The organism is Marivita sp., from assembly GCF_048006345.1.
GTDB lineage: Bacteria > Pseudomonadota > Alphaproteobacteria > Rhodobacterales > Rhodobacteraceae > Marivita.
In genome coordinates this window covers 3725936-3841278 of the sequence record NZ_CP180351.1, presented here as the reverse complement: position 1 = coordinate 3841278, position 115343 = coordinate 3725936, and the positions used below count along the sequence as shown (strand labels likewise).

At 60.2% G+C, this 115343-nt stretch carries 102 protein-coding genes and 3 pseudogenes (2 of these 105 running past the window's edge); 58 read left to right on the top strand and 47 right to left on the bottom strand.

Features of this window, described 5'->3' with window-relative positions:
• Positions 1-893, top strand: partial view of a DUF4214 domain-containing protein gene (locus ACMVPR_RS18635; protein ID WP_416884090.1) — the 3' portion only. Its footprint begins 646 nt before the window's first position; 893 of the gene's 1539 nt are visible here — the last part of the coding sequence; its start codon lies off the left edge, out of view; it ends in the stop codon at positions 891-893.
• Positions 894-897: 4 nt separating this feature from the next.
• Here ACMVPR_RS18635 and ACMVPR_RS18630 read toward each other — a convergent pair whose 3' ends face one another.
• A complete protein-coding gene (locus ACMVPR_RS18630; RefSeq protein ID WP_416884089.1) occupies positions 898-1797 on the bottom strand; it encodes a LysR family transcriptional regulator in 900 nt (299 codons plus the stop codon).
• A gap of 173 nt (positions 1798-1970) precedes the next feature.
• Between ACMVPR_RS18630 and ACMVPR_RS18625 the strand changes: the two genes are divergently transcribed.
• Entirely contained in the window at positions 1971-2702 is a 732-nt protein-coding gene (locus tag ACMVPR_RS18625; RefSeq protein ID WP_416884088.1) for a DUF4386 domain-containing protein, read from the top strand.
• Positions 2703-2764: 62 nt separating this feature from the next.
• On the opposite strand, the gene ACMVPR_RS18620 is transcribed toward ACMVPR_RS18625, so the two are convergent.
• Positions 2765-3952 (bottom strand): OmpA family protein, encoded by a 1188-nt coding sequence (locus ACMVPR_RS18620; protein ID WP_416884087.1) that lies wholly within the window; start codon positions 3950-3952, stop codon positions 2765-2767.
• 251 nt (positions 3953-4203) lie between these two features.
• Between ACMVPR_RS18620 and pheS the strand changes: the two genes are divergently transcribed.
• From pheS to mscL, 5 genes and pseudogenes are all read left to right on the top strand, one after another.
• Complete coding sequence (pheS, locus tag ACMVPR_RS18615; RefSeq protein WP_416884086.1) at positions 4204-5274, top strand: phenylalanine--tRNA ligase subunit alpha; 1071 nt, start codon at positions 4204-4206, stop codon at positions 5272-5274.
• Between the two features lie 74 nt (positions 5275-5348).
• Positions 5349-7745: a phenylalanine--tRNA ligase subunit beta gene (gene pheT / locus ACMVPR_RS18610; RefSeq protein WP_416884085.1), complete on the top strand. Its 2397-nt coding sequence runs from the start codon at positions 5349-5351 to the stop codon at positions 7743-7745.
• A gap of 29 nt (positions 7746-7774) precedes the next feature.
• Positions 7775-8407 carry a class I SAM-dependent methyltransferase gene (locus ACMVPR_RS18605; protein WP_416884084.1) on the top strand — a complete coding sequence of 211 codons (633 nt, stop codon included), beginning with the start codon at positions 7775-7777 and terminating at the stop codon, positions 8405-8407.
• A 54-nt stretch (positions 8408-8461) separates the two neighbouring features.
• Positions 8462-8911, top strand: coding sequence for a YtoQ family protein (locus ACMVPR_RS18600; protein ID WP_416884083.1), 450 nt, complete (start codon positions 8462-8464; stop codon positions 8909-8911).
• A 171-nt stretch (positions 8912-9082) separates the two neighbouring features.
• Positions 9083-9499, top strand: a pseudogene (gene mscL, locus ACMVPR_RS18595) (large conductance mechanosensitive channel protein MscL); the annotation flags it as partial.
• Positions 9500-9586: 87 nt separating this feature from the next.
• On the opposite strand, the gene ACMVPR_RS18590 reads toward mscL, so the two are convergent.
• From ACMVPR_RS18590 to pncA, 5 genes are all read right to left on the bottom strand, one after another.
• A complete protein-coding gene (locus tag ACMVPR_RS18590; protein WP_416884082.1) occupies positions 9587-10873 on the bottom strand; it encodes a PQQ-dependent sugar dehydrogenase in 1287 nt (428 codons plus the stop codon).
• A 177-nt stretch (positions 10874-11050) separates the two neighbouring features.
• Positions 11051-12343 carry a nicotinate phosphoribosyltransferase gene (gene pncB, locus ACMVPR_RS18585; protein ID WP_416884081.1) on the bottom strand — a complete coding sequence of 431 codons (1293 nt, stop codon included), beginning with the start codon at positions 12341-12343 and terminating at the stop codon, positions 11051-11053.
• Between the two features lie 60 nt (positions 12344-12403).
• On the bottom strand, positions 12404-12859 hold the full coding sequence (locus tag ACMVPR_RS18580; protein WP_292264512.1) for a TerB family tellurite resistance protein: 456 nt from the start codon (positions 12857-12859) through the stop codon (positions 12404-12406).
• 121 nt (positions 12860-12980) lie between these two features.
• Positions 12981-13682, bottom strand: a complete 702-nt coding sequence (locus ACMVPR_RS18575; protein WP_416884080.1) for a YkgJ family cysteine cluster protein — start codon at positions 13680-13682, stop codon at positions 12981-12983.
• Complete coding sequence (pncA, locus tag ACMVPR_RS18570) at positions 13679-14272, bottom strand: bifunctional nicotinamidase/pyrazinamidase (protein ID WP_416884079.1); 594 nt, start codon at positions 14270-14272, stop codon at positions 13679-13681. The genes ACMVPR_RS18575 and pncA overlap by 4 nt, the downstream gene beginning before the upstream one ends.
• A 113-nt stretch (positions 14273-14385) precedes the next feature.
• Here pncA and ACMVPR_RS18565 point away from each other — a divergent pair, with 113 nt between their 5' ends.
• Positions 14386-15306 (top strand): rhodanese-related sulfurtransferase, encoded by a 921-nt coding sequence (locus ACMVPR_RS18565; RefSeq protein ID WP_416884078.1) that lies wholly within the window; start codon positions 14386-14388, stop codon positions 15304-15306.
• Positions 15307-15501: 195 nt separating this feature from the next.
• Here the strand turns inward: ACMVPR_RS18565 and ACMVPR_RS18560 are convergent, their stop codons facing one another.
• The 3 genes from ACMVPR_RS18560 to ACMVPR_RS18550 are packed head-to-tail and all read right to left on the bottom strand — an operon-like array spanning position 15502 to position 16994.
• A complete protein-coding gene (locus ACMVPR_RS18560) occupies positions 15502-15840 on the bottom strand; it encodes a hypothetical protein (protein ID WP_416884077.1) in 339 nt (112 codons plus the stop codon).
• Positions 15841-15869: 29 nt separating this feature from the next.
• On the bottom strand, positions 15870-16580 hold the full coding sequence (locus ACMVPR_RS18555; protein WP_416884076.1) for a DUF599 domain-containing protein: 711 nt from the start codon (positions 16578-16580) through the stop codon (positions 15870-15872).
• 3 nt (positions 16581-16583) lie between these two features.
• Positions 16584-16994, bottom strand: a complete 411-nt coding sequence (locus tag ACMVPR_RS18550) for a CopD family protein (RefSeq protein WP_292264506.1) — start codon at positions 16992-16994, stop codon at positions 16584-16586.
• Between the two features lie 122 nt (positions 16995-17116).
• On the opposite strand from ACMVPR_RS18550, the gene ACMVPR_RS18545 reads away from it, so the two are divergent.
• The 5 genes from ACMVPR_RS18545 to ACMVPR_RS18525 all read left to right on the top strand — a co-directional run bounded on the left by ACMVPR_RS18545 (position 17117) and on the right by ACMVPR_RS18525 (position 22523).
• Positions 17117-18565 carry an FAD-linked oxidase C-terminal domain-containing protein gene (locus ACMVPR_RS18545; protein WP_416884075.1) on the top strand — a complete coding sequence of 483 codons (1449 nt, stop codon included), beginning with the start codon at positions 17117-17119 and terminating at the stop codon, positions 18563-18565.
• 56 nt (positions 18566-18621) lie between these two features.
• Positions 18622-19725 (top strand): FAD-binding protein, encoded by a 1104-nt coding sequence (locus tag ACMVPR_RS18540; RefSeq protein ID WP_416884074.1) that lies wholly within the window; start codon positions 18622-18624, stop codon positions 19723-19725.
• A 3-nt stretch (positions 19726-19728) separates the two neighbouring features.
• Positions 19729-21036, top strand: a complete 1308-nt coding sequence (gene glcF / locus ACMVPR_RS18535) for a glycolate oxidase subunit GlcF (protein WP_416884073.1) — start codon at positions 19729-19731, stop codon at positions 21034-21036.
• Between the two features lie 76 nt (positions 21037-21112).
• Complete coding sequence (locus ACMVPR_RS18530; RefSeq protein WP_416884683.1) at positions 21113-21940, top strand: trypsin-like serine peptidase; 828 nt, start codon at positions 21113-21115, stop codon at positions 21938-21940.
• Between the two features lie 115 nt (positions 21941-22055).
• On the top strand, positions 22056-22523 hold the full coding sequence (locus ACMVPR_RS18525; RefSeq protein WP_416884072.1) for an Hsp20 family protein: 468 nt from the start codon (positions 22056-22058) through the stop codon (positions 22521-22523).
• A gap of 66 nt (positions 22524-22589) precedes the next feature.
• Here the strand turns inward: ACMVPR_RS18525 and ACMVPR_RS18520 are convergent, their stop codons facing one another.
• Both ACMVPR_RS18520 and ACMVPR_RS18515 read right to left on the bottom strand, forming a co-directional pair.
• Positions 22590-24758, bottom strand: a complete 2169-nt coding sequence (locus ACMVPR_RS18520; RefSeq protein ID WP_416884071.1) for an esterase-like activity of phytase family protein — start codon at positions 24756-24758, stop codon at positions 22590-22592.
• Between the two features lie 174 nt (positions 24759-24932).
• Positions 24933-26408 carry an NAD-dependent succinate-semialdehyde dehydrogenase gene (locus ACMVPR_RS18515; RefSeq protein WP_416884070.1) on the bottom strand — a complete coding sequence of 492 codons (1476 nt, stop codon included), beginning with the start codon at positions 26406-26408 and terminating at the stop codon, positions 24933-24935.
• An 82-nt stretch (positions 26409-26490) separates the two neighbouring features.
• Here ACMVPR_RS18515 and ACMVPR_RS18510 point away from each other — a divergent pair, with 82 nt between their 5' ends.
• The 6 genes from ACMVPR_RS18510 to ACMVPR_RS18485 all read left to right on the top strand — a co-directional run bounded on the left by ACMVPR_RS18510 (position 26491) and on the right by ACMVPR_RS18485 (position 32697).
• Positions 26491-27288, top strand: a complete 798-nt coding sequence (locus ACMVPR_RS18510; protein WP_416884069.1) for an alpha/beta hydrolase — start codon at positions 26491-26493, stop codon at positions 27286-27288.
• 124 nt (positions 27289-27412) lie between these two features.
• A complete protein-coding gene (locus tag ACMVPR_RS18505; RefSeq protein ID WP_416884068.1) occupies positions 27413-28663 on the top strand; it encodes a sarcosine oxidase subunit beta family protein in 1251 nt (416 codons plus the stop codon).
• A complete protein-coding gene (locus tag ACMVPR_RS18500; protein ID WP_416884067.1) occupies positions 28663-28950 on the top strand; it encodes a sarcosine oxidase subunit delta in 288 nt (95 codons plus the stop codon). Before ACMVPR_RS18505 ends, ACMVPR_RS18500 begins: the two co-directional genes overlap by 1 nt.
• The gene (locus tag ACMVPR_RS18495) at positions 28947-31901 is read left to right on the top strand and encodes a sarcosine oxidase subunit alpha family protein (protein ID WP_416884066.1); all 2955 of its coding nucleotides are present in this window, start codon (positions 28947-28949) and stop codon (positions 31899-31901) included. Before ACMVPR_RS18500 ends, ACMVPR_RS18495 begins: the two co-directional genes overlap by 4 nt.
• On the top strand, positions 31894-32460 hold the full coding sequence (locus ACMVPR_RS18490) for a sarcosine oxidase subunit gamma (RefSeq protein WP_416884065.1): 567 nt from the start codon (positions 31894-31896) through the stop codon (positions 32458-32460). Before ACMVPR_RS18495 ends, ACMVPR_RS18490 begins: the two co-directional genes overlap by 8 nt.
• An 84-nt stretch (positions 32461-32544) precedes the next feature.
• A complete protein-coding gene (locus ACMVPR_RS18485) occupies positions 32545-32697 on the top strand; it encodes a hypothetical protein (RefSeq protein WP_300586051.1) in 153 nt (50 codons plus the stop codon).
• 67 nt (positions 32698-32764) lie between these two features.
• On the opposite strand, the gene ACMVPR_RS18480 is transcribed toward ACMVPR_RS18485, so the two are convergent.
• Positions 32765-34525, bottom strand: a complete 1761-nt coding sequence (locus ACMVPR_RS18480) for a sensor histidine kinase (RefSeq protein WP_416884064.1) — start codon at positions 34523-34525, stop codon at positions 32765-32767.
• 291 nt (positions 34526-34816) lie between these two features.
• Between ACMVPR_RS18480 and ACMVPR_RS18475 the strand changes: the two genes are divergently transcribed.
• Both ACMVPR_RS18475 and ACMVPR_RS18470 read left to right on the top strand, forming a co-directional pair.
• On the top strand, positions 34817-35437 hold the full coding sequence (locus tag ACMVPR_RS18475) for a helix-turn-helix domain-containing protein (RefSeq protein ID WP_292264493.1): 621 nt from the start codon (positions 34817-34819) through the stop codon (positions 35435-35437).
• Between the two features lie 140 nt (positions 35438-35577).
• Positions 35578-36570 (top strand): ester cyclase, encoded by a 993-nt coding sequence (locus tag ACMVPR_RS18470; RefSeq protein ID WP_416884063.1) that lies wholly within the window; start codon positions 35578-35580, stop codon positions 36568-36570.
• Between the two features lie 73 nt (positions 36571-36643).
• Here the strand turns inward: ACMVPR_RS18470 and ACMVPR_RS18465 are convergent, their stop codons facing one another.
• From ACMVPR_RS18465 to ACMVPR_RS18455, 3 genes are all read right to left on the bottom strand, one after another.
• On the bottom strand, positions 36644-37765 hold the full coding sequence (locus ACMVPR_RS18465) for a serine/threonine protein kinase (protein WP_300586061.1): 1122 nt from the start codon (positions 37763-37765) through the stop codon (positions 36644-36646).
• Between the two features lie 23 nt (positions 37766-37788).
• Complete coding sequence (locus ACMVPR_RS18460) at positions 37789-38130, bottom strand: cupin domain-containing protein (protein ID WP_292264490.1); 342 nt, start codon at positions 38128-38130, stop codon at positions 37789-37791.
• 125 nt (positions 38131-38255) lie between these two features.
• The gene (locus ACMVPR_RS18455) at positions 38256-38819 is read right to left on the bottom strand and encodes a hypothetical protein (RefSeq protein ID WP_416884062.1); all 564 of its coding nucleotides are present in this window, start codon (positions 38817-38819) and stop codon (positions 38256-38258) included.
• Positions 38820-38998: 179 nt separating this feature from the next.
• Here ACMVPR_RS18455 and ACMVPR_RS18450 point away from each other — a divergent pair, with 179 nt between their 5' ends.
• From ACMVPR_RS18450 to ACMVPR_RS18410, 9 genes are all read left to right on the top strand, one after another.
• Positions 38999-40075 carry a hypothetical protein gene (locus ACMVPR_RS18450; protein WP_416884061.1) on the top strand — a complete coding sequence of 359 codons (1077 nt, stop codon included), beginning with the start codon at positions 38999-39001 and terminating at the stop codon, positions 40073-40075.
• A complete protein-coding gene (locus ACMVPR_RS18445) occupies positions 40072-41190 on the top strand; it encodes a hypothetical protein (protein WP_416884060.1) in 1119 nt (372 codons plus the stop codon). Before ACMVPR_RS18450 ends, ACMVPR_RS18445 begins: the two co-directional genes overlap by 4 nt.
• Positions 41191-41266: 76 nt before the next feature.
• Complete coding sequence (locus ACMVPR_RS18440) at positions 41267-43201, top strand: ATP-binding protein (protein ID WP_416884059.1); 1935 nt, start codon at positions 41267-41269, stop codon at positions 43199-43201.
• Between the two features lie 4 nt (positions 43202-43205).
• Positions 43206-44228: an AbiJ-NTD4 domain-containing protein gene (locus ACMVPR_RS18435; RefSeq protein WP_416884058.1), complete on the top strand. Its 1023-nt coding sequence runs from the start codon at positions 43206-43208 to the stop codon at positions 44226-44228.
• A complete protein-coding gene (locus ACMVPR_RS18430) occupies positions 44225-45559 on the top strand; it encodes a DUF6638 family protein (RefSeq protein ID WP_416884057.1) in 1335 nt (444 codons plus the stop codon). The genes ACMVPR_RS18435 and ACMVPR_RS18430 overlap by 4 nt, the downstream gene beginning before the upstream one ends.
• 3 nt (positions 45560-45562) lie before the next feature.
• Positions 45563-45829, top strand: coding sequence for a hypothetical protein (locus ACMVPR_RS18425; protein ID WP_300586079.1), 267 nt, complete (start codon positions 45563-45565; stop codon positions 45827-45829).
• 12 nt (positions 45830-45841) lie between these two features.
• Complete coding sequence (locus tag ACMVPR_RS18420) at positions 45842-46486, top strand: DUF1523 family protein (protein ID WP_300586082.1); 645 nt, start codon at positions 45842-45844, stop codon at positions 46484-46486.
• A 61-nt stretch (positions 46487-46547) separates the two neighbouring features.
• Positions 46548-47072, top strand: a complete 525-nt coding sequence (locus tag ACMVPR_RS18415; RefSeq protein ID WP_416884056.1) for an ester cyclase — start codon at positions 46548-46550, stop codon at positions 47070-47072.
• Positions 47069-48067: a LacI family DNA-binding transcriptional regulator gene (locus ACMVPR_RS18410; protein WP_416884055.1), complete on the top strand. Its 999-nt coding sequence runs from the start codon at positions 47069-47071 to the stop codon at positions 48065-48067. Before ACMVPR_RS18415 ends, ACMVPR_RS18410 begins: the two co-directional genes overlap by 4 nt.
• A 3-nt stretch (positions 48068-48070) precedes the next feature.
• Here the strand turns inward: ACMVPR_RS18410 and ACMVPR_RS18405 are convergent, their stop codons facing one another.
• From ACMVPR_RS18405 to ACMVPR_RS18380, 6 genes are all read right to left on the bottom strand, one after another.
• A complete protein-coding gene (locus ACMVPR_RS18405; RefSeq protein ID WP_416884054.1) occupies positions 48071-49054 on the bottom strand; it encodes an ester cyclase in 984 nt (327 codons plus the stop codon).
• 3 nt (positions 49055-49057) lie between these two features.
• On the bottom strand, positions 49058-49930 hold the full coding sequence (locus ACMVPR_RS18400) for a dimethyl sulfoxide reductase anchor subunit family protein (RefSeq protein ID WP_416884053.1): 873 nt from the start codon (positions 49928-49930) through the stop codon (positions 49058-49060).
• Positions 49930-50679: a 4Fe-4S dicluster domain-containing protein gene (locus ACMVPR_RS18395; protein ID WP_416884052.1), complete on the bottom strand. Its 750-nt coding sequence runs from the start codon at positions 50677-50679 to the stop codon at positions 49930-49932. The genes ACMVPR_RS18400 and ACMVPR_RS18395 overlap by 1 nt, the downstream gene beginning before the upstream one ends.
• Entirely contained in the window at positions 50676-50840 is a 165-nt protein-coding gene (locus ACMVPR_RS18390; RefSeq protein WP_416884051.1) for a hypothetical protein, read from the bottom strand. Before ACMVPR_RS18390 ends, ACMVPR_RS18395 begins: the two co-directional genes overlap by 4 nt.
• The gene (locus ACMVPR_RS18385; protein WP_416884050.1) at positions 50837-53665 is read right to left on the bottom strand and encodes a molybdopterin oxidoreductase family protein; all 2829 of its coding nucleotides are present in this window, start codon (positions 53663-53665) and stop codon (positions 50837-50839) included. Before ACMVPR_RS18385 ends, ACMVPR_RS18390 begins: the two co-directional genes overlap by 4 nt.
• Before the next feature lie 109 nt (positions 53666-53774).
• The gene (locus ACMVPR_RS18380) at positions 53775-54908 is read right to left on the bottom strand and encodes a citrate/2-methylcitrate synthase (RefSeq protein WP_416884049.1); all 1134 of its coding nucleotides are present in this window, start codon (positions 54906-54908) and stop codon (positions 53775-53777) included.
• A gap of 36 nt (positions 54909-54944) precedes the next feature.
• Here ACMVPR_RS18380 and ACMVPR_RS18375 point away from each other — a divergent pair, with 36 nt between their 5' ends.
• On the top strand, positions 54945-55808 hold the full coding sequence (locus tag ACMVPR_RS18375; RefSeq protein ID WP_416884048.1) for a phosphate acyltransferase: 864 nt from the start codon (positions 54945-54947) through the stop codon (positions 55806-55808).
• A gap of 10 nt (positions 55809-55818) precedes the next feature.
• Here ACMVPR_RS18375 and ACMVPR_RS18370 read toward each other — a convergent pair whose 3' ends face one another.
• Both ACMVPR_RS18370 and xsc read right to left on the bottom strand, forming a co-directional pair.
• Complete coding sequence (locus ACMVPR_RS18370; RefSeq protein WP_300586106.1) at positions 55819-56979, bottom strand: acetate/propionate family kinase; 1161 nt, start codon at positions 56977-56979, stop codon at positions 55819-55821.
• A gap of 1 nt (position 56980) precedes the next feature.
• Positions 56981-58759, bottom strand: a complete 1779-nt coding sequence (gene xsc, locus ACMVPR_RS18365; RefSeq protein ID WP_416884047.1) for a sulfoacetaldehyde acetyltransferase — start codon at positions 58757-58759, stop codon at positions 56981-56983.
• A gap of 309 nt (positions 58760-59068) precedes the next feature.
• Here xsc and ACMVPR_RS18360 point away from each other — a divergent pair, with 309 nt between their 5' ends.
• Both ACMVPR_RS18360 and ACMVPR_RS18355 read left to right on the top strand, forming a co-directional pair.
• On the top strand, positions 59069-60463 hold the full coding sequence (locus tag ACMVPR_RS18360; RefSeq protein ID WP_416884046.1) for an O-antigen ligase family protein: 1395 nt from the start codon (positions 59069-59071) through the stop codon (positions 60461-60463).
• Positions 60464-60478: 15 nt separating this feature from the next.
• The gene (locus tag ACMVPR_RS18355; RefSeq protein ID WP_416884045.1) at positions 60479-61816 is read left to right on the top strand and encodes a glycosyltransferase family 4 protein; all 1338 of its coding nucleotides are present in this window, start codon (positions 60479-60481) and stop codon (positions 61814-61816) included.
• Between the two features lie 153 nt (positions 61817-61969).
• On the opposite strand, the gene ACMVPR_RS18350 is transcribed toward ACMVPR_RS18355, so the two are convergent.
• Positions 61970-62266 (bottom strand): hypothetical protein, encoded by a 297-nt coding sequence (locus ACMVPR_RS18350; protein WP_416884044.1) that lies wholly within the window; start codon positions 62264-62266, stop codon positions 61970-61972.
• A gap of 66 nt (positions 62267-62332) precedes the next feature.
• Between ACMVPR_RS18350 and ACMVPR_RS18345 the strand changes: the two genes are divergently transcribed.
• Positions 62333-63943 carry an SGNH hydrolase domain-containing protein gene (locus tag ACMVPR_RS18345; protein WP_416884043.1) on the top strand — a complete coding sequence of 537 codons (1611 nt, stop codon included), beginning with the start codon at positions 62333-62335 and terminating at the stop codon, positions 63941-63943.
• Here the strand turns inward: ACMVPR_RS18345 and ACMVPR_RS18340 are convergent, their stop codons facing one another.
• From ACMVPR_RS18340 to ACMVPR_RS18310, 7 genes are all read right to left on the bottom strand, one after another.
• Positions 63944-64945: an ABC transporter ATP-binding protein gene (locus ACMVPR_RS18340; protein ID WP_416884042.1), complete on the bottom strand. Its 1002-nt coding sequence runs from the start codon at positions 64943-64945 to the stop codon at positions 63944-63946. It abuts the gene before it with no gap.
• Positions 64942-65937: an ABC transporter ATP-binding protein gene (locus ACMVPR_RS18335; RefSeq protein WP_416884041.1), complete on the bottom strand. Its 996-nt coding sequence runs from the start codon at positions 65935-65937 to the stop codon at positions 64942-64944. The genes ACMVPR_RS18340 and ACMVPR_RS18335 overlap by 4 nt, the downstream gene beginning before the upstream one ends.
• A complete protein-coding gene (locus ACMVPR_RS18330; protein ID WP_416884040.1) occupies positions 65934-67133 on the bottom strand; it encodes an ABC transporter permease in 1200 nt (399 codons plus the stop codon). Before ACMVPR_RS18330 ends, ACMVPR_RS18335 begins: the two co-directional genes overlap by 4 nt.
• A gap of 4 nt (positions 67134-67137) precedes the next feature.
• Positions 67138-68142 (bottom strand): ABC transporter permease, encoded by a 1005-nt coding sequence (locus ACMVPR_RS18325; protein WP_292269316.1) that lies wholly within the window; start codon positions 68140-68142, stop codon positions 67138-67140.
• 119 nt (positions 68143-68261) lie between these two features.
• Entirely contained in the window at positions 68262-70301 is a 2040-nt protein-coding gene (locus ACMVPR_RS18320) for an ABC transporter substrate-binding protein (protein WP_416884039.1), read from the bottom strand.
• A gap of 236 nt (positions 70302-70537) precedes the next feature.
• Positions 70538-72037 carry a sulfatase-like hydrolase/transferase gene (locus tag ACMVPR_RS18315; RefSeq protein ID WP_416884038.1) on the bottom strand — a complete coding sequence of 500 codons (1500 nt, stop codon included), beginning with the start codon at positions 72035-72037 and terminating at the stop codon, positions 70538-70540.
• A gap of 98 nt (positions 72038-72135) precedes the next feature.
• Entirely contained in the window at positions 72136-73011 is an 876-nt protein-coding gene (locus tag ACMVPR_RS18310; protein ID WP_416884037.1) for a LysR substrate-binding domain-containing protein, read from the bottom strand.
• Between the two features lie 121 nt (positions 73012-73132).
• On the opposite strand from ACMVPR_RS18310, the gene ACMVPR_RS18305 reads away from it, so the two are divergent.
• The 7 genes and pseudogenes from ACMVPR_RS18305 to ACMVPR_RS18275 all read left to right on the top strand — a co-directional run bounded on the left by ACMVPR_RS18305 (position 73133) and on the right by ACMVPR_RS18275 (position 79978).
• On the top strand, positions 73133-73345 hold the full coding sequence (locus ACMVPR_RS18305) for a hypothetical protein (protein WP_416884036.1): 213 nt from the start codon (positions 73133-73135) through the stop codon (positions 73343-73345).
• Between the two features lie 12 nt (positions 73346-73357).
• Positions 73358-74314, top strand: a pseudogene (locus ACMVPR_RS18300) (2-aminoethylphosphonate--pyruvate transaminase); the annotation flags it as partial.
• Between the two features lie 10 nt (positions 74315-74324).
• Positions 74325-75584, top strand: a complete 1260-nt coding sequence (gene phnA, locus ACMVPR_RS18295; RefSeq protein ID WP_416884035.1) for a phosphonoacetate hydrolase — start codon at positions 74325-74327, stop codon at positions 75582-75584.
• On the top strand, positions 75581-77020 hold the full coding sequence (gene phnY / locus ACMVPR_RS18290) for a phosphonoacetaldehyde dehydrogenase (RefSeq protein WP_416884034.1): 1440 nt from the start codon (positions 75581-75583) through the stop codon (positions 77018-77020). The genes phnA and phnY overlap by 4 nt, the downstream gene beginning before the upstream one ends.
• A 5-nt stretch (positions 77021-77025) precedes the next feature.
• Complete coding sequence (locus ACMVPR_RS18285; RefSeq protein WP_416884033.1) at positions 77026-77811, top strand: metallophosphoesterase; 786 nt, start codon at positions 77026-77028, stop codon at positions 77809-77811.
• Positions 77811-79154, top strand: a complete 1344-nt coding sequence (locus ACMVPR_RS18280) for an aspartate aminotransferase family protein (RefSeq protein ID WP_416884032.1) — start codon at positions 77811-77813, stop codon at positions 79152-79154. Before ACMVPR_RS18285 ends, ACMVPR_RS18280 begins: the two co-directional genes overlap by 1 nt.
• Positions 79151-79978, top strand: coding sequence for an EamA family transporter (locus ACMVPR_RS18275; protein ID WP_416884031.1), 828 nt, complete (start codon positions 79151-79153; stop codon positions 79976-79978). Before ACMVPR_RS18280 ends, ACMVPR_RS18275 begins: the two co-directional genes overlap by 4 nt.
• Positions 79979-80078: 100 nt before the next feature.
• Here ACMVPR_RS18275 and ACMVPR_RS18270 read toward each other — a convergent pair whose 3' ends face one another.
• Positions 80079-80945, bottom strand: coding sequence for a MurR/RpiR family transcriptional regulator (locus ACMVPR_RS18270; protein ID WP_416884030.1), 867 nt, complete (start codon positions 80943-80945; stop codon positions 80079-80081).
• A gap of 104 nt (positions 80946-81049) precedes the next feature.
• Here ACMVPR_RS18270 and ACMVPR_RS18265 point away from each other — a divergent pair, with 104 nt between their 5' ends.
• The 7 genes from ACMVPR_RS18265 to ACMVPR_RS18235 all read left to right on the top strand — a co-directional run bounded on the left by ACMVPR_RS18265 (position 81050) and on the right by ACMVPR_RS18235 (position 88784).
• Positions 81050-81820, top strand: a complete 771-nt coding sequence (locus ACMVPR_RS18265; RefSeq protein WP_416884029.1) for an N-formylglutamate amidohydrolase — start codon at positions 81050-81052, stop codon at positions 81818-81820.
• On the top strand, positions 81817-82398 hold the full coding sequence (locus ACMVPR_RS18260; protein ID WP_416884028.1) for a TRAP transporter small permease subunit: 582 nt from the start codon (positions 81817-81819) through the stop codon (positions 82396-82398). The genes ACMVPR_RS18265 and ACMVPR_RS18260 overlap by 4 nt, the downstream gene beginning before the upstream one ends.
• A complete protein-coding gene (locus ACMVPR_RS18255; protein ID WP_416884027.1) occupies positions 82398-83723 on the top strand; it encodes a TRAP transporter large permease in 1326 nt (441 codons plus the stop codon). Before ACMVPR_RS18260 ends, ACMVPR_RS18255 begins: the two co-directional genes overlap by 1 nt.
• 59 nt (positions 83724-83782) lie before the next feature.
• Positions 83783-84820 (top strand): TRAP transporter substrate-binding protein, encoded by a 1038-nt coding sequence (locus ACMVPR_RS18250; RefSeq protein ID WP_416884026.1) that lies wholly within the window; start codon positions 83783-83785, stop codon positions 84818-84820.
• A gap of 72 nt (positions 84821-84892) precedes the next feature.
• Positions 84893-86254, top strand: a complete 1362-nt coding sequence (locus tag ACMVPR_RS18245; protein WP_416884025.1) for a glutamine synthetase family protein — start codon at positions 84893-84895, stop codon at positions 86252-86254.
• Positions 86255-86257: 3 nt separating this feature from the next.
• Positions 86258-87634: an aldehyde dehydrogenase family protein gene (locus tag ACMVPR_RS18240; RefSeq protein WP_416884024.1), complete on the top strand. Its 1377-nt coding sequence runs from the start codon at positions 86258-86260 to the stop codon at positions 87632-87634.
• A 4-nt stretch (positions 87635-87638) separates the two neighbouring features.
• Positions 87639-88784 (top strand): iron-containing alcohol dehydrogenase, encoded by a 1146-nt coding sequence (locus ACMVPR_RS18235; protein ID WP_416884023.1) that lies wholly within the window; start codon positions 87639-87641, stop codon positions 88782-88784.
• 153 nt (positions 88785-88937) lie between these two features.
• On the opposite strand, the gene ACMVPR_RS18230 is transcribed toward ACMVPR_RS18235, so the two are convergent.
• Positions 88938-89567 (bottom strand): hypothetical protein, encoded by a 630-nt coding sequence (locus ACMVPR_RS18230; protein ID WP_416884022.1) that lies wholly within the window; start codon positions 89565-89567, stop codon positions 88938-88940.
• 79 nt (positions 89568-89646) lie between these two features.
• Positions 89647-90873: a urate hydroxylase PuuD gene (locus tag ACMVPR_RS18225; protein WP_416884021.1), complete on the bottom strand. Its 1227-nt coding sequence runs from the start codon at positions 90871-90873 to the stop codon at positions 89647-89649.
• Positions 90874-90972: 99 nt separating this feature from the next.
• On the opposite strand from ACMVPR_RS18225, the gene ACMVPR_RS18220 reads away from it, so the two are divergent.
• Positions 90973-91881, top strand: coding sequence for a LysR family transcriptional regulator (locus tag ACMVPR_RS18220; protein ID WP_416884020.1), 909 nt, complete (start codon positions 90973-90975; stop codon positions 91879-91881).
• Between the two features lie 87 nt (positions 91882-91968).
• Here ACMVPR_RS18220 and ACMVPR_RS18215 read toward each other — a convergent pair whose 3' ends face one another.
• The 4 genes from ACMVPR_RS18215 to uraH all read right to left on the bottom strand — a co-directional run bounded on the left by ACMVPR_RS18215 (position 91969) and on the right by uraH (position 95406).
• Positions 91969-92448, bottom strand: coding sequence for a DUF1579 domain-containing protein (locus ACMVPR_RS18215; protein WP_416884019.1), 480 nt, complete (start codon positions 92446-92448; stop codon positions 91969-91971).
• Between the two features lie 267 nt (positions 92449-92715).
• The gene (locus ACMVPR_RS18210; RefSeq protein ID WP_416884018.1) at positions 92716-93744 is read right to left on the bottom strand and encodes a DMT family transporter; all 1029 of its coding nucleotides are present in this window, start codon (positions 93742-93744) and stop codon (positions 92716-92718) included.
• A gap of 154 nt (positions 93745-93898) precedes the next feature.
• Positions 93899-94789, bottom strand: coding sequence for a sulfotransferase domain-containing protein (locus tag ACMVPR_RS18205; protein ID WP_416884017.1), 891 nt, complete (start codon positions 94787-94789; stop codon positions 93899-93901).
• Between the two features lie 260 nt (positions 94790-95049).
• Positions 95050-95406, bottom strand: coding sequence for a hydroxyisourate hydrolase (uraH, locus tag ACMVPR_RS18200; protein WP_416884016.1), 357 nt, complete (start codon positions 95404-95406; stop codon positions 95050-95052).
• Between the two features lie 149 nt (positions 95407-95555).
• Between uraH and puuE the strand changes: the two genes are divergently transcribed.
• The 4 genes from puuE (at position 95556) to ACMVPR_RS18180 (ending at position 99883) form a co-directional block, all read left to right on the top strand.
• Complete coding sequence (puuE, locus tag ACMVPR_RS18195) at positions 95556-96968, top strand: allantoinase PuuE (RefSeq protein ID WP_416884015.1); 1413 nt, start codon at positions 95556-95558, stop codon at positions 96966-96968.
• Complete coding sequence (locus ACMVPR_RS18190; protein WP_416884014.1) at positions 96965-97456, top strand: ureidoglycolate lyase; 492 nt, start codon at positions 96965-96967, stop codon at positions 97454-97456. The genes puuE and ACMVPR_RS18190 overlap by 4 nt, the downstream gene beginning before the upstream one ends.
• Positions 97457-97522: 66 nt before the next feature.
• Positions 97523-98938, top strand: a complete 1416-nt coding sequence (locus tag ACMVPR_RS18185) for a uracil-xanthine permease family protein (protein ID WP_416884013.1) — start codon at positions 97523-97525, stop codon at positions 98936-98938.
• 432 nt (positions 98939-99370) lie between these two features.
• Positions 99371-99883 carry a hypothetical protein gene (locus tag ACMVPR_RS18180; RefSeq protein ID WP_416884012.1) on the top strand — a complete coding sequence of 171 codons (513 nt, stop codon included), beginning with the start codon at positions 99371-99373 and terminating at the stop codon, positions 99881-99883.
• A gap of 158 nt (positions 99884-100041) precedes the next feature.
• Here the strand turns inward: ACMVPR_RS18180 and bhcD are convergent, their stop codons facing one another.
• From bhcD to ACMVPR_RS18150, 6 genes and pseudogenes are all read right to left on the bottom strand, one after another.
• Positions 100042-101007 carry an iminosuccinate reductase BhcD gene (bhcD, locus tag ACMVPR_RS18175; protein WP_416884011.1) on the bottom strand — a complete coding sequence of 322 codons (966 nt, stop codon included), beginning with the start codon at positions 101005-101007 and terminating at the stop codon, positions 100042-100044.
• 131 nt (positions 101008-101138) lie between these two features.
• A pseudogene (bhcC, locus tag ACMVPR_RS18170) lies at positions 101139-102301 on the bottom strand (3-hydroxy-D-aspartate aldolase BhcC).
• Between the two features lie 107 nt (positions 102302-102408).
• Complete coding sequence (gene bhcB / locus ACMVPR_RS18165; RefSeq protein WP_416884010.1) at positions 102409-103377, bottom strand: beta-hydroxyaspartate dehydratase BhcB; 969 nt, start codon at positions 103375-103377, stop codon at positions 102409-102411.
• Entirely contained in the window at positions 103374-104567 is a 1194-nt protein-coding gene (bhcA, locus tag ACMVPR_RS18160) for an L-aspartate--glyoxylate aminotransferase BhcA (RefSeq protein WP_416884009.1), read from the bottom strand. Before bhcA ends, bhcB begins: the two co-directional genes overlap by 4 nt.
• 210 nt (positions 104568-104777) lie before the next feature.
• Positions 104778-105611: a bifunctional allantoicase/(S)-ureidoglycine aminohydrolase gene (locus tag ACMVPR_RS18155; protein ID WP_416884008.1), complete on the bottom strand. Its 834-nt coding sequence runs from the start codon at positions 105609-105611 to the stop codon at positions 104778-104780.
• 132 nt (positions 105612-105743) lie between these two features.
• A complete protein-coding gene (locus tag ACMVPR_RS18150) occupies positions 105744-106748 on the bottom strand; it encodes an NAD-dependent epimerase/dehydratase family protein (protein ID WP_416884007.1) in 1005 nt (334 codons plus the stop codon).
• A 176-nt stretch (positions 106749-106924) separates the two neighbouring features.
• Between ACMVPR_RS18150 and ACMVPR_RS18145 the strand changes: the two genes are divergently transcribed.
• The 4 genes from ACMVPR_RS18145 (at position 106925) to ACMVPR_RS18130 (ending at position 111277) form a co-directional block, all read left to right on the top strand.
• Positions 106925-107662: a metallophosphoesterase gene (locus tag ACMVPR_RS18145; RefSeq protein ID WP_416884006.1), complete on the top strand. Its 738-nt coding sequence runs from the start codon at positions 106925-106927 to the stop codon at positions 107660-107662.
• 92 nt (positions 107663-107754) lie between these two features.
• Positions 107755-109962: an NADP-dependent isocitrate dehydrogenase gene (locus ACMVPR_RS18140; RefSeq protein WP_416884005.1), complete on the top strand. Its 2208-nt coding sequence runs from the start codon at positions 107755-107757 to the stop codon at positions 109960-109962.
• Positions 109963-110811: 849 nt separating this feature from the next.
• A complete protein-coding gene (locus ACMVPR_RS18135; RefSeq protein ID WP_416884004.1) occupies positions 110812-111018 on the top strand; it encodes a hypothetical protein in 207 nt (68 codons plus the stop codon).
• Positions 111019-111070: 52 nt separating this feature from the next.
• Positions 111071-111277: a hypothetical protein gene (locus ACMVPR_RS18130; RefSeq protein WP_416884003.1), complete on the top strand. Its 207-nt coding sequence runs from the start codon at positions 111071-111073 to the stop codon at positions 111275-111277.
• Positions 111278-111394: 117 nt separating this feature from the next.
• Here the strand turns inward: ACMVPR_RS18130 and ACMVPR_RS18125 are convergent, their stop codons facing one another.
• Entirely contained in the window at positions 111395-113641 is a 2247-nt protein-coding gene (locus tag ACMVPR_RS18125) for a glycosyltransferase family 2 protein (protein WP_416884002.1), read from the bottom strand.
• Positions 113642-113685: 44 nt separating this feature from the next.
• Positions 113686-114654: a glycosyltransferase family 2 protein gene (locus tag ACMVPR_RS18120; protein ID WP_416884001.1), complete on the bottom strand. Its 969-nt coding sequence runs from the start codon at positions 114652-114654 to the stop codon at positions 113686-113688.
• 224 nt (positions 114655-114878) lie between these two features.
• Here ACMVPR_RS18120 and ACMVPR_RS18115 point away from each other — a divergent pair, with 224 nt between their 5' ends.
• Positions 114879-115343, top strand: the 5' portion of a protein-coding gene (locus ACMVPR_RS18115; RefSeq protein ID WP_416884000.1) for a hypothetical protein. 1746 nt of this gene lie beyond the right edge of the window; 465 of the gene's 2211 nt are visible here — the first part of the coding sequence; it begins with the start codon at positions 114879-114881; the stop codon falls past the right edge of the window.

Genomic DNA, 115343 nt, shown 5'->3' with positions numbered 1-115343 from the left:
AAGATGATCTTCTGTTCGGTACGGCAGGCGCAGACACGCTTCGTGCCGCATATGGTCTCAAGCGGATCGACGCGTTCGGGGACACCGATACGGTGACTTTCGCTGGCGACCAGTCCGACTACACCGTGGTCATCGGGCAAGATGGCGTGACCGTTTCGGACCACCGGGCGTTTGGCCTCGGTGCCATCACACTGGAAAACGTCGAATTCCTTGACTTCGCGACCGAGATCCCGGCCTTCGATGGCCCGCTTGACCTGCAAATGTTCAGCGGCTTGGCCGATCTGTCCCAGAACGATGCAGAAGCGATCATCGAACTCTACATCGCTTATTTCAACCGCGCGCCTGACTCCATCGGTCTCAACTTCTGGGGAACCGCATTCGCCAGTGGCGTGTCACTGAGCGAAATGGCCCTGCTCTTCGCCGACCAGGACGAAACCCGCGCCACTTACCCTGATGGCACGTCGAACGCGGATTTCACCGCAGAAGTCTATGGCAATGTCCTTGGACGCTCCGCAGATCAGGCGGGTCTGACATTCTGGACAAACGCGTTGGACTCGGGGGCCGTGTCGCGCGATGAACTGATCCTTCAAGTGCTCGACGGAGCACGGTCGCCATTGCAGATCGAACGTGGGCTCGATTTCGTTCAGCAGCAGATTGCGGATCGAAACTACCTCGAGAACAAGATCGACATCGGTGCGCTCTACGCTGTTCACAAAGGTATGTCCGATGTCGCCCAAGCCGAAGCTGTTATGGCGCTGTATGACGGTACTGCCTCGAGCATCATTGCCTCTGTCGATGCGATTGACACATTCTATCGCGACGCCATCGATCCGAACGATGGAACGTTTCTTTTGCAAGTCGTCGGTGTGCTCGACAATCCGTTCGACAGCTGATCGCTCAATCCCTGTCTTGCCACGACAGCGCGTCCGCAAGAAAATCGTAGACCAGTCGCAACCGTCTATTGGAAAGAATATCCCGATGCGCGGTCAGCCATATCGGGAAGGGCAAATCCTGTACCGTAGGAGCAACACGGCTCACTGACGGGTCCGCGTCGCCGATGCGCACATCGATCACGCCGACCCCAAGCCCCTGCCGGACCATTTCCCACATCGCCAGATAACTCGTGCATTCATAGGCGACCGATGCCTGGGTCAATGGAAGGCCCATCGACTGCATCACACTGACAAAGCCTTCTGCCGGACCGGGCACGATCAATTGCGCATTGGCCCAATCTGCGTCGCTATTGATGGCTCCGAAACGGTCGATATAGGCCTGAGCCGCAAAGAAGTTCGCGCCTGCATCCGCAAGTCGTCTTGCAACCAGATCAGGCTCTTTTGGCCGAAAGTTGCGCAAGGCGATATCGGCCTCGCGCCGCATCAGGTCAGTGGCCTGATTGTCGGCCACAATCCGTAAGGTGATGCTGGGTTCCTGCTCGCGCAGGCGCTTCAGGATCGGCGGCAGGACAAGCCCGGCATAGGCATCGGACGCTGAAATCGTCACGAGACCGGACACAACATCGGATTGACCATACGCCGCAATCGAAAGCGACATGGCCGCCTCGCCCATCTTTCGGGCATGCGCGATCAGGTCCGCCCCGGCTGGGGTCAGCTCAAGACCGCGCCCGAAGCGTTCGAACAGCACAACCCCAAGTTCCGTCTGAAGCGCATCGACCTGCCGGCTGAGCGTTGGCTGCGCCAGCCCCAGTGCCCGTGCCGCTGCCGACAACGATCCCTCTTCTGCCGTCACCAGAAAGGCGCGGACCCGGTTCCAGTCAAAGGTGACAGAGGACCAATCCATGCAAATCTGCATATCAGAAATAGAAATTAGGTCAATTTTGTTGGGGTGCGCGTTCGGGTATATTTTGGACAGTCACACCAAGACGCGACGATCAATTCATCATCCATACCGCTGTTCGACGGCCAGCCCCCGCTCGCCGAACGCTGTTGCTTTGCAAAATGAAAGGAACTCCCATGCGTGCCTTTTCAGACCCGACATCCCCGCAATACGCCCGTCTCACGGGTATGTTCTACCTTGGCATCGCCATCGCGGGTGGTTTTGCCATTGCCTATGTTCCATCGCAGATCGTGGTTCAGGGTGACCCGGCGCAAACCGTGGCAAACATCCTGACCCGCACCGCGCTCTACCAAGCTGGTATCGCTGCGGATCTGGCGGTCATGGTGTTCGAAATCATGGCGCTCACGATGCTCTATTTCATGTTCAAGCCGGTCTCAGCGACACTGTCTTTCGCCGCCGCAATGGCACGGCTGAGCATGGTCAGTGTGATGTCCGCCATGTTGTTCTTCCACGCAGGCGCGACCGTGCTGGCACAGTCACCGGAACTGGTCAGTAGCTTTGACGCCGCTCAACGTGCCGACCTTGCCGGCCTGTTTCTAGAAATGCACCGAGCCGGCGTCTGGATTTGGCAGGTGTTCTTTACGCTGCATCTTGTCCTGCTGGGTACCTTGGTGCTGGCATCTCGCCGCTTTCCCCGCATCATCGGCATCGGGCTCATCGTTGGCGCGTCAGGCTACGTCCTTGACAGCATCTACGCCTTTGCGTTTCCGGATGCGGCAGTCCTCGGCATCCTCCGCGCTGGCCTTCTTGCCATCGTGACCCTGTCGGAAATCAGCTTTGCGCTTTGGCTGCTGATCAAAGGTCAATCACAAGACGTGCCACGACACACCAAAATGGCAACGATCTGATCCCAAAACGAAACAGGGCGGCCCGGTGAACCGCCCTGCTTCCTACTCCCAGCGCGACGCGCTCAGTTTTCGAGGATCACGTCGAAGTCAATACGACGCTCGCTCAGACCCGGCTGACCGGCAAGGATTTGCGGGGTCGAATGCGCCGCGATGATGATCTGCTCGGGATCGAACCCGGCAGCCACAAGCGAACTCATCAAAGCCACCGCCCGAAGACGCGCCGTCGCAGGCGTTTCCCCAGACCCAAGATCATCCGAGAATTGACCGACGACGCGCAACCGTGCTTCGGGGCAGGCGCTTGCCTTTCTTGCCAGTTCCATGACCGCAGGCATCCCATCAGACGGTGCCGTGATCGATCGTGGCGAATAGAACAGCTTGGTCTGCGCGACAGCCGCCTGAAGCTGTTCGGCGCAAGCGGAGGGCGCGTTACCCAAAGGACGTGAGAAGCCGGTCACGCCCGCGCGCTGCGAGATTTCCCGAATTTGGAACTCCACGCGCCGGTCGTAATAAGCGGCAGATTGACTTCCCGTGACATGAGACGGTCGCTGGCTGCCCAGCCCGATGGATTGGAAGCGCGACACATCGATGCCAGCCGCAGCAATCCGCTTGAGAACCTCATCCGCACGCTGCTGGCTCAGACGCCGATTGACCGCCGGATCGCCGGACGGGTCGGAATGGCCCTCGACCACAATCTCGACGTGCGGACAATCCTGCGCCACCAGCCCAATCAGTCGCGCCTGCGCCATCCCAGCCTCTTCGGTTGTCAGACCGCCACTTGGGAAATAGACGCGCGCCTCGCTCGCAAGAACACGCAGGTCTTCCACGCAGGATTTCCCCTGCGCCAGATTGGCCTGCGCGGCGGCAAAAAACGCCTGCGGGTTGCTGGTCGGACTGACCTTGGGTTCCGGTTCGATCGACACGGTTTGCGGTGCAACCGGTGGCTGCACCGGTGTCACCACCGCAGGCTCAACCGGAGTCGGGGCCAGCGTCACTTCCGGCGGTTGCGGCGCTTGCAGAACCGCCGCCTGAACGGCCTCGATGCTGCCCGAGCTTTGCGGCACCAATCCGATACCTTGTTCACCCAACGCAACAGGGTTCTGCGTCACGGTCCGCGACACCTCGAAGTCAGAGGCTGCACCCACAGGCCCTACGTCTCGAGGTCCGAAACTGATGACCCCGGTGGCGGCAAGGACGATCGCCGTGGTCGGCGCGATCCACGGCAAATGCTCTTTCAAAATACGTAACGACATGCTCTTCCCCCAGAATTAAGCAGCATCGTGAGCGTTGTTTCGCTCAACATCTTGGCAGTGATATCTTTCGATACTGCTCAATTTGGTGTTCGGGTCAACATCTATGTGGCAACCCTGCGCTGTAGCATAGGATTTTTTTTCGCCTGTTACTTTCGCGACTTAGATCGAAAGAATCCCCCCGCACAATCCCGCTGCCTTGCGTCCATGCACGGTCGCGGCTAGGGAAAGCACGACACGAGCCGGAGGGTGAAATGGACGATCTGCGCGACAAGTATATTGGGCTGATTGCGGCGGCGAGCGATGAATCGACGCTTGAAGACCTGCGCGTGCAGGCGGTCGGCAAGAAGGGCGAGATCAGCCTTCTGATGCGCGAGCTGGGCAAGATGAGCCCCGAGGAACGCCAGAGCGCCGGCCCCGCCTTGAACGCCCTCAAGGACGAGATCAACTCGGCCCTCTCCGCGAAGAAAGCCGCGCTCGAAGATGCGGCGCTCGATGAGCGCCTGCGTGGCGAATGGCTGGATGTCACCCTGCCCGGTCGTGGCCGCCGTCAAGGCACGATCCACCCGATCAGCCAGGTCACCGAAGAGGTCACAGCGATCTTTGCCGATATGGGCTTTTCCGTCGCCGAAGGTCCGCAGATCGACACCGACTGGTATAATTTCGACGCCCTGAACATGCCCGGCCACCACTCCGCGCGGGCCGAGATGGACACGTTCTACATGCACCGAGCCGAGGGTGACAATCGCCCGCCGCACGTGCTGCGCACCCACACCTCGCCGGTACAGATCCGGTCAATGGAAAAAACCGGTGCGCCGATCCGCATCATCGCGCCCGGTCGCGTCTACCGCGCCGACTATGACCAGACTCACACGCCGATGTTCCACCAGGTCGAGGGCCTTGCCATCGACAAGGACATCTCCATGGCGAACCTGAAATGGGTGCTGGAAGAATTCGTGAAGGCCTATTTCGAAGTCGACAACGTCGAACTCCGCTTCCGCGCATCGCACTTCCCCTTCACCGAACCCTCGGCCGAGGTCGACATCCGCTGCTCCTGGGAAGGCGGCACGCTGAAAGTGGGCGAAGGCGACGACTGGCTCGAGATCCTCGGCTCCGGCATGGTGCACCCCAAGGTGTTGCAGAACGCAGGCGTCGACCCGAACGAATGGCAGGGTTTTGCCTTCGGCATGGGCATCGACCGCATCGCGATGCTGAAATACGGCATCCCTGACCTTCGCGCCTTCTTCGATTCAGACCTCCGCTGGCTGCGCCACTACGGCTTTGCCGCGCTGGATGTGCCGACGCTGCATGGCGGATTGAGTTAAAATCGTAGGCCGGGCTTCAGCCCGGCACAGAACTGGATTGCCGGGCTGAAGCCCGGCCTACAGGAAGACGAACCATGAAATTCACCCTCTCCTGGCTGAAAAAGCACCTCGACACCACCGCGACTGTGGACGAGATCACCTATGCCCTGACCGACCTGGGTCTTGAGGTCGAAGGCGTCGAGAACCCGGCGGACAAGCTCAAGACCTTTACGCTGGCCAAGGTGAAACACGCCGAACAGCACCCTGATGCAGACCGCCTCCGCGTCTGCACGGTTGAGACTGACGAAGGCGACAAGCAAATCGTCTGTGGCGCGCCGAACGCGCGTGCGGGCATCACCGTCGTTCTGGCGAAACCGGGCGACTATGTGCCGGGCATCGACGTCACGCTCAGCGTTGGCAACATCCGCGGTGTTGCAAGCCACGGCATGATGGCCTCGGAACGCGAGCTTGAACTCAGCGACGAACATGATGGCATCATCGAACTGCCCTCGGGCGAGGTGGGTCAGAAATTCATCGACTGGCTGGCCGAAAACGACCCTGCCAAGGTGGACCCGGTGATCGAAATCGCCATCACCCCCAACCGCCCCGATGCGCTGGGTGTTCAGGGCATCGCCCGCGATCTGGCCGCCCGTGGTCTTGGCACGCTGAAGACCCTCGCGGTCGATCCCGTCCCCGCCAGCTTCACCGCCGACACCAAGGTGGTGATCGACGCCGACACGCTGGACGGCTGCCCGCTTTTCTGTGGCCGCATCATTCGCGGCGTGAAAAACGGCCCGAGCCCGCAATGGCTGCAAGACGCCCTGCGCGCCATCGGACTGCGCCCGATCAACTTCCTTGTCGATGTGACCAACTTCTTCACCTACGACCGCAACCGCCCGCTTCACGTCTTCGACATGGCCAAGGTGACAGGCGACCTGCGCGTGCACCGCGCGGCAGGTGGTGAGGAACTACTGGCGCTCGACGGCAAGACCTATGCGCTCCAGCCCGGTCAAATGGTGATCTCCGACGCCAAGGGCCCCGAAAGCATCGCCGGCATTATGGGTGGCGAGGAAACGGGCTGCACCGACGAGACCACGGATGTCTTTGTTGAAAGCGCCTATTGGGACCCGATCCAGATCGCCTACACGGGCCGCGCGCTCAAGATCAACTCCGACGCCCGCTACCGCTTCGAACGCGGTGTCGATCCGGTCTTCACACCCGAAGGTCTGGAACTGGCGGTGCGGATGATCGTCGATCACGCAGGCGGTGAAGCCTCCGAGCTGATCCAGGCGGGTGCCGTCCCCGACACCTCCCGCGCCTACAAGCTTGATCCGGCGCGCGTGATCTCGCTCGTCGGCATGGAGATCCCCGAGGCCGAGCAGCGGCAGACGCTGACCGCCCTTGGCTTCCGTCTGGAAGGCAACATGGCCTATGTGCCCTCATGGCGTCCCGACGTCATGGGCGAGGCCGATCTGGTGGAAGAAGTCGCCCGCATCGCGTCCCTGACCAAGCTTGAAGGCAAGCCGATGCGCCGCATGGACCCCGGTGTGCCAAAGCCCATCCTGTCCCCGATGCAGCGCCGCGAACGCGCCGCACGTCGGACAGCGGCGGCGCTTGGTTACAACGAATGCGTGACCTACAGCTTCATCGACAAGGCTTCAGCCACCCTGTTCGCAGGCGGAGACGACGCCACCATGCTCGCCAACCCGATCAGCGCGGACATGAGCCACATGCGCCCCGCCCTGCTGCCGGGTCTGTTGCAAGCCGCCGCCCGCAATCAGGCGCGCGGGTTCATGGATCTGGCGCTCTTCGAACTGGGCCACGCATTCCACGGCGGCGAACCCGAAGAGCAGCATCTGATGCTGTCCGGTCTGCTGATCGGCAAGACCGGCCCCAAGGACGTACACGGCACCGCGCGCGCGGTTGATGTATTCGACGTCAAGGCCGATGCCGAAGCGATCCTTGCGGCGATGGGCGCACCCGCGAAAACCCAAATCCTGCGCGGTGCAAGCGACTGGTGGCATCCCGGTCGTCACGGCATGATCTGCCTTGGCCCGAAAAAGGTGCTGGGCGTCTTTGGCGAACTGCACCCCAAGGTGCTCAAGGCGATGGATGTCAAAGGCCCTGCGGTTGCGTTCACCCTCTGGCCGCAGGAAATCCCCCTGCCGCGCAAGACCGGGGCCACACGCCCGGCTCTGGTGCTCAATGACCTGCAAGCGGTCGAACGGGACTTCGCCTTTGTCGTCGATGCGCAGGTCGCAGCGCTCGACCTGATGAACGCAGCAGCCGGGGCCGACAAGGCACTGATCGCTGATGTGCGCCTGTTCGACGAATTCATCGGCGGGTCGCTGGGAGAGGGCAAGAAATCCCTCGCCATCACCGTGCGGCTTCAGCCGACCGACAGCACGCTCAAGGAAGCGGACATCGAAGCGGTCGGCAAGAAGATCATCGAGAAAGTCGAAAAAGCCACCGGCGGCACGTTGCGCGGCTAGGGCGACACAACAAGAAAGGCGAGACCACCATGTACAAGTCTGCGAAGTTCTGGGATCGGGTCGCGGACAAATACGCGGCCTCGCCAATCCGCAATCAGGCCGCCTATGAGGCCACACTCGACCGGATGCGCGGACTCCTCTCACCTACGGATTCCGTCCTCGAACTGGGCTGCGGCACAGGAACGACAGCAATCGCGCTGGCGCCCAGCCTTGGGCACATCATCGCCACCGATGTCTCTGACGCGATGCTCGACAAGGGCCGCGAAAAGGCACAGGCTGCCGGCACGGCCAATGTTGAATTCCTCCAGTCCGACGCGGCAGACGCGCCCGCAGGCCCGTTTGACGCGGTTCTTGCGCTCAACCTGTTGCACCTGCTCGAAGACCTTGATGGCGCGCTGTCCGAGATCGCCAAGCGCACCAAACCCGGCGGTCTGTTCATCTCCAAGACCTTCTGCATGCCAGGCCGGGGCAGCGTGATCTGGTGGTTCATCCAACTCGGCCTACCGATTGCACAAGCCATTGGCAAAGCACCTTATTTCGCCAAGCTGTCGACCGCTGACCTGGACGCGGCGATCACAAAGGCCGGGTTTACCATCATCGAGACCCAGATGGCTCCGGGCAAGGATCCCCGCCGCACGGTCATCGCGCGTCGCACCGATTGATTGGCCTTTCCGCCGATCTGCGCTACCCCTTTTACCAAACAAAAGGAGTATCCCATGGCCCTGCGTGTCTACCTGTCCGGCGAAATCCACACCGATTGGCGTGAACAGATCATCGACGCCTGCGACGGTCTCGACGTGAGTTTTGACAGCCCCGTGACCGATCACGCCGCCAGCGACGATTGCGGTGTGGCGATCCTTGGCGCGGAGGAAAACAAGTATTGGCACGACCACAAGGGCGCAATGGTCAACGCGATCCGCACCCGCAAGGGGATTGCGGACGCAGATGTCGTTGTGGTCCGGTTCGGCGAGAAGTACAAACAGTGGAACGCCGCCTTTGATGCTGGATACGCCGCTGCCTTGGGCAAGTCCCTGATTATCCTGCAACAGCCGGAACATGATCATGCCCTGAAAGAGGTGGATGCCGCAGCACTTGCGATGACCCGCACCCCGCAAGAGGTCGCGCAAATCCTGCGATATGTGCTGACCGGAACCCTGCCAAAGTGACAATACGGAAAAGATGACTCTGGTTTGCTGCATATTTGCGGCAAGACTTCGCAAATTCCCCGTGGATTGTTTCGGGATGCGTGACAATGACGGTGGCGATGGTATCAAAATCGCAGCCACGCGTTTTTTGTCGCGGCAAGCCAACACGAGGGAAGATTAGTAATGATTTAAGAATTCAAAGACTTCATTGCCAAGGGCAATGTCATGGACATGGCCGTCGGTATCATCGTCGGTGCAGCGTTTACCGCGATTGTCACGTCGCTCGTGGGCGACATCATCAACCCGATCATCGCGCTGTTCACCGGCGGAATCGACTTCTCGGGATGGTTCTACACACTGGATGGCAGCACACATGCGTCGCTTGCCGCTGCGCAGGAAGCCGGTGCCGCAGTATTTGCAATCGGCAACTTCATCATGGCCGTGATCAACTTCATGATCATCGCCTTCGTGGTGTTCCTGCTGGTCAAGATGGTGAACCGGGTCAAATCAGCCGCGGAAAAGCCGCAGGATGTGGCGCCCGAAGTGCCGACGGGTCCGAGCGAACTGGACGTTCTTCTGGAAATCCGCGACGCCCTCAAAAAAGGCTGACACGTCGCTTCAAAACGTCACGATCGGTTTTGACTGAACCCTGCGCCGGACATCCCGGCGCAGGGTTTTTTTCTAACACTTTCCCGGTTAGTTGCCCGGTGTCAGCTTGTGGATGAACCCTTCATCTGTCGCGGTGTAAAGGCTGCCATCCGGACCAAGCACAACCGACCGGAACCGTCCCGACTCCATTGGCAGCGTCAACTCGGTGACATCCTCGACCTTCAGGTCTTCGGTCAGTTCGATCACGTCGATGCGCTGACCGATGGGTGTCCCGCCAAAGCCGATGCCCATGATACCCACGACCATGGCACCGTTCCAGTCGCCCCACTGCTCGCCCTCGAGGAACGCAGCCGAGGATGTGCCCTGAGACCAACCGTTGTTGTCCCAGATCGGCGGCATCGCATCAGGATAGGTCGCCAGATCCGTCATCGGCATGAAAGCAGCTCGCGCATAGCGGTCCATGCCATCCATCTGGTTCGGGCTATAGCCACAGTAATTGTCAGGGCAATCGCCCCGACCCGCCATGTTCGGGCGCGGGTCCCAACCGGCATTGCCACCGTTTCGCAGCACGGTGATCTCGTCCGAATGCCACGGGCCATGCTCTGCCGTGATCGGCGTGCCGGTTGCCGGGTGGAACGCGATGCCCTGCACGTTGCGGTGACCATACGTGAAGGTCCGCTTGTCAAAGCCCTCGGGCGGCGTGTTTTCGGCAGCGGCATTGCCATCGCGGTCGATGCGCAGCACCTTGCTGCCCATGATCGTCGGGCTTTGCGGCACCTCGCCGTTATGGGTGTCCCCGGTCGTCAGGTAGATATACCCATCCGGCCCGAAACGAACTCGCCCGCCATTATGCGCCCCTGTTCCCCCGAACGGGTGATCCGTCGCTTCCATCTTGTAGGGCACATCGTCCACGATATCGGTGCGGTCCGACACGTTGGTAAAGTCTTCGTTCACCACCAGTCGCATCAGCCGGTTGGTGTGTGGCGTGACCATGTTGGATGTCGAATAGACAAAGATCTGACGGTTGTTGGCAAAGTCCGGATCGACCGCAACCCCCATCATCCCAGCCTGTCCATCACAGAACAGATCGTCCGCGCTGCTGGCATAGCCCTCGGCACCCGACATGCCCAAGAGGTTGTTGACCTGACCCGATGGCAGCAGGACGGACAGCCCGTCACACTTTTCGGTAAAGAACATCGTGCCGTCGTCAAGGAACGACATGTCCCACGGCTCGTCAACGTCGTCCAGCACGATCGTGTGCTGCAAGCTTGTGGTATTCATCATCTGGGCCGAAACCGATGACGCGGCAACAAAAGCGCCGGTCACGAACGGCGCCAAGGCCAGAACTGCGGTAGTACGAGACAGATAACCCATAATAACCTCCCTGATTTATGGACAGTCCAGCTTCCTCCATGACACAGGGTGACCCTGCGTCAGCTGAACACAGGAGAGCTAGTTTCAGGTCGGGATCTAATCAACACCTGAAATATATCTTTTCTCGATATGCGGGATTTTCCGCCGACCGGTGATGCCTCGCACAGGCCTTCCAGGTCAGACCACCACGTCAAGCCGCTCCTGCGTGCCAACGTCGAACACGCGCTTGTACCGGGCAATCTCGTCCTGCGGTCCCATCGCCTTGTTGGGGTTGTCCGACAGTTTCACCGTCGGTTTCCCGTTGGCTTCCACCGCCTTGCAGACAAGGCTGAACGGCGCCAGCCGATCATCCGGCGTCAGCCCACGGAAGTCGTTGGTCAGCAACGTCCCCCATCCGAAGGACACACGCACCCGCCCGGCGAACTGTCTCTGCAGTTCAAGGATCTTGTCCACGTCGAGCCCATCCGAGAAAATCACCAGCTTCTTCGTCGGATCCTCGCCGCGCTCTTTCCACCAGCGGATCGCGGTCTCGGCACCGGTTGCAGGATCACCTGAATCGATCCGGATACCCGTCCAACCCGCCAACCAGTCCGGCGCATTCTTCAGGAAACCCTCGGTCCCATAGGTGTCCGGCAGGATCATCCGCAGATTGCCTTCGTGTTCCTCGTGCCAATCCGCCAACACGTCATAAGGCGCCTTTGCCAAAGCCACGTCATCCTCGGCCAAGGCGGCATAGACCATGGGCAGTTCATGCGCGTTGGTACCAATCGCCTCAAGGTCGCGGTTCTTGGCGATCAGGCAGTTCGATGTGCCGACGAAACTGTCACCCAGCCCCTCGTACATCGCCTGCACACACCAATCCTGCCAGAGGAACGAATGCCGTCGCCGCGTGCCAAAATCGGCGATGCGCAAAGTCGGGTCCACCCGCAAAAGTTCGATCTTTTCCCAAAGCTTGGTCATCGCGCGCGCATAAAGCACCTGCAGTTCGAACCGCCCCATGTCGTTTAGAACCGCACGTCCGCGCAGCTCCATCAGTACGGCAAGCGCCGGGATCTCCCACAGCATCACCTCGGGCCACGCACCCTCAAAGGTCAGCTCGTACTGATCGCCCACCCGCTCTAGGTGATAGGGCGGCAGGCGCAACTGTTCGAACCACTCCATGAAATCCGGGCGGAACATCTGACGCTTGCCGTAAAACGTGTTCCCGCGTAGCCAAGTGCTCTCATTGCGCCGCAGAGACAGCGACCTGATGTGATCCAGTTGCTCGCGCAATTCGCCCTCGTCGATCAGCTTGGCCAAGGGCACATGCGACGACCGGTTGATGAGGCTGAACGTCACCTGCGTGTCGCGCTTGTTGCGGAACACCGACTGGCACATCAGCAGCTTGTAGAAATCCGTATCGATGAGCGAACGCACGATGGGGTCGATCTTCCATTTGTGGTTCCAGACACGGGTGGCGATATCAACCATGATGGTCTCCAAGGGCGCAGGCGCCTCGCTTAGACCAATCCAACCCCGACTTGTCCAGTGTCAGTGGTTCTTGTCCCAGTTCGCGACCTCTTCATCGCGGATGCGTTCGCAGGTCGCCTCGTCCACGCCCAACAACCCGGCAATCTCGCCGACAAGCAAGTCTTCCTTGGCATGCCGATTGCCATCCGCATAGACCACATCCCACAACGCCGCGACTGCAGCCTCGCGTTTCTCTGTGCTGATGTTCTCGGTCAGGATCGCCGCAAGATCGGCCGTCTTGGGCAGTTCATGCTCCAGCTTTTCGCACTGGGCGCGCATCTTGGCCGCCTCCAGCGGCTTGAGCCCGTACATCTTGGCCAGCACGCGGTCGATCTCTTCCACCTCCTGGAACAGATACGCCTTGTCCGCCATTGCGGTGCGGACCATGAGCGCGCCCAAAGCGTATTTCGCATCGGCGGGCGGCAACGGAGTGGTCGGCGTTGTTTTGTCAAACAGCGCAAGGATACGTTCGAACATGGCTCGGTGCCTCTGACGGTCTTGTTTCGAGCAGCTTACGAAACTTGCGACTCGGAACAAAGGGGGAAACCACCAACTTCTGCGTCGCAAAGCGTAAACTGCGCTGCTTGAACCACAGGGATCAGGCCCGCGACAAATCCCGCTTGCTGCGCTTCAGTTCTGCGTCCAGTTCAGTAGGCTTGTGACGCGCGGAAGCCAGAGCGTCCTCCAAGGACGCCCCGTCCACCGCCGCTGCAGCTACCTTGGCGAGCGCGTAGGTCGACACACGCTTCACCCCTTTCAGCGCGGCACGACTGAGGCCAATCGCAGCCAGATACGTGTGATACGGCCCGAGCGTGCCCGGCCCGCTGGTCGCCTGACCCTCGGAAACGGACTTGCACGCCTCCACATCGGTCGAGACATAGGCCCGGCAGATCATCGGCCGCGCATCATAGGCGCGGCAGCTGCGCGTCTCCGGGTCAAGCGAGGGACAGGCCTTGGGGTGCCACGCACGCCCATCGGGTTGCCCCGCCAAGGGCGAAAGCGCGCTGTGCAGCGCGATGGCTTCGGCCTCGGTGATCGTCCCGCCATCATCTCCCGACAGGATGCAGCAGAACGCACAGCCATCCGCACAGGCCAAGCCCTGCGGCGACATCGCGGATAGGGCCACCCGCCCGATTCCGGTCGCGGCGGTGCCGTCGGCCAGCTCTTTCGTGGCTCGCCCGATATCCCCTTGTGCGCCGATATGCGCCATCAACCCCCGCCGAGCGCGGTCGGTCACTTCGGGCGCGCTGCCCGAGCGGGCCTTGCTCAGTCGGTCGAGGAGCGCCGGCACTTTGCTCATGCCAGTGTCACACCGGCCTTGAGCATATCAGCCTTGGCCGTCTCAAGCGATCCGTTCAGATCAATTGCCCGGCAGAGATCCAGTTTCACGGTCACATCAAAGCCCAGCTTGGCCGCATCAATTGCGGAATAGGCGACGCAGAAATCGGTGGCGAGGCCCACCATCATCAACTGCGTGATGCCCCGCGTGCGCAGATAGCCTTCAAGCCCGGTCGGCGTTGTGTGGTCATTCTCGAAAAACGCCGAATAGCTGTCGATGGCGCGGCGAAAGCCTTTGCGGATCACCATCTCGGCACGGTCGGCAATCAGGCCCGCGTGAAATGCCGACCCCTCCGATCCGATCACGCAATGATCCGGCCAAAGCACCTGCGGACCATACGGCATCTCGATCAGACCGTACGGGTTGTGGCCCTCATGCTGCGAGGCAAAGCTCGAATGATCCGCCGGGTGCCAATCCTGCGTCAGCACCACAGCTTCGGCATCGGCCATCAGCGCGTTGATGCCGGGAACGATCTGGTCGCCCTCTGTCACCGCCAGCGCACCGCCGGGGCAGAAATCGTTTTGCACGTCGATGACGATCAGCGCGGACATGGGGCAAGCCTCCTCTTGGGTATGCCTTGGGTAAGAACCCCGCCTCCAAGGGTCAAGGGTTGCGGCATTCAGGAACCTTGCCTGACGGGGATTCGAGGCGTAATTGCGCGCCCATGTTTACCGTTTGCGCACTCTATCACTTCACCCGCTTCGACGACCCGGCCGCACTCCGCGAACCGTTGCTGGCGGTTTGCAGTGACAACGCGATCACCGGCACCCTTCTGCTCGCCAAGGAAGGCATCAACGGCACGGTCGCCGGACCCGAGGCGGGCATTAACGCTTTGTTGACCCACCTGCGCGCCCTTCCCGGCTGTGCCGATCTGGAATGGAAGATTTCGACTGCGCAGGACCGCCCCTTCGCCCGCATGAAAGTGCGGCTGAAGAAAGAGATCGTCACGATGGGCGTGCCGGATGTCGATCCGCGTGCGAAGGTGGGCCATTACGTTCAGCCGTCCGAGTGGAACGAGCTGATCCAAAGCCCGGACGTGGCTGTGATCGACACCCGCAACGATTACGAGGTCGCCATCGGGACATTTGAAGGTGCAGTCGATCCCAAGACCGACAGCTTCCGCGAATTTCCGGAGTGGTGGGAAAAGAACAAGGACCGCTTTCACAACAAGCGCATCGCGATGTTCTGCACCGGCGGCATTCGCTGCGAAAAATCCACCAATTACCTGCTCAGTCAGGGGGTGGAAGAGGTCTATCACCTCAAGGGTGGCATCCTGAAATACCTTGAAGAGGTGCCCGCCGAGCAAAGCACCTGGCTGGGAGAATGCTTTGTTTTTGATGGGCGCGTATCGGTCGGGCATGGGTTGAAGGAAGGGCCGCATTTGCTGTGCCATGCCTGCCGTCGCCCGATTTTACCGGATGATAAAAATCGCCCCGAGTATGAGCAGGGCGTGTCCTGTCACCTTTGCATCGAAGAGACCTCGGACGAGGACAAGGCTCGGTTCCGGGAGCGGCAGAAACAGATCCGGCTCGCCGAGGCGCGAGGCGAGCGGCATCTGCACGCAGATGTGATTGACGACATGTAAATAGGTCCGGACCGGCCCTTTTGTTTCGCGCGCGAAACATTGGGTCACGTCCAGTTTCCTTTTCCGTTCACAGTTTTTTATGGGGTCCGGACTAAGATTTTCGTACGAAGAATCTCGGACCCACCATAAAATTCTGGGGACGGGATGGAAAGGTCGCCGCGACAGGTCTTGGCCTCCTGCCTCGGGGGGTAACCTTCAGCGCGTCAGGGCAATACGCCTGTCCGACCAGCCATCGACCGAACACTTGGCCCGGATGAACAGCGGAGCATCGGGCAGTTTATTGACCGTCAGACTGCGGGTGAACGGCTGTTCTTCGACATGTGGATGCAGCAACTCCCGCGTGCCGATCACCGTCCCGTCTTCCGCCTCGATCCGCCAGCCATCTGCATAATGGTCCCAGCCCGTATCAGGATGCACAAGCGTGACAGAGACACGCGCCGCCGAAACCTCGATCCCGACAATGTCAGGTGGATCGGCAAGTGCAGGCGCTGCGAAACACCACATGGCGAGGAGTAAACGGGTCAACTTGGTCACAGCCTAGCAGACCCATCTTCACCAGGCAGTCACGTTTTCGCGTCTGGCGCCCCATGGACAAGAACATGCCGCGATTGCGACGCGAATTCACGCCGCAAGATGACCAGCAACGTCACCAAAGTGGCAAGGATGAGCGGCCCCGCCCCCAGCAACCACGCGGATGACGCAATGCCGAAATAGACGGCCCGCAACCCACGGTTGTACCCCCGCGCCGCCGTGATGTTCAGTTCACCTGCCTGCAAGGCCATGGGCAGAGCCTGCGGGTCTTCGGGGTCGTTGGGCACGGCTGCCATGATGACCGAGCAATAGCCGAACAACCGATGCGACCATACGAACTTGAGAAACGCATTTGCCGCGAACAGCAGCAGGACAAGCAGTTTCACTTCGAGCAGAAAAATCGGGTCGCTTTCCAGCGTCAGGTCCTGCGCCACACCGCGCAGCCGTTCCGCATTGCCCAAAAGCGCGAACCCGCCACCGATGGCGATCATGCTGGCCGACGCGAAAAACGCCGTGCCTTGCCGAAGACTTGAAATGATCTGGCTGTCGAAGATGCGCGGATCGCGACGCACGAACTGGCGCATCCATTCGCGGCGGAACTCGGCCATGATCTGCGAGGTCGACGGGTAGGATTTGGGCGCATTCTCGACGACAAGGCTGCACCCGACCCAGCTCAGAATCAGCAACCCGAGTCCCACCGCGTCCAATGTGGTGAACAGTGACAGGCGGTCCAACCAATCCATCGGTCAGAACGGCTTTACGACGACAACCCAAAGGATCGCGATTGCGCCGAACACGCTGATTTCGTTGAAGATGCGCAGGTAACGGTCGGATTCAGTGAACACACCGCGTTTTGCCCGCAGCACCAACCGCCCGGTCCATGCGTAATGCAAGGCGAGCAACAGCACGAGACCCAGCTTGAGCCAAACCCACGCCGGGAACTGCCAGATCGCGGCAAGCCAGATGCCAGTGATCAGGGCAATGACGGCAAGCCCAGCAGAAAACCGATAGAGACGAATTGTGAGGTCGCCCAAGGGGCCAAATTCCCCGATCCGGTCATATTCGCGTTTCCAATAGATCAGGGCCCGCGGCACGGCAAAGATCGACGTCATCCAGCCCATGACGCAAAGAATATGAATGATCTTGATCCAGTCCATGTCAGCTTGGTGGCCGGGGTTTGCAACAAAGGCAAGAGGAACAGATGCCGCGTGTTGCGAAATTTCTGCTGGCGTCTTTCGCAATATTGGTTATATCTTTTTACCAATTCGGAGGATTTGTGATGCAGATGCCCACACCGGACGCCAATGTGCTGTCCCGCAAAACCCAGATTGTTGCCCGCTTGCAGGAGGTGCTGCCGGGGGATGCGGTGATCTCGGACGAGATGGAAACCCGCGCCTACGAGTGCGACGCGCTGACAGCCTACAAGTGTCCGCCTTTGGCTGTCGTGCTGCCTTCCTCGACCGAGGAGGTCTCAGCGGTGCTCAAGGTCTGCCACGAGATGGGTGTGCCTGTGGTCCCGCGTGGGTCGGGTACATCGCTTGCCGGCGGTGCGCTTCCCACAGCCGACTGCGTGCTCTTGGGTGTGGCACGGATGAATGACGTGCTCGAAACCGACTATGACAACCGCTTCATCCGCGTGCAGACCGGGCGCACCAACCTGAGCGTCACGGGTGCTGTCGAAGCGGATGGGTTTTTCTACGCACCTGACCCGTCCAGCCAGTTGGCCTGCGCCATCGCGGGCAATATCGCGATGAACTCGGGCGGGGCGCATTGCCTCAAATATGGCGTGACCACCAACAACCTGATGGGCGTGACGATGGTTCAGATGGATGGCACCGTCATGGAGATCGGCGGGAAACATCTGGATGCGGGTGGGTATGATCTGTTGGGTCTGATCTGCGGCTCGGAGGGTCAGTTGGGCGTGGTGACCGAAGCAACCCTGCGCATCCTGCCGAAGCCCGAAGGCGCGCGGCCGGTGCTGATGGGGTTCGATTCGAACGAAGTGGCCGGTGCCTGTGTCGCCGACATCATCAAGGCCGGTGTTCTGCCCGTGGCCATTGAGTTCATGGACCGCCCCTGCATCGAGGCCACCGAAGCCTTTGCCAAAGCGGGCTATCCCATGTGCGAGGCGCTATTGATCGTCGAAGTAGAAGGCAGCCCGGCCGAGATTGACGAACAACTGGCGCTGATCCTCGAGATCGCGCGGCGGCACAACCCGGTGGAACTGCGCGAGGCCAAGGACGCAGACGAGGCCGGACGCATCTGGCTGGGCCGTAAATCGGCCTTTGGCGCGATGGGGCAGATCAATGATTACATGTGCCTCGACGGCACGATCCCGGTGTCGGAACTGCCCTTCGTGCTGCGCCGGATCGGCGAGATGTCAAAGGAATACGGGTTGGATGTGGCCAACGTGTTCCATGCCGGCGACGGCAACATGCACCCCCTGATCCTGTTCGATGCGAACAAGGAAGGTGATCTGGAACTGTGCGAGGCGTTTGGTGCCGACATCCTGCGGCTCTGTGTCGAGGTGGGCGGATGCCTGACGGGGGAACACGGCGTTGGTATCGAAAAGCGCGATCTGATGGTGGATCAGTTTGCACCGGCAGATCTGGAGGCACAGATGGCAGTGAAGGACGTGTTCGATCCAGCGTGGCTCTTGAACCCCGCGAAAGTGTTTCCATTGGCGGCGTCGGAAAGCCGCCGCAGCGTTGCGCTGGCGGCAGAGTGAATTTTGGGGGGCCAGCCCCCAATACCCCCCGGCATATTTGGAAAAAGAAGAAGATCATGAGACCTGAGACAGAGGCCGAACTGGCTGACATGATCGCATCGGCCAGTGCGCCGATTTGCGTCAAAGGCGGGGGAACGCGGGGCGTTAACCTTAACGGGGATGTGCTGGAGACCGGCGGATTGTCTGGGATCACCCTGTATGAACCCGGCTCGCTGACGCTTGTTGCGCAGGCGGGCACGCCTTTGGCCGAGATCGAAGCGGCGCTCGATGCCGAAGGGCAGCGGCTTGCCTTCGAGCCGATGGATCACCGCGGGCTGATGGGGACATCCGGCGCGCCGACAATCGGTGGCGTTGTTGCCGCCAATGTCAGCGGGCCGCGTCGGGTGAGTGTCGGCGCGTGCCGGGATTTCATGCTGGGCGTGCGCTATGTCGATGGCACCGGCACCATCGTCAAGAACGGTGGTCGGGTGATGAAGAACGTCACCGGCTATGATCTGGTCAAGCTGATGAGCGGGTCTTGGGGAACCTTGGGTGTCTTGACCGAAGTCAGTCTCAAGGTCCTGCCGAAGCCGGAAACGTCGGCTTGCGTGCTGATCGATGGGTTGAGCGATGCAGACGCAGTGCAGGCGATGGCCAAGGCGCTGGGGTCGCCGTTCGAGGTGTCTGGGGCTGCGCATATCCCCGTTGGGTTGGACGGGCATCCGGTGACCATGCTGCGGATCGAAGGCTTTGCCGGGTCGGTCGCCTATCGCGCGGATCAGATCGCCGCGTTGTTCGGCGGTCTGGCGGTGCGGGTTGAGCGTGACGCGGATGCGGTGGCCAAGGGATGGCGCTGGGTGCGTGATGTGGAGGCGTTTCACGGACAGTCGGGAGATGTCTGGCGCATCTCCTGCACACCATCCGAAGCAGCGGTTTTGGCGGCGAAGGTTGGCGCTGAGGCACTGCTCTATGATTGGGGCGGCGGGCTGATCTGGGCGCGCGTCACCGAAGGCACGGATGTGCGGACCCGGCTGGGCCTGTTAGACGGGCACGCGACACTGGTGCGCGGAACGGGACAGGCGAAGTTCCAGCCGGAGCCCGGACCGATTGCCGCCCTGTCGCGTGGGTTGCGGCAGAAATTCGATCCGAAGAGCATCCTGAACACGGGATTGATGGGGTAAGCGATGCAGACGACATTCACCGAAACCCAGCTCCGCGATCCCGAAATCCAGCGATCGAATGAGATCCTGCGCTCGTGCGTGCATTGCGGGTTCTGCACGGCCACTTGTCCGACCTATCAGGTTCTGGGCGACGAGTTGGACAGCCCGCGCGGCCGGATTTACCTGATCAAGGACATGCTCGAGAACGAACGCAAGCCGGATGAAATGACGGTCAAGCATATCGACCGCTGTCTGTCCTGTCTGGCCTGCATGACGACCTGTCCGTCTGGGGTGCATTACATGCATCTGGTCGATCATGCGCGGGCCTATATCGAAAAGAACTACGACCGACCGTGGCACGAAAAGGCGCTGCGGTGGGCCTTGGCGAATATCCTGCCCTATCCGACGCGGTTCCGGGTGGCGTTGTTGTTGGCCAAGATCGGCAAGCCATTTGCTCCGCTGATCCCCGATGCGCGGTTGAAGGCGATGCTTGAGATGGCGCCCAAGACCATTCCGCCGGTCAGTCGCAATGACGATCCGCAGAGCTTTGCGCCCCTCGCCCCCCGCAAGAAGCGGGTCGCGCTGATGACGGGCTGCGCACAGAAGGCGCTGAACACCGACATCAACGATGCCACCATTCGGTTGCTGACGCGGCTCGGGTGCGAGGTTGTCGTTGCCCAAGGCGCAGGATGCTGCGGGGCGCTCACGCACCACATGGGTAAGGTGGATGAAAGCCACGGGTCTGCGGCGGCCAATATCAAAGCCTGGGCGCGCGAGATGGATGGCGCGGGCCTTGATGCGATTGTCATCAACACAAGCGGTTGCGGCACCACGGTCAAGGATTACGGTCATATGTTCCGCAATGATCCTCTCGCTGCGGATGCGGCGCGGGTGTCGGCCATTGCCAAGGATGTGAGCGAAGTTCTGATCGATCTGATCGACGAAGAAAGTGTGGCTGGCGCGCGGACGCAGCATGGCGGAATGAAGGTGGCTTATCACGCGGCGTGCAGCCTGCAGCACGGGCAGAAGATCAAGACGCATCCCAAGACGCTGCTCAAGGCGGCCGGGTTCGAGGTTGTGGAACCGGCGGACAGCCATCTGTGCTGCGGATCGGCGGGAACCTACAACCTGATGCAGCCAGAGATCTCCAAGCAGTTGAAAACGCGCAAGGTCAGGACCTTGGAGGCAAAACAGCCCGACATCATTGCAGCGGGCAATATCGGATGCATGATGCAGATCGGATCGGGCACCGAAGTGCCCATCGTGCATACGGTCGAACTTTTGGATTGGGCCACAGGCGGTCCGAAACCATCGGCGATCAAGACATCTTGACGTTGACGTAAGGACATAGTTTTGCCCTATTCGGCCCCTATTGCGGGAGTCGTAATGGAGGTGACCTGTGCGCCAAATGCTCTGGGGGGCATTGTTTTCGTTGCTGCCGGCCATGGCTGGTGCGCAAAGCACCGGGCTGTTCTCGATGGAGAGCCGCCAGGATGGTCGCGCATGGGAAGCGGTTGGGCGGCTTGAACTTGCCGGAACCGCGTTTTGCACAGGATCGCTGATCACCCCTGACCTCGTTCTGACAGCGGCCCACTGCCTCTATAATGCTGAAGGCGCGTTGCTGGCCCCCGAGGACATTCAGTTCCTTGCCGGATGGCGCAACGGACGCGCTGCCGCGTATCGCAGGGTGCGCCGTGCCGTGGCGCATCCCGACTATGATTTCACCGCCGAGCCAAGCCCGGATCGGGTCTATAACGACATCGCCCTGATCCAGTTGCAGCATCCGATCCGCAATACGACCATCATCCCTTTCGTGACCGGCGCGCGCCCCATGGTGGGCGAAAGTGTTGGTGTCGTGTCCTACGCCCATAACCGGTCCGAAGCGCCATCCATGCAGGACACCTGCGAAGTGATGTCGGCGCAGAGAACCGTTCTGGTCATGTCCTGTTCGGTGGATTTCGGCAGTTCCGGGTCACCGGTTTTTGCATTTGGCCCGGATGGCACGCGCATCGTGTCGGTGGTGTCGTCCAAAGCCAAGAGCGGTGACCAACCGGTGTCCCTTGGCGCACCGCTTGAAACGCAGATCGAAACGATCCTTGGTATGATGGCGCATGGTGCCGGCTTTGCCGAAGGGTCCGTGTTCAGACCGCTGCGCGCCGAAAAGACGGTCCGCAAAGACACCGGCGCAAAATTCATTCGACCCCAAGATGGCGAAACCGACCTCTTGAAACCCTGATTGTGCCTACCCAGATGAAGCGTGTCGGGATGCCCAAACGGGGCCTGACACCCATTCACGGCCTGTCCACTTCGGAAGGCTTTCACATCTGGTATCGCTCAATGGAGGATGACCTATGCGAGGATATGATTTCGCACCGCTTTACCGCGCAACTGTCGGCTTTGACCAAATCGCCGACCTCATGGATCGGGTTCTGACCACCGAAGTCAGCCAACCGACCTACCCGCCTTACAACATCGAAAAAACCGCTGATGATGCCTACCGCATCTCGATCGCCGTTGCCGGCTTCTCGGACGAGGATCTGACCGTCGAGGTCAAGGATGGCGCGCTGCATGTGTCCGCACGCAAGGTCGATGAGGACGAAGGCCGCACCTACCTGCATCGCGGCATTGCCACCCGCGCCTTCCAGCGCCGGTTCCATCTGGCCGACCATGTGCGTGTCGTCGGTGCGAGCCACGAGAACGGCATGCTGCATATCGACCTGCAGCGCGAAATTCCCGAAGCGCTGAAACCGCGCCGGATCGCGATTGCCAAGGCCGACGCGGTCGAGAAAGACGTGGTCGACGCGAAAGCGGTCAACTGATCTTTCCCTGATCCGAAACGTCAAAGGCGCGGGAGAACCCGCGCCTTTTTTTGTTTTGGTCTGGATTTAGTACTTGCCGTCAACGGCAAAGAACATCGTCTCACCAGAATGGTCATCCACACCATCATTGTCGGTCGACACCCACATCGTACCGTCAGCGGTGATGGCCAGACCTTCAACCTTGTCGAGCACATACCCTCCGGTCGAGGTCAGGTAGGGCAGCAGATCGACCACCTCTTCCTTGGCCACGACGGGAAGGTCGCCACCCAGCGGGGCGGGCACCATCTCGGACAGGGCTACGCGATAGATTTTCTTCGTCACGGCCGCATCACCGATCTGGTTGTCGCGTTCGATGATGTAGACGTAGTCGCCATGTGCGGTGATTTCCGACAGACCAACCCAACCTGTGGAAGGCTCGGCTTTTTCGTAACGCACGGCGCCCCATTCTTCGGTCTCGAGGTTGTAGGCCACCAGCTTGACGTGGTTCTTCGGATCGTCGGCCCACTCGCGCTGAACAGCCATCCAGAGCGTGTTGCCGACTTTGGTGATGCCTTCGAAACCGAAACGACGTTCGACCGCGAGCAGTTCGGACGGAACCGGAATGGTGGTTTCGATCTCGCCATCCCCATTGATGTGATAGAGCGCATGCAGGATGCCGCGATCCAGACGACCTTCAGAGGCAACCCAGAAGCCACCTTCACCGTCAAGCGTGATGCCTTCCATGTCCATCAGCTGCGCAGGCTGACCGCCACGGGTGACGGGGATCGCCTTGACGATCTGCGCCGGAGTCTGGCTCGGGTCGATGTGGAAGATCGTCGGCTGGAAGCCGTAGAAGCTGTCATTGACCGCCCAGATGGTGCCGTCTGTATCGGCAACCATGCCGGAATTCGCGCCCCATCCGGTCAGGGTGTCCATGCCGGCAGAGGTGATATGCGGATAGGCGGCAGGCGCATCCTGATATTCGTAGATCATGACATGGGCGCGCGCTGCACCGTCTTCGAGACCGTCATATTCGTTTGCGGTGGCGAGCAGGTTGCGCCCGGGGATTGCGACAGCGCCTTCAGGCGAAATGCCCGACGGCAGAAGCTGCTTGAGCACCGGGTTGGCCGGGTCCGTCATGTCGTAGACAGCGATGACCGACGCGCGTTCGGCCAGCAGGAAAACATAAGGGGTGTCGCCGAAGACAGCGGCTTCCATGCCTTCAGGCTCAACACCCTTGGCATCGGAACGACGGTCCGGATAGTGACCGATCTGGACCACGGCATGTTCAAACGACGGGCCGCTTTCATAAACAACCGTGCCATCCTTGTTAAACACGGTGAATCCACGCGAACCGCCATCCATGTCGCCTTCGTTGGCGGTCACGAAATGATCGGTGTCGATCCACTGGATGCCATCGGGTTCACGCGGAACGCTTGTCAGGGTTTCGGTGAAGAGAAGTGCTGCGCGTTCGTCGGTAGCGTCGATATTCTCAAGGTCCACAGTACCGGCCGAGAAGTGGCTCAGCACCTCGCCAGCAGGGGACAGAACCACGATGTGGTTGTTTTCCTGCAGCGTCACAACGATCTCACCATTCGCGTTCACGTCCACGAATTCGGGCTCGGGGTCTTCCGGTGCGATGTCGGCAAGGCCGGTCACGTTCGCGCGGATCTGGGCGTCGCACTGCATCATGCCGTTGGCATCGAGCGGGATGATCGACACATGACCTGCGGGCATCTGGGGTACACGACCATCGCCAGCGTCCTCGTCGCGCTCGTTCTCGACAGCGACGACAACAAAGGATGCATCAGGTGCGAGCGCGGTCGAGTCGGGCTGACCGCCCAGATCGCAGCGTGCGGCCTCGGCCCCGGTGGCCATATCGAGATGCAGCAGGAACCCGGACGGCGCGGTGTAGCTTTCCGACGTGTTCACACCGACAAACACCGTGTTGCCCAGCGCGGACACAGCCGTCGGCTCACCGCCTTCAAGCGCCACATTGCCCTTGGGCTGCGGATTTGCCGGGTCAGTGATGTCGATCATGCCGATCACGCCCAGCGGGCTGTCGGAATAGACCAGCGTCATGCCATCGGCACTGGCCGAAATGATCTCGGCACTGGATTCGCGGGCCGTGTCCTCGCTGTCGGCCATGTTGGCCACAACCGGGAAAGACGCGATGCGGTTGAAATTCATCTCGGCGGCAGCAGCCGAGGCAGTCAGAGCTATGGCCGATGTCAGGCACAGCGCACGGTATGTCATGGAAATCACCCCTTGGATTGACACCTAGGGACGTGCCGCGACTGCGCGACAGACGAATGACAGTTTTGATTCAGTTTTGTGAACTTGTGGTGTTGGTTTTCTGAAACGGCATCGCTCTTTTCAAAGAAAAAGGCCGGGCAGAAGCCCAGCCTACTAATAGTGTAAAATACAGCGTCAAACGCTCATGCAGACGTATTTCATCTCGAGGAATTCCTCGATGCCGTGATGGCTGCCTTCGCGGCCCAGACCAGACTGTTTCACGCCACCAAAAGGGGCCACCTCGGTCGAGATGATGCCGGTGTTCACGCCGACGATGCCGTATTCCAGCGCCTCGGCGACCTTGTAGACGCGGCTGAGATCCTTGGCGTAGAAATAGCTGGCCAGACCGAAGATCGTGTCATTGGCCAGTTCGATCACGTCATCCTCGGTCTCGAACTTGAAGAGCGGGGCGAGCGGGCCAAAGGTTTCCTCGGTCGAGAAGGCCATGTCGCGGGTGGCACCCGTCACGATGGTCGGCGCGATGAAATTGCCCTCGTTGCTTCCCGTCTCGTCGCCCAGAATGACCTGCGCCCCCTTGGATTTCGCGTCGGCGATGTGCTCGCGCACCTTGTCGATGGCTTCTGCGTTGATGAGAGGGCCAAGATCGGTGCCCGCTTCAAGCCCGTCGCCCACCTTCATCTTGGACACGCGATCCTTCAGCTTTTGCGCGAAGGTGTCATAGACTCCGGCCTGCACGTAGATGCGGTTCGCGCAGACGCAGGTCTGACCGTTGTTGCGGAACTTGCACATGATGGCGCCATCGACCGCCGCATCCAGATCGGCATCGTCGAACACGATGAACGGCGCGTTGCCACCCAGTTCCATCGAACACTTCATCACCTGATCGGCGGCCTGACGCAGCAGGATGCGGCCCACTTCGGTGGAGCCGGTGAAGGTGATCTTGCGGACTGCCGGGTTCTCGCACATCTCCTTGCCCACTTCGGACGCGGAGGATGACGGAACGATGTTCAGCACACCAGCAGGGATGCCAGCGCGTTCGGCCAGAACACCCAGAACAATCGCCGAAAGCGGAGTCTCGGCAGCGGGGCGCGCAACAAAGCTGCATCCGGCGGCAAGCGCCGGACCAGCCTTGCGGGTGATCATCGCATTGGGAAAGTTCCACGGCGTAATCGAGCCGACAACGCCGATGGGCTGTTTCATCACCATGATGCGCTTGTCGCGCTGGTGGCCGGGGATGGTTTCGCCATAGATTCGCTTGGCCTCTTCGGCGAAATATTCGATGAAGGACGCGCCATAGGCGATCTCGCCCTTTGCCTCTGCCAGCGGCTTGCCCTGTTCGGCAGTCAGGATCGTGGCCAGATCGTCCTGATGTTCCATCATCAGGTTGAACCATTTGCGCAGAACGCCCGCGCGTTCCTTGCCGGTCCATTTGGCCCATTCTTTCTGCGCCTTCTCGGCAGCGGCAATCGCATCGGCCACCTGGGCGCGCGACAGGTCGGCGACTTCGGCAATCGTGTCACCGCGGGCCGGGTTATCAACCGTGAAAGTGCCATCATCGCCGTCGATCCAAGCGCCGTTGACATAGGCGCGGGTTTCCAGCAGCGATGGATCCTTGAGAAGGCTGGCAAGGTTTGTTGTCTGGTCGAGCATGGAGTCCCTCCGGATTAAGTGCTGACAAAGGTGGAACACTTGCTAGATGCAATGACAAGTGCTGATCTTTCGGAGCCGTGACGTGGAATTGGACGACGCCTACGCCAACAGCAAGCATATCCCCAATGGGGACGGTTTCCCAGCCATCTGGCGCGCCGACGCAGATGCCTATCGCCAGAGGATGTCCGTGCTGGGCCGCGCCCGGCTGGGCGTGATGTACGGACACGGAACGCGCGAGATCGTCGATCTGTTCCTGCCGGACGGCGTGCCCAAAGGTCTGGTCGTCTTTGTGCATGGCGGGTTCTGGCGGCAGACCGATGGATCGCTCTGGTCGCATCTGGCACAAGGCTCTGTGGACAGTGGCTGGGCCGTGGCGATGCCGACCTATGATCTGTGTCCGCGCGTGCGTATCGCCGACATCACCCGTCAGGTGGCCACCGCCATTTCCGTGATCGCGCGCGAGGTGTCCGGCCCCATCCGCCTTGCCGGCCATTCCGCTGGCGGTCATCTCGTGGCGCGGATGCTGGACGACGGCGTTCTTCCCAACGAGGTCAGGGCGCGCATTGCCAGATGCGTTCCGATCTCGCCACTGTCGGACCTGCGCCCGCTTCTCAAGACATCCATGAACAACGACTTCAAACTGGACGAGGCGTCGGCCGTTGCGGAAAGCCCGATTGCGATGGAGCCGCCCGCAACCCCGGTGACCGTTTGGGTCGGAAGTGACGAGAGACCGGCCTTTCTCAATCAGGCGAAATGGCTGGCCGACGCCTGGGGGTGCAGCCTCGTGATCGATCCCGGCACGCATCATTTCGACGTGATAAACGGCATGACGCAGGCGGGTAGCCCCTTGATGCGGGCTATTCTCGGCACCTCGGCTTGACACTCTACCCAATTCGGCAAGAGCTTGACCCGCGCAATGTCTTTTTCGGACCATGAATTGACCGAAAAAGACAGGCCGCGCCGTTCAACCCCGTGCGAGGGTCGCCGGGAAGGAGTCGATTGATATGCGATATTCAGGTTTCCGCGTGATCAAAGAGGCGCTGACCGGCCATCGTGGCTGGGGGCCGGCGTGGCGTGATGCCGACCCCAAACCCGAATACGACTATGTCATCATCGGCGGTGGCGGGCATGGTCTTGCGACGGCGTATTACTTGGCCAAGGAATACAAGCAGTCCCGTATCGCGGTGCTTGAGAAGGGTTGGATCGGCGGCGGCAATGTGGGCCGCAACACCACGATTGTCCGGTCGAACTACCTGCTCGACGGAAACGAGCCGTTCTACGAATTCTCGCTCAAGCTTTGGGAAACGCTGGAGCAGGATCTGAACTACAACGCGATGATGAGCCAGCGCGGGATCATCAACCTGATGCACTCAGATGCCCAGCGCGACGCCTATATCCGGCGGGGCAACGCGATGATCCTGAATGGCGCGGATGCGCAGTTGCTGGATCAGAAGCAGGTGTTGGAAAAGTATCCGTTCCTGAACGTGAAGAACGCCCGCTTCCCGGTCATGGGCGGCCTTCTGCAAGCGCGTGCCGGGACCGCGCGGCATGATGCGGTGGCGTGGGGCTATGCCCGTGCAGCGGATCAGCGCGGCGTGGACATCATCCAGAACTGCGAAGTGACCGGGTTCCGGATTGAGGGCGGCAAGATCCGTGGCGTTGAAACCTCGCGCGGGTATATCGGCGCGAAGAAAGTCGGGTCTTGCGTGGCCGGGTCGTCCTCCAAGGTGATGGCGTATGCCGGGATGCGCCTGCCCATCGAAAGCCATGTGCTGCAGGCGTTTGTGTCCGAGGGTCTGAAACCCGTGCTGCCCGGCGTCATCACCTTTGGCGCAGGGCATTTCTATTGCAGCCAGTCTGACAAGGGCGGTCTGGTTTTCGGCGGCAATATCGACGGCTACAACACCTACGCCCAGCGCGGCAATCTGCCAATGGTCGAGGACGTGATGGAAGAAGCGATTGCCATGTTCCCGATGCTGGGCCGAGCGCGCCTGCTGCGGTCTTGGGGTGGGATCATGGACATGTCGATGGATGGCACGCCGATCATCGACAAGACCCATATCGACGGGCTCTATTTCAACGGCGGCTGGTGCTATGGCGGGTTCAAGGCGACCCCTGCCTCGGGCTTTGTCTATGCACATCTGCTGGCCACCGACACACCGCACCACACCGCCACAGCGTTCCGACTGGACCGGTTCCATACCGGTCATATGGTCGACGAAAAAGGGATGGGCAATCAGCCCAATCTGCACTGATGATCATCAACCATCCGCTTCTGGGCCCGCGCGATTCCAGCGAATTCGTCTATCTGGGCGATGCGTGCCTTCTCAATCGTCCCGACTGGCAAGCTGAAGACGCGCTCGAGCAGTTTATCGAATACGGCCACATCCGCGACAACCCGGCGGGTCTGCACCGCGAGCTGTGGTACCACGAACAAGGGGACAGGTCGTGGCTGGTGGTGACCCGCAATACGGTCACGCATGAGATCACATCGGTGGAACTCGCGCGCGACGTGGCGCTGGCAGAGGGGCGGTCGACATGAGCCAGAAGAACCGTTTGAACGGCGGGCTGATCGACCGATCCAAGACATGGTCGTTCCGCTTCGATAACCAGTATTACAAGGGTCACAAGGGCGACACGCTCGCCTCGGCGCTGCTGGCCAATGGCGTGCGGCTGATGGGGCGTTCCTTCAAGTACCACCGCCCGCGTGGCCCGATGACCGCCGGATCGGAAGAACCCAACGCGATTGTCGAACTGCGCGAAGGCGCGCGCAAGGAACCCAACACGCGGGCGACGACCATCGAACTTTATGACGGTCTGCGCGCCAATTCGCAGAACCGATGGCCGTCGCTGGCCTTCGACGCGATGGAGGTGAACGACCTTCTGTCCAACTTCTTTGCCGCCGGGTTCTATTACAAGACCTTCATGTGGCCCGCCGCGTTCTGGGAAAAGGTGTACGAGCCGATCATCCGCCGCGCGGCAGGCCTCGGGTCACTCAGCACGCAGGACGATCCCGATGGCTACGACAAAGGCTTCCTGCATTGTGACGTTCTGATTATCGGCGGTGGTCCTGCTGGCCTTGCTGCCGCGCTGACCGCCGGGGAAAGCGGCGCGCGGGTGATCCTCTGCGACGAGGATTTCCTGATCGGTGGTCGTCTGAACCTCGAGACCTACGAAGTCGGTGGGATGTCGGGTGCGGCCTGGGCGGCAGAAACCGTCGCACGGTTGCAAGCAATGCCGAATGTGCGTGTCATGCCTCGCACGACCGTCATCGGCGCATTCGATCACGGCATTTATGGCGCGGTGGAGCGGGTGAGCGATCACCTTGCCGTACCCGAAGACGGCAAGCCGCGTCAGATCCTGTGGCGTATCACCTCCAAGCGAGCACTACTCTGCGCGGGGGCCACTGAACGCCCCATCGTGTTCGAAAACAACGACCGCCCCGGCATCATGCAGGCCAGTGCCGTCCGCGCCTATGCGAACCGCTGGGCGACGACGCCGGCACAGCAAGTGGCAATCTTCACCAACAACGATGACGGGCATCGCACCGCGTCTGATCTGGTGGCGAAAGGTGTGGAGGTTGTGTCGGTGATCGACACCCGCGCCGATGCGCCGACATCGTCGGACTACGATGTGATCGCAGGTGGCGTGATCGACCAGACATGGGGACGGCTCGGCCTGTCCCAGATCGAAGTGAAGATGCCTAAGGGCGGCATTCGCCGGATCAAGTGCGGTGCGCTGGGTGTCTCGGGCGGCTGGAACCCGAATGTGCATCTGACCTGCCATCAGGGCGGACGGCCCATCTGGAATGAGGCACTTGCGACCTTCGTCCCCAGTGGAATGCTGCCACCAGGCATGTCGGTTGCGGGTGCTGCGAATGGCATATTCTCGACCCACGGCGCACTTCAGTCCGGCGCGGACGGAGCAAAGGCGATCCTTGCGGATCTCGGCATCAAAGCCAGCGACACCGCCGTTCCAGAGACCGAAGACACTCCGATCAAAATCACCCCGTTCTGGCACGTCAAGACCGCCAAGCGCGCATGGGTGGACCAGCAGAACGATGTGACCGCCAAAGACATCAAGCTGGCGCATCAGGAAAACTTTGTCTCGGTCGAACATCTCAAGCGTTACACGACGCTGGGCATGGCGACCGATCAGGGCAAGACCTCGAACATCACCGGCCTGGCGATCATGGCCGAGGTGGCCGGAAAGCAAATTCCAGAAGTCGGCACCACCATGTTCCGCCCACCTTACACCCCTACGGCGATGGGCGTGTTTGCGGGCCGTGCATGGGGCATGGAGACCAAACCTACGCGCCTGACCCCCAGCCATACATGGGCCGAAGAGCAAGGCGCGGTGTTCACCGAAGCAGGGCTTTGGCTGCGCGCACAATGGTACCCGAAACCGGGCGAGACCCATTGGCGTGAAAGCTGCGACCGCGAGGTCATCCAGACCCGCAAATCCGTTGGCATCTGCGACGTGACCTCTCTTGGCAAGATCGACGTGCAGGGCGCGGATGCGGCGGCGTTTCTCAACAAAGTCTACTGCAATGGCATGGCCAAGCTGCCCGTCGGCAAGGTGCGTTACGGCCTGATGCTGCGCGAGGACGGGATCGTCATGGATGACGGCACCGCCGCGCGGCTCGCCGAGGATCATTTCGTCGTCACGACCACAACCGCCAAGGCGGTTCAGGTCTATCGCCACCTTGAGTTTGTGCGCCAGTGTCTTTGCCCTCACATGGACGTGCAGCTGATCTCGACCACCGACGCCTGGGCGCAGTTCTCGGTCGCCGGTCCGAATTCCCGCAAGCTTTTGGAAAAGATCGTGGACGACGACGTGGACCTGTCGAATGACGCCTTCCCCTTCATGGCCTGCGCGGAAATCACCATCTGCGGCGGCCTGCCTGCGCGGCTGTTCCGCATCTCGTTCTCGGGAGAACTGGCTTACGAGATCGCGGTCCCGACCCGCTATGGCGACGCGCTGGTACGCCGTTTGATGCAGGCGGGCGAGGAGTTTGACGTGGTGCCTTACGGCCTTGAGGCGCTGAACGTCATGCGCATCGAAAAAGGCCATGTGACAGGCAACGAATTGAACGGCACAACCACGGCGCTGAACCTTGGTATGGGCCGCATGGTGTCCAAGGCCAAGGACTCCATCGGCTCCAAACTGTCAGAACGTCCCGGCCTCAATGAACCCGACGCGCTGAAACTGGTGGGTCTGAAGCCGGTGAACCCGGACCACAAGGTGCCCGCCGGTGCGCATCTGATGACCAAGGGCACCAAAGTCGATGCCGCGCATGGTCAGGGCTATGTCACGTCAGCCTGTTATTCGCCGAACCTTGGATGTCACATCGCACTTGGATTCCTGAAATCGGGCGACACCCGCATCGGGGAAATCATCCGACTTGTCAGCCCTCTGACAGGTGTCGATCACGATGTCGAAGTGGTCAGCCCGCATTTCGTCGACCCGGAAGGAGAGCGCCTCCGTGCATGATCTCGCCCCCATCTGCGCCCTTGGCGGCACCGAACCGCATGTCGATACCGTCGCAGGTGTCACCCTGACCGAAAATCCCGGCCTTGCTCTTGCCTCCGTGGCGGCGCGGCGGGGTCAGGAAGCCGCATGTCGCGCCCATCTGAGTACGTTGCTGGGCGGCACGTTACCCGAACCGGGCAAAGCCGTTCTGCGCGACCCGGAAGCTTCATTCTGGATGGGGCCGGATCAATGGATGGTCGGCGCGCCGATTGCGACGCACGAAGACCTTGCAGCGCAGCTCAAGTCCCGCTTTGGACCCACAGCGTCGATCACCGATCAAACCGACGCGTGGGTCTGCTTTGACATGCGCGGCGACGGCATCGGAGACGTGATCCGCCTTTGCGCGAATATCGACATCGACCAGATGCAGACCGGGGATGCCCATCGCACGGTCATTCACTACATGGGTGTCTATGTTCTGCGCCGCGATCCCGCCAATTGGTTGCGCATATTGGGGCCAAGCTCTTCAGCCAAATCGCTGCACCACGCGCTTGTGACGGCAATGCGCGCGGCACTCTGAGCTACGCGGGTAACACAACTCGGGTCTTCACGATCCGGGAACCCAACAAGGTGCTGTGGGTTGATCCTGTGAAAGGAGACAACCATGACAGCAGAATTTATCGTACCACTTCTTGCGCTCATGACGATGCTGGCCGCCATCATCTTCGCATTGGTGAGCAAACATCGTACCGAGCAAAAGCTTGACGATCCCAACGCGCCGAAATCGACATTGGCCAAGGACGCTCCGAACGCCTGAGCGTCCGCAGCACAACCACTACAGCAAAAGCGCGCCCCTGAACTTTGGGCGCGTTTTTTTCGTTCATCTATTCCGGTGAGAACGGCTGATAGTCGAAGGTGATCATAAGTCCATGCCGATCTTCTTCGTCGATATAGACAAGGTCACCATCCAACTGGCTTGAAAAGGCAAGGATCAGCCGCTTGCCAAGACCGGTCCCCGGTTCGGTGCGGGCCTCTGGATCGACGCTGTTTTCGATGCTCAGTCGCAGGTGTGTCGTCGAACCGTCGATGATCTCCTTGAGACGCACATTGAGACGGAACACCCCGTCGCGACCGGGCCCACCATACTTGAACGCATTTGACAGCGCCTCGGTTGTGACCATCGCCAAAGGGCTGGTCTGATCTGGCAAAAGCGTCACCGGATCAAGATCCAGCTCGATCTCGACCGGCGTCTGATCTGCGGTACCGACAGCATTGACCTGCGCCACCAGATCGCTCAGCAGCACATCGAACCGGATACGGGTCAGCGACGGTTCCTGATAAAGCGCCCGGTGGACCGACGCGAGACTTGTCACACGGTCCTGAAATTGCCGCAGGGCCGCAACCGCCTCTGGGCTGGCCACCTGACGGACCTGCATGTTGATGATCGATGAGATCAGCTGAAGATTGTTCTTCACCCGGTGATGCACCTCTTTGAGCAACACCTCGCGTTCGAACACCGCGTTTTCCAGATCGGCTTCGTCGCGCAGCAACTGGTCGGCCATGGCTTCGAAGGTTTCATTGATCGTCTGGATCTCACTGGGCGCGTCGTCGATCTTTTCCGACGACTCGACATCGCGATAGGTTGCAAAGCGGCGCATGCGTCGCCCCAGATCGCTGATGTGCCGCAGCACCAACCGATTAAGGGAGATCACCGCAACGATGATCCCGACCAGCCACATCAGGAACGGGAAAAGCAGAGTTGAAATCGTGAACCATGTCGAGGTTGTGCGCTGCAGGGCATCCTGTCCCCAACTGCCAAGGGCATACACCTCGCCCGGCAGGATCGGCACGACAGAAATCAGCCGCTTTTCTCCAGACCGTGTCGTAGCCGTGAAAAAGGAATCCTCCTGGTTGATGAAGCCTTCAAAGGCCAGTCCTTCGGGCAGATAGTCTTCGATCAGACCGTCCGGCGCAAAGCTCGACAGGGTGTCACCGAATTGGTTGAAGGTTAACAAAGCCACGTCGCCGTCGGCCGCAATGGCGCTGTCGGCCTGAACCAGCGGTTCCGTCTCGAACGAAATGGTCACGAACCCCTTGAGCGACCCGTCCTGCGAAAAACTCGGATAGGCCACGATCACAACTGGCAGCTGCGATACGGCGCCTTGTGCGCTGTAGGTGATATAGGGCTGCGGTTGCTCAAAAAGCTCGTCTGACCGCGCATCGGGTAGAAAATCGAATGTGCGCCCCGCGCTGTTGCAGCGCGACACCGTGCCCGCTTCCAGAAAGCCCGCGAAGGCAAGCCTTGGGCTGGTCTCCTGCACCCGCTGCATAATGGCCGTGCAGACATCGGTGCCAAGATCAGCGGCCCCAAGCGTGTCCGCCAAAGCCGAAGCCGTTCCAAGTTTTGTCTGCAAGGCGCGCCGTTCGGATTCGACCAAGGCGCTGGTGCGGGCGTGGATCGACGCTTCGAGATTTTCGTTGGTGATGTGAAGCGCCCGCCAGCTTTGCCCCATCGCCACAAGCCCGATCGGCAACAAAGCAAGCGACAACAGAAACCCGATCCGCACAACAAGCATTTGGCGAAGCGACTTCGCTCCGCCTTCTCGTGCTGTCGAGGATGCGTTTTCTGGTCCTGCGGTATTCATGAAAGCTATGTTCCTGCAGCGCAGCCGCTCACACGCCAGTCATGCTCTTGGATCGCCGCGAATTTCGTCGGTGTCATTGCTGCTTGACCTCAGTGATTTATTTGGTTCCCGGAATGGAACGCGTCGGGTCTCTTTGAGTTCCCCAAAAATGGGCACTAAATCCGGGATTGCTTCAAAAAAATCTACAATGGTTCGGCGTGGGTGAAAATTGCCACAACCGACCCGTACTGGCCTTTTCAACCGGAGGTCTCTAACACAGTTTCGCACTATGTGTCGTTGAATGGGTGAACTTTGACCAAACTCACACAAAACCCGCATCGCACGACTGAAAAACTGGAGAAAGTGCTTGAGGTCGCCATTGGGCGCGAATTGCGTGCCTTCCGCAAGCAGCAGAACATGACCGTCGCCGACCTGTCGAAACAGACCGCGATCTCGGTTGGGATGCTCTCTAAAATCGAAAACGGCAACACCTCGCCCTCGCTCACCACATTACAAACGCTGGCAAATGCGCTGTCGGTTCCGCTCACATCGTTCTTTCGTGGTTTCGAGGAAAAGCGCGAGGCCGTGCACACACCGGCCGGTCAGGGCGTTACCATCGACCGCGCCGGCACACGGGCCGGGCATCAGTACAACCTCCTTGGTCATATCGGCGCAAACACAAGCGGTGTCATCGTCGAGCCTTACCTGATAGTCCTCACATCCGAGTCCGACACGTTTGAGACCTTTCAACACGACGGCATCGAAACGATCTTCATGCTGGAAGGGGCGGTCGACTACCGGCACGGGTCAAAGATCTACCCCCTGCGCCCCGGTGACACGCTCTTTTTCGAAGCGGATGCGCCGCATGGACCGGAAACGTTGGTGGAACTGCCCGCCCGGTATCTGTCGATCATCAGTTACGCGCAGACCTGAACGCGCCAGACAGGTCCTCCCCTCAAGGCGGAGCCGCAGTCCTTGGGTGTCAGCCAAGGCCGGTGTCCGACTTTCGGCTTGCCGATTTGCGGATTTCGGGCAATGTGGGCAAGACTGCATACGATTGCAAAAGGCCCGCCATGCCCGGCTTCCAATCCGAGAAAGAGCTTGTCCGCGACTATTACGCCGCCTTGTCCGGGGCTGAGGACACGAAAACAGTTCTCGCCCGCTATTGCCATCCCGAGCTGATCTGGCGCGGCTATCACCCCGTTGGTCTGCTGGTCGGACCAGAGGCTGTGGCAACGCAGTTCTGGAAGCCGATCAAGATGGCGCTGACCTCCTTGCAACGTCGCACCGACCTGTTCTTCGCCGGGCGAAACCACATGGCCGAGGACGGTGCGGTTTGGGTCGCGTCCATGGGTCATCTCATGGGCCTGTTCGATCAGCCGCTCTGGGGCGTTCGCCCGACCAGCAAGATCGGCATGCTGCGCTTCGGCGCGTTCCATAAGATCGAGGGCGGCAAAATCACCGAAGAGGTGATGTATTTCGACCTGCCCCACCTGATGATGCAGGCCGGGCAAAACCCTTTTGGCCCACAGACCGGCGCGAATCTGGTGCAGCCGGGGCCCATCACACATGACGGGCTGCTCTATCACGATGCGCCCGAAGCCGAAGGCGCCGCGACCCTGCACGCCATCAACGTGATGGTGGGCGATCTGGGCGACTGGAACCTTGGTCTGCCCTTGGTCGAGGAACTGCGCCGCACCTGGCATGAGGATATGATTTGGTGGGGGCCCGCCGGGATTGGGGCCACCTACACGATCCCGCGCTATGCCGAGCAGCATTCCGCACCGTTCCGCGCAAGTTTTACCAATCGGTCAAAAACCGGTCACCTCTGCAGGATGGCCGAGGGGCATTTCGGCGGGTTCTTCGGCTGGCCCAACTTCACCGCCGAATTCACCGGTGGGTTCATGGGTATGCCCGCAACGGGCAAACGGGTTGAGTTCCGCGTGATCGATTTCTACCGCCGTGAGGGGGACAAACTGGCCGAGAACTGGATCTTCATAGACCTGCTGCACCTCTGGGCGCAGCAGGGTGTGGATTTGCTCGACCGTACGGTTCGGATAGGCTGACCGTACGGGTCGGAGCGGCACGACATTTCGAAATGTCGTGCCACGTGTTTTCGAAAATACGTGGCACCCAGCCTTACTGGACCGGGAAATAATCCTCGCAGTCGCCATCCCGGTAGACATCCGCCGTGCAGCAATGCAGGCCACCGCCAAACGCATAGGCGTCGCGCAGATCGACCGGGATCACTTCCATGCCCAGCTTGTCCATTTGCTCCATCTGGTAGACTTCGGACGCCTCAACGCAGACCGTCTTGGGGTCAAGCACCAGCACGTTCATCGACAGCCATGTCGAGGAATAACACAGCGGCGGCGGCGTGTTGTGCGCGGGCTGTGCGGCATCGACGATTTCCCAATCGTTCTTCTTGAAATACTCCCTCTGTTCCTCGGGCAACCGTCGGTTCGGGTTGTTCAGGATCAGACCGGGGCGCAGCGGCGTAAAGGTCGCATCGATATGGATCGGGTACGGGTCACCCGGGAAGTTCACCGCGCGGACGCGGTGGTCGGGGAAGTGACGGCGCAGCCATTCGATGCCCTTGAGGTTCGTGGTGAACCCGTGCTGCACGATCAGGTCCTTGCCAAAGCGCAGCACGTCGGCCGCGTCGAACAAAGGCTCTTCCTCGGTGGTCACAAAGAACTTCTCGGCGGTCCACTTGAGGCGCTTTTCGATGCCGATCTTCTCGGACAGGTAATCGGCGTGATAATCCGCATCGGTCAAGCGCGGCTTGGGGGCCGCTTCGTGGCGGAAATTCACGTCTTCTTCCCAGTACTGCTGCATCAACGGGCGGTAGCAGAGGTATTCGAACCAGCGGCAGCGATAGGACATCGTCGCCTCCAGGATCTCGTGCCCCACGGTCAGCAATACGTCGCGCGGCGGCATGCAGCCGAACTGGCTGTCGGTGTGGAAATCCGGGGTCGTGACGGGTTTCGAGAAATCCGTCGGCGTCGGGCGATCCACCCGCAGCCCGCGCTTGCGCAGCATGTCGGCGAAGTTATCGAGCAGCTCGTTCGCGCGGTCGATGGTTTCCTGCGGACGGCGGCCCCACTGGCCGCGCATGTCGCTGTCCTCGGGCACTTTTGCATCCAGCGCGGGTTCTTCCGGCGGGATATGGCAATCGTCGGCACGGCCCACGATCACGTGACGCAGGGTGTCCCATTCGTTCCAGCTTTTGACTTGGGTCTTGTCGGGCGACCAATTCATTCGGTTCTTCCTTGATGGTGTGGTTACGTGCGGATCACGTATTCTTTTCGGGTGGTTTCGATGACCTTCCACGACCCGGAAAAGCCCGGGCGCAGGATGAAGCTGTCGCCAGCCTTCAATTCATATTCCGTGCCTTCGGCATCTGTGATGATCGAATGACCGGACAGGATGTGACAGAACTCCCATTCGTCATAGGAAATCCTCCAGTGGCCTGGCGTTGCTTCCCAGATGCCGCAGTAGATCCCGTCTCGGTCTTCAAGGTTCCACGTCTTGAATTGCGGTGCGCCTGCGATCACGCGGTCCGCGGGTGGGGCGTCTTCCTCAACCTCGACCGAGGGCAGAACGCGCAGAAACAGGTCGGACATGAGCCACACTCCGGAGTTTGGGTTGCGCAAGGGATGCGCGAGACCGGAGGACGCAGCAAGTCCAAAGACGACGAAAGGCGTCGCAGGGGGACGCCTTTCGGGTTTTTACCGGGTGGTCAAATTCGTCAGTTGCCGAAATTCGACAGCGCGTCGAAGTCGATCCCCTCCATCGCCTGCATCAAGAGCGCCTCGTCACCGCCTTCGATTGTGATGAGGATGCGGTTGTTGACCAGTGCCATCGCCTGACCGTCATTGATCGCCACGCGCTGCCGACCCACGCGTTCGACCTTCATCCCCATCGCAGCGGCGTTGGCGACCATCGCACCCATGCTGGCCACCATGGCGTTGTCGGCCATCATGGTGATCGAATAATATTGCGACCCGTCCGGCGCACGGTATTCGGCGCTCGCCCCCATGCCGCCACCCATCATGGCAAGACCTGCCTGCATTTCGGTTTCTACATCACGCGTCCACCCATCGGGGGCCAGAGGCAGGAATTGCTGAAACGCCTCGGTCCGCAGGGCCATCAGTTTCTGACGTGCAAAATCCAACTCTTCGAGGGCATAGGTGATGTCGCCGTCGTTATAGGCTTCGATAGCCGATTGCAGCGTATCGGAAATTTCGTCTGCCTGCGCCGCAAACGGCAGGGTCAGCGCCGCGGCCAATGCAAAACTCATAAATCTGTTCATTCTAAAGTCTCCGTTCGGATGTCTTGGCGACCCGGCAAAGCACCGCGCCTTACGCAACTTTAAGCGCGATCTTCGCTTCCCTTTCAACCGGGGTTTTGCGATTGTTTTGCCAGACCCGGTTCGGCGACCCCCAAGTTGCCATTGATGCCGCACCGGATGGATTGATTGGAGGATTTGGAATGGCGGATTTCGACACTCAAGTGCGCGAAAGCCAGGCACAGGTGGCCGAAGCACAGGCCAAGATCGCGGAACTGACCAGCCGCATTGAAACTGCACGCGCCAAGATGAAGGATGGCACAGACGTCACCTTCGACATCGAGAACGCAACGTTGGAAGACGTGCACGCCCATACCGATGTGATGAACGCGAATATCGCGGAACTGATCATGGGGCTGGACGACGTGACCGCCGCGTTTTCCAAGGATTTCGACGAGATGCGGTCGAAGACGGGTTGGGAAAGCTTTGTCGGGATCTTCTCGGCTGGAAAGTCCGAATCAATGCGGCAGGAGCGGATGAAGACCGCGTCCATCGACGACAAGTTGCAGGACCTGATCGCCAAGTCGGACGTGATCGTGACTCTGTTGCAGGGGCAACTGAACCTGCTGAACGAGCAGAAAGACAAGGTTGAGGTGAACCTTGCCGAAACGCTGGACGAGCGTGAGGCGACCGTGGGTGAACTTGAGACCGTGCGCACCGAGATTCTGGCGATGGACCCCAAGATCATCGAGTTGGAAAACAAGATCAGCGTCGAACAGGACGCGGCCGCACGCACCAAGCTGGAAACCGAACTGGCCGAGTTGAACGCTGCGTATAATGCGATGGTGCAGGACGAGCAGGTCAAACTGGCCAAGAGCCAGACGCTCGAGCGTTATATCGAGAAGGGCAAGACCTGGATCGACTCGCTCCAGAATCAGGCGGCGACGCAGATGGTGCTGATCAATAAACTTCAGACGGACACCAAACAGCGCGTGGTGCTATACGATGCGCTGTCCAAGTCACTGAAGACCGCGCAGCAGCAGGACATCGCGCACCGGATCAACGAGATCGGGGTGAAGACCGACCAAGAGGCCCAGACTGCGATGGCCGGGATCGGGGCTGCGACCAATCAGAAGATGGCCGACATGCTGGAAAGCCACGAGGACCACATGGTCTTCGCCCGCGAGGTGCTGGAGGCCAAGGCCAAGGCGGATGAACGCTTTGCCCGCCGGTTCCAGGCGATTGTCGAGAAACATGACAAGAACCTGTATGGGGCATGACCACCGCGGCCGATGATCACCGGGGGCTGCCTGACACTCAGGCCAGCCGCCGGTATTTTGCGAAATTCGAAAAGATCCTCGCCCATTTGGGGCGCGTGGCGGCGATGCTGCATGTGGAAAAGCGGCTGACCAAGGACGAGGTAGAGGTTCTGACGCGCTATGTGATCGCGCTGAACCTGACCTTCCGGGCGCTTTCGATGAAGTACCTGCTGGTTGGCCGGGACACCGGGCAGTTCTTTGGGTCCCTGACGATGGACGTGAAGGACAGCGGGTTTCCGACGACAACCGAGCTTTTGGTCATGGCAAATGACGCCGCGCAGGCGGATCAGCATTTGCGGACCATGCTCTCGGTCGATGCGCTGAAGGACCAGATGGTGGCCGAGATCATCGGCGATCAGGCGATCCCGACGCGGCTGCAATTCACCCTGAGCCAGCGGCTTTATTACGAGGAACTGGCGCGCGGCAAGCTCTACTGGGCGCGCAATGATCCACAATGCCTGTGGCTCTCGGGGACCGAGCCGCGTCGGCGGTATCTGCTGCATTGGGGGGTCTATGACAGCCAGGTGAACCTGCCGACGATCTACTTGATGGAGGTCGAGGACAGTGGCCGCAACGCGCTGCCGAAGGACGACCGTCGCTGGCCCGAGGTGCAGGCGCATCTGATGGCGCAATCGCTTGGTGGGCTGAAACTGTTGACCATCGCGCAGGGGTTTGACGAAACCTTTGACGACCTGCACCCCAAGCGGCTGCGGCGGTTTCACATTGGTCCGATGTATTCGCATTCCTTCACCCAGCAGTCCGGCCCGATCCGCGAGGTGCTGGAACAGGCGCGTGCGCCCGAAGGGCAGGATTGGGCGCTGGCCTGGACGCTTGAAGAGCTGGAAAGCGAGCGGGTGCGGCAGGAGAAATCGGGCTGGTTTTCCAAAGTGGACCGCGAGGTGTTTGCACTGGACCCGTTTGCGGGACGCGGCGCGGAGACCGGGACAACGGCGACGGAACGCATGGTGATCCTGCCGGAGCGGCCGTTTCAGGCGCTGGCGGAATTGAACCCGCCGGGATTTGCCACCGTCCGCAAGTTCGTGGTGAACGATGCGGGGCAGGTGTTGAGTTATTGACCGTCGTGCTTGCGTTTGCTGCGGGAGCCTCCGGCGGGAGTTTATTTGGCAAGATGAAGCATAGGAGCGTCGCAAGATGTCCGTAACGTCCGATTTGATGGAGCTGCGCGAAGAACCGATCCGCAAGCATTATGCGGCGGCCAATGCGATGCTTGAGGGGTTCGATCACACGCCAAGGGTGGCGTCCGGGGCGGAACCTGCCGCCGTGGAGCGGTCATCGGGGATCGGCACGCGGCGGCGGTTTCGATCGACCACGCCGGGGTTGGTGACACGGTCTACGGCCCGACCCGAGGGGGTGCATCTGCTGGATCGGATTGCCGGGGCGGATGGAGATGATCCGCTCGTGTCGCCTGCGCAGGCGTCGGTAATGCATGGGCTGCGGCGGGCGCTTGGGATTGCGCTTGCGGTGGGGGAGGCATTTTCGGACGCGACGCCGTTGGGCGAGATGAAGCGGGCGAATTTGCAAGGCGCGCTGGGGGCGGATCGGAAAGCGGAGTTTTCGGCGCTCCTGGAAGGTGAGGCTCTGGCGGTTGGCTATGTGTTTGCCAATGCGACGGCGTTTCTGCTGGCATCGCAGGCGTCGGAAGTGAGTGTCGATGTAGGGGAGGTGCAGGAAGTTCTGACCGACAATGCGCAGCTTGCCTTGCATGGGGCGCTTTGGGAACTGGACCAGAAGCTGGCTTTGCACGCGACGGACGAGCCGCGCATGGTGGCCACCGTTTTGGCGTTGGCTGAGCAGCTGATGGAGCGGATCGCGTTGCGCGCCCAGAACGGCGCGCGGACGGGGGCGTTTACTTCGGCCAATTGGCGGGTGGAGGCGGATGACCTGACGATCCGGGGCTTCACGCCCGCGACGAAGGCCAAAGGCACCACGCTCACCATGCAATTCAAGAAGCCGCATCAGGTGGTGGGCAACCACATCGCCAAGTATCAGGCGATGCGGCTGGCGAAGATGCTGATGGCCTATGACTTTGAACGTAGGCTGAACCCGTTTGCCGAACTCGGCGGCTTCATCTTCACCTTCATGGGCGACGGTGCGCCGGGGACGGGGAAGACGACGCTCATCCAGATGATGGCGGGGATGATCCACGAGTATTGCCAGAACGCGGGCTATACGTTCCGGTATCAGAACTTTGGCATCGACAATATCGACAGCTACCAGGGCAAGTCGGGGCAGAACGCGAAGGCGTTTATCAACAACGTGCTCGACCCGTCGGTGATCGGGTTCGGCACCATCGACGACATCGACCAGATCGCGGGCAAGCGGGGGGACCGGCAGTCCAGCGCGGGGCAGCAGGAGGTCACGGCGGTGTTCATGGAGGCGTTTGCCGGGGCCAACACCGTGGTGCGGGGGAACTGCACCTTCGGCATGTTCTCGAACTTCCCGGAGAACGTGGACGATGCGTTGCGGCAGCGGGCGGGGGCGCGGTTCCTTGTGGACGGGCCGCAGACGCGGGAGGATTACATCGACATTCTTGCGCTGCTCATGGGCAAGAAGCACGACATCCCGCTGGGCGATCACGAATTGTACGCCGCGCAACAGATCCAGAAGGCGGTGGCGGCGTCGTTTGAATCGCACAACCGGCCCAAGGAACCGGGGTTGATGGAAGTGTTCGACCGGGTGTCGGCGCAGATCGGCGCGCTCGATACGATTGCCAAGATGGGCACCTATCTCAAGGCCATTCAGGAGGCCGACCCGCGCTTTACGGGCCGGGCGATCAAGAACATCACCGACGCGGTGAAGGTTCGCGCGATGGATTTCGAACTGCCGGATGAGTGGATGGAGCAACCGGACCTGTTCCTGTTCCAGCCCTATGATCGGAAGGCGGCGATGATTGAGGAGTTGCGGCGTCCGATCACGACTCAAATGGTGATCCAGGAGATCAACCGCTACGCGGATTCCGAGTTCCGCTATGCGGACAAGTCGGATGAGGTGGCGATCGAGGCGATGGTGCGGGACTTCGGGCGGACGGAAGAGGCGAAGAAGAGGTATTTGGAGGGTAAGGGGTGACGTTTTGCTGACTGACATTTTCGCTATTCGATATGAAAATACGCCTCTGTTCACTCACTACTCGAATAGGGAAAAAAGGATCTTCCATCAATCCTTTACAATTCTAGAAGAGTTCCATCCATATTGGAAAGAGACCGACTCACAAATGAAGTTGAGTGAAACGTTTTGGCAGGAATTACACAAGAAAGTATCGAATGAGCTTGGCGTAAGGTGGCTAAGCGATCCTTACTATAAAATACACGTTGGGATTGGCGAGTATCGTCGGGAAGAAACACATAAAAGACCTGAGATAGAAATTTGTCGAAATTGGATTACGCGCGGTCCAACAGACAGTATTGATATTGACGCTTTTGTCAAAAATAGGCTTAGTTTGGTTGAAGTCGGCCTGCGCTCAATTCTGGAGAAAGTTCAAAAATCAGAGGAATTTCTCCACACAAATCAATCCATGATTTCTCAAACTAAGAAAAAATTTGAAACGGGCAGGGCGAAATACGAGGCCGCTGCATCAGAGCTTAATATACGCTTTAGATCAGCGCGCTTCCCGCTAAATTATCACAATGGGTTCATACAAATTGAAACTGATGAGTTAATCTCCAAAGAAATCGAACAGCCCTTTTGGAGTCTTGTTTCTGAGCCACTTTGGGAAAACGTGGATATCGACATGAAGGAAGCGCTTGATTTGCGTGATGGAGGCGGTAAAGATCCCGCATTGTATTCAGCAAGAGCACTTGAAAGCGCCTTGAAGATTATTTCAGATGAACTGGACGTAACACATGGGAGCGAAAAAGGCGCTCACGGATTCATCGACAATATTTCAAAAAAACAATGCCAGTTCATTTCACCATGGGAAGCTGAATTTCTTAAACTATACTTTACGAGGGTCCGAAATCCTTTGGGGCATGGCCCGGGAAAGGAGCCAATGCCAACTCTCAAGGCAGATCAAACCAGCTGGGCCATTGAACAAGCAATGTCTTGGATAAAACTATTGGCCTCCAGACTCGCTATCAAAAAAGATATCACAACATGAACCGCCTCATCCAATCCGGTCTGATGTTCGGCAACCTGATCCATGTCACCTCCCCGGCGCTGGTCGAACGGTATAACCGGGCGCTGAAACATCTCACCGGCAAGACCACGGCCCAGACCGATTTCCATATCGACATCTCCGGTTTCTCGCCCGAGATCGGGGACGAATTGGACGACCCTCTGTACCTTAACCACAACGGGGTGAACCGGCAGTTTATTTTGCTGACGACGCAGCAGAAGACGGCACCGCTGCTCGATGCGAAATTCTCGACCTCGCGGGATATCCTAAAGCAGTTCATCGAGGCGAATGAAAGCCAGTTGTTCGCGCTGACCGCCAAGGATGCGGTTGCGGGGGAGTTGGTGAACACGGTGTTCGACGTTTCGAACCCGGAGCGGCTGTTCGATATTCACACGATCAAGATCGAGGCGGACACGACGAGCGGCACGGTGCGCGATGCGGAAAAGCTGGGCGCGCTGGTGGATCGGTTCAAGACAGAGCCTGACGGCTGGCACGATGATGTGCTGATCGCGGAGATGATTACCTTGGCGAAACGCACGGGCGATGTGGTGCGCAATCCGGTGCGGCTCAAACAGATGGAGTTCAAACAGGAGAACTTCCACACCAGCCATTTCGGCGGGATGTATGTGTTTCGGGCTGTGGAGCATCCAGCGGCGATCTGTGCGGGCGATGTCGTGCCGGGCTTGCCGATTGCCTATACGTTCGGGTTGCGGGATCGGAACAAGGTGGCGAAGTTTCTGGACCTGAACGGGTTGGTGGAGCCGATTGTGAAAGCGCGGGGGATCGATGCCTCGGCCATCCTGCGGCAGAAGATGGATTTTATCGTTGTGGATATTGCGCAGGAGGCGGAGATCGACCTGACCGGGTCGACCCGGCGCGACATTCGCGGGCTGGCGCGGCGGTACTCTGATCGGCTCCCCCCCGAATGGCACGCGCTGAACCAGCTGGTGCAATGGGCGGATGGGGATGCCAAGTGGCCCCGGATCGCGAGCGACAACCCGGCGTATTTCTACACGCTGCGGGCCAGTGACACAAAGGATGCGACGCTGGTGAACATGCTGCTGTCCGAGCTGTCGCCCAAGGATATCCGGCAGCTTTACATCTGCCACAAGGAGGCGTTCTACGCCGCTTATCGCGGGTGGACGGACACAAAGCGCGCCTATGTGGTGGATTTCCTGACGCGGGAATACGTCGCCGACAAGGCCGGCGCGCGGGAGGCGCTGTTCGGCCATGACGCGCCGCTTGAAGAACCGACGCCGATCCGCGACGATATCATCACGCGTGTGGGCCCCTGGGGCGCGGTTCGGAGGTAGGGTATGTTTGCACTTGGTCGGTTGCTGGTGATTGGATTTCTGGTCCTGAGCGTGGTCTATATCTGCCTCTCGCTCTATTCCCGCTCGGTGCGGCGGGACAAGCTGGAAAGGGAGTGGGACGAGGAGATCCAGCAGGGCGACCGGGAGACCTTTGTGGAGGCGGGATTGCGCGAATACGACGGGTCGCTGCGGCGAAAGCTCATTCTGGGGGTGTATATCGTGCCGCTGACGGTTATCTCTGTCATCATCTACTTGACGAATTTCCACTGAGGGGACGACGCCGTGGGGTATTTCAAATGGGCCATCATCCTGACCTTCTGGGTGCTGTTCGGTTCGTTCCTGCATTACACGCTGCCGCAGCATGACATCGCGCGGATCACGGAAACCGATGTGCGCCGGATTGATCCGGGCGAGAACCGCTGGTTCTGGGCACAGGCGGATGTGGGCAGCGACGGCACGCTGGCGAACCGGGACGTGTTCTTTATCTCGACCGTACGCGACAACGGGCGCGTGATGGTTTACCGCAACGAGGACACGGGCTGGGGCTGGCCGCCCTATTTCAAGTTCGACACCTCGAACCTGCAGGCCGAAGCGGCTGATCTGCGCAGCACCTCTGCCGCACCGCAATGGGTGGTGATCAAGCATTATGGCTGGCGGAACGAGTTCTTCACCATCTTCCCCAATGCGATCAGCGTGCGACCTGTGGACGGACCGGATGTGCAGATCATCCCGTGGATCAATATCGTGATCCTGACGACTTTGGCCGCGCTGTTCTGGGCTGTCTGGGTGCGCTGGCGGCGGTTCCGCATCGCGCGGATCGACCCGGTTCTGGAAGATGTGGAAGAGGGGTTCGATGCGGTCGGCGACGGCATCGCACGCCGTCGCAGCGGGTTCCGGCGGTGGCTGGACAGTTGGAAGTCCAAGTAACCCGCTTGCCAAAGCGATGCGGTTTCGGTCAGTCTCGTGCAAACGCATGCAGTGAGGGATGATGGCAGGCGCGCGACCCGAACAGGCGGTTCTGACCCGCGATACGGATTTGTCCAAGACCGAAGAGACACGTCGGGTGATCGAAGGGATGGTGGACGGTCTCAACGATCATCGCATTGCCGATATCGGTGAGTTCTTCGCTGATGGGTTCCGCTGGATGGGCAACACCGGCTGCGGCACCAAAGAGGGTCTGCGGGAATTTCAGGACAATTGGCAGAAGCCGTTTCAGGCCGCGTTTTCGGACAAGGTCTGTGTTGACGAGGCGCGGCTTTACATGGGTGAATGGGCGGCTGCCTTTGGCCGTCAGGAGGCCGTTCATTCCGGAGGTTTCATGGGCGTCGAGCCGACGGGGAAACGCGTCACCATCCGCTACATGGATTTCTGGAAAGTCGTCGATGGCAAGATCGTCGACAATTACGTGATGGTCGATTTCCCGCATGTCCTGGCGCAGCTTGGCGTTGACGTGTTCGGTGGCGAAGGCTGGGAAGCCTATGACCGGGGCGAAAAGACCCCGCCTGCCCCATGACGACGACGCGCAAGGTCACCTCGCTTGACGTCGCGAAACGCGCCGGTGTCAGCCGGTCTGCGGTGAGCCGCGTGTTCACGCCCGGTGCCTCGGTCAGCGAGCGCACGGCGTCCAAGGTGCGCGAGGCGGCCAATGCCTTGGGCTACCGGCCCAACGTGCTGGCCCGCGCGATGCTGACCGGGAAGAGCAAGATCATCGGGCTGGTGGTGGCCTATCTCGACAACCATTTCTACCCGACCGTGCTGGAACTGCTGTCCGAGGCTTTGGAGCGCGAAGGCTATCACGTGCTGGTTTTCATGGCCGCCCACTCTGCGGATGATGTCGAAGACGTGGTGAGCCAGATCCTCGATTATCAGGTCGACGGGCTGATCCTCGCCTCTGTTTCCCTGAGTTCCGATCTTGCGGATCGCTGCCGGGCGTCTGGTGTTCCCGTGGTTCTGTTCAACCGCAAGCTCGAGGCCGAGGGCGAATTGGCAGTGGTTTCGGACAACCGGATGGGCGGGCGTCTGGCGGCGGAGCATCTGATCTCGCTCGGGCGCACGCGGATCGGGCATATCGCGGGCTGGGAAGGCGCCAGCACGCAGCGCGACCGCGAGGCAGGGTTCATGGAAGGGCTGCGTGCTGCCGGGCTTGGCCTGTTTGCGCGCGAGGTCGGCGACTACCGTCTGCCCCGCGCCAAAGAGGCAGCACGGCGCATGTTCGACACGCCCGACCGGCCGGATGCGGTGTTCGTGGCCAATGACTATATGGCGTTCGGCGTAATGGATGTGTTGCGGTCGGAACTGGGTTTGCGCGTGCCGGACGATGTGGCGCTGATCGGGTTCGACGACGTGCCAAGCGCGGCGTGGCCTGCCTACAGCCTGACGACCATCCGACAGCATGCCGAAGCGATGGTGACCACGGCAGTCGAGGCTCTGCTCTCGGAGATCGGCGGGACAGATGTGACCTCACCTGCACCATTGCCCGTCACTCTGGTGCGCCGCACCTCGGCGTAGTGCTCAGAGGTCGCCAGTCGCCAGCAGAATCTGTTTCCAGATTGCCGTCTCGTCGATCAACGTCCACTCGCGACGCAGTCCGTGTGGACCAAATTCGGCATGGGTGATGCCCATGATGTAAACGTCGGACCCAGTGGGTGTGCCGAACATGCCCCAGCCGGAATGCGCACCGTGCAAGGACCAGCGAACCGCAGCACGCGCGCTGCACAGCGGTTCCTCTATCCCGATCTGGTGATCGACAGAAAACTGCGCAGTTGGGAACGCCGCGTGAAGTTGCATCCAGAACCGGTCCGCATCTGAATGCCCCACGCCCGTGACATGCCCGGGATAAGCCAGTTCGGCAGCCCGATCATAGCTTTGAGGGATGACCGAGAATTCTGCTTTGGCGATCCGCATCAGGATGTCGGCCAAAGCTAGTCCCCAATAATTGTCATTGCCGGTGCCCTGGTACGGACCGGGCAAGTCGGTGGCCGGGGTCATTGGCTTGACGCACGTTTCGGGCCCACCTTCACGCGCAATGAGGTCGCGGGTCCAGTCGACCACATCCAAACCCATCTGGCGGACAATCGCCCCCTGATCGCGCACCAGCCACTCGTCATGCACTCCGTTGTCGCGGCACCAACAATCGGCAAGGATGCGATAGGCCAGTTTGCGCCCGGTAGGCGCGCCGTACATGCCGGATCCTTCGTGTGTCGCGGTACAATAGAGGCGGTGCGAAGACAGGAAGCTATCGTCGCCAGTGGCACACCAGATCACATCTTCGCCAAGAAGCTGCCGGTCCGGAAATTCCGCCAGGGTCGCCTCGGTCGCGGCGATGATCCCGGTGTTGCCCTTTATGACCGAGGCTGGGGAGCGCACAACAAGCTCTGGCCCATAGTACCGGTGCAGAGTGTGAATACCGCGGTCTTCCCAGATGTCCTTGGTGATCCCCAAGATGAAGTCGGGAATGTCCTTCCAGCGTTCGTCAAACCCAGGAAGGAATGCCATGGATCACCGCATCCCGTAGTAGAGACCGACGACATGTTCCGCTTCCGCGAAGAACAGCCAACGGGACACGAGAACGCCCGCGATATGGCTGATCAGCGCCAGAAGGCCGAAGATGTGCGGATAGGGCAGCAGCAAGAGGAACACGGGCACGACCAACATCAGCACCAGTGCGATCATCCGCAGTTTCTGCGCATGTCGGCGACCGACGGTGAAGACCATCTCGTTCAGCAGATAGTTGGTTCCCGTATGCGGCGGCTCGAAGGCGCGGACCTCACCAATGTTGCCAAGGCCGGTCGCAGTCTTGAGATCTGTCCCGCTTTGCTTGAAGCGCGTGTCGCCGGTCTTCCACCAAAGCGCCTGTAGGCCACCCGCCACCAGAAGCAGGACCAGACCGATGGTCACACGACCCGAGAGCAGCGCCCCACCTGCAATCGACAAAGACAGGAACAGGGCTGAGGTCAGTGCGGTGTTCCAGCGCGGCACGGTCTTGAGCTGCGCGTAGATCATCGAGGTGGTGTAGACGGTCGCCAGCGCAAACGCGGCACCGATCCAGCCGAGGATCGAAACCTGCGTGTCGAAGAACACGAGCAGGAAGGCGTAAATCCCCATGGTCACCAATGCCGCTACCGCGCACCACGCCTCGCGGCTGAGCCAGCTTGTCTGCCATTGGGTGAACGCCTTGATCGCCCGCTCGGGGCGACCGAGGTGGAAGGTCGAAGAGATCAGGCCGCCAACGGCCAAGGCATAAGCAATCGCGAAAAACGCGAAGGCGACCCATCCCGTTGGCGCAGTGGAATCAATCCCAAGCCAGAACAGCAGACCCAAGCCAAGACCAGAGAACGTGCTGAAGGCGATGATGGACGGAGCCGGGTGCATCAGAGTTTCTCCAGCGCTTTATCAAGCCATCCAAGGAAGCCCTTGGGCTCTTCCACCACGGGGGCAAGAAGCGGGGCGAGGATGTCGATTTCTTCGTTCAGCCGGTCCTTGGGACGCGGCGGCAGGTATTTGTTGACTGGCTTGGTGCCCTGCTCCGGCATCAGGTCCATCCCGCCACGTTCTGCGACCAATTGGCTGACGGCGCTGTCGGGGTCGCCCAGATCGCCGAAGTGACGGGCGTTGGACGGACAGGTGCGCACACAGGCGGGAACGCGGTCTTCTTCGGGCAGGTTCTCGTTGTAGATGCGGTCAACGCAAAGGGTGCATTTCTTCATGACCCCTTCCGCCTTGTCCAACTCGCGCGCGCCATAGGGGCAGGCCCAGGCACAGAGACCGCAGCCGATGCAGTCTTTCTCGTTCACCAGAACGATCCCATCCTCCGTGCGCTTGTAGCTGGCCCCGGTCGGGCAGACGGTCACGCAGGGCGCGTCTTCGCAGTGCAGGCAGGATTTCGGGAAATGGATGAGCTGTGCCGGTCCGCTTTCGGGTTGGACCTCGTAGGAATGAACGCGGTTGAGGAATGTGCCCGACGGGTCCGCGCCGTAAGGGTTCTGATCCGAGAGAGGCGCGCCGTAGTTTTCAGTGTTCCAGCCTTTGCAGGACACGACGCAGGCATGGCACCCGACACAAGTGTCGAGGTCGATCACCAGACCCATCTTGCGGTCTGTCTTTTCGGGAAGCTGCGTCATGCGGTGCGGTCCTCCGTGATCGTGATGGTGGGTGCTGGCGCAAACCCGATCGGCTGTTCCGCCTCTTTGTCCCAGGTTGCGACAAACCAGATGAACGATCCGGCCATGCCGATCAGTACAACCGCGATGGCCAGCAGCGTGGCTTTCATTGCTCCGCTCATGGTTCCACCTTCCAGCGCAGTTCGTCTGGTCCCTGGCCAACAGGCGACTTCAGCTCATCGAACACAGGATGGGATTCCGAAGGCCCATCGACCTTTTCGATCTTCACCCGCAGATCGAACCACGCCGCCTGCCCGGTGATCGGATCAGAGTTCGCCCAGCGCAGACCGTCACCTTTCGGTGGCAGCAATTCGTGAATCAAATGGTTAAGCAGGAAACCCTTGGTGGCCTCAGGCGCGTTCTTGTCCAGGGCCCATGCGCCCTTGCGCTTGCCGATGGCGTTCCATGTCCACACGGTGTTTTCGTTCAGCGCCGCCATGTGGGCGACAGGCACGGTAATGTCACCATGCGCCGAGGTCACACGCGCCCAGTCGCCGGTCTTGAACCCGTGCTTTTCCCAAAGCTTGGTCGGCAGATAAAGCGGGTTGCGACCGTGGATCTGGCGCAGCCACGCGTTCTGAGTGCCCCAGGAGTGGTACATCGCCATCGGGCGCTGGGTCAGCGCGTGGATTGCGAATTCCTCGGTATCGACGCGGCTGTCCTCGAACGGCGCGTACCAGATCGGCAGCGGATCGAGCGTTTCCTTGATCCGCGCGCGCAGGTGATCCGGCGGTTGACGATCGCCATGCCCTTCGGCAGCCAGTTGGAACTTCCGCATCGGCTCAACGTAGAGCTGGAAGATATAGGGCGCGGCCGCATCATAGAGGCCGATTTTCACCGCCCAGTCCTGATAGGCTTTGTTCCACGGTTTATAGTACAGCCCTTCCTCCGGCACATGCGCCATCCAGAAGCCGCCATTGGCGATGTAGCTGTCGATCTGCGCCTCGTTCACGTCGCCGCGTCCGCCGGTCAGGCCGTCTTCACCCATGCGCCAACCCGCCAGCGGACCAACACCGGGACGGCGCTGGTGGTGGGTGATGTAATCAGCGTAGTCGGCGTATTTCTGGTTTCCGTCCTCGTTCACGAAACCCGGCAGATCAAGCTTTGCGCCCAATTCGCACAAAACGGACTGGAACCCCCGCACATCGCGGTCAGGCTGCACCACCGGCCAACGGATCGCATCGGCTGCCGCGTCGGCTTCGCAGATCGGTCGGTCGAGGAGAGAGATACAGTCGTGCCGTTCAAGGTAGGTCGTGTCGGGAAGGATCAGGTCGGCATAGGCGACCATCTCGGATGAATAGGCATCGGAATAGATGATGCGCGGGATCACGTAGTCGCCGTTCTCGTCCATGTCCGTGAGCATCTTCATCACGCCCGACGTGTTCATCGTCGAATTCCACGACATGTTCGCCATGTACATGAACAGCGTGTCGATCTTGTAGGGATCGCCTGCATAGGCGTTGGAAATGACCATGTGCATCAGGCCATGGGCGCTCATCGGGTTTTCCCATGTGAACGCCTTGTCGATGCGGGCGGGGGTGCCGTCTTCCTTGAGGCAGAGGTCATCCGGCCCATGCACAAAGCCCAGATGCGGGCCGTCCAGCGGCTTGCCCGGTGTCACCTTGCAATGCGGCTTGGGATGCGCTGTCGCGGGCTTGGGGTAAGGCGGTTTGAAGCGGAACCCACCGGGGGTTTCGACCGCGCCCAGCAGGATTTGCAGCACATGCAACGCGCGACACGTCTGGAAGCCGTTGGAATGGGCAGAGATACCGCGCATCGCATGAAAGCTGACCGGGCGACCCAGCATCTTGTCATGCTTCTCACCCCGGAAATCCGTCCACGGCTGGTCGATCTCGATGGCCTCGTCAAAGGCGACGCGGGCAATCTCGGCCGCGATGCGTTTGATCTTGGTGGCGGACACGCCGCAGGTTTCGGCCACCGCTTCGGGGGCGTATTGCGGATCAAGATAGCGCTCGGCCATCAGGTGCATGACGGTCTTGTGCGTGATCCCGGCATGGCGGTAGCTGGCGGCAAGGTCGGGCTTGACGCCGGGCTGATCGAATGGCGTCAGCTTGCCGGTCACACGGTCCATGACCAGCGGCTTGCCATTGTCGTCCTTGAGGAACAGACCGTGTTCCGGCGACTTCGTGTCGCCATTCACGAGGACAGGCGCGTTGGTGTAGCGGGCAAGGTAGTCGAGGTCGATCTTCCCGGCCTTCATCAATTCATGCACCAGCGCGAGAATGAACAGACCATCCGTGCCGGGCGTGATGCCGACCCAATCATCGGCAATCGCGTTGTAACCGGTGCGGATCGGGTTGACGCCGATCACCTTGGCCCCGCGCGCCTTGATCTTGCCAAGGCCCATCTTGATCGGGTTGCTGTCGTGGTCCTCGGCCACGCCGAACAGCATGAACAGCTTGGTGTGCTCCCAATCCGGTTGGCCGAATTCCCAGAACGCGCCACCCATCGTGTAGATGCCGGCAGCGGCCATGTTCACGGAACAGAACCCGCCATGTGCTGCGTAGTTCGGCGTTCCGAAATTCTGCGCCCAGAAGCTGGTGAAGGATTGCGACTGGTCGCGCCCAGTGAAGAACGCGAGCTTTTCCGGTGCTTCGGCCCGCAGAGGCTTGAGCCAATCCGTCGCGATCTGAAGCGCCTCGTCCCACGAGATCTCTTCGAACTCACCCGACCCGCGCGGGCCTACGCGCTTCAACGGCGCACGCAGGCGTGATGGCGCGTTGTGCTGCATGATGCCCGCGCTGCCCTTCGCGCAGAGCACCCCGCGGTTCACCGGATGATCGCGATTGCCTTCGATATAGGCGACCTTGCCGTCCTTCATGTGCACGTTGATCCCGCAGCGGCAGGCGCACATGTAGCAGGTGGTTTTGCGCACTTCGTCCGAGACTTTCGGTGACAGGTTCAGCTCTGGCTGGACGTGGCCCATATCTATCCTCCCTGATCCGCCGGGTGTCGCCCCGGTCGGAGTTGGCGACAGTGTTTACGTTTCTGCGCCGATGGTAAAGGCGCATTATGCAAGCGCTTACATTTATGACTCAGCGGGCGTCAATCGGCACCCAATCCCGTGGCTCCGGTCCGTTGTAGAGCGTGAGCGGACGGATCAGGATATTGCCGCGCTGCTGTTCGATGCACTGGATCACCCAACCCGGCATCCGACCGATGGCAAAGATCGGAACGTAAAGGTCCATCGGGATGCCGTGCAGCTGGTAGATCACGCCGGAATAGAAATCCACGTTCACATTCAGACCGTGGCGACTGTAGGGCTTCATCGCCTCAACGACCGCTTGCAGGATCTCGTACCATTCGGGCGCGCCCATCTCTTCGCCCAGCTTGCGAACGCCTTCGCGCATGTGGCGCGCGCGGGGGTCTTCGGCGCGGTAGACGCGGTGGCCGAAGCCGGTGACGGCCTCGCGGTTGGCACGCTTGGTTTTCACGTACTCCGCCGCCTTGTCCGGAGTACCGATCTCCTTGACCATCTTCATCACGTCTTCGGCAGCACCACCATGCGCAGGACCCGCCAGCGTGCTAAGCGCGGTTACGATGGCACCGTGCAGGTTCGCCTCCGTCCCAACCGTCACCCGCGCCGCAAAGCTGGAGGCGTTGGCGCCGTGTTCCGCGTGCAGGACAAAATCCACATCAGCCAGACGCGCCGCGTCCTCGGACGGCTTTTCGCCCTTGAGCATCCAGAGCCAGTTGGCGGCATGGCTGAGGCTATCATCCGGGGTAACCGGATCACGCCCATTGCGGATCGCCTCATGCGCCGCGACCAGCGTCGGCACTTGCGCGGTCAGCCGCATACCATTGCGCAGGAATGCCTCCTCCCCGGTCGCAAGGCTGTCCGACTCCAACGCCGCCAGCGCAGACACCGCCGTGCGCAACACGTCCATCGGGTGGCCGTCCTTGCACACGCGGATGATGTCGAGAACCGCATCCGGCACCGACCGCGCTGCCCGCATCTCTGCGTCAAAGGCTGCAAGTTCTGCCGCGTTCGGCAATTCGCCCTTCATCAAGAGGTGGCACACCTCTTCGAACGTGGCATGCGTGGCCAGATCGTGGATCGAATAGCCCCGATATTGCAGCGTTCCCGCGGCGCCGTCGATGTCGCTCACCCCGGACCGTTCGAAATAGACACCCTTCAAACCTCGGTTGATCTTGACGTTATCAGTCATTGAAGGCTCCTTTGCGGCCGGAAGTGGGAGAGTGATATGAGCGTTCTGAGCAAGGCACGTGCCATTGCAGCAGGATCGGACACCCGCGTGGTGTTCCCCGAACTTAACGATCCGCGCGTTGCAAACGCCGCGCAGCGTCTGACCAAGGAAGGGCTGTGTTCCGTGCTCGATGTCGCGGCCGATCCGACAGAGGCACAGGTTGCAGCCCTCGTGTCAGCGCGCGGAATGAAAGAGGCGATGGCCCGCAGGCTTTTGCAGAAACCCCTATACCGCGCTGCCGCAATGGTCGCCGCAGGCGAGGCCGACGCGATGGTCGCAGGGGCCGACAGCCCGACGCGGCGCGTGATCGAAGCAGCCAGCATGGCCATCGGGCTGGCCGAGGGCGTGACAATCCCGTCGTCGTATTTCCTGATGGTGTTCCCGGACGGGCGCGAATTCGTGTTCGCAGACTGCGCGGTAAACGTGGCACCGGATGCAGCGGCGCTGGAAGCCATTGCGCGGGCGTCGGCTGACACGGCACAGGCGCTTTTGGGCGACGCGCAGGTCGCGCTTTTGTCTTTCTCTACCGGCACCAGCGGCGCAGGCGACAGTGTGGATCGCATGCGCAGCGTTGCCGAGGCCACGGGGTTTACAGGACCGGTCCAGGCGGATGCCGCGCTGAACGCCACCATTGCCACGAAGAAAGGGTTGGGCAGCGGAGATGCCAACGTGCTGATCTTCCCATCGCTGGACGCGGGCAACATTGCGTACAAGCTGTGCCAGGAATTGGCGGGCGCGCAGGCTATCGGCCCGTTTCTGCAAGGTTTTGCCAAGCCCGTCTGCGATCTCAGCCGGGGTGCCAGTGTGGACGACATCGTGGCGTCAACGCTGGTCACCATCGCCCTCGCACAGCACACCTGATCGGTGGAACTCATGCGGCCTCCAAAAGGGCCAGCGCGTCCATCGCGATCATGCGCTCTTCTTCGGCAGGAATGACCCAGACGGCGACTTTAGAGCTTTCCGCATGCAGGCGCGGGCCAGAGCGGTGATTGAAGTCCGGATTGATCCGAACGCCCGCCCATTCCAGCCCCCGCAGGATACGTGCCCGCACTCCGACCGCATTCTCGCCGATCCCCCCGGTAAAGGCGATTGCGTCGAGACCCTCCAATGCCGCGATCAGTGACCCGGCGTGGCGCAGCGTCCAATAGCAGAAATGTTCGACCGCAAAGGCGCTTTCGGCAGATGCGTCCAGCATCAGCTTGCGCATGTCGGACTTTCCGCCCGACAGGCCCAACAAACCGCTTTCATGGTTCAGGATCGCCTTGGTGCGCTCAAGCCCGTTTTCCTCGACCAGACGCAACACCGCGTTTGCGTCGATCCCGCCAGAGCGTGTGCCCATGGTCAGGCCATCCAGCGGCGAGTACCCCATTGTCGTGGCGATTGACTGTCCGTTGTGGATCGCGCAAAGCGACGCGCCGTTGCCAAGGTGGAACGCCAGCAGGCGCGACGGCAGCGCGTCACCTGACACTTCGGGCAAGCGGCGCACGAGGGACGCATAGCTGAGTCCGTGGAAGCCATAGCGGCGGATGCCCTTGGTCTCCATCATCTTCGGAATGGCATAACGCGTGGCCACATTCGGGTTGGTCGCATGAAACGACGTATCAAAGCTGGCAAACTGCGGCAGGTCCGGCGCGAGCCGCGACAGCGCTTCCATCGGGGCAAGGTTGTGCGGGTTGTGCAGCGGGGCAAGGGGCGTGCAATTTGCGATCTCGGCGCGGACCTCATCGGTGACGCGCATCGGACCCGTGAGCTTGCGACCGCCGTGTACCACGCGATGCCCCACCGCGCGAAGAGTGGCCGGCGTGATCCCGCGCTCTGCCAGTGCTTTCAGGATCGCTTCCAAAGCTGCGCGGTGGTCGATCAGCGGCACATCGTGCGTGTCGTCCCCGATCCGCAAGCGAGAGGCCCCGCCGATGGCGTCGGCCATCCCCGAGAGGGTTTCGATCAAGTTCGGATCAAACAATGCAAACTTGATCGAGGACGACCCCGCATTCAGGACCAGAATCGGTCCGTTCTCTGCGGGGTCGGTCATGTCAGGCGACTTTCTGAGGGCGCATGTCCGCCGGGTCGATCCCCGCCACGGCCACGGGTGCCTTCATCGCGTCGCGGCGGAACGGCTCGCCGAGTTCCTGGTTGATCATGGCTTCGATCAGCGTGGTCTTGCCATTCTCCATCTGGTCCTTGATGGCGGTGTTCAGAGCATCGCGCAGTTCGTCCATCGTGCGGGCGATGACGCCCTGCAGACCGCAGGCCTTGGCGATGCCCGCATAGCTCACGCCCTCGTCGAGTTCAGTGCCGACGAAATTGTCGTCATACCAGAGGGTGGAGTTGCGCTTTTCCGCACCCCACTGGTAGTTCCGGAAGACGATATGTGTGATCGCCGGCCATTCGGGACGGCCAATCGCGGTCAACTCGGTCACCGCGATGCCAAACGCACCGTCACCCGAGAAGCCAACCACTGGAACATCGGGGCAGGCGATCTTTGCGCCGATGATCGACGGCAGGCCATAACCACACGGTCCGAACAGACCCGGCGCAAGGTATTTCCGGCCTTCTTCAAACGTCGGATAAGCGTTGCCAATGGCGCAATTGTTGCCGATATCCGATGAGATGATCGCCTCTTTCGGCAGAGCCGACTGGATCGCGCGCCATGCCATACGCGGGCTCATCCACTCCGGCTTGGCCGCGCGGGCGCGTTCGTTCCAGGTGGTACCCGGATCGTCCTGTTCGTGGTCCATGCTGGACAGTTGCTGCGCCCAGGTGGATTTGGTTTTCGCGATATTGGCTTTTCGGTCCTCACGTCCCTCATCGCCTGCAGTGTCGGACAGGCGTGCAAGAATGCCCTCTGCCACCTTTTTCGCATCGCCGACGATGCCGACGCTGACCTTCTTGGTCAGACCGATGCGGTCCGGGTTGATGTCGACCTGAATGATCTTCGCGGTTTTGGGCCAGTAGTCGATGCCATAGCCGGGAAGGGTCGAGAACGGGTTGAGGCGCGTGCCGAGGCACAGGACAACATCCGCACCCGAGATCAGCTCCATCGCCGCTTTGGAGCCGTTGTAACCCAGCGGACCGGCGAAGAGCGGATGCGAGCCCGGGAAGGCGTCGTTGTGCTGATAACCTACACAGACCGGCGCGGTCAGACGCTCTGCCAGCGCCATGGAGGCGGGGATCGCACCGGCGAGAACAACACCGGCGCCGTTCAGGATGACGGGGTTCTTGGCGGACGACATCAGATCAGCCGCCTGCTGGATCGCGCTGTCACCACCCGAGGGACGTTCGAATTCAACGACTTCCGGCAGTTCGATATCGATCACCTGAGTCCAGAAATCGCGGGGCATGTTGATCTGTGCAGGAGCCGAGGCGCGCTTGGCGTTCAGGATCACGCGGTTCAGAACTTCGGCCACACGGGAGGCATCACGCACCTCTTCCTGATAGGCGACCATGTCTTCGAACAGTTTCATCTGCTCGACTTCCTGAAAACCACCCTGACCGATGGTCTTGTTGGCCGCCTGCGGTGTGACCAGCAGAAGCGGGGTGTGATTCCAGTAGGCGGTTTTTACGGCGGTCACGAAATTGGTGATGCCCGGGCCGTTCTGGGCGATCATCATGGACATCTTGCCGGATGCGCGGGTGTAGCCGTCGGCCATCATGCCGCCAGACCCTTCATGCGCACAGTCCCAGAAGGTGATGCCTGCCTTCGGGAAAATGTCGGAGATCGGCATGAACGCAGACCCAATGATCCCGAACGCGTGTTCGATCCCGTGCATCTGGAGGACTTTGACAAAAGCTTCTTCGGTGGTCATTTTCATGGTGGCTCTCCCTGGGAAGGGCGCGGGCCGAGGGGCCTGCGCGGTTGGGCGGACACTAGCGATGTACACCGCTTGCCAATAGGGCCACTTTGAAAGGCCGCTTATAGCCAAACGAGGGGCTGAGGCGATCCTTCCCCGGAATGACGCGAGGGGAGCAGACACCTATTTGCTGCAATCCCGCGCCATTTGTGCCGTTATTTGATTGCAGTATAGTTGATAAACCCGGATATCGGCGCGAAAGGGCGCTGCGCCGCCAGACTATGCGGTTTGGTTCACCCGCCCAGCAGGGCGACAACGGCAGGACACTGAATGCCAAACGCATTGGCAATCCTCGCACTGGCCACATGGCCTCTGGTGACAGTTGTTCTGTTTCAGAAACTGCCGCCCGGTCGCGCTGTGATCGCGACCTTGCTCGTGGGGTACCTGTTCCTGCCGGAACCACCTGCCGGTTTCGACTTCCCGCTGTTGCCGCCCCTGACGAAACACACGATCCCGGCACTCAGCGCGTTCTTCATGTGGTTTTGGCTTTACCAAAAAGACTTCCGCTTATTGCCAAGATCACCTCTTGCGGTGGCTTTGCTGTGTCTCTTCATTTTCTCGCCAATCGTCACTGCTCTGACAAACATGCAGCCGATATATTGGGGGGAATTCTTTATTCAGGGCATGACGATCAAGGATTCCATCGGGTTCGTTATCCAACAGATCCTGCTGGTCATCCCGTTCCTTCTCGCGCGACGGTTCCTGTCACAAGCCGAAGACCAGCGCGATCTGATGTATGCGTTCATGATCGGCGGGCTTGTCTATTCATTGCCAATGCTGGTGGAGATCCGACTGTCGCCTCAGTTGAACCTGTGGATCTACGGCTACTACCAACACGACTTCATCCAGACGATCCGGTTCGGTGGCTTCCGCCCAATGGTGTTCCTCTACCACGGGATCTGGGCCGCCTTCTTTCTGCTGATCTCGATCATTGCGGCGTTTGCGCTTTGGAAGACGCAGAAAGTCAGATCGAAATGGGCGTTGCTCTGCATTGCGCTGTACCTCACCGCCGTTCTGATCTTGGCAAAATCACTGGGAGCATGGCTCTTTGCCGCGGTACTGATACCGGCCGTCGTTCTGTTCGGAACACGCTGGCAGATGCGGCTTGCGGTCTGTATTGCGGCCTTTGCGATCACCTACCCTGCATTGAAAGGTGTCGGTCTGGTTCCCGAGACCGCAATCCTTGAAGCTGCAGGCAGCATCGATCCGGACCGGGCGGCATCGCTTGAATTCCGGTTCACCAATGAAAACCGCCTCTTGGAACGCGCAGAGCAAAAGCCGCTTTTCGGGTGGGGCAACTACGACCGTAACCAGATCATGAACCCGGCCAACGGGGTGATCGAAACCATCACCGACGGGCGCTGGATCATTCTGATCGGCCAGTTGGGCTGGCTTGGGTTCCTGGCAGAATTCGGTTTGCTGGTCTTGCCGGTTTTCCTGCTCTGGCGTGAAACGCGCCATCGGGCGGTAGAAGATTATTCACTCCTGATCGTTCCGCTGTCGCTGATCCTGGCCGTCAACGTGTTCGACATGCTTCCGAATGCAACATTGACACCGTTGACATGGCTTATGGCCGGGGCATTGACAGGCTACGCCGAAACCCTTCGCGATGGGCGCGGTGCCTATGAACCAAAGGAGCGCCTGGCCTGGCGCCCTGTCCTTTAGAAAATGCGCGACACCATGACCGCCACATCATCACATCGGCCAAGGGTTCTGGCCATTGCCGAAGCCGCCAATCCCGAGTGGGTCAGTGTCCCGCTTGTCGGATGGTCCATGGCTCAGGCTTTGCGCGACGTGGCCGACGTTCATCTGGTCACACAGGTGCGCAACAGGGATGCGATCCTGCGCGCCGGTCTCATCGAAGGGCGGGATTTCACCGCCATCGATTCCGAGGCTGTTGCCCGCCCGCTCTGGGCATTGGCAGAAAAGCTGCGCATGGGCGAAGGCAAAGGCTGGACCACGCTCCAGGCCTTCAATGCACTGATGTACCCTTGGTTTGAACATCTGGTCTGGAAGCAATTTGGACAGCAGATCAAGGCGGGTGACTTCGACATTGTCCACCGGATCACCCCGCTGAGCCCGACGATTTCGTCACCGATCGCCCGAAAGATCGATCGCGCCGGGATTCCGTTCATCGTCGGCCCTTTGAACGGCGGCGTTCCGTGGCCCAGGCATTTTGATGCAGAACGTCGTGCCGAGAAGGAATGGCTCAGTTATCTGCGGGATGCATACAAGCATCTGCCCGGACGCGACCGTGCCCTGAAACACACGTCGACCATCGTTGTGGGATCGCGCCATACGCAAAGCGAGATCCCTGAGAGGTATCAGGACAAGACCGTCTACATCCCCGAAAACGGCATTGATCCGACGCGCTTCAACAGAACGGCCCAGCCTACGGGTGACGTTCTCAAAGCCTGCTTTGTCGGACGGCTGGTGCCCTACAAAGGCGCAGACATGCTGATCGCAGCGGCGGCTGACTTGCTCCGCAGCGGGCGCATTACGCTTGATATTATCGGCGACGGTCCGATGCTTGGCCAACTGATGGATCAAGCTGCGTCACTTGAATGCCAAACCGGACTGACGTTCCACAAGTGGATTCCCCATGCCGAGGTGCAATCCATCCTGAGCCAGTCTCACATCCTCAGCTTCCCCTCGATCCGCGAATTCGGCGGTGGCGTGGTTCTGGAAGCGATGGCGCTTGGCGTGGTGCCTGTGATCGTCGACTATGCCGGTCCGGGCGAACTCGTCACCTCTGACACCGGCTTCAAAGTACCCTGCGGCAACCGCGACGCAATCATCGCGGCATTCCGGGAAACGCTGACACGGTTGTCGGACAACCCCAGGTCGCTTGCCCCTCTGGCGCGAAATGCCAAGGCACGGGTGGACGACTATTTCCTTTGGTCGCGGAAGGCCGAGCAGATGCGAGAGGTCTATGACTGGACCCTCGACATGAAACGATCCGAAAAACCGGACATTTTCAGGGCAAAAATTAGTCCGTTTGCCGCAACAATGCCATAAGTTTCCCAACACACTGTTTCCCAATTGTGTGTTGCTGGGGCCGGATCAAACAGAGTATCTGTGTCCGAACGGTGGGGGCCGTCGCTGAAGAGTCGTGTCACCGTGCCAACCCGCACTCGTCCTCATCTGTCGAACCTCTTCGTGTTGAGAGACTCAGAGGCCGCGCGGTCCGAATTGCGGCAATTTCTTCTCACGATGGCGGGTTTCGCGTTTGTGCTTGCCGCCTTGGGCGCCGGGCAATTCGGCGCCGACGCGTTTGCCAAAGACATCATCCTCGTTTTCTCTGGCGGCTGGTGTGCAAACCAGCTGATCCGAGGCCCTGACACGTTCAAAAAGCAGGTGATCTGCGTTCTGCAGGCCTACTTCATCGGCGTCCTCTGCTGCGCGTTGGTGCTTTTCATCGTCGGATGGATGATCTTTCTCCCAGACGAATACAATCAACTGGGCCATGCACTTTTGATGGCTGCAACATTTACCACAAACTTTGGCCAGGCCTTTTTTCCCGTAGGGACGGGCATGCGGTTTGACGGTCTTTTTGACCACCTCTGGATACCGGCCCTGATCGCGCAGTGCGGTGTCATTCTCAGCCTGCTGTACTGGTGGTTTTCAAATAACCCGACACGTCTTCTGACAATCCTTTCCGTTCTTGCAGGGATATCGTTGATCCTGTCGCTGATCGACACGCCGGTGGTTCAAATCCTGCCAATCGGAGGCTTGTGGGCGTTCCTGTTCGGCGCAATCCCTTTCATCCTTGGAAACAGATTTCGCGTGCTTGAATATGCCACGCTGATCGCGGTGATCAGTGTGCTGGTAGGCGTTCTTGTCATCACGGTTGCAGGCGACACGCTTCTGGCGCGCGCCCTGATCGCCATGGGTCTTGGCCTCCTGTATCTCGGCAGTCGTCCCCGCGCCTCCGTAGCTGAAATGTCGGAAATGCGCCGCCGCTGGTTCGGAATGGTGCTGCACACCTTTCTTTGGGCGGTGCCCCTGACACATCTGAATGCGGCTCTTAGTATTTCGGGACAATCGCATACGAATTTCCTCGCGTTGATCGTGCCTTGCCTTCTGTTCTCGATCTTTTCCTGGACGATCTGGCAACATTTCGAACAGCGACAAGGAACGAACCAATTCGTGATAAGCGGCGTTGTGGCTGCGGTGCTGTTTATCAACGGCCTGATCGGTCTGGCGACACAAGGGCTGCAAGTGCGTTTCCCAGACAGCGCGCAAGCGTATATTCACGCATTGGACAACAGCGAACCCGCGTTTGCCTGTCCAAGGGCAACGGACGGTCCTTTGGCCGGCCTTGAGGTGTGCAGGCTTGGACCTGATGGACCACCGCAGGTTCTTGTTTGGGGCGATCACCAATTGGATACGCTGCGGGTTGGCTTTGCCGAGGCTGCGCGGCGTGCGAATGTTCCGACTTTGATGATCTCGCACTCGAATTGCGTCCCCCTCGATGGCCTTCAAACCCGCCTGTCGGCAAGCACTGACATTTCCGGTCAGGACTGCGACCAGCAATCAGCCCAAGTGGTTCAGGCGCTTGCGCATCTGAAAAGCATTCGACAGGTCACGCTTGTTGCCGATTGGGCCTATTATCTTGAAGTGACGGATGCCGAGCTGTTCAACCGTCCCAAGGTCCGCCTTGGCCCAATGGACGGAAGTCCCTTCGACGTGACGCGGCAGGCCGACTATGTCGCGGAAGCGGCTCGAACCACAGTGAAGTCACTTTCGGAACGGGGAGTCCGGGTATCCGTAGTCCGGCAGGTGCCATCACATCCCCGGTTTGACGCCGAAATCGCTGCGCGCGCCAGCCTTCCTGGTGTCGGCATGTATTTCGGGATGCCAAAGCTGTCGACCGTGATTTCCCTCGACGATGTTACCGAACGCCACAAGCCAATCGACAGCTTGTTCCAGCAGTTCGCGGCGAACGGTCAAGTGGTCTATGTGGACACCTGGGATGCATTCTGTTCGAGCACGAGATGCGAAGCTCGGGGCGGCTTGTCCAGCGACTACATCACCTCCACACGGCTTAGCCAAAGCGGTGCATTGGCACTGGCATCGATTTTGGCGGCTGATCTCAGACGTGCACTGACACACGCGCCATTGCGACGAAGCCTCGACAGCTGATCACGCGGCCTGTGGTGCCATCAGCTCTTTCCAGCGATGGCACGCCACATCATGTCCCGTGCCATCCGTTTCCAGCTTGGGTTCGACCTGCTTGCAATGGTCCAAGACGAATGGACAGCGCGTGTGGAACTTGCAGCCCGACGGCTGATTGGTCGGTGACGGGATTTCCCCCTTCAGCTTCTGCGCGGATCCCCGGTCATCCGGGTCAAGCGAAGGGATCGCCGAAAAGAGCGCCTTGGTGTACGGATGACGGGGAGCCGCGAAAAGTTTGCGCGTCGGCGCCGTTTCCACCAGTCGGCCCAGATACATGACCGCAACGTGATCGCAGGTATGCGCAACGACGGACAGGTCGTGGCTGATGAACAGGAAGGTGAGCCCCATATCGGACTGGATCTGCTTGAGCAGGTTCAGCACATCCGCCTGAATCGACACATCCAAAGCCGCAACGCTTTCGTCTGCCACGATGAACTTGGGCGCTGACACCAGCGCGCGGGCAATCGAGATGCGCTGGCGCTGACCGCCGGAAAACGCGTGCGGAAAGCGGCGCAGGTGTTCAAGGTTCAACCGGCACTTTGCCGCGATCTCGCGCACGCGGGCATCGGTGTCCTGCCGGTTCTTCGTCAGCTTCATCACCTCAAGCGGTTCCGCGATGATGTCGCGCACCGTCATCCGCGGGCTGAGCGCGGCGTAGGGGTCCTGAAAGATCAGCTGCGCGCGTTTGCGGTAATCCTTGAGTTGGTCTTTCGTGATCTTCTCGAGGTCATAGTCCACCTCGCCATCACTGTAATGCGCCCCGCCTGCCGTGATCGGTGCCGCTTTGAGCAGCGCGCGTCCAAGCGTTGTCTTGCCAGAGCCGCTTTCGCCAACCAGTCCGAAAAACGATCCCTTCTGGATCTCGAGGGATACATTGTCGACCGCCTTGAGGATCTGCTTGTTCAACAATCCTCCTCCGATAGGAAAACCGACAGACAGCCCTTTGGCACGGATCAGAACGTCGCTCATGCCGGCACCTCGTCGTAGATATGGCAGGCCACCTTGTGGGTCGCGTCGATCTGACGGTCCTTCGGATCGGCGGTCTTGCAGACATCACCCACAACTTTGGAACAGCGGGTGTGGAACACACACCCCGTGGGGCGTTCAAGCGGTGACGGGATGTCACCGGGCACCGGCGTCAGGGGCGAATCCAGATCGTCCAGCTTAGGCAGGGCCGCAAGCAACCCTTGGGTGTAGGGGTGTTTCGGGTTGCGAATGACCTCGCGCACCGGGCCCTCTTCGATCATGCGACCCAGATACATGACGTTCACCTTGTCGGCCGTCTGCGCCACCACACCAAGGTCATGTGTGATGAACACGATCCCCATCTGAAACTCGGCCACGAGGTCTTTCATCAGGTCGATCACCTGCGCCTGAATGGTCACATCCAGCGCCGTTGTCGGCTCATCCGCGATGAGCAGCTTGGGCTGCGTCGACAGGGCCATTGCGATCATCGCACGCTGACGCATGCCGCCAGACAGTTCGAACGCGTATTGGTCAAACCGCTTGGCGGCGTCAGAGATGCCAACCCGGTCCAGCATCTCGATCGACCAGCGCTTCGCAGAGTCCCACGTATAATCGCCATGCAGTTGAAGCTGCTCAACCATCTGCTTGCCGATGGTGATCGCGGGCGCAAAGCTGGCCATCGGTTCCTGAAAGATCATGGAAACCGCCCCACCGCGTACAATGTTCAACTCGCGCGGGGTGCGCAGGGACAACACGTCCACCGGCCCCTTGTCAGTGTGCAGGGTGATCTTGCTTTCAGGCGTGTAGACAGCGTTGCGCGCATTCAGATGCATCAGCGCCTTGGCCGTCACCGACTTGCCTGACCCCGACTCGCCGACAAGTCCCATCACCTCGCCCTTGTTGAGCGAGAAACTGACATTGTCGACAGCGGTGATCAGCCCCTCATCGGTGCGGAACTTGAGTGTCAGGTTCTGTACGTCGATCAGGGCCGTCATTTGTTATTGTCCGAATAGGGGTCTGCCGCGTCGCGCAAGCCGTCACCGACAAACACGAACGCCATCACCAGTGCGATGAAAAAGATTACCGGAATGAAATACCATTGATAGTTGAGAAGCACATCGGCACTCGTCACGTTCTGAAGCATGACGCCGAGACTGTTCACCGGATCCTTCAGGCCAAGACCGATGAAAGAAAGCGCGGTTTCCGACAACACCATGTAGGGGAACGAGATCACCAGATCGACGATGATGTAACTGGTGAAACTGGGCAGCAGGTGCCGCCGGATCACGTGTCCCGAGGACGCCCCGCACAACTGTGCCGCCAGCACGTATTCCTGGTTCCGCTCGGTCAACAGGTGCGTCCGCACCCGGCGCGCCAGTGTGGGCCATCCGATCAGGCCGAGGATGAGCGAGATGTAGAAGAACCGTTCTTCGGCGGATAGCTCGGGTGGCATGAACGCCGCCACCGCCATGAAGAGCGGAATGGCAGGCACCGTGCGCACCGCATCGGTGATCATCTGCAAGACAGAGTCGATCCACCCGCCGTAATACCCCGATATCCCCCCAATCACGAGCGCCAGCACAAAGGCGATCAGAACCCCGATGGTGCCCACCTGCAACGAGGTCCAAATGGCATGGAAGGTGCGCGAAAAGATGTCCTTGCCCGCATCATCCGTGCCGAAGACATGCACGAATCCGTCCGGCGCTCCGAACAGATGTGTGTCCATCGGGATAAAGCCGAACAGCTTGTACTCCCACCCTTCGACGAAGAAATAGATGTAGTGGCGTTCATCTTCATTGATCGTCGTCACCCAGCGGAAATTCGTCGCCATCGACCGTTCGCGTTCAACCGCATGAACAAAGGGGCGCAGAGAACAGCCGTTCACATCGCAGAACATCGGGATCTGCGGCGCGCCGTTGGTGTATTCATCGTTCTTGCCCGCAATCGTCGGATTGTAGGGCGACAGGAACGGCGCAAAAATCCCCGACAGGACCAGGAACAACAGAACACTTGCCGCGATCATCGCAGCGCGCTGTTTCTTGAACCGTGCCCAGATCAGCTGGCCCTGCGATGCGGTGAAATAGGCCTCTTTCGACCGGCGTTCGACCGCCGCGTCGGTTTCCACCACCTGGACATGCGGACCGGTGGTCTGCGCCAGATTGGGCTTCATGGGATCGGGTGTCGTCGTCATGGCGTCACCTCACGATGCTCTTGCGGACGCGCGGGTCAAGCACCGCCAGCAACACGTCCGTCAGGAAATTGAGCGTCACGATGGACGCGGTGAGAAGGAAGATGATGGCACCGGCCAATTGCTGGTCGTTCGACCGCGCCAGTGCCTCGATCAATAGCGACCCAGCTTCCGTCAGCGTCAGGATCAGCGCCACAATGGGCAATTCGTTAAAGATACGGTTGAGGTCAAAGCCAAGGCTGTTGACGATCGGCCCCAGCGCGTGACGTGCCGGATAGTTCCATAGCAGTTTGCGCCCGTGTACCCCCCGCGCCGAAGCGGCGGTGACATAAAGCTTGCCGATCTCGTCGGACATCAACGCGCGCACTGTCTGCAAAGCAAAAGCGGTGGCCGACCAGCCGAGGATGAAAATGGGCAACCATGCGTTGCTCAGAAGGTCCAGCACCCGATCCACGCTCCATGGTGCGTCCCTGTATTCGGCGGAAAAAAGCCCCGTCAACGTGTCCCCGAAGTAGACGGTCGAGAACAACATGATCATCAGCGCGAGCAGGAAGTTCGGCATCGCAAGGCCTAGATAGCTGAACAGGCGCAGCGAGTTGTTCAGGATCGCATTGTCAGACGCAGCAGCAATGATGCCGACAGGCAAGGCGATTGAATAGGCCAACAGCAGCGACGCAAGACACAGCCCCAGCGAGATCCAGAACTTGTCACCAAGCAGCTGGGCGATATCCACGCGCAGGATACAGCTGTCGCCGAATTCGCCTTGGAATGCATTGACGATCCATTTTCCCCAGCGTTCGAGGAAGGGGCGGTCTAGACCAAGACGGATGCGTTCGTTCTCGATATCGGCGGCGGAAATCCCGGACCCTTGGGTGTTCTTGAAGGCGAGGTATCGCTCCGCGCAATCGCCCGGCACCAGCTCCATGAGCGAGAACACGACCAGTGACACAATGATCAACGTGATCATCGCAAGCACGGCGCGTGTCACCACAAAGCGCGCAAAATTCAACATGAAGCATGCCCCTGCATGGCGTCTGCGCCCCCGGTTGATCCGGTGTGTCGGTCAGACTGCCGTCGTTCTTGAGAAAGGATGCGGGCGACATGGGCCGCCCGCATCAAGATCAACCGACCTTATTCGTCCAGCCACCACTGTGTCGCGCGGTACGGATAGGTCCGGTAGTATTCATAGGACCATGTCTTGAACTCGGTGAAGTTCTTGAGGTTCTTGCTGGCATAGATCGGTTCCGGCGCCTTCACCGTACCGATCATGACCAGGTTGCTCACGAAGTTCTCGACCAGACCTGCGCCCAACTCGTTGGATGCGTCAGTACCCGGCACTGCCGACTGGAACGCGTCGATATCGGCAGCCAGTTTCTTGGCCCATTCCGGCGGCTCAACGCCAGACGCGCCATTCGTGTCGAGCCATTCCGCCCAAAGCATCCCGGTGCGGTGTTCGAAATACGTTCCGAACGGCGGACGGAAGAAGCTGTTGAGGCCAAGGTGAATCGCCAGTGGTGCACCGTACTGCCACAGACCCACATCAAGATTGTTGGAGGATTGTGCAGAGCGATATTCATCCGGCGTCACTTCCTTGACCTGCGTCTGGACGCCCACATCGGCCCAGTTCTGACCAACGAGTTCCACAACCGCACCGGCGATGCCTTGCGTCGAGAATTGCATGTTCAGAGTGATCTTCTCGCCATTCGGCAACTCGCGGAAGCCGTCACCATCGGTGTCGACCATGCCGATCTCGTCCAGCAGCGCCTTGGCGGTGTCCGGATCGAACTCGGCCTTGTAGCTTTCCCAGCTCGGATCAACGAAATCCGGTGCCGGGTTGAACGGCGCGATCTGGCTCGGTGTACCCTGACCGAAATACGCAATTTCGTTCAGCTCGTCGCGGTTGATGGCGATCGACATGGCTTCGCGGAAGCGGATGTCGTTGTAGAGCGCGCGCTTGGCTTCGTCTTCGATGGTGAAGTTGAAGCTGAACGCCGGCATGCCGACCGTCGGCTTGAGCTGGATCGAGTAGTTGCCCTTCTCCTGGTTTTCCAGAAGCAGCGGCGCGGATTCAAGACGCACGGACTGCGATTTGTAATCCACTTCGCCGTTCACCAGCTTGAGGATCCGCACTTCGTTGTCGTTGATGTACAGCTCGTCCTGCGTCGAGATGTAGGGAAGCTGCTGACCGGTCGTGTCGACCTGGTGGAAATAGGGGTTCGCAACCAGTTTCCGGCCTTCTGTCGTGTCGGTGATGTAGATGTGCGATTCCAGCGTCGGCACGGTCGCCTTAGGCAGGCCGTCAACGATGTCGGCACGCGACAGCATCGGCGACGGTGTGTCCGTCCAGTCCGAGTTTCCGTAGTAGGCAAGGATCGCGTCGTAGCCATTCTCAAAGCCCAGCGACTGCGCATAGCTGTCGGCGTCCGGGTTGATGTCCGGGTGGAACTGGCCAAGGAAATGCTTGGGCTGGAAGCCCTGCGCATAAGATGTCGCGAAGTGGGTCAGCAGACCGGGCTTCGGCGCGGGCAGATTGAAGATCACCGTCACATCGTCCGGCGTGTCGACCGTCATGGTCGCTCCACCAACGGTGACGTAGTCGCGCACCTGCTCGAAGATATTGGTGTCGAGCATGATGTTGTCATGCCAGAACTTCACGTCCGCCGAGGTAAACGGCGCGCCATCAGACCACTTGTGGCCTTCGCGCAGCGTGAATGTCAGCTGGGTGTAATCGTCGTTCCAGGACCACGACTTGGCGATGTTCGGAACGATGGTCTGAAGATCATCGGAATAGCGTACGAGGTTGACGTGACGCACCGACAGGAAGTCGGATGTGCCCGCTTCTGTCGCGTTGGACAAAGCGTTCAGTTCGCCACCGTACTGACCGATGCTGTCATAGGGAACGACAACCAGAGGTTCCGACGGAAGGCGCTCTGCCAGCGGCGGCAGGTCCGGGTTGCCCTTGATCTGAGCGTTCAACGCTTCGATTTCCGGGTTCGCCTTGAACTCCATGGAGCAGCCCGCCGCTTCCTGAAAAGCGCTCAGTTCGTATTGCTGCGGGAATTCACCGGCGGCGACACCCATAGGGTCTGCGACTGTGACTGCCGGACAGTTGGCATAGGCCGCTGCCGGCAGGGCAATCAAGGCCACGCCTGAAAGTAGAAGTCGTTTCATTTTCTCTCCTGTTGGTTCCAAGTGGTGACGGGGGCTGTTCCCCCTTTTTCCCGGTACATGCGGTGTCCGGTCATTTCGGGCTTCCGTAGATCGCGCGGCGGATCGGCAGATGCTTGCGCGGTCGGATCAGAACTTTGGCGCTACGCCTCCTTCTCGTGGTCAACCCGGTCGAAACAGCCGGGCTTTATATCTCTGGCAACCATGACATATGCGTGACAGGGCCAGATCGTTGGAAATCATGAGGCCACTTTCACGCCGTCATCCGTAATCAGCGTTCTCGAAAACGTACCGTCAGTGTTAACCATTCGATGGCAAAGCATATCCTGCATCAAATCAAGCATTGTCTGCACATGTGCCGAATTTTTTGCCAGATTCCGACTTTCGATGCCGTTGGAAGCATCCAACAGGATCGGCGGAAGCGCCCCGGCGAATTGTACGAATCGCATTGGACCGCGACGCAGCACGGCAAGATTCGCGGCGTCTATCGACAGGCCATGGTCCGTCTGCCAAAGCGTCGGAGAGATCGGATCGCCAAAGTCCAACTCGGACACCGTCACCTTTCGCCAATCCTTCGGGGTCGCTCCGTCCAGAAAGGGCATCAGGCTTTTTCCGTCCATGGAATGGGGGATGTCCAAACCGAGGCAATCAAGAATTGTCGGGGTGACATCAATGGATTCGGTCGGCTCTGTCACCGTAATCCCACGCACAGCAGCGTGCGGCTGCCGGATGATCAGCGGGACATGGAACGCGGCATCGTGAAAGGTCAACTTGCCCCACAACCCGTAATCGCCAAGCATCTCGCCATGATCGGCAGTCAGTACGATCAGCGTGTCGTCATACTGCCCGCTCTGCTTCAGCCAGTCGATCAACCGCCCGATGTGATGATCCACCTCCGTCGCCAGTCCGAAATAGAGCTTGCGGATCATCCGCGTTGTCGCATCCGAAGCCTTAAGGTCCGGGAAGCCGATCACCGTGGAGGCCACATTGGCCTTGCGCCGCGCCGTTGCCACGTACGGGTGCCAATCCGGGTCATCTGTCGCTTTGGCAGGCGGCATGTCGGCCGCATCGTACATATCGTTATAGGGCGCTGGCGCCACAAATGGCGGGTGCGGCCGGATATAGGTCACAAGCCCGAACCACCCTTGCGGGCGCTGACCCAAATCCTCGATCACGCGGTCCGTCAGATAAGCTGTATCGCTATGCTCGGCAGCATAAAGTGCAGGCGAATCCGGTGTATCGCCTCTAGGGCGGTACATGTCAGGATAGGCAGGCACATCATACCCATGCGCGCGCAGATGGTCTTCCCAAGCGCTGGAATCTCCTTCCAGCCGCATGCGCACGATCTCGTTGAATCCGGGAGCAAGCTCTTCGTAGGAAAAGAGGCGCGGATCGTCCGGTGGCAGGAACCGGGGGTCCTGCGAAGTGTCGGTGTAGCCGAACAGCAGCGGATCAAACCCGGCGTCTCGTGTGACCGTCGCAAGGTTGGGAACGTCCCGCTTGAGCGGCGTGCCATTGCGCGTGGCCCCGTGGTTTGACGCATACTGCGCCGTCAAGAGCGACACCCGCGACGGCCCACAGGGCGACGTCACAGAGTAGTGGTTGCGGAAGGACACCGCGTCGGATGCAAGCGCGCGAATGTTCGGAAGATCGAGCGATGACTTAAGTGCACCAAACACGCAGTCCGCGCGCAATTGGTCGATCACGATGAACAGCGTATTCGGCGTTTTTTTTGACACGGCATTTCCCAGGCTGGCCCCGATCATGCCGAGCGACGGCCATATGTAAAGACAAGTGAATTGTATAGGCCCATAGGTACAGCCTATAGATCGAAGTTTCAGCCCCCGGAGTTCAGGGACTTTTGCACCGCTTTCACGAAACCCCGGATCAAAGGCACATCACGGCGGGCAGACAGGGTGACCAGCGATTCCGACATGCCGATGTCCACATCCTCGAACGGAATGGCTTTCAGCCGCCGATCATGTCCGAACTCCGCTTCGCTGATGAACCCGATCCCGGCCCCAGAAGCCACCACCTCGCGCATCGCTTCACGTCCCTCGACCTCGATCGAAGGGGTCAAAGCCAGCTTCAGCCGGTCCGCCTCTTCCTCGACCTGTGCCCGCGTCCGAGACCCGATTTCGCGGTAGATCAAAGGATGTCGGACCAGATCGCGGAACTTCAGTTTACGGGTGCCCTGTGGCAGATACCCCTTGGCCACAAGCGCCAGGATCGGCGTGCGCCCAAGGTCGATACTGTCCAGATCCGGCGCGGAAATCGAATTGCCCACGACGCCGATCTCTGCCTCATAATTCCGCAATCTGCGCAGCAAATCCTCGGTATTTCCCGTGCGGATGGTGACAAAGACATCCGGGCTGGCCTCTCTGAACCGGCGCACCGCATCTGTGATGTGCATGGCGGAATCCGCCATGATCCGAAGATGCCCAGACAAGGCGGTCCGACTCTCGTCGAACAAGGAACTGATCCTCTCTTCGACCTCGAACATTTCGCTCGTCAGACGGAACAGCGCCTCACCGGCATCGGTCATCCGCACCTGTCGCGCCTCCCGCGTGAACAGAAGAACATCATGCCGCTGCTCAAGCTGGCGCACCTGATCCGACACAGACGGCTGCGAAATGTTGAGCGCGCGTGCGGCGCGGGAAAACCCCCCATGCAGGGCGACATGGTGAAACGCACGTAACTGGCTGTAGCGCATCCGGTCTCCGGGCTTTGTGAAACTGTCATAACCTTAACCTATCAATCAATAGAGAACAAAGATTTTACATATGCCTGACCAAACCGCATATCCAAGACCAGATCAGCTTTGGAACCACGCCATGTCTGCCACACCGCTGCCTGCCCCGGAACTCGGGGAACCCTACCTTCTGACCCCCGGCCCGCTCACCACGGCCTATTCTGTGAAACAGGCGATGCTCAAGGATTGGGGCAGTTGGGACGATGATTTCCGCGCAATGACCCGTGCTGTCAGGTCCCGTCTTCTGGCACTGATCGGCGACGGTAAAGACTCCTACGACTGCGTGCCGATTTAAGGGTCGGGCAGTTATTGCGTTGAAGCGATGCTGGGCAGCTTTGTTCCCCGTGATGGCAAGGTGCTGGTGCTGGCCAACGGCGCATACGGCCTGCGCGCCGCGCAAACGCTGGGCTATCTCGGTCGTGCCTGCCACCTGCTCGACAAGGGCGACTATCTACCACCGCGCGGAGACGAGGTTGCAGCCATCCTCGCCAATGATCCGGCCATCACCCATGTGCTGGCGATCCATTGCGAAACCTCCAGCGGTATTCAGAACCCGGTCGAAGAGATTGCCGAAGCAACCAAAGCCGCAGGGCGCAAGCTCCTGATCGACAGCATGTCAGCCTTCGGTGCTCTGCCGCTCGACCCGGTCAAACTCAACTGCACCGCCTTTGTGTCGTCGGCCAACAAATGTATCGAAGGTGTCCCCGGTTTCGGCTTTGTCATCGCCCGCAAGGACGAGATCGAGGCGTCGAAAGGCAACTCCCATTCCCTGTCGCTCGACGTACATGCACAATGGGCGACGATGGAGAAAACCGGCCAGTGGCGCTTTACGCCCCCGACCCATGTGGTTGCGGCCTTCCTCAAGGCGCTCGACCTGCACGAGGCCGAAGGCGGTGTGCCCGCCCGTGGCGCACGCTACACCCGCAACCGCGATGTGATGGTGCAGGGCATGCGTGATCTGGGGTTCGAGACCCTGCTCGCCGACCGCTGGCTCAGCCCGATCATCGTGACCTTCTTCTGCCCTGCCGATCCGAACTTTACCTTTCAAGGCTTTTATGACGCCATGAAAGCACGTGGGTTCATCATCTATCCCGGCAAGCTGACCGTCGTGGACAGCTTCCGCATCGGGGTGATCGGGCAGATGGACGAACACGTGATGCGCCGCGTGGTGGACGCCGCCCGCGACGCCCTGACCGACATGAACGTAAGCAGCGCGACCCCGCCCGCCGCCGCTTTGGAAGAACGCAAGAAACTCGCCGCCTGAAGGAAGAGATATGCCGATTAAGAACCCCGTGGTCGCCAATGACCGCACTTACCCCGCGCCCAAGACCTGCGCGATTGCGATCTGTCTGGATGGCTGCGAACCCGAATACCTTGAAGTGGCCATCGCCGAAGGGCTGATGCCGACGCTCAAGCGCATCCGCGAAACCGGGACAGACCGGCTGGCTCATTCGGTGATCCCCTCCTTCACCAACCCCAACAACATGAGCATCGCGACGGGCCGTCCGCCTGCGGTGCACGGCATCTGCGGCAACTTCCTTTACGAGCCGGAAACCGGCCAGGAAGTGATGATGAACGACGTCCGCTTTCTGCGCGCGCCCACCGTGTTCTCCAAGTTCTACGAAGCAGGTGCGCGGGTCGCCGTTGTCACCGCCAAGGACAAACTGCGTGCGTTGCTCGGCGCTGGCCTCAAATTCGACGAAGACCGCGCCATCGCGTTTTCGTCCGAACGCTCGGGTGACACGACCAAAGCGGAACATGGCATCGATAAGGCGTCCGACTGGCTTGGTATGCCGGTGCCCGAAGTATACTCCGCTGACCTGTCGGAATTCGTCTTCGCCGCTGGCGTAAAGCTGCTGAAAGAGTGGAAACCGGACGTGATGTACCTCTCCACAACCGACTACATCCAGCACAAGTTCGCCCCTGATGAACAGGGTGCCAAAGACTTCTACGCGATGTTCGACCGCTACCTGACAGAGCTTGACGCCATGGGTGCCGCCATCGTCGTCACCGCCGACCACGGCATGAAGCCCAAGCATGACGCCAACGGCGACCCGGCGGTGATCTACGTTCAGGATCTGCTCGACGAATGGCTGGGCGAGGCGGCCGCTCGCGTGATCCTGCCGATCACAGACCCTTACGTCGTGCACCACGGCGCGCTGGGGTCGTTTGCCACCGCCTACCTGCCTTCGGGCGCAGATCAGGCTGACATCATCGCCCGCCTGCGCGCTTTGCCGGAGATGCTCGAAGTTGTGGACAAGGCCACAGCGGTCCAGAAATACGAACTCCCCGCAGATCGCATCGGCGACATCGTCATGATCTCGACCGAGAACATGACCATCGGCACCAGCGCCTACCGCCACGACCTTGCCGCGCTCAAGGAACCGCTGCGCAGCCATGGCGGGCTGACCGAACAGGAAGTGCCGTTCATCGTGAACCGGGTCATCGACCTGCCCAACGCACCGACCCTGCGCAACTTCGATGCGTTTTTCTACGCAACCACCGCCGCCGCGCTCGAAGAGGTGCCCGCATGACCGAAATCCGTCACGAACAGATGCGCATCGGTGGGGAAAAGGTCGACACCGAGGCGCGGCTTGAGGTGCGTTATCCCTACACCGACGAGGTGATCGGCACCGTCCCCATGGGCACCGCCGAACACGCCCGCCGCGCGTTCGAGATTGCCGCGAACTACAAACCGAAGCTCACCCGCTACGAGCGCAGCCAGATCCTGCAACGCGCCGGGCAACTGATCGGCGAACGCCGCGACTACCTTGCCAAATGGCTGACGCTGGAATTGGGCATCTGCCACCAGCACTCGATCTACGAGACCAAACGCGCGCAGGACGTCTACCAATTCGCCGCCGCCGAGGCGCTCAAGGACGATGGCGAGATTTTCTCTTGCGACCTCACCCACAACGGCAAGGCGCGCAAGATCTTCACCATGCGCGAACCCGTCCGCGCCATCAGCGCGATCACCCCGTTCAACCACCCGCTGAACATGGTCAGCCACAAGATCGCGCCGTCGATTGCCACCAACAACTGCATGGTGTGCAAGCCGACGGAGTTGACTCCACTCACGGCGCTGACCTTGGCCGATATTCTCTACGAAGCAGGCCTGCCGCCCGAAATGTTCCAGGTGGTCACTGGTATGCCAGCCGATATCGGCGACGAGATGGTGACGAACCCTAATATCGACATCATCACCTTCACCGGCGGTGTTCCTGTCGGCAAACTCATCGCCTCCAAAGCGGGCTACAAGCGCACAGCACTGGAACTCGGCGGCAATGATCCCCTGATCGTCTGCAACGACCTGAGCGATGCCGATCTCGACAAGGCCGCGACCATTGCCGTCGCGGGGGCCACTGGCAACTCAGGCCAGCGCTGCACCGCGATCAAGCGCATTCTCTTGCAGGAAAGCGTTGCCGACAAATTCGTGCCGCTGGTGGTTGAGAAAGCCAAGAAGATCAAATTCGGCGATCCGCAGGATCCGGAAACTGAGCTCGGCTGCGTGATCCATGCCCAGGCCGCCGAACTCTTTGAAAAGCGCGTCTACATGGCCGTCGACCAAGGTGCCAAGGTGCTCTACGATCCCGGTCGAAAAGGCGCACTCCTACCCCCCATCGTCGTTGATCATGTGCCTCATGACAGCGAACTGGTGATGGAGGAAACCTTCGGCCCGATCATCCCAATCGTCCGCGTCCCCGACAACGACGAAGAGGTCATGCGCATCTCCAACAGCACCGATTTCGGCCTGTCCTCGGGTGTTTGCACGAACGACCTGAACCGCGCGATTGCCTATATCAACGGTCTGAACGTCGGCACCTGCAACATCTGGGAACAGCCGGGCTACCGGATCGAGATGTCCCCCTTCGGCGGCATCAAGGACAGCGGCAATGGCGTAAAGGAAGGCGTGATCGAGGCGATGAAGTTCTTCACCAACGTCAAAACCTACTCCCTGCCCTGGCCCTGACGCACATGCCCTTTACCCATAAGATCGTCTGGATCTCCGACCTGCACCAGACGGTCTCTGGGCAGGTCGAAGGCGTGAACAGCCGCGCGCGGCTGCATCAGGTGGTCGAACAGGTGAATGCGCATCATGCCGACGCGTTGTGCTGCGTCGCATCCGGCGATCTGTGTGATACCGGAACGGCGGAGGAATACACGGCACTGAGCACCGCACTGTCAGCGCTGCGCGTGCCGTTCCTGCCGATGATCGGCAATCACGACAATCGCCCGAACATGATGGTGGCGCTGCCCCGACCCGGAACGGGGCCGGAGGGCTACTACCAATACCGCCACGACCTCGACGGCAATGTGACCCTGCTCTGCCTCGACACGCACCTGCTGGGCAGCGATGCGGGGCAGATGGATGCCGCCCGTCTGGATTGGCTGGCCTCGGAACTTGAGCAAACCCGTGACAGACGTGTTCTTGTCTTTGCACACCACCCACCCGGCCCATTGGGCCTCGGGTTGCTCGACGACATGCCCTTGCTGGACCACCAGCCTCTTGTCGATCTTCTGACCTCTGCTCCACAAGTCGAACATCTCTGTGTCGGCCATGTGCACCGACCGGTCTCCGGTGTGATAGGTCGCGTCTCGTTTACCGCGCTCCGCTCCATCGCGCATCAAACCCGACCGCCGCACCAGACATGGGACTGGTCCAATTTCGTAGCACCCGAGGAACGCCCCCAATACGCGGTCATCCTGATCGGCCCGGATCGGTTGGTGATCCAGATGACAGACATTGAGGACCCCGCCTGATGCGTCACACCGAAGGCGAAGCCAACACCAGCGCCGCGCGGGCCGACTGGTCCGCCCGCGAAACCCATAACGAAACGCGCGACCTGCTGGCGCGCGATGCAAACGCCTTCCTGCATCAGTCACTGTCCTCACCCTGCCTCAGCACCATCGCCAAAGCCGAAGGCATCTGGATCGAAGACACCAGCGGTCGTCGTTTCATGGATTTCCACGGCAATTCCGTGCACCATATCGGCTACGGCCACCAGCGCCTCGTGCAGGCGGTGAAAGACCAGATCGACGCGCTGCCCTTCTCACCCCGCCGCTTCACCAACGATGTCTCGGTCACTCTTGCCGAACGCCTGGGCCAGATCGCACCGGGCACCCTCAAACGCGTTCTTTTCACCACCGGCGGATCGGACGCGGTTGAAGTCGCGCTACGCCTTGCCCGCGCCGCCACGGGCAGGTTCAAGACGATCAGCTTCTGGGACGCGTTCCATGGCGCAGGCTTTGGCGCGTCCAGCGTCGGGGGCGAAGCCACCTTCCGCAGCCACATCGCGGGCCCGCTTCTGCCTGGCGCAGAACACGTTGCTCCCTTCCATTGCTACCATTGCGCCTACGGCCATCCGGGCCCTGAAACCTGCGCACTGGCCTGCGCCAAGATGGTCGAATACGCGCTTGCCCGCGAAGGCGATGTGGCGGCGGTGATCGCCGAACCGATGCGCGCCGTTCCGGTCGTCCCCCCACCCGGCTACTGGCAGGCCGTGCAGGCCGCGTGTCGCAAGCACGGTGCGCTGCTGATCATGGATGAAATCCCGACGGGCCTTGGCAAGACAGGCCGCATGTTCGCCTTCGACCATGATGGGATCGAACCCGACATCGTGGTTCTCGGAAAGGCGCTTGGCGGCGGGATGCTCCCCATCGCCGGGATCATTGCGCGCGATGATCTGAACGTCGCCGGCGACTTCGCCATCGGGCACTACACGCACGAAAAGAACCCCGTCACCGCCCGCGCAGCACTGACCACGCTCGACATCATCGAGGAAGAAGGCCTGGTCGACCGCTCCGCCACCCTAGGCACCCATGCACAGAACCGCCTGAAGGACGCGCTTCACGATCATCCCCATGTTGGCGACATCCGCGGGCGAGGCCTCATGTTCGGGGTCGAGATCGTCACCGACCGCGACAGCCGCACCCCCGATCCCGACCGCGCAGAACGCATCTACTATGCCTGTCTCGACAAAGGCCTCAGCTTCAAGATCAGCGCAGGCAGCGTCCTCACCCTGTCGCCCCCGCTCGTCATCAGCCAAGCCGATCTCGACACCGCGCTCTCAATCGTCATCGACGCGATCCGGACCACTGTGTGAGCACAACCGTCCTACTGATCGTCCTTCTCGCCGCGCTGCTCCATGCGCTCTGGAACGCGCTGGTCAAAACTTCGGCCGACCGGGCGATCACGCTTGGGCTGGTCGCCGCGGGACATTGCCTTCCCGCACTGGCCCTCATGCCCTTCGTTCCCATGCCCGCGATCGAGGCGTTTCCCTATATCATGGCCTCCACCGTGATCCACTGGGCCTATTACTATTTCCTGAATGTCTCCTACCGCTTCGGCGATCTGTCCCTGATCTACCCCATCGCCCGCGGCACCGCCCCGGTGATGGTCGCCTTGGGCGCGATGGTCTGGGCGGACGAGGCCCTGTCCCTCTGGGCATGGATCGGAATTCTGACGGTATCCGCCGGGATCATGGTACTTGCCGCCATCCGGCACGCCGACAAACGCGGGATCGGAGCGGCACTTGCCACCTCTGCCATCATCGCCGCCTATTCGGTGGTTGATGGCATCGGCATTCGCGTCTCTGGCACACCCATCGGCTATGTCGTCTGGCTGTTTGCCGCCGAAATTTGCGTGGCCGTCTTTGTCATCGCCTCCCGTTTCGACCGCGCCCGCAACATCAGCCAACGCGCGCTTTTCCTTGGACTGTCCGGCGGCGTCATCTCCGGCCTCGCCTATGGGCTGGCCCTCTTCGCCAAAACACTGGCCCCCATCGGCATCGTGTCAGCGGTGCGCGAAACATCCGTGATCTTCGCCGCTTTGATCGGCGTCTATTGGCTCGGCGAAGGTCCGGCCAAGCGCAGGCTTGTCGCGGCCAGCATTGTGGCAATCGGCGTCATCATCCTCGCCCTGTCCTGATCTTCTCTGGTTCGAAAATACTTCGGGGTTTGGGGCAGAGCCCCAATGTTTCGGTCCACCGAAACACCATGATGCGTCACCGCATCATTGGCACGAAAGCTCAGGGCTTCCGGAAAATCCGGGTGGATCGGAACATATCCTCCAGCGCCTCGATCCGCGCACGCGCGCTGTCGGACACGCGCGTCTGCACCTCGGCGATCAACGCCTCGATGATCAGGTTGATGGCCAGCGTCGAATCCCAGCTTGAAGGCACCTCGATCATCGCGTTCACCACGTGATCCGCTAGTCCGGAAATCGGTGACCCCCACTGGTCGGTGAACAGGATGATCTCGGCCCCGCGCTCTTTGGCCAGTTCCGCCAGACGCTCCAGATCCCGTTCATACCGCCGGATGTCAAAGAGGATCAGAACCGACGCGCGGTCCATGTCCAGAATGTATTGCGGCCAGACATTCGGCGACGCGCCCAGCAATGTCACCGCCGGCCGGATGATCTGCAGATGGTTGTAAAGGTAATCCGCATTCGACCGTGTGATGCGCCCACCCGACAGATAGACTGGCCGCTGCCGCTCAGCCAGCACCCCTGCGATGGCATCCAGCGTCCCCGGCTCAAGCCGGTCAATCGTACGGCTCAGATTGTCGAACACCGCTTCGGCAAACGCCTTGAACGCGGCAGAACCCGGCTTGGTATCGCCCCATCCTTCGCGCTTGCGAATGGGTGTCTTGAACTGCTCGGACGCCTCGTCCCGCATGGCCGCCTGCAATTCCGGGAATCCGTCGAAGCCCAGCTTGCGCGCCAGCCGGATCACTGTCGGCGTCGACACACCCGCCGCCTCGGCAATGCGGGTGATGGATTGCAAGCCCCCCACCGGATAGTCGCGCATGAGAACGCTGGACAATTGCCGCTCTGCTGGCGTCAGAGCACCAGCCTGATCGTGCAGCCTGTCCTTGACCGAAAGGTGTTTCGCCATCGCCTGACGCCTTTTGTAGCAATCGTTACATTGGTACTCATCTTGGTACAATAATCAACGGAAATGTCTTGACAGAGTCAGAGGCCCAAACCCTTAATGGCCCCGTGAGCACGCAAAACCATCATACGATTCTGGGCCCGAACGATGGCCCCGCTGCCGAGGTGGTCAACCCGCAGGGCACCGCACCGATCTGCCTGGTTTGCGAGCATGCCAGCGCGTTTATCCCTTCAAACCTTGCCGATCTGGGCGTCGCCCCGGAACACCGGTATAGCCATGCGGCGTGGGACATCGGCGGTCTCGATCTGGCCAAAGCGCTGTCGAAAACGCTCGATGCGCCATTGGTTGCCTCGCGCATCTCGCGTCTGGTCTTCGACTGCAACCGCCCGCCCAGCGCGCCCGGTGCGTTTCCGGAAAGGTCCGAAGTGATCGACGTGCCTGGCAATGTCGACCTCGATGACGCCGCCCGCGCCGCCCGCGTGACCGAGGTCTACGACCCGTTCCGCACGCTGCTCAAAACCACGCTCGACGGGTTCTCAACCCCTCCGGCGCTTGTGACAATCCACACCTTCACGCCCGTCTGGTTCGGCCAGCCCCGCGATGTGGAACTGGGCCTGCTGCATGACAGCGACGACAGGCTCGCCCGCGCGATGATGGCGAACCGGCCCGACGGTCTCGATGCACAACTGAACGCACCCTATTCCGTGACCGATGGCGTCACCCATACTCTGCGCGAACATGCGATCCCGCGCGGCCTGCAAAACGTGATGATCGAAGTCCGCAACGATCTGGTCTCGGACGCGGCGGGTGTTGCCCGGTTCACAGACATCCTGAGCACGATGCTGACCAAAGCCCTCGCCACGCAGGAGGCGCTATGATCCGCGCGCTGCAGGCCTATGTCGGGGTGATCGACCCGTTCAACCGCATGATCGGGCGGATCGTGATGTACGGCATCTTCGTGATGATGGGCATCCTGATCTGGTCGTCCATCAGCAAGGTGTTTCTTGTCCCTTCGCTCTGGACGCTGGAAATGGCCCAGTTCGCGATGGTCGCCTACTACATCCTTGGCGGGCCCTATTCGATTCAGATGGGATCGAATGTGCGCATGGACCTGATCTATGGCGAAATGAGCGACCGCCGCAAAGCCGCGATTGACGCAGTGACCGTAGTCTTCCTGCTCATCTACCTCGGTTTCCTGCTCTACGGCGGCATCGCCTCGACCGCCTATTCGTTGGGCTATTTTGGATCGGAACCGATCAGCTTTTTCGCAGGTCTTGCCACCGGCAGCGAAGAACTTGGTTTCCTCGAACGCAGCCCGACCTCTTGGAGGCCTTACCTATGGCCAATCAAGGTCATCATGGTTATCGGGATCTTCCTGATGTTGCTGCAAGTGCTGTGCGAACTGGCCAAGGACATCCTGCGCCTCAAAGGACATGACATGGGGGCCAAGGTCTGATGCCGTATGAACTGATTGCGGCGCTCATGTTCTCGACCATGATGCTGATGCTTTTGACGGGCCAGCGCGTGTTCGGCGCCATCGGCTTTGTGGCTGTCGTTGCCGCGTTCTTCCTGTGGGGCGACCGGGGTGGATACGACCTGGGCTTTTCGGCCGCGATGAAGCTGATGAAGTGGTATCCGCTGCTGACCCTGCCGATGTTCATTTTCATGGGATACGTGCTGTCGGAAAGCCGCATCGCGGATGATCTCTACAAGATGTTCCACGTCTGGATGGGCGGTCTCTCCGGTGGCCTTGCCGTGGGCACCATCGGCCTGATGGTCCTGATTTCGGCCATGAACGGGCTAAGCGTCGCCGGCATGGCCATCGGAGCCACCATCGCGCTTCCCGAACTCCTGAGGCGAGGATACGACAAACGGATGGTCACGGGGGTAATCCAGGCGGGGTCATCACTAGGCATCCTTGTGCCACCCTCGGTGGTGCTGGTCCTTTACGCGATGATCGCGCGCCAGCCGGTTGGCCAACTCTGGCTCGCCGGTGTGATCCCCGGTCTGATGATGGCGACCATGTTCGTCATCTACATCGTGATCCGCTGCAAACTGAACCCAGCGCTTGGCCCGGTCCTGCCCGCCGCCGAACGCGACATCCCCCGCGCCGAAAAACTGCGCCTCCTACGCGCAGGTTTGCTGCCGCTGGGCATCTTCTTCGTGATGATGGTGCCTTTCGTGAACGGCTGGACGTCACTTGTCGAAAGCTCGGCCATCGGGGCCATCGCCGCCTTCATGGCCGCTGTCCTAAAGGGCCGCATGACCCGCGAAGTGTTCGAGAACTCGGTCCGCAACACGCTGGGTATCTCCTGCATGTTCATGTGGATCATCCTTGCCGCCCTCGCCTTTGGCGCGGTGTTCGACGGTCTGGGAGCGGTCAAAGCGATCGAGAACCTGTTCACCGATCAGCTTGGTCTCAGTCCGTGGGTGATCCTGATCCTGATGCAGCTCAGCTTCATTATCATGGGCACGTTCCTGGATGACACCGCGATGCTCGTGATCGTCGCACCGCTCTATGTCCCGCTGGTGGGCGCACTGGGCTTTGACCTGATCTGGTACGGCATCCTTTACACGATCACGACCCAGATCGCCTATATGACACCGCCCTTCGGCTATAACCTCTTCCTGATGCGCGCGATGGCCCCGCCGGAGATTGGCCTGCGCGACATCTACGCGTCGATCATCCCATTCGTTCTGGTGATGGTCGCGGCCCTCGCCATCATCATGGTCTTCCCACAGATCGCCCTTTGGCTGCCGGAATACGTGTATGGCAAATAATCACAATCAAGACTCCGCGAACGGAGCGTCGAACCCCAACCCAACCGAGAGGATATGACATGACCACCAGACGTAAGTTCCTTAAAACCGCCGGGATCAGTGCCGCCGCAAGCCTTGCTGCCCCCGCCGTTGTCAAAGCGCAATCCGGCATTACGTGGCGCTTCCAGACCTATGCGGGCGCCGCTCTGGGCGAGCATGTGACCAAGCCGGTCATCGACTACATCAACGCAAACGCCAACGGCGAACTCACGGTAGAGCTGTTCTATGCTGACCAGATCGTCCCCACGGGCGAGCTGTTCCAGGCGCTTCAGCGCGGCACCATCGACGGCGTGCACTCGGACGACGACTCCATGGCGTCCCCAACCCCGCTGCGCCAGTTCGGCGGCTACTTCCCGTTTGCCACGAAGCACATCCTCGACGTGCCGGTGCTGTTCAACCAGTACGGCCTCAAGGAAATCTGGGAAGAAGAGTACAACAAGGTCGGCGTGAAATGGATCTCGGCCGCAGGTCAGGATCCGTGCAACTTCAACACCACCAAGGAAATCACCTCAGTTGCTGACCTTGACGGTCTGCGCCTCTACACCTTCCCGACCGCCGGTCGCTTCCTGTCGAAATTCGGCGTTGTCCCTGTGTCGATCCCTTACGAAGACGCCGAAGTCGCGGTGCAGACAGGCGAACTGGACGGCATGGCGTGGTCGGGCATCACCGAAGACTACACCGTGGGCTGGGCTGACGTGACCGATTACTTCCTCACCAACAACATCTCGGGTGCGTGGATCGGATCATGGTTCATCAACCAGCAACGCTGGGCCGACCTGCCGGATCACCTCAAGTCCGTCGTGATGGCTGCGACCGAAGCGGGCCACACCTACCGCAACCAGTGGTACTGGGGTGGAGAAGCGGCTCTGCGCGCCAATGGTGACAAGCTGCAACTGCGTCAGGTTCCGCCAAGCGAATGGGCCGAGGTCGAGAACGCCGCCAAGGAATTCTGGAACGAGGTTGCCGAGGAAGGCGAGATCCAGCAGAAGATCATCAACATCTTCCGCGAGTACAACAGCGTCATCAACCAGGCGGGCGCACCGTACAACTTCGAATAATCGAGGCACAAAACCTCAAGAAGCGATCCCCTTTGGGGGGTCGCTTTGACCGTGAATGGAAAGGACACGCCCATGGCCCACATGACACTTGATGACCTGCAAGCCAAAGCCGAAACCGGCGCAATCGACACTGTTCTGGTCTGCATGGTCGACATGCAGGGCCGACTGATGGGCAAACGCTTCCATGTCTCGAACTTCCTCGAGTCCGCATGGAAAGAAACGCATTGCTGCAACTACCTGCTGGCAACCGACCTCGAAATGGCCACACCGGATGGCTACAAATCCACAAGCTGGGCCGCGGGTTACGGCGACTACGTGATGAAACCGGACCTGACCACTCTGCGCCCGATGCCTTGGCTCGAAGGCACGGCGATGGTGCTCTGTGACCTGATCGACCACCACACGCACGAACCGGTGCCGCATTCCCCGCGCCAGGTCCTCAAGGCGCAAATTGCCCGTCTTGCCGAAATGGGCCTGACCGCGATGATGGCGACCGAGTTGGAATTCTTCCTGTTCGAGAAAAGCTACGAGGAAATCCGCAAGAACGGCTATCGCACCCTGACCCCGATCAGCGGCTACAACGAAGACTACAACATCCTCCAGACCACCCGCGAAGAACACGTGATGCGGCCGATCCGCAACCACTTGGTGGCCGCTGGAGTGCCGGTAGAAAACTCAAAGGGCGAAGCCGAAGCCGGTCAGGAAGAGCTGAACATCCGCTATGCCGATGCACTCGCCTGCGCCGACAACCACACGATCGCCAAACACGCGGTCAAGGACATCGCCAACATGCACGGCCATGCGGCCAGCTTCCTGCCGAAATGGCACCACACCCGTGTCGGCAGCGCCGCACATATCCACCAGTCCCTGTTCAAGGGTGACACCAACGTGTTCCACGACGCGGCGGACAAGCTGACCATGTCTGACACGATGAAATCCTATGTCGCGGGCCTGATCAAATATGCCCCCGATATGACATTCTTCCTCGCGCCCTATGTGAACAGCTACAAGCGGTTCCTGCCGGGCACCTTTGCCCCCACCAAGATCGCATGGTCGGTGGACAACCGCACCGCAGGCTACCGCCTTGTGGGCGACGGCACCAAGGGCGTGCGGATCGAATGCCGCATCCCCGGAAGCGACATCAACCCCTACCTTGCCTGCGCCGCGCAACTCGCCGCTGGCATCGCCGGGATGGAGGAAAAGCTGTCCCTGGAAGAGCCTGTTTCGGGCGATGTCTACTACATGGACCACATCCCGGAGATCCCTGCCAATCTGCGTGATGCCACCGATGCCCTGCGCTCCTCCGCCATGCTCCGCGCGGCCATGGGCGATTTCGTGGTCGACCACTACACCCGTGCCGCCGAGGTGGAACAAGAAGCCTTTGATGCCGTTGTCACCGACTGGGAACTCCAGCGCGGATTTGAAAGAGCCTGAACCATGACCAAGACCGTAGACCTGATCTCCCCGATCGACGGATCGGTGTACCTCACGCGCGAGGTGCTGACCCGCGACGCCGCCTTCGACGCTGCCAAACGCGCCAAGGCCGCCCAAGCCGATTGGGCCGCGCGCCCGCTGTCCGAACGCATCGCTTTGGTGCGCAAGGCGGGTGAAATCATCGGCCAGCAGAAAGACCGTATGGCGACCGAATTGGCGCATCAGATGGGCCGTCCCGTCCGCTATGGCGGCGAATATGGCGGCTTCAACGAACGCCTGACCTACATGGCCGACGTCGCCGCAGAGTTGCTCGCCCTGATGCAGATCGAAGACAGCGACGCGTTCCGCCGCCTGATCAAGCGTACCCCGTGGGGTACCGTTTTGGTCATCGCGCCGTGGAACTACCCCTACATGACCGCGATCAATACCGTGGCCCCTGCCCTCATCGCGGGCAACACGGTGATCCTGAAACATGCAGGCCAGACTCTCGCCGTGGGTGAGCACCTTGCCGAGGCGTTTCGCGCGGCAGGCGTGCCCGAAGACGTGTTCCAGAACCTCGTCCTCGACCACGACACCACCTCTGCGCTGCTCTCCGAACGTGCGGTGGACTTCGTCAATTTCACCGGCTCGGTCGGCGGTGGCCAAGCCATCGAACGCGCCGCTGCGGGCACCTTCATCCCCGTCTCGACCGAATTGGGTGGCAAGGACCCTGGCTATGTGCGCGCCGATGCCAATCTCGACGCGGCGGTCGACACGCTGCTGGATGGCGCGATGTTCAACTCGGGCCAGTGCTGCTGCGGCATCGAACGCATCTACGTGCACGAAAGCCTTTACGACCAGTTCGTCGAAAAGGCGGTCGCGTGGGTCAGCGCGCAGAAACTCGGCAACCCGCTTGACCCCGAAACCACAATGGGCCCGATGGCGAATGTCCGCTTCGCCAAGGAAGTCCGCGCCCAGATCGACGAAGCGCTGGCCGATGGCGCAAAAGCGCATATCGACACCATGCCCGCCGATGATGGCGGCGCGTATCTGACACCGCAGATCCTGACCAACGTTACACACAAGATGCGCGTCATGCGCGACGAAAGCTTCGGCCCCGTCGTCGGCATCATGCCGGTCAAGGACGACGAGGAAGCCATCGCGCTGATGAACGACAGCCAGTTCGGCCTCACCGCCTCCATCTGGTCTACCGACACAGCCACCGCCGAAGCCATCGGCGACCGGATCGAAACCGGCACCGTCTTCCTCAACCGCTGCGATTACCTCGACCCCGCGCTCTGCTGGACCGGCTGCAAGGACACCGGACGCGGGCAAGGTCTGTCAAAACTGGCGTATCAGGCCCTGACACGCCCCAAATCCTACCATCTCAAGAAGGCATAAGCCGATGTCGCCTAAAGCAAACTGGTCCTACCCCACCGCCATCCGTTTCGGTGCGGGACGCATCTCGGAAATCGCCGAGGCGTGCCTCGCCGCTGGCATATCCAAACCGCTTCTCGTCACCGACCGGGGCCTTGCGGATATGGAGATCACCACCAAGACCCTGAACCTTGTCGAACAGGCGGGTCTGGGCCGCGCGATGTTCTCGGATGTCGATCCCAACCCGAACGAAAAGAACGTCGAAGAAGGCCTCAAGGTCTACCGCGAAGGCGGCTTTGACGGCGTCATCGCCTTTGGCGGCGGCTCTGGCCTCGACCTCGCCAAGACGCTCGCCTTCATGGCCGGTCAGTCCCGCCCGCTCTGGGATTTCGAGGATATCGGCGACTGGTGGACCCGGGCCGACCCCGCAGGCATCCACCCCATCGTTGCCGTGCCGACCACCGCCGGGACCGGATCAGAAGTGGGTCGCGCCAGCGTCATCACCAACTCGGTGACGCACGAGAAAAAGATCATCTTCCACCCGAAGATGCTCCCCGCCGTGGTGATCTGCGACCCCAAACTGACCGTGGGCATGCCCAAGTTCATCACCGCAGGCACCGGGCTTGATGCCTTTGCCCACTGCGTCGAGGCCTATTCCAGCCCGCATTACCACCCGATGAGCCAGGGCATCGCGCTTGAAGGCATGCGCCTTGTCGTCGACAACCTGCCCCGCGCATATGCCGACGGGTCCGATATCGAAGCCCGAGCGAACATGATGAGTGCCGCCGCCATGGGCGCGACCGCCTTCCAGAAGGGCCTCGGCGCGATCCATGCTCTGAGCCACCCCATCGGCGCGCATCACCACACGCATCACGGCACCACCAACGCCGTCTTCATGCCCACCGTGCTCAAGTTCAACGCCGACGCCATCCGCGACCGGTTTGACCGCGCGGCGGGTTATCTGGGTATCGACGGCGGCTTTGACGGCTTCTGCGCCTTTGTCGATCAGTTCAACGCGGGTTTCGCGATCCCGAAAACGCTCACCGATCTGGGTGTGAAGGACGTGCACCTCGACGTGCTCGTCCGCGACGCGCTCAACGACCCAAGCACAGGCGGCAACCCGGTCACCATGACCGAGGCGAATACGCGGGCGTTGTTTGAATCCGTCCTGTGATGCGTACTGAAGCGCTTAACGACATCGAAACAAGCAGGAAGCCCCGTTTCCAAGAGAATTAGGTTGAACGGGGCACCCAAGTCTACGGACGCAAAAGGGGTGCCGCCCTGCCGCGAATAATGTTTTCGCGCTCAGCTTCCGAACTCTGACGACCTAAACCTGATTTCCTGTCATGCTTTGGATAAGCTCAAACACGTCCTGCGCATCGGGAATGTAATCGAAGGTCACGTTTGAAGTTGTCCGATGGCGCAAAATCGAGTGTCCAGGATGGGACAGGCCCCACCCAAATGGCTGCACTTGGTCAACAGAAAGCAATGTGCCGATTTGCAAGGACGGAAACGGGCGGGTGTCTATCAAGGAATACGGATAGGTCGCAGAGTGTTTGCATGAAACAACATACAGGCGGACGCCAAATCGCCAGTTCCATCCGCGACGGCAAATCAAAGCGCGTTTGTCAGTCACAAAATAGGCAAGCGTGGACAGCACATACTGACGTTGCCCGGCCAAGAACAGCGAGTTTGCAAAGAGTCCGAGGGTGACTGCACCGTAGACCCAAGTCGCGTCTTTGCGACTCAGTTGAGCGTCAGGACTTATTAAAACAAGCGAGCTCCACATGACCGGAATTGCAAAGAGAGCGGCGATAAGGATCGTTCTTTCATGACCAACAACCTCTAGAAACCGCCGCCCATATCCCGGCGCGCCAGACCACAGCAAACGCTCGTCAGTTTCGAGGATTTTGTTCAGATCACCATTATGAAACGTTTCCGTTGTAATGTTCGGCATCTGGCCTACCCCTGCTTGCACTCGGATCAGGAGCACCATTTGTGCGGGCCAATGCGGACAATTTTAGGGCAGTAAGCCTCTACTCCACCGCCCGATACCAAGCCACAATCTGCGCCCGCGCCTCGGCGTCCATCTGGATCGCATTCGGCGGCGGCATCGCGTGGGACCGCCCAGCCTGCAGATAGATCTGATGCGCGTGCTGCGCCACGTCGGCCTCGGTCTCCAGATAGACACCCTTGGGCGCCCAGCGGATGCCATCCCACAAAGGCTCGCGCGCGTGGCACATCGAGCAATTGCCCTGCACCACGTTATACGCGTCCTCGAACCCCTCGGCGGACGCAAAGCGCACTTCGAACTCCGTCATCGGACGCTCTGCCGCCTCTTCATAGGTCTCTGACCCGCCCAGCGTCGACAGCCACGCGATGGTGACAAAGATCACCGCCGTCACCGCCCAGGTCCAGTTCGGCTGGCCTTTGCCCGCGTGCATGGAGTTGAAGTAATGCCGGATCGTGACCCCCATCAGGAACACAAGTGACGCGATCAGCCATGCGAACTCGGTCCCAAAGGCCAGCGGGTAGTGGTTCGACAGCATCAGGAAGATGACCGGCAGCGTCAGGTAGTTGTTGTGGGTCGAGCGCAGCTTGGCGATCTTGCCATACTTGGGATCCGGTGTGCGCCCCGCCTTGAGGTCTGCCACGACGATCCGCTGGTTCGGCATGATGATGAAGAACACGTTGGCCGTCATGATGGTCGCCGTGAACGCCCCCAGGTGCAGCAGCGCCGCGCGTCCGGTGAACACCTGGTCATATCCCCAGGCCATCACAACGAGGATGGCGAAGAGCAGCAGCATGAGCACCGTAGGTTGCTCACCCAGCGCGGATTTGCACAGGAAATCATAAAGCAGCCAGCCAATGGTCAGCGACAGCGCCGAGATCACGATACCCTGCCAGAGCGCCAGATCGGCCTTGGTCGGGTCGAGCAGGAACAGCTCACCCCCAACCCAATAGACGATCATCAGCAAAGCCGCGCCCGAGAGCCACGTCGTATAGCTCTGCCACTTGTGCCAGGTCAGATGCTCCGGCAGCCGCGCCGGGGCAACAAGGTACTTGGTCGTGTGATAGAACCCGCCGCCGTGAACCTCCCACTCTTCGCCGTAGGCGCCCTCGGGCATGTCCTTGGCCGGTTTCAGCATCAGGTCGAGCGCAATGAAATAGAAACTCGCCCCGATCCACGCCATCGCCGTGATGACATGCAGCCAGCGCACCGCAAAGGCGATCCAGTCCCAGAGAACGGCGAAATCATACATGGCGAAAGGCTCCCGTTGGCAGTTTCCGACAAACTAGCGGCAGGGCCATTCTTCTGCTATTCCGATGAAAACCCAAGCTGTATCAAAAATCTGCGAATAATGTCCTATCTCGACAACATCAGAACCTTCGTTCGTGTCTACGAATTGGGCAGCATGTCCGCCGCCGGGCGCGATTTGCGCATTTCGCCTGCTGTCACCTCGACTCGGATTGCCCAACTTGAGGAACATCTCTCGGTGCGTCTCTTCCAGCGCACCACCCGCAATCTGACGCCCACGGAACAGGGACGGCTGTTCTACGCCGGTGCCGTCGAAGTGCTCGAAGCGGTCGAGGCGGCCGAGGCACAGGTCGTCGACATCACCGAAAAACCCCGTGGGTCGATCTACGTCGCCGCCCCCTTGGGCGTTGGCCGTCGCCTGATCGCGCCGCAGGTGCCCGCGTTCATCGAGCAGTATCCCGAGGTCTCCGTACGGTTGCGCCTCACGGACCGTAAGGTTGACCTAACGACCGAAGGCCTCGACCTTGCCGTGTTTCTGGGCGAACCCGAGGACAGCACGCTGCGCATCCGCAAGATCGCCGATGTCGACCGCGTGCTTTGCGCCGCCCCCGGCTACATCAAGGCGCGCGGCATGCCGAATTCCGGCGACGATCTGCTGAGCCAGAACCATGAATGCCTGAACCTGCGCTTTCCCGGCGCGACCGAGTTCCAATGGCGGCTGCAAACCCCTGATGGCCCTAAGCGGTTCAAGGTCCGGGGGCGCTTTGAGTCCGACGATGGCGACGTGCTGACCGACTGGGCGCTCGATGGTCAGGGCATCGCTCTCAAACCGGTGTTCGAGGTCGCAGACCACCTGCGCGCCGGGCGACTGGTCGTTGTGGCCAAGGACACGCCCCCGGTCCCGGTGCAGATGGCCTGCCTGTTCACCCATCGGCGCAGGCAGGATCCGAAAACCCGGCTGTTCATGGATTTCGTGATCGGCCGGATCGGGATGGCGATCAAAAGCGCCTGAGGACCAGAGTCGCAATAAGCCCTGTGGCCTCATTGCTCTTGATCAATGTCCAAGCCAGGAACTTACCAGAATGGGTATATGACGGGTTCAAGCGCGCTCGAAATCCATGGTCCAATTGGTTTCCCAAGTCACGCCACCGTCATCTGACATCGCCTGTTCCCACCTTGGTGAAGACGTGCCTGTCCGAAGCCAAAGGAACCTTACCCGCACCGGCGATCCATCAATAACTTCATTCGCAAAGAACGCGCCTTCCCCGTTTGCAAATTTGCCGATCACGGGCACGTCAAGCTGATGCGGGTTATTGGCAGACAACCACCAAATTGCCCAAGTGCGATCAGATGGATCAAAATCACGGATCGCAATCGCGCGGTAAGGCCCGCTGGGAAAATTCAGGAGGTTGTCTTCGATGTTGCCATTTCCACCCAAGACCGGGCGGGTTTCGGACGTGCCGTCAAATTCCTCCCAATCCTGGCATGCAACCAGCCTTTCTTTGAGACGGCGATGCTTCACCCGCCAAGTGCCAAAAGCGAAATCGAAGTCTTTGGAGATGATATTTTGGTCTTGCATTTCGACACCTGCAGAAATTTTGTTCTACTTTTGTTCTCAAAATGATCTTGAGTCAAGTACCGTACTTTTAGAGCATTGATAGCCGTAGTGCTCAGCTGACCCGATAGGTCGAATACACATAGGCTGAACGCAAAAGCGGCACTTGGTGATGCGCTGCAGCGTCCGACATACCCGAGTACGGCGGCACCTCATCCGCCAGCGTTCATCGAACAGAATCCCACGATGTCGAGCGTCTGGACCTCGCGCTGTTGCGTGGCGAACCCGATCTCACTCCCGGGACGGCACCTGCTGTTCGGGTTCAGCCGCTTCGGCGTCCAACGCATCCTCCAGAACCACGGCCGGTGCGCCAGGCGTAAAGACCGTCTGGGCCGTCGGTGGGTTGTCGTTGGCCTCGCGCTCAATGCGCAGCTCGCGATAGGCCGTGTACATGCCGCTGCTCACGATCAGAACCATGCCGACAAAGGTGGTAAAGTGCGGAACTTCACCCCAAACGAGGTAGCCGAAAAGCGCGGCAAGCGGCAGGTAACTGTAGTCGAACGGCGCAATCACGCTTGCACTCGCGATCTGGTAAGCGCGCGAGACAAGTGTGTAGGCCACGGTCCCGATGCCCCCCAAAAGCGCGAGCATGCCAAGCCCGTCAAGGGCCGGAACAGGCCAGCTCATGCGCAGATGGATGAGGTCCGGCGTGATCTCGATCACCTGCGTCACCGCAAAGCCGATCGGGATGATCACCACACCCGACAAAGAGATCGTATAAAGCCCGATCACAAGCGATGTGTCCTGCTCTCCGATCTTGCGGACAATGGTCTGACTGATCGCATAGGTCAGCGCGGTCATCACCGGCAGGATCGAGATCCAGCCGAAATTGCCACCTGTCGGGTTCACTGCGATCACAACGCCAGCGAATCCGACCAGCAAGGCAAGAACGCGATGTATCCCGATCTTTTCCTGCAGGAACACCGCCGCCAACGTCGCGGTCATCAGGGGCGCCGCGAAAAAGAGCGTGGTGACTTCGGCCAGTCCCATAAAGGGAAAGGCCGCATAGAACATCGCAAAACCGCCGGCGAACAGAACAGCGCGAGCCAGATACCACGGCCAAAGCGGCGTATAGATGCGGTGCGGCGCACCCAGCCAAAGCACCAGCGGCAGCAGGGTCAGCAAAGCCACAACCGACCGAACGAAGATCAGCATCCACACCGGATAGGTCGTGAGCATGCCCTTCATCAACAGGTCCTGCCCGACAAACAACACCATGCCGGCAATCACGCAGACGATACCTTGAAGCGTGCGGGACATTGGCGGCCCGGCTGGGTGTGTCGAAACAGTCATGCACGCAGACTGACCGTTTCCGTGTACCCATCCCGCCAGTCCGCGACCCGGATGTCGGTTTCATCCTCACAGGTCCAATTTCCACGGAGGGGCGTTGGTTAGAACCGCGCCGGGAAAGCGGTTATGCCCGGGCGTTCTCGCTGTCCGATCCGAATTCCAGCCAGGCACGATCCTCGGGCGACAGGTGTGCATCCATCATCGCGTCATGGGCGGCCAACTCGGCCCCGGTCAGCTTGCCATGCCATTTCCCGTTGGTGCCACTGTGAAAGAAGTCCGAGTCCGATTTCATGAAGCCCTTGCCGCCCGAGGGTGCATAGCGGTCTGCATTCTGTTTCATGTTGTCGAACGTGGCCGCCTGAACGAGGCGCTCCATCACAGCTGCAGAATGCGAAATGCCGAGAAGGTCAGCCACTTTGGCAAAGGTCCCCGCCAAATCCCGCTTCATATCGGCATAGTGGAACAGCGCCACATTGGGCCGGTCGGCAACAGCCTTGGCCGCCGTGTAGTGCCGGAGGATATGCGCAAGAGGCATGGCGTCGCCATCGAACCCTTCTGCTCCGCCATCCAGAAACCGGCGAAAGGTCACACCGTCCGGGTCGTCTTCGGGATACCAAATGTCGAACCACGACATCGGGATATTCCGGACATGTGTCCGGTACGAGAAATGCGCATCCAGCGGATGCCGGAACACGCAGAGATACATCGCGCTATTATCAAGCGGCAGCCCGTCCATCGGCGTATGACTTTTCATGCTGCGACGGTGGGTCATGGCCTCAAGCCGTTCTGCCACTTCAGCCATCTCGCGGACTCGGATATCCACCCACGGCATTTTGACAGAAAGTTCGGTCTCGATATCGGGATCACCAGACAGCAGCAGCGCCACGATGGTCTGCATCCAGGTTGTTCCACATTTGGGAGGGCTCACAACAAACACGTCGTCGGGCCGGATGGTGACCATGTCCCAGCGCCGATTGTCGGTCAGGGGGCCGAGATAGAGCTTTCGGGTCCTCATTCGGGGCACCTCCGGCATGCAGACAGCATCAGGAAACGCCGGGTCGCGACAGGACACAACGAAAACCGGTGTTCGCTCGGCATTGGTTGCGAGGTCAACACGGCGCGCGCGTTCCGTATGGACGGGAAAACAAGCACCCGGCCCGCCACAAATTCGCAGCCAGCGTAACCTGAATTTAATGAGCCGCGTTCAGAAACTTCGTACGAAGTTTCTGGGCGCCGCCCATAAAATTCTGGAGCGTGCCGTGGCAGAGGCGCCGATCAGCTCCCCCGATAGGTCGAATAGCTATAGGGCGAGAGCAAGAGCGGCACATGGTAATGCGCCGCGGGGTCCGACATGCCGAACCGGATCGGCACCTGATCGAGGAACAGTAGATCGTCCCCCGCCTGTCCCGACGCCCGCAGGTAATCCCCCGCGAAGAACACCAATTCATAGGTCCCGGTCTGGAACGAACCCACCGGCAGGATCGGGCTGTCTGTTCGACCGTCGTCATTGGTCACGGTCTCTGCGATCTTGCGGTGTGAATTGCCCGACACCCGGTAAAGCGCAATCTTGAGCCCCGCAGCCGGGCATCCCTTGGCCGTATCCAGAACATGGGTCGTCAAATAACCGGACATCGCGCTCTCCTCATGTGTGAGTGCCTCTTTATGCAGCCATCTTCGCAAAATGCGCAAACAGTAAGCCATTTGAGACAGCTTTCGGGATTTCTTGAAAAACGAATTGGATTATTCGGATTACACAGACAACCACTCAGGAGGACCCCGCCGTGCAACGTTATCCCCGCGACATGACAGGTTATGGTGCCACACCCCCAAAGGCCAATTGGCCGGGCGGGGCGAAGATCGCCGTTCAGATCGTGATGAACTACGAAGAGGGTGGCGAGAACAACATCCTGCACGGCGACGCCGCGTCCGAAGCATTCCTGTCCGAGATCACAGGCGCGCAGCCTTGGCCGGGCATGCGCCACTGGAATATGGAATCGCTCTACGAATACGGATCGCGCGCTGGGTTCTGGCGGCTGCACCGGATGATGAAGGACATTCCCATCACCATCTACGCGGTGACAAGCGCTTTGGCCCGCGCGCCCGAACAGGTCGCTGCGATGAAGGATGCCGGGTGGGAGATTGCCTCACACGGTCTGAAATGGGTCGAACACAAGGACATGCCCGAGGCCGAGGAACGCGCCCAGGTCCTCGAGGCCATCCGCCTGCACACCGAAGTGGTCGGTGAGCCGCCCAAAGGCTGGTACACCGGGCGCTGTTCGAACAACACGGTGCGCCTCGTCGCGGAACAAGGCGGCTTTGATTACGTCGCCGACAGCTATGCCGACGACCTGCCCTATTGGACGCGCTTTGGCGATATCGACCAACTCATCATGCCCTACACGATGGACTGCAACGACATGCGGTTCGGCATTCAGGCGGGCTTTACCAGCGGCGACCAGTTCGAAAGCTATCTCAAGGACAGCTTTGATTACCTCTATGCCGAAGGGGTCGAGGGATCGCCCAAGATGCTCTCCATCGGTCTGCACTGCCGCATCGTGGGCCGCCCCGGTCGCGCCGCTGCGCTGAAGCGCGCACTGGATTACATGGCCGGGCACGACGGCGTCTGGTTCGCCACCCGCCAGCAGATCGCCCTGCATTGGGCCAAGGAACACCCCGCGCCGAGCGCACAACGCCCGTCCGAGATGAGCCAAGAGGCGTTCGTCGCGGCGTTCGGCGGCATCTTCGAACATTCCCCCTGGATCGCCGAACGCGCCTGCGCCTATGAATCCGGGCCCACCCACGACACCGCGCGTGGTGTGCACAGCCTGCTCTGCCGCGCGTTCCGCAGTGCCTCTGACAACGAACGCCTCGGCGTGCTGAACGCCCACCCCGACCTTGCCGGCAAACTCGCCGCCGCCGGACGCCTGACCGCCGAGTCCACTGCCGAACAGGCAGGCGCAGGCCTCGACATGCTCACCGACGAAGAACGGGGCACGTTCCAGAAGCTGAACGCCGATTACGTCGCGCGACACGGCTTTCCGTTCATCATCGCGGTGAAGGACAACACCAAGGCCAGCATCCTCGACGCGTTCCACCGCCGCATCGAAAACGACCGCGACACCGAATTCGCCGAGGCCTGCCGTCAGGTCGAACGCATCGCCGAACTGCGGCTTCTGGACAAGCTGGGCGCATGACCCGTCAGATCCTCACAGAGCCGCTGACGGCCACCGCCTTCGCCCCGTTCGGCGACCTGCTCGACTGTTCAGGCGACCCGGACAAGCTGATCAATCAGGGCCTCTGCGGCCGCTACCACGACCGCGCGACACTCGACTTTTCGGGTGGTCGCGCCGGGATCAGCCTCTTCAAGGCCGTGCTGCGCAGCCTGCCCTACACGCTCGACCTGCTGGAACGGCACCCGCTCGGCAGTCAGGCCTTCGTGCCGATGAGCCATGATCCCTTCCTGGTGATCGTCGCCCCGGACGAGGATGGTAAACCCGGCACGCCGCGCGCCTTCCTGACCCAAGCAGGGCAAGCGATCAATTTTCACCGCAACACGTGGCACGGGGTTCTCACCCCGCTGTCAGGCACCGGCCTTTTTGCCGTGATCGACCGGATCGGGGACGGTGCCAATCTCGAAGAACACTGGCTCGAAACCCCTTACGAGGTGGTCAACGGCACATAACGAACCGGCCGCCTTTGAGGAGAGGCGTCCGGCAATAAAACCAATGGTTACGAGGGAGAAGGAACCATGTCAGACGCATCCATCGGCACGCCGGAGCAGCTCCGCGATCCGAACTACACACCCCCCATCGCCAAGGCGGTGCCTTTGGGCATCCAGCACGTTCTGGCGATGTTCGTGTCCAACGTCACCCCGGCGATCATCGTCTGCGGCGCGGCGGGCTTCGGCTTTGGCTCCAACAGCCCCGATTTCCCGCAGATGATCTACATGATCCAGATGTCGATGTTCTTTGCGGGCATCGCCACACTGTTCCAGACCATCGGCTTCGGCCCCGTGGGCGCACGCCTGCCCATTGTGCAGGGCACGTCCTTTGCCTTCATCCCGATCATGATCCCGCTGGTTGCGGGCAAGGGCGTTGACGCCATCGCCGTTCTGATGGGCGGTATTCTGGTCGGGGGTCTTTTTCACACCGTTCTGGGTCTCTTCATCGGCAAACTGCGCTTTGCCCTGCCGCCGTTGGTCACGGGCCTTGTCGTCACCATGATCGGCCTCGCACTGGTCAAGGTTGGCGTGCAATACGCGGCAGGCGGTGTGCCCGCCATCGGCACCCCGGAATACGGCTCGCTCCTCAACTGGACGATGGCCGGCACGGTGATCATCGTCACGCTGGGGCTCAAGTTCTTCACCCGCGGCATGCTTTCCGTCTCAGCGGTTCTCGTCGGTCTGCTTGTGGGCTATGCCGTGGCCTTCGCGCTGGGTCAGGTGAACCTTGGCAATGTGGGTCGCGCCGCGAGTTTCGCCCTGCCGAACCCGCTGCATTTCGGGCTGGAATTCTCGGTCGCCGCGATCATCGGCTTCTGCGCCATGTCCTTCGTGTCGGCGGTGGAAACCGTGGGTGACGTGTCGGGCATCACCAAGGGCGGCGCAGGCCGTGAAGCCACCGACAAGGAAATCCAGGGCGCAACCATGGCAGACGGTCTGGGCACCGCAGTCTCGGGTCTCTTCGGCGCGCTGCCCAACACATCCTTCAGCCAGAACGTCGGCCTCATTGCCATGACCGGCGTGATGAGCCGGGGTGTCGTCACCATCGGTGCGCTGTTCCTGATCCTGTGCGGCCTTGTTCCCAAGGTCGGCGCGGTGATCTCGTCGGTGCCGATCGAAGTACTGGGCGGCGGTGTGATCGTCATGTTCGGCATGGTTGTCGCGGCCGGTATCTCGATGCTGTCCGACGTGAACTGGAACCGCCGCAACATGGTGATCTTCGCGATTGCCCTGTCGCTGGGCCTTGGCCTTCAACTGGAGCCGGACGCGCTGCAATACCTGCCGCAGACGCTCAAGGTCTTGGCCACCTCCGGCATCCTGCCCGCCGCAGTGATCGCCATCGTTCTGAACCTTGTCCTGCCCGAGGAACTCTCCGATGAGGCGACCGAGGAAGTCTCCGGCGGCATGTCCGGCCACGGCAAAGGCTCCATGCCGGGCGAGTGATCCGGCCACATCAAAATTCAAAGAGTTCGTACATACAGACCAAAAAAGGGGGCGATTTCGCCCCCTTCACTTTTGACGATGTCCTTAAAGATATGTGCTTTTCAACGCGCTGCCGCTCGCCTGCACCGACCACATGCAATCTTGGCATAGTTTAATTCTCTTGATCGAATTCCTGAATCACCTGATATTGTTCCCAGTCAGCGTGCACAAAAGAGAGTGCGTTACGGCACTTTTCACCAAGACAAGATTAACACGAACAGTCCAAAGGGATTTATCCCTGATTGATGGTGACACTGGGCCTGTTTGACGTTCGAATTTAGCGGATCAGGTCAGGTCCTTTCCGTGACACACAATTAATCCGGCATAAACGTGCCATCGCCATACCTTCTGGTCCGAACACGTGAATTAAATGCTTCGTTTTGGGAGATAGAAATGCCCGCATTTATCAAAATTGGTGACATAAAGGGTGAAAATACACGCCTGCAACCCACCGGCAAACTTGGCACTGGCAGTACCAATACCTCTCAATACACTCACCGGATGAAGGATGTCTTAGTCTCCAGCTACAACACCTCCGCAAGCAGCGTGCCTGAACCCGGGACAACCAAAACCGGTGTCGCTGGCCGGGGCACACTCAAAGTGAACAGGCCAACGAGTGCATATCCCTCACCATTCCGTGCCATTGCAACAGGAAGCGGACGGCTCGATACCGTCACTTTGGTGGACAACGCCCCCGGGCTTGGACCAAAGGGCACATGCACCTTCACGTTATCAGGCGTCAAAATCGAGGATTCGGCCACCAAGGCTGAACCTGTGCCGACAGAAACCATCACCATGACATATGAAAAGATCGAATGGACCTACGCCAAGACAATTTGCAGAGGTTCAGCCCTCTTCGACTCCGCTGTTCTGGACTTTGCATTGGTCGGAAACCCAGAGTTTTAGCAGACGGCGGGTCAGTTTTGAGGGACGGACGCAGCGCCGAATATCCAGATAGCATGCCCGTCGCTCAAATACGTCAGACTTACCTAACACGCCGATAGCGTTGCGATAAATTCAGTTGCGATAAATTCAAACGCTTTGTTCCGCTACAACGGATCGCTTCAGAAATCCACCTCGACCGCCACACCGCGTTCAATGGCCAACTCGACAACCTTCGATGCCACGGCCAGATCCTGAAGCCCGACACCGGTCCCGTCGAACAGCGTGATGTCCTCGTCCGAGGTCCGCCCCGGATGGGTGCCATTGATCACCGCACCGATCTCGATCACGTCGCTTTCCGCGATCAGCCCTGCCGCCACCGCGTGCTGTGCCTCGCCGATGCTGATCGACTGCGCGACCTCGTCGGTGAACACCTTGGCCCGCGCCAGCAGCGCCGCCTCGACCTCCTGCTTGCCCTTGGTATCGGTGCCCATGCAGGCAAGATGCGTACCGGGGCTGACATGATCCGCCATCAAAGACGGCGAGAATGCCGAGGTGATCGAGATAATCACATCCGCCTCAGCCATCCCCGGCAGGTCCACCGCCTCGAACGGCACACCGGCCTCCTGCGCCACCTTCTCGATGTTGGGCAGCATCTCGGGGTGATAGTTCCACCCGATCACCTTCTCAAAGGACCGTTGCTCCAGTGCAGCCCGCAGCTGGAACGTCGCCTGATGGCCTGCGCCGACCATGCCCATGACCTTGGCATCCGCCCGCGCCAGATGTTTGATCGATACAGAAGACGCCGCCGCCGTGCGCAGCGCCGTCAGAAGGTTCCCCCCGACCATCGCCCGCACCTTGCCGGTGTCCGGATCGAACAGAAACACCGTCGACTGGTGGTTGATCAGCCCGCGTTTCTCGAGGTTGTGCGGCCAGTAGCCCCCGGCCTTCAGACCCAGCGCGCCGCCAACCCGGTCGAACCCACCCTTGAAGCCGTAAAGCGCGTCCTCGTGCCCAATCGCCTCGCGAACCACCGGAAAGTTATAGGCATCCTTCGCCGCCATCGCGGCAAACACCTGCTCCACCGCCTCGAACGAGGCCTCGCGTGACACCAGATCGGCGATCATGGCTTCCGGAACGATATACATGGTCTCTCCCTCATGAAAAACGGTGCGACAGTCCCCACTGCGCACCGTCCTGGTCTTCTCTGGTTCAAAAATACTTCGGGGGGTGTGGGGGGCTGGCCCCCCACGGATCGACGCGCGTCAGCGCGGCGAAATCAATACGCGCGGCCGCGCGCCGAGACCGGCCAAACGGTTTCCACAACGCCGTTCCGCACACCGACATACCAGTCGTGCACGTTGCAGGTCGGGTCACAGTGGCCCGGCACCAGCTTGAGCTTGTCATTGACCTTGAGCACGCCCTGCGGGTCCATCACCACACCATGCTCGTCCGAGCATTTGACGTATTGCACGTCGTTGCGTCCAAAGATCACCGGCAGACCCGAGTCCACCGACTGCGCCTTGAGACCCGCATCGACGATGGCCTTGTCGGCCTTCGCATGGCTCATCACCGAGGTCAGGATGAACAGCGCGTTCTCCCACTCGCCTTGGTCGATGCGCTTGCCGTCCTTGTCGAGGATACGACCGTAATCCGCGTCCATGAACGCGTAGATCCGCACTGCAGCTCGTTGTACACACCCGAGTTGGACTCGAAGTAATACGACCCGGTGCCGCCGCCGCCGACGATGTCACACTCGATGCCTTCGGCCTTGAGCGTGTCCACGGCGTCTTTCACCTGCGCCACGGCGATGTCGATCTTCGCCTTGCGCTCGTCATAGCTGTCCATGTGCTGCATCGCGCCCTGATAGGCCTGGATGCCGGCGAACTTCAGACCCTCTGCCGCGTCAATCGCCTTGGCAATCTCGACAACCGCAGGCGTCGTGGTCACGCCGCAACGACCCGCGCCGCAATCGATCTCAACCAGACATTCGATCTGCGTGCCGTGCTTGACCGCCGCTGCCGACAGGTCCGCCACGTTGGCCAGATCGTCCACACAGCAGATCGTCCGCGCGCCCAGCTTCGGCATACGCGCCAGACGGTCGATCTTGGCGGGATCACGCACCTGGTTCGACACCAGAACGTCCTTGATGCCACCGCGGGCGAACACCTCGGCCTCGGACACTTTCTGGCAGCACACGCCGCAGGCGCCGCCCAGTTCGACCTGGAGCAGGGCCACGTCCACCGACTTGTGCATCTTGCCATGCACGCGGTGACGCATGCCATGCGCCTTGGCGTAATCGCCCATCTTCTTGATGTTGCGCTCCAGCGCGTCGAGGTCGAGAACGAGGCAGGGTGTCTGCACCTCGGCTTCGCTCATGCCCGGCTTGGCGGGAATGTCGAAACCGACTTCATAATCGTCCAGAATGCTCATGTCTTTCATTGCGTCTCTCCGAAGGTAAAGCGTGTCGCGATTGACATGCAGACTCGCTGTGTGTCGTATAGTTCCGGTTGTTTCCTATCGGAAACAGGATCGGAAAGGAAGCGCGTTTACCGCGTCATCCACGGCAGTTTATCGAGGTCCACGTTCCCGCCCGTGACGATCACGCCTACACGCTTGCCGGCGAAGGCTTCCTTGTTCTTGAGGATGATCGCCAGCGGCACGGCGCAGGACGGCTCCATCACGATGCGCAGATACTTCCACGTGATCTTCATCGCGTCGATGATCTCTTCTTCCGACGCGGTCATGATGTCGGACACATGGTTCGACACAAAATGCCACGTCAGATCCTTGAGCGGCACCTTGAGACCATCGGCAATTGTCTCGGGCGCGTCATCGGCGATGATGTGCCCCGCCTTGAAGCTGCGATAGGCGTCGTCGGCCTGTTCCGGCTCGGCGGCAATGATTTTGACATCAGGTGCCAGTGTCGACAGTGTCAGACAAGTCCCCGAAATCATCCCACCACCCCCGATGGGTGCCACCATCATGTCGAGACCGTCGGTCTGTTCCATGAATTCCTTGGAACAGGTCCCCTGCCCCGCGATAACGCGGGGGTCATTGTAGGGGTGCACGAACTCACCACCGGTGCGCGCCTGCACTTCGGCAAAAACCGCCTCGCGCGATGTGGTCGACGGCTCGCACTCGGTGATCGTGCCGCCATAGCGACGCACCGCGTCTTTTTTGGCCTGCGGCGCGGTGCGCGGCATGACCACGTTACACGGGATACCACGACGGCCTGCGGCGTAGCTCAGGCACAAGGCATGGTTACCCGAGGAATGGGTACACACCCCACGCTCCGCCTCTTCATCGCTCAACCCGAACACCGCGTTCGATCCGCCCCGCACCTTGAAAGCACCCGGCTCCTGGAAGTTCTCGCACTTGAAGAACAACTGCGCCCCGGTCAGGTCGTTGAGGTAATCCGACTGCATCACCGGTGTGCGGCGGATATGCGGTTTGATCCGCTCATGCGCCGCCAGCATGTCTTCATAGGTCGGGATGATCATGCCCATGTCTTTCATTCTGCTGCCACTTTCTGTGCAATGTTCGACCCGTGACGATAGTGCTCCTGCGCCGCAGCCACACCAGACCCAAGCTTGATATCGAGGCCAAGATCGACCATGCACATCTCGGCTGTGGCGATACCCGAAAGCGCCATCACGTCGGTGAGGCTGCCAAGGTGGCCGATGCGAAACACCTTGCCCGCCACGTCACCCAGACCAACGCCGAACGCCACTCCATATGTGCTGGCTGCATGGGTCACGATATCGGTCGCGTTGAACCCTTCCGGTGTCCGGACTGCCGACACGGTGTCAGAGTAGAGGTCCGGCGTTTCGGCACAGAGCGTAAGACCCCATGCGTCGACAGCCGCGCGCACGCCTTCGGCAATGCGGGTATGACGCGCAAACACGTTCTCAAGACCTTCGTCCTGCAGCATGCGGCACGCCTCATTCAGGCCATTCATCAGGCCAACGGCGGGCGTGTAGGGATAGGCGTTCTTTTCGTAGCCCTTCATCATGTCGTTGACATCAAAGAACGTGCGGAACAGACCTGCGGTCTTGGTCGCCTCCATCGCCTTTTTGCTGAAGGCTGTGATCGCAAGACCAGCAGGCAGCATGAAGCCTTTCTGCGACCCGGTCACGGCAACATCGACACCCCAGTCGTCAAAGCGGAAATCCATGGACGCAATCGACGACACGCCATCCACGAACAAAAGCGCCGGGTGCTTGGCCGCATCCATCGCGCGGCGGACCGCTGCGATGTCAGACTTCACGCCGGTGGCCGTTTCGTTGTGTGTGGCGAGGACCGCCTTGATCCGGTGCGCCGTGTCCTTGGTCAGGATCTCTTCATAGCGATCCGCCGGGATACCCTTGCCCCACGCCACGTCCACGATGATCACATCAAGACCAAAGCGTTCGCACATGTCGATCCAGCGATGCGAGAACATGCCGTTTCGGGCCACCAGAACGGTGTCACCGGCGCTGAGCGTGTTGGTCAGCGCGGTCTCCCATCCGCCCGTACCGGACGCGGGGAAGATGAACACTTCCGCGCTGGTGCTTTTCAGGATCTGCTGAACCGCCTTGCGGGCCGGGTGCAGGATCTTACCGAACAACGGCGACCGGTGGTCGATGGTCGGCATATCGCACGCCTTGCGCAGCGATTCAGGAATGTTGGTCGGGCCGGGAATGAAAACGGGGTTCTGGAAACTCATGGTGTCTCTCCTCCAATTACCCACAACTTACGTTACGGCACTGCCTCGCGCAATTTTTTCGAAATTATTTTTCATATTTCGAAAATCTCAATTAGTGTTCATTTTCAGTTGTTTGTATTTTTCACGAGATGAAATGATTTTTTGAAAACGAAAAGCGCACCCGTTTGGATGCGCTTTTCAAGGGGCTTTCAGCAGAATCGGCGAGCGGACTTACCGCCCTGCACCCAACCGCAACGGCATGTGCCGGTTCACATCCTTGTAAAGCAGATAGCGGAACCGCCCCGGCCCACCAGCATAACACGCCTGCGGGCAGAACGCGCGCAGCCACATGTAATCACCCGCCTCGACCTCGACCCAATCCTGGTTGAGCCGGTACACCGCCTTGCCTTCAAGCACATACAACCCGTGTTCCATCACATGTGTTTCGGGAAACGGGATCACCGCGCCGGGTTCCAGCGTCACAATGGTGATGTGCATGTCATGGCGCAGGTCGGTGGGATCGACAAAGCGCGTGGTCGCCCATTTCCCATCAGTGCCGGGCATCGGGTTCGGCGTGACCTCGGCATCGCTGCTGATGATGACCTCCGGGCGGTCCAGCCCCTCGACCGCCTGATACGCCTTACGGACCCAGTGAAAGCGCACGGGCTCTGCGCCATGGTTGCGCAGGGTCCAACCGGATTGCGTCGGCAGGTAGGCATAACCCCCTGCGGTCAGCTCATGGGTCTTGCCGCCAACCGTCAGGCTCATGGAACCCTCAACCACAAACAGCACGCCTTCTGCCTCGGGATCGGTCTCGGCACGGTCGGATCCGCCACCGGGGCCGACCTCCATGATGTAATGCGAAAAAGTCTCGGCAAATCCGGTCAGGGGCCGTGCGATCACCCAGAGGCGGGTGTTGTCCCAGAACGGCAGAAAGCTGGTGGTGATGTCCCGCATCGTGCCTTTCGGGATCACCGCATAGGCCTCGGTGAACATGGCGCGATCCGTCAAAAGCTGGTCTTGCCCCGGATGCCCACCTTTGGGCGCAAAATACGATGTGGTCATGCGCGATACCCTCTGCTGCTGATGCCCCAAGTATCGCGCTACGTCGCGCAACCGACCATGCCTATCGGCAATCAAGACTTTTCGGCTTTCCTTGATAATCGCGACTGATTGCCTTGGAACCGCAATTAATCGTCAGACGCCGTAGTAATCCCGATACCACGCCACGAACTTCGCCACCCCTTCGCGCACATCGGTCCGGGGCGCATATCCGGTCAGGTTCCGCAGAAGCGACGCATCGGCCCAGGTGGCAAACACATCCCCCTTCTGCATCTCCATATAATTCCGCTTGGCTTTGATCCCGGTCTCCGCCTCGATCGCCTCAATGAAATCGAGAAGGCGCACCTTGTCCGAGTTGCCAATATTGACGATCCGGTAAGGGGCTGCCGGGCTCAGCGTATCCCCTTCAACCGCCGTGTCCGGCCCACCGGGCACCGCATCCATCAAAAGCCGGATACCGCGCACCAGATCCTCGACATAGGTAAAATCTCGATACATGTCGCCGTGATTGTAGATGTCGATGGGCGTGCCGTCGAAGATGCCCTTGGTGAACTTGAACAACGCCATGTCGGGCCGCCCCCACGGGCCATAGACGGTGAAGAAGCGGAACATTGTGGTCGGGATGTTCCACAGATGCGCATAGGAATGCGCCATGCTTTCATTCGCCTTCTTGGTGGCCGCGTAGAAGGTCAGCTGCCTGTCCGCCTTGTCAGTCTCGCGGAACGGCATCTCTTGGTTGGCACCATAGACCGAGGATGTGGACGCCATCAGCAGATGCTCGACCTGCAACTGCCTTGCCGCCTCCATCACGTTGAAGGTGCCCACCAGATTGCTGTCCAGATAGGCGCGCGGGTTCTCAAGCGAATAGCGCACCCCGGCCTGCCCGGCGAGATGGACAATGACATCCGGTGCAAACGTGGCGGCGACCTCTTCGAATGTGCCGTCTTCCTCCAGCGTGGCATGGGTAAAGCTGTAACCCGCAGACTGCAGAAGCATCTGATTGCGCCGCTCTTTCAGCGTCACATCGTAATAATCGGTGATCGCATCATAGCCATGGACAATGAAGCCTTCATCCAGCAGAAGCCGCGCAAGATAGTAGCCGATGAAGCCGGCGGTTCCGGTGACGAGGACACGTTTCATAAAGTCTTTTCGCCCATGATGTCGATCTGATTGCGCTCGCGCCTAACACGAAAGACATCCCGCGACCACCAAATGAAATCGCTTTTGCCCTTTGTAATGACGATCTCAATCCCATATTCCCCTGCACAACCGCACAAAAAAGTGGCAAGAGCTGAACGTCGAAAAAAGAAGTCTGCATGTTGTTTTCCAAGTTCTTCAGCAAGCGCAAAGCGCCCGCACCCGAGGTGGTGTTCGACCCGGTGCAACCGGAATCGCGCTTTTGCGTGATCGGCGACATTCATGGTCGCATTGATCTGCTAACATCCCTCGTCGAGGCCGTTCCCGAGAAGATGAGCATCATTTGCGTCGGCGATCTGGTTGATCGCGGCGACCACAGCAAAGAGGTGCTGGAGTTCGTGATGCAGCATGACCGCATCACGTCACTGATGGGCAATCACGAACAGCTGATGCTCAACTTCCTCAAGTCGCCCGAAACTCAGGGCCGCAGATGGCTCCGCAACGGCGGGCTGCAAACACTTGCCAGTTTCGGTGTGTCGGGCGTCACCGACTCCTCCGGGGCCGAAGCCCTCACACGGGCGCGGGATACGCTTTACGACGCGATGGGCGAAAACATGGTCGCGTGGGTCGCTGGACTTGAGTGTATTGCATGGTCCGGAAACGTGGCTGTCGTTCATGCGGGCGCGGATCCAAACACACCTCTGGAAGAACATGCGCCGGACACGTTCATCTGGGGCCATCCCGATTTCCGCAAGACGCCACGAACCGATGGCTTCTGGATCGTCCATGGCCATACAATTGTCGACGTTCCCAAGATGCGTGATGGCCGTATTTCGATCGACACAGGCGCCTACGCGACAGGTCAATTGACCGCCGCCTTGTTCAGCCAGGACGGGGTCGAGTTCATTTCGACCTGAACCGCAGATTGCGGCAATGTATACCACTGTATGCTGTTTACAACTCAGCTGGTTTGGCCTATGGCATGGGCAAATCATGAAAGGCGTGACCCATGGCTGATTCCACAACCCCCGACATCATCTATACCAAGGTAGACGAAGCACCCGAGCTGGCCTCGGCGTCGTTCCTGCCGATCATCCAGAAATTCGCAAGCGCCGCCGGTGTCACCGTTGGCACCAAGGATATTTCGCTCGCTGGTCGTATCCTTGCGACCTTCCCCGAGCATCTCACCGAAGCGCAGCGTCAGTCCGACGACCTCGCGGAGCTTGGTCAGCTTGTGAAAACGCCCGAAGCGAACGTGATCAAGCTGCCGAATATCTCGGCCTCGGTGCCGCAGCTGGTCGCCGCGATCAAGGAATTGCAGGGACAGGGCTATGCGATTCCGGATTATCCCGAATCGCCTGAAACCGATGCGGACAAGGCCATCCGCGCCAAGTACGACACGATCAAAGGCTCTGCCGTGAACCCGGTCCTGCGCGAAGGCAACTCCGACCGCCGCGCGGCCAAGGCGGTCAAAGCCTACGCCCAGAACAACCCGCACCGCATGGGCAACTGGTCTGCGGACAGCAAGACCCGTGTGTCCTCCATGTCGGGCGGTGACTTCCGCTCGAACGAGAAATCTGCAACGCTGGCCACCGAAAGCACCGCGAAGATTGTTCTGGTGGGTGAAGACGGGTCCGAAACCGTCCTGAAGGACGGCCTCAGCTATCCTGCAGGCACAGTCGTCGACGCGACCTTCATGTCAGCCAAGGCGCTGGACGCCTTTCTTGCTGACGAAATCGCCAAGACCAAGGCAGAAGGCACGCTCTTTTCTCTGCACCTCAAGGCGACGATGATGAAGGTCTCCGACCCGATCATCTTTGGCCACGCAGTCAAGGCGTTCCTCCAGCCGGTGTTCGACACCTATGGCGCTGAACTGGACGCTGCAGGCGTGAACCCGAACTCCGGTCTGGGCGATCTCATGGCCCGCGTCGAAGACAAGCCAGAGATCAAGGCCGCCATCGAGAAAATCATCGCAGAGCGCGCGCCGCTTTACATGGTGGATTCCGACAAAGGCATCACCAACCTGCACGTGCCCTCTGACGTGATCGTCGATGCCTCCATGCCCGCGCTGATCCGCGCAGGCGGCAAAGGCTGGGGTCCGGATGGCAAGGAACATGACGCCAATTGCGTGATCCCCGACAATTCCTACGCCCCGGTTTATGAAGAGACGATCGCCTACTTCAAGGAAACCGGAAAGCTTGACCCGGCGACCGCAGGCACGGTTCAGAACATCGGTCTTATGGCACAGAAGGCCGAGGAATACGGCTCCCACCCGACCACGTTTGAGATCCCGCACAACGGGACCGTGAAGATGATCCTCGGCGATGGCACGGTCCTGCACGAACACGCCGTCGAAGCAGGCGACATCTGGCGCTCGGCCTCGACCCGCAAAGCGCCCATCGAAGACTGGGTGCAATTGGCCATCGACCGCCAGCGCGCCGAAAACTGCGAAGCGATCTTCTGGCTGGACGCAAGCCGCGCCCATGACGCGGAACTCATCAAGTATGTCGAGCCGATCCTTGCCGCCAAGGGCGTCGCCGACAAGTTCAAGATCATGGCCCCGCGCGAAGCAACACGCGCGTCGCTGGAAACCATCCGGGCAGGCAAAACCTCGATTGCCGTTACCGGCAACGTGCTGCGCGACTACCTGACAGACCTCTTCCCGATCCTCGAACTGGCCACCTCGGCCAAGATGCTGTCCATCGTCAAACTGATGAACGGCGGCGGGTTGTTCGAAACGGGGGCTGGCGGCTCTGCTCCGAAGCACGTGCAGCAGTTGCAGCAGGAAAACCACCTGCGCTGGGACAGCCTTGGCGAATTCTGTGCGCTGGGTGAAAGCCTGCAATTCCTCGCAGATGTGCGCAGCAACGAAAAGGCGCGCGTTCTCGGCAAGGCAGTGGATGCCGCAACGCAGGGCATTCTGGATGACAACAGGTCGCCGTCCCGCAAGGTGGGTGAGCCGGACAACCGCGACAGCCACTACTGGTTCGCCCGCTACTGGGCCGAAGCACTGGCGGCACAGTCCGACGATGCAGAGCTGGCTTCCCATTTTGCGCCCATCGCAGCGGCCTTGGCCGAAAACGAGGCGGCGATCCTGTCTGAACTGAAAGCGGCCCAAGGCGCACCCGCGGATCTGGGCGGCTACTACCACACCGATGCCGCGAAAACCGCAGCGGTGATGCGCCCCTCTGCGACGCTGAACGCGATCATCGGCTAAGGTCTTTGGCCTCAGTCCCAAGCGGGTTCGAAACCGCTTGGGACACACCGCAGTGACGCGACCTTCTTTTGCGGCGTACGCACAGTTTCCAAATCGTTAAGCGGTTACACGCCATACCCTCGCCCACGATGCGCATCGAGCGGGAAGGGTCACTCCCATGCCGCGATACGACAGAACTGACACTTCTCTCATATGCCGGAAGGCTGACCATGAGAGACCGGTCTCCGAACAGGCTTCGGCAACCCCGAAGTACAGGTCGCCCGTTCAATCGGGGATTTGAGAGAACCGTCAGGCCCAACAGCGCGGCGCCGCTTCTTCTCTTGTAAGACACTGCCATGGTGAACCAGATCGGCGGGTCCAGTCCCGACCGAACCCAAACGCGTAGGCCGGGCATGGCCCCACATTGTTTGGAAACAGCATAACCGACTCACCGCGACCCCACCGAAAACCGGCAGACGCATCACGCCCGCGCTCTTTTTGGCTCGCACTCCAGTGATCCTGTTGAAACAATGGCGCTTTTTGCGGGCGTCACTTTTTCTTGATACGTCATGGGACATGCCAGTTCCCGTGGTTCCAGTCACGCGTCGGTGTCAAATCTTACCGCCGATCACGCGCTGAACCCCCAGCAAATCCTGACCCGCACCATGCCTGTGCAGCCCCGCGCAGGGGGTGATCGGGGGCGCTCCACGTCAAGTCCACTTTTGCGAGAGCCGATGTGCACGAGCTGTGAATTCAAAGCCCGCCGCACCGACCCTAGCTTGAGTGGTGTCGGACAGACAGCCCGACGACAGACATCAAACCCAACCGCGCCGCAGGGCGCACACCACCTCAAGATAAAGGATCACACACATGAAAACCCTCATCACAGCCGCAGCTCTTGCCCTCACCGCCTTCTCGGCATCCGCCATGGTCGACACTTCTGCCATCGAAAAATACGTCCCGAATTCAGACGTGGCCGCTCTGTCCGACGCCGAGGTGAACTCCATCCTCAACGTCATCCATTCGAGCGACAGCGAAGGCGAAAAGCGCTCGCTGATCTGGTCGCTGCTCAACTGAACCCCACCCGCGCCTTACGGCGCATGACACATCATCTTAAAGGATCACAGACATGAAAACCCTCATCACAGCCGCAGCTCTTGCCCTCACCGCCTTCTCGGCATCCGCCATGGTCGACACCTCGGCCATCGAAAAATACGTCCCGAACGCAGACGTGGCCGCTCTGTCCGACGCCGAGGTGAACTCCATCCTCAACGTCATCCACTCGAGCGACAGCGAAGGCGAAAAGCGCTCGCTGATCTGGTCGCTGCTCAATTGAGCCGGCACGGGCCTCTGACGGCCCCACACCCAATCCCGCGACGGTGCCTTTGACCAAGGCCCGTCGCGGACGATGACAAGGCCGCCCACACAGGGCGGCCTTCAATCGCTTAGAGACTCAATGCGCGGTTTCGCCAGTGAGTTCGACGGTGAAGAACCAGTCTTCCTCGGGGTCCTTCTGCAAGACATCATCCGGCACCACCTCGGGACCAGACAGGAACACGTTGGAGCCGAAGTGATTGTGCAACCGCGACAGTCTTTCCAACCGGTCGCCCGTCAGATCGGCATAGAAATTCGCATAATTCTCCGTCGCACGCAGTTCGTCGATCTTGGCCCTGTGCGCCGCAACCGCGCTTTCATGCGCGGCGCGAATGTCTGGATCTGACAGCAACCGCTCCAGTTCCGCGCGCAAAATCGGCATGCGCGCCTGAATCGACAGTTCTTCCTCGTAATTGTTGTTCATCCGAAACCAGTAGGCGAGCCCCTGATCACGGTCGACATGGTTCACCCGCCCCCGGTCGCGTTTGACCAGAAAGCTCTCCGCAGAGCGCACAGCGTAGTGGTTCAGTTGTACGAGGTCATAGCCATAGGTCTCGGTGGTGGATCGCCAGCCATTGCGGAACATTTCGCGCGGCAAAGGCTTGCCCGACCCGTTGACCCAGTTGATGTCTTCCCAAAGCTGGGGGTTGAGACCTTTGGGCCGATGCACCCCCATTTTCTTGAACAGGCCAATATTCTTGAACAGCGTCTTGAAGCCCCAAGCCTGATGCGGCTTGCGGGCAAATTCGGGCGCGCAGCGCAGGAACTGTTCGGTGATCGGGCCGTCCACAAATTCATGCACATCGCAATTTCCAAACAGCCGCCATGTCATGGCGATCATGTTGGCGTCGGGGACAGCATCAAACAGCGCATCCAGCGTACCGTCGCCCACCTTGATGTTCACGAACTCGTCCACGTCGATGCAGGTCAGCCACGCCGCCGATTTGACAATCGGCTCATCGTCCGACGCCTGCAACGCTGCGTGCTGAGGCTTCAGCCCGCTTTCCCGAAACGGGTTTTCACGGTGCTGCACGATACCCTTGCGTTCCAGCATCTGGAGCATGGTGTCGGTGCCATCGGTGCAATCATTCGTGTAGACCAGAAAATCGTCGAACCCGATGGCCCGGTGATAAGCCAGCCATTCAAGGATGAACGGACCCTCGTTCTTCATCGTGGTGACGATCACGCGCCGCCCCTTCCCCTTGGGTTGCGCATCGGCCTCCAGTTCAGGCATCCGAACCGGTTTGTGGCCCCAGTACTTCTCGGACATCTCGATCAGGGGCGGGTGTTCGATGAGCGAGGTCTTGGGGACAATCTTGGAAATCGACGGCGTCGGATGCCGCAGCGCCATGTGCCGGTAGAACAACTGCGTGCGCGCCCGGTCTGGAATCGCGTTGCCGATGCGGATCATCCGCCAGATTGCGGCTTCCGTTGCCTTGGCCGGCGCAATGCACCAGCGCTGCCGCCCGCCGCGGGCATCGAACTGGACACAGATGTGATCGGCAAAACGCGTGGGATCGTCCTTGCGCACGCGCCACGGATAGCAGTGCCGCCCGTAAAGCGCGATCACCCCGCCATCGGCTTCGACCGCATTGTCGAACATGTTGGGCGCACCAAGCGGCATGAGGTCGTGCACCTCGATATTGCAGACCGCCCGGGCCTGCCCCAGAAACCGGGCGCGCAGGATTTCGTAAAGCGACATGGCCCCAAGGGGAGAGTCCCAAGGCGACGGCTTTGGCACTTTCATCCGGTCTTTGCCGGGGGCTTCCGGCACGCAGAACGGGTGCGATTCCGCGGGGGCATCGGTGCGGCCCAGCGGCAGATCGCTGCTTAGGATCGTCACGTCACAGTCGAGCGACAGGCGGTCCAGTTCCGCCGCCAGATCGGATGCGAAGGCCGGGTTAGTTCCCGGTTTCGCCCTGTCCACGATAACGACCGCCTGAAGCGACTGGGTCTGCACATGGTGCTGCAACCAGACCGCAACGGTCTGCGCATCTTCGCCATTGCGCACGGCAGCAATGCAGTTCAGGCCTTCGAAACGGTCCTGCTCCGACGCCAGAGGGGTGATGTCGACCGGGGCACCAGCCAGCGTCAGCCGAAGGCGGCCATCTGCGGGCAGGGGATAGGTGATGCAGACAGCACCCCCGACGCTGATCTGCGACAGCGGTTCGATGCCGTCTGCATGCCCCAGAGACGAAAGATCGCTCCCCGCTGCAAAGAACAGGGCGGCGCGCGGGCCGTCCTCGTGATCCGTGGAAACGGCGTCAAGAAGGGTGATCGGGCCAAGCCCCATACCCAGCAAGCGTCGTTCGATCACCTGTCCCATGTCGTCCTTACCTGCGGTTCAACAGCCGGTCGGTCGCGGCCCGCTCATAACGCCGCCTTCAACCCGTTGACCAGATCGTCCATGTCCGGGTCGATTTTCAAGGATGCCGCCTTGCGTTTGTGCCAGTCAACTGCACGCGCATGCAGATCAGCCAGCACCGGATCGGATTTCAACTCCTTGGCCAGCTTGGTCACCTTGGTCTTGTACCGGTCGATCGAGGTGTCTTTTTCGTGGTTCAGGTTGAACCGCTCCCAATACTCCATCCCCAGGACATGGTGTGAGTGGTTGGCACGACCGCGCGCGCGTTTGACAAGAAAACTGTCCATCGACCGAAGCGCATAATGGTTCACCTGCGCATGGGTGAAAAGCGGCGGATTGGCGGTACGTTCGCCGTTGATGACATAGTCGATCCCACCGGGAAGCACGCGGCGTGTGTCGGCGACATGCTCGTCCAGCGACACCGGGGCATGCAGTCCCATGCGCTGGAACTTGTGCTGGTTGGTGTAAAGCGATTTGACGAACTTGCCGGTTTCGGGGCGCAGCTCGGCGTCCCATTCGTATTCACCCATACGGAATTGCTGGGTCACAGGTTTGTCCGCAAACGCCTCGATCCCGTCCGATCCGAACACCCGCCACGGCACCGAAATCACATCGGCATTCGGCCCAGACCCTTCGACAAGCGCCTGCACCGATCCATCGCCAAGATGGACATTGAGGTATTCATCCACGTCACAGACAAACACCCATGTGGCATTCAGCACGATGTCATAACGCCGACTGGCCTGGCGCAGGGCTGATCGATGAATCCCGGCACGGCGCACGACGGTGTTGTGTTGGGTCACCAGACCCATCTCTTGCAGGCGCAGCAGGATCTCGACAGTCGTGTCAGTACAATCATTGGTGCAGACCAGAATGTGGTCAAACCCCAACGTTTTGTAGTGGGCCACCCAATCAATGATGTAGGGGCCCTCGTTCTTCATGGTTGAGACAACCGTGTAGGTCTCACCGCTCATTTTATGCCTCGCCTCGCGGGTCTTTGGTCGACCGCATTCATTCGTATTTTGCGAAAAAACTACGTGTCAGTCGGCTTTCTTGCAAGCTGCATGGCAGCAAAGGCACGAATGACGCAAAAACTGAGTCAGATATCACGCAGGCTACACAAAACGGCCGTTTGCCCCTAGCATCCCGAAAACAAAGGCGCCCGGCACTGACAAGAGGCGCGAATGAGGACATGCAGATGCCACGCACGCGCGAGGTTGGAACGCTCTGGATCGGGGGGCCGCTCAGCTGGCTTGAACAGCTGTGCCTGAAGTCCTTTGTCGACAAGGGCCAGAAGATCACCCTGTTCAGCTATGAAGACATTCCGAACGTCCCCGACGGCGTGATCCGCCGCGATGGACGCGAGATTATCGACACCGAAGATTTCATCAAATACGAGCAGAAGAACAGCTATGCGCTGTTTGCCGACTGGTTCCGCCTGCACATGATCCACCAGAACCCCGGCATGATCTGGGTGGATACGGACGTCTATTGCTACCGTCCGATGGACTACGACAGCGATTATGTCTTCGGCTACGAACTGCCCGGCGAACACCGTGTGAACAACGCTGTTCTTGGTCTGCCATCAGACAGCGATGCGCTGCGCCAGATGCTCGATTTCACCAGCGACCGCTACTCCATCGCGCCCTTTCTTCCGAAGAAA

What these genes read in the sequence shown, in the direction of transcription:
- ACMVPR_RS18480 (WP_416884064.1), bottom strand. Translation starts at nt 34,525, where the DNA reads ATGAATACCGCAGGACCAGAAAACGCATCCTCGACAGCACGAGAAGGC.
- ACMVPR_RS18440 (WP_416884059.1), top strand. Translation starts at nt 41,267, where the DNA reads ATGTCCGTAACGTCCGATTTGATGGAGCTGCGCGAAGAACCGATCCGC.
- ACMVPR_RS18485 (WP_300586051.1), top strand. Translation starts at nt 32,545, where the DNA reads ATGACAGCAGAATTTATCGTACCACTTCTTGCGCTCATGACGATGCTG.
- ACMVPR_RS18120 (WP_416884001.1), bottom strand. Translation starts at nt 114,654, where the DNA reads ATGAGCGGTGAGACCTACACGGTTGTCTCAACCATGAAGAACGAGGGC.
- ACMVPR_RS18430 (WP_416884057.1), top strand. Translation starts at nt 44,225, where the DNA reads ATGAACCGCCTCATCCAATCCGGTCTGATGTTCGGCAACCTGATCCAT.
- ACMVPR_RS18390 (WP_416884051.1), bottom strand. Translation starts at nt 50,840, where the DNA reads ATGAGCGGAGCAATGAAAGCCACGCTGCTGGCCATCGCGGTTGTACTG.
- ACMVPR_RS18395 (WP_416884052.1), bottom strand. Translation starts at nt 50,679, where the DNA reads ATGACGCAGCTTCCCGAAAAGACAGACCGCAAGATGGGTCTGGTGATC.
- ACMVPR_RS18410 (WP_416884055.1), top strand. Translation starts at nt 47,069, where the DNA reads ATGACGACGACGCGCAAGGTCACCTCGCTTGACGTCGCGAAACGCGCC.
- ACMVPR_RS18375 (WP_416884048.1), top strand. Translation starts at nt 54,945, where the DNA reads ATGAGCGTTCTGAGCAAGGCACGTGCCATTGCAGCAGGATCGGACACC.
- pncB (WP_416884081.1), bottom strand. Translation starts at nt 12,343, where the DNA reads ATGGTTGATATCGCCACCCGTGTCTGGAACCACAAATGGAAGATCGAC.
- pheS (WP_416884086.1), top strand. Translation starts at nt 4,204, where the DNA reads ATGGACGATCTGCGCGACAAGTATATTGGGCTGATTGCGGCGGCGAGC.
- ACMVPR_RS18550 (WP_292264506.1), bottom strand. Translation starts at nt 16,994, where the DNA reads ATGGACTGGATCAAGATCATTCATATTCTTTGCGTCATGGGCTGGATG.
- ACMVPR_RS18190 (WP_416884014.1), top strand. Translation starts at nt 96,965, where the DNA reads ATGACCCGTCAGATCCTCACAGAGCCGCTGACGGCCACCGCCTTCGCC.
- ACMVPR_RS18515 (WP_416884070.1), bottom strand. Translation starts at nt 26,408, where the DNA reads ATGCTCGACCAGACAACAAACCTTGCCAGCCTTCTCAAGGATCCATCG.
- ACMVPR_RS18605 (WP_416884084.1), top strand. Translation starts at nt 7,775, where the DNA reads ATGTACAAGTCTGCGAAGTTCTGGGATCGGGTCGCGGACAAATACGCG.
- ACMVPR_RS18355 (WP_416884045.1), top strand. Translation starts at nt 60,479, where the DNA reads ATGACCGCCACATCATCACATCGGCCAAGGGTTCTGGCCATTGCCGAA.
- ACMVPR_RS18230 (WP_416884022.1), bottom strand. Translation starts at nt 89,567, where the DNA reads ATGCCGAACATTACAACGGAAACGTTTCATAATGGTGATCTGAACAAA.
- ACMVPR_RS18125 (WP_416884002.1), bottom strand. Translation starts at nt 113,641, where the DNA reads ATGGGACAGGTGATCGAACGACGCTTGCTGGGTATGGGGCTTGGCCCG.
- ACMVPR_RS18545 (WP_416884075.1), top strand. Translation starts at nt 17,117, where the DNA reads ATGCAGATGCCCACACCGGACGCCAATGTGCTGTCCCGCAAAACCCAG.
- ACMVPR_RS18445 (WP_416884060.1), top strand. Translation starts at nt 40,072, where the DNA reads ATGACCACCGCGGCCGATGATCACCGGGGGCTGCCTGACACTCAGGCC.
- ACMVPR_RS18330 (WP_416884040.1), bottom strand. Translation starts at nt 67,133, where the DNA reads ATGACGACGACACCCGATCCCATGAAGCCCAATCTGGCGCAGACCACC.
- ACMVPR_RS18630 (WP_416884089.1), bottom strand. Translation starts at nt 1,797, where the DNA reads ATGGATTGGTCCTCTGTCACCTTTGACTGGAACCGGGTCCGCGCCTTT.
- ACMVPR_RS18135 (WP_416884004.1), top strand. Translation starts at nt 110,812, where the DNA reads ATGAAAACCCTCATCACAGCCGCAGCTCTTGCCCTCACCGCCTTCTCG.
- ACMVPR_RS18465 (WP_300586061.1), bottom strand. Translation starts at nt 37,765, where the DNA reads ATGAATTGGTCGCCCGACAAGACCCAAGTCAAAAGCTGGAACGAATGG.
- ACMVPR_RS18370 (WP_300586106.1), bottom strand. Translation starts at nt 56,979, where the DNA reads ATGACCGACCCCGCAGAGAACGGACCGATTCTGGTCCTGAATGCGGGG.
- phnA (WP_416884035.1), top strand. Translation starts at nt 74,325, where the DNA reads ATGCCGATTAAGAACCCCGTGGTCGCCAATGACCGCACTTACCCCGCG.
- ACMVPR_RS18565 (WP_416884078.1), top strand. Translation starts at nt 14,386, where the DNA reads ATGTTTACCGTTTGCGCACTCTATCACTTCACCCGCTTCGACGACCCG.
- bhcB (WP_416884010.1), bottom strand. Translation starts at nt 103,377, where the DNA reads ATGAAAGACATGGGCATGATCATCCCGACCTATGAAGACATGCTGGCG.
- ACMVPR_RS18385 (WP_416884050.1), bottom strand. Translation starts at nt 53,665, where the DNA reads ATGGGCCACGTCCAGCCAGAGCTGAACCTGTCACCGAAAGTCTCGGAC.
- ACMVPR_RS18505 (WP_416884068.1), top strand. Translation starts at nt 27,413, where the DNA reads ATGCGATATTCAGGTTTCCGCGTGATCAAAGAGGCGCTGACCGGCCAT.
- ACMVPR_RS18270 (WP_416884030.1), bottom strand. Translation starts at nt 80,945, where the DNA reads ATGGCGAAACACCTTTCGGTCAAGGACAGGCTGCACGATCAGGCTGGT.
- ACMVPR_RS18620 (WP_416884087.1), bottom strand. Translation starts at nt 3,952, where the DNA reads ATGTCGTTACGTATTTTGAAAGAGCATTTGCCGTGGATCGCGCCGACC.
- ACMVPR_RS18425 (WP_300586079.1), top strand. Translation starts at nt 45,563, where the DNA reads ATGTTTGCACTTGGTCGGTTGCTGGTGATTGGATTTCTGGTCCTGAGC.
- ACMVPR_RS18235 (WP_416884023.1), top strand. Translation starts at nt 87,639, where the DNA reads ATGTCGCCTAAAGCAAACTGGTCCTACCCCACCGCCATCCGTTTCGGT.
- ACMVPR_RS18400 (WP_416884053.1), bottom strand. Translation starts at nt 49,930, where the DNA reads ATGCACCCGGCTCCGTCCATCATCGCCTTCAGCACGTTCTCTGGTCTT.
- ACMVPR_RS18260 (WP_416884028.1), top strand. Translation starts at nt 81,817, where the DNA reads ATGATCCGCGCGCTGCAGGCCTATGTCGGGGTGATCGACCCGTTCAAC.
- ACMVPR_RS18530 (WP_416884683.1), top strand. Translation starts at nt 21,113, where the DNA reads ATGCTCTGGGGGGCATTGTTTTCGTTGCTGCCGGCCATGGCTGGTGCG.
- ACMVPR_RS18575 (WP_416884080.1), bottom strand. Translation starts at nt 13,682, where the DNA reads ATGAGCAAAGTGCCGGCGCTCCTCGACCGACTGAGCAAGGCCCGCTCG.
- ACMVPR_RS18140 (WP_416884005.1), top strand. Translation starts at nt 107,755, where the DNA reads ATGGCTGATTCCACAACCCCCGACATCATCTATACCAAGGTAGACGAA.
- ACMVPR_RS18220 (WP_416884020.1), top strand. Translation starts at nt 90,973, where the DNA reads ATGTCCTATCTCGACAACATCAGAACCTTCGTTCGTGTCTACGAATTG.
- ACMVPR_RS18305 (WP_416884036.1), top strand. Translation starts at nt 73,133, where the DNA reads ATGTCTGCCACACCGCTGCCTGCCCCGGAACTCGGGGAACCCTACCTT.
- ACMVPR_RS18625 (WP_416884088.1), top strand. Translation starts at nt 1,971, where the DNA reads ATGCGTGCCTTTTCAGACCCGACATCCCCGCAATACGCCCGTCTCACG.
- ACMVPR_RS18415 (WP_416884056.1), top strand. Translation starts at nt 46,548, where the DNA reads ATGGCAGGCGCGCGACCCGAACAGGCGGTTCTGACCCGCGATACGGAT.
- ACMVPR_RS18340 (WP_416884042.1), bottom strand. Translation starts at nt 64,945, where the DNA reads ATGAGCGACGTTCTGATCCGTGCCAAAGGGCTGTCTGTCGGTTTTCCT.
- ACMVPR_RS18500 (WP_416884067.1), top strand. Translation starts at nt 28,663, where the DNA reads ATGATCATCAACCATCCGCTTCTGGGCCCGCGCGATTCCAGCGAATTC.
- xsc (WP_416884047.1), bottom strand. Translation starts at nt 58,759, where the DNA reads ATGAAAATGACCACCGAAGAAGCTTTTGTCAAAGTCCTCCAGATGCAC.
- glcF (WP_416884073.1), top strand. Translation starts at nt 19,729, where the DNA reads ATGCAGACGACATTCACCGAAACCCAGCTCCGCGATCCCGAAATCCAG.
- ACMVPR_RS18240 (WP_416884024.1), top strand. Translation starts at nt 86,258, where the DNA reads ATGACCAAGACCGTAGACCTGATCTCCCCGATCGACGGATCGGTGTAC.
- ACMVPR_RS18455 (WP_416884062.1), bottom strand. Translation starts at nt 38,819, where the DNA reads ATGAACAGATTTATGAGTTTTGCATTGGCCGCGGCGCTGACCCTGCCG.
- ACMVPR_RS18210 (WP_416884018.1), bottom strand. Translation starts at nt 93,744, where the DNA reads ATGTCCCGCACGCTTCAAGGTATCGTCTGCGTGATTGCCGGCATGGTG.
- ACMVPR_RS18470 (WP_416884063.1), top strand. Translation starts at nt 35,578, where the DNA reads ATGCCCGGCTTCCAATCCGAGAAAGAGCTTGTCCGCGACTATTACGCC.
- ACMVPR_RS18460 (WP_292264490.1), bottom strand. Translation starts at nt 38,130, where the DNA reads ATGTCCGACCTGTTTCTGCGCGTTCTGCCCTCGGTCGAGGTTGAGGAA.
- ACMVPR_RS18325 (WP_292269316.1), bottom strand. Translation starts at nt 68,142, where the DNA reads ATGTTGAATTTTGCGCGCTTTGTGGTGACACGCGCCGTGCTTGCGATG.
- ACMVPR_RS18380 (WP_416884049.1), bottom strand. Translation starts at nt 54,908, where the DNA reads ATGACTGATAACGTCAAGATCAACCGAGGTTTGAAGGGTGTCTATTTC.
- ACMVPR_RS18130 (WP_416884003.1), top strand. Translation starts at nt 111,071, where the DNA reads ATGAAAACCCTCATCACAGCCGCAGCTCTTGCCCTCACCGCCTTCTCG.
- ACMVPR_RS18520 (WP_416884071.1), bottom strand. Translation starts at nt 24,758, where the DNA reads ATGACATACCGTGCGCTGTGCCTGACATCGGCCATAGCTCTGACTGCC.
- ACMVPR_RS18280 (WP_416884032.1), top strand. Translation starts at nt 77,811, where the DNA reads ATGCGTCACACCGAAGGCGAAGCCAACACCAGCGCCGCGCGGGCCGAC.
- ACMVPR_RS18205 (WP_416884017.1), bottom strand. Translation starts at nt 94,789, where the DNA reads ATGAGGACCCGAAAGCTCTATCTCGGCCCCCTGACCGACAATCGGCGC.
- ACMVPR_RS18525 (WP_416884072.1), top strand. Translation starts at nt 22,056, where the DNA reads ATGCGAGGATATGATTTCGCACCGCTTTACCGCGCAACTGTCGGCTTT.
- ACMVPR_RS18185 (WP_416884013.1), top strand. Translation starts at nt 97,523, where the DNA reads ATGTCAGACGCATCCATCGGCACGCCGGAGCAGCTCCGCGATCCGAAC.
- ACMVPR_RS18350 (WP_416884044.1), bottom strand. Translation starts at nt 62,266, where the DNA reads ATGGCCCAGTTGATTGTATTCGTCTGGGAGAAAGATCATCCATCCGAC.
- ACMVPR_RS18320 (WP_416884039.1), bottom strand. Translation starts at nt 70,301, where the DNA reads ATGAAACGACTTCTACTTTCAGGCGTGGCCTTGATTGCCCTGCCGGCA.
- bhcA (WP_416884009.1), bottom strand. Translation starts at nt 104,567, where the DNA reads ATGAGTTTCCAGAACCCCGTTTTCATTCCCGGCCCGACCAACATTCCT.
- ACMVPR_RS18150 (WP_416884007.1), bottom strand. Translation starts at nt 106,748, where the DNA reads ATGAAACGTGTCCTCGTCACCGGAACCGCCGGCTTCATCGGCTACTAT.
- ACMVPR_RS18145 (WP_416884006.1), top strand. Translation starts at nt 106,925, where the DNA reads ATGTTGTTTTCCAAGTTCTTCAGCAAGCGCAAAGCGCCCGCACCCGAG.
- ACMVPR_RS18285 (WP_416884033.1), top strand. Translation starts at nt 77,026, where the DNA reads ATGCCCTTTACCCATAAGATCGTCTGGATCTCCGACCTGCACCAGACG.
- bhcD (WP_416884011.1), bottom strand. Translation starts at nt 101,007, where the DNA reads ATGTATATCGTTCCGGAAGCCATGATCGCCGATCTGGTGTCACGCGAG.
- ACMVPR_RS18335 (WP_416884041.1), bottom strand. Translation starts at nt 65,937, where the DNA reads ATGACGGCCCTGATCGACGTACAGAACCTGACACTCAAGTTCCGCACC.
- ACMVPR_RS18345 (WP_416884043.1), top strand. Translation starts at nt 62,333, where the DNA reads ATGCGGTTTGACGGTCTTTTTGACCACCTCTGGATACCGGCCCTGATC.
- ACMVPR_RS18250 (WP_416884026.1), top strand. Translation starts at nt 83,783, where the DNA reads ATGACCACCAGACGTAAGTTCCTTAAAACCGCCGGGATCAGTGCCGCC.
- ACMVPR_RS18245 (WP_416884025.1), top strand. Translation starts at nt 84,893, where the DNA reads ATGGCCCACATGACACTTGATGACCTGCAAGCCAAAGCCGAAACCGGC.
- uraH (WP_416884016.1), bottom strand. Translation starts at nt 95,406, where the DNA reads ATGTCCGGTTATTTGACGACCCATGTTCTGGATACGGCCAAGGGATGC.
- pheT (WP_416884085.1), top strand. Translation starts at nt 5,349, where the DNA reads ATGAAATTCACCCTCTCCTGGCTGAAAAAGCACCTCGACACCACCGCG.
- ACMVPR_RS18590 (WP_416884082.1), bottom strand. Translation starts at nt 10,873, where the DNA reads ATGGGTTATCTGTCTCGTACTACCGCAGTTCTGGCCTTGGCGCCGTTC.
- pncA (WP_416884079.1), bottom strand. Translation starts at nt 14,272, where the DNA reads ATGTCCGCGCTGATCGTCATCGACGTGCAAAACGATTTCTGCCCCGGC.
- ACMVPR_RS18555 (WP_416884076.1), bottom strand. Translation starts at nt 16,580, where the DNA reads ATGGATTGGTTGGACCGCCTGTCACTGTTCACCACATTGGACGCGGTG.
- phnY (WP_416884034.1), top strand. Translation starts at nt 75,581, where the DNA reads ATGACCGAAATCCGTCACGAACAGATGCGCATCGGTGGGGAAAAGGTC.
- ACMVPR_RS18155 (WP_416884008.1), bottom strand. Translation starts at nt 105,611, where the DNA reads ATGACCACATCGTATTTTGCGCCCAAAGGTGGGCATCCGGGGCAAGAC.
- ACMVPR_RS18360 (WP_416884046.1), top strand. Translation starts at nt 59,069, where the DNA reads ATGCCAAACGCATTGGCAATCCTCGCACTGGCCACATGGCCTCTGGTG.
- ACMVPR_RS18215 (WP_416884019.1), bottom strand. Translation starts at nt 92,448, where the DNA reads ATGCAAGACCAAAATATCATCTCCAAAGACTTCGATTTCGCTTTTGGC.
- ACMVPR_RS18180 (WP_416884012.1), top strand. Translation starts at nt 99,371, where the DNA reads ATGCCCGCATTTATCAAAATTGGTGACATAAAGGGTGAAAATACACGC.
- ACMVPR_RS18310 (WP_416884037.1), bottom strand. Translation starts at nt 73,011, where the DNA reads ATGCGCTACAGCCAGTTACGTGCGTTTCACCATGTCGCCCTGCATGGG.
- ACMVPR_RS18255 (WP_416884027.1), top strand. Translation starts at nt 82,398, where the DNA reads ATGCCGTATGAACTGATTGCGGCGCTCATGTTCTCGACCATGATGCTG.
- ACMVPR_RS18600 (WP_416884083.1), top strand. Translation starts at nt 8,462, where the DNA reads ATGGCCCTGCGTGTCTACCTGTCCGGCGAAATCCACACCGATTGGCGT.
- ACMVPR_RS18495 (WP_416884066.1), top strand. Translation starts at nt 28,947, where the DNA reads ATGAGCCAGAAGAACCGTTTGAACGGCGGGCTGATCGACCGATCCAAG.
- ACMVPR_RS18580 (WP_292264512.1), bottom strand. Translation starts at nt 12,859, where the DNA reads ATGTTCGAACGTATCCTTGCGCTGTTTGACAAAACAACGCCGACCACT.
- ACMVPR_RS18225 (WP_416884021.1), bottom strand. Translation starts at nt 90,873, where the DNA reads ATGTATGATTTCGCCGTTCTCTGGGACTGGATCGCCTTTGCGGTGCGC.
- ACMVPR_RS18540 (WP_416884074.1), top strand. Translation starts at nt 18,622, where the DNA reads ATGAGACCTGAGACAGAGGCCGAACTGGCTGACATGATCGCATCGGCC.
- ACMVPR_RS18450 (WP_416884061.1), top strand. Translation starts at nt 38,999, where the DNA reads ATGGCGGATTTCGACACTCAAGTGCGCGAAAGCCAGGCACAGGTGGCC.
- ACMVPR_RS18405 (WP_416884054.1), bottom strand. Translation starts at nt 49,054, where the DNA reads ATGGCATTCCTTCCTGGGTTTGACGAACGCTGGAAGGACATTCCCGAC.